The organism is Chryseobacterium pennipullorum (genome assembly GCF_003384725.1).
GTDB lineage: Bacteria > Bacteroidota > Bacteroidia > Flavobacteriales > Weeksellaceae > Chryseobacterium > Chryseobacterium pennipullorum.
In genome coordinates this window covers 115,344-211,987 of record NZ_QNVV01000007.1, presented here as the reverse complement: position 1 = coordinate 211,987, position 96,644 = coordinate 115,344, and the positions used below count along the sequence as shown (strand labels likewise).

Below are 96,644 nucleotides of genomic sequence, written 5' to 3'. Positions count from 1 at the left end.
AAAATAATAAAAAGTTATTTCCGTAAAATTTTTTGAGCTGTAAGGGCTCAAAATTTTCCAGAATAACTTTTTAACTTACACAGTTAGTGAGATACTACCATTCATAACTTATCATTTATAATTCATCATTCTTGCCGTACAGCTTTTTTCTTATCTTAATCAGAATTTTTGTTGTTTTTTCTAAATCCGGGTAGTCAGGAAGCCGGGAAGTAGAATAGTATTTATCTATTGATTCTATAAGGTTTTCTGCTTTTTGCATGACATGTTCATAAGATAGATTTCCTGCTTTGATATCCAGCAATTCATCACGGTTTTCTACACAGACCGTTAATGCATTGGTTTTGAAAATCTGTTCACAGGACTGCAGCAACCGGATGGTGTGCATCATATTTTTGCTGTCGTAATTTTGACCGTGAGTCCGGTTGACATTATAACGGTCTTCATTACGCTCAGAAACCCACTTCCAGTATTCCCTGTACCCTTTGCAGTAGACCGAATAGGCGTCCAGATTGCAGAAAAGGTAAGCAACAGGCTTTTCCTCTTTGGGAACAGAGGATAGAGAAACCTGATTGGCCTCTTCGTTCTGGATAATCCCTTTATAGCCCAGTGTTCCCTGTTCATCATAAAATAATGCATACATTCCTTTTGTATGATCAATATTTGTCAACCCACATTTCTCCTGTAGGAGACCGTTTCCTCCTCCTGTTGAAGGAAATTCATGCAGCCACTTTCTCAACGGTACAGAACCCTGCCCTTCAAGAATAAAACAGAAATCCAGAACGGATTTTCGCTCCTGATCTATAGGATTTAAAATCTTTTTATTGAGCCCTTTTGCTTTCCTGATCTGTGAGATAGCATATCCTGCAAAGCTATCTTTGCATAGTTTTGACAGGAAATCTTCAGTGTTCAGCAGATCCATCAACGGATGTTTATATTGAATACAATCTTCCGGACTTGCCAGAATTTCCAGAATATTAGGATTGTTTTTCTGCAGCAATTCTACAAATCTTCCGATTTCATAATACGTAATGTCATTTGTCTCATTGGAAATCTGCGGAATGTAGTTCAGCCCAAAGAAATCTTCCTTCGGCAGATAATACACCCCACGGATATCCGTATCCGAAGTTTCCGTTGCCAGCCCGAAAGCACGGCTTCCGGAGATAGCCTCGAAGAGGATGAGGTTTTTATTTTTTAGGTGTTGGATGGTCATTTTTTATATATTATGATTTCTTTTGTGAAATCTTATATAATGATATGTAAATAATTAATCTTTATTATCATCAAGTAATTGTTTTAATAGCTTTTTTGTTCTGATCAATTCTTTGAAGACATTATTTGTTGCAAGTTCTGCCCTTCTTTTAGCAGTACTATACTTGGATGTAAGGTGTGTATTCATTTTAGTAAAAGTCTCAAGGAAATCCGCAGTCCCTTCTATTGCAGTTTCTACAGAAGAAATAAAATTAGGTAAATTTTCGAGTAACTCATTTTTGTTATTTTGATCAAATGAATTTGAGTTGATAGTTTTGTAAATAATTTCAGAATATGATTGTATACTGTTACTAATCGATTCTTTAAATTCAGGTAAAAGAGTTTCAAAATCTTCAGAATATTTATCTAAATCATCAGCATAATCATTTGAAACTTTTTTTGCTTTTGTTAAACGTAATCTTTCATCTTTTATATTATTAACTCTATTTAACTGTTTTGTTTTTTCACTAGTTTTGGTAGTAAAAAAATTCATAACTAAAATTAGTTTGTTTGTTGATGAAGATAGGTCAGATAAAAAGCTATTTGTTTTTTCAATATCTTCTAAAAAACTCTCAAATTCTATGTTATAATCTCCTTTATCAATTCTCATAGCTAGTAATTCATATTTATCGACATCCGTCATTTTTGTTGAAAGAGAATCGTTTTTTTGTTGCGGTGATTTTCTTACATTTCTTTTCTTTTTTGAAAATTTATCTCTAACTAGGTTTGCTAAATTAATTTGCGCTAAGTTTTTTAAATCTTCTGTTTTCTCAAATTCGAAATATAATACACCATCTTCTTTCGATATTCTATCTTTAAAGCTTTTAACTTTTTTAAGCTGTTCAATATCTATATCGTATATATTGGGATTTCCTTCGGTTTTAAAGTACATCATAATATGAGTGTTTTCTTTATCACTCTCATATTTCTTTTTTGCGTTTTCATATTCTTCAAGTGTTCCTGATTCATATCGGTTAGTAGGAGTTCCAAATCGTTGCCAGAAAATACCAATAAAGACATCATATTCACCATTTATTTGTTCATTAATAACATCTTGAGCATCAATTCCTTTTCCTGGATAAGTATTCCTTTCCCAGTTGACAATTTCGAATTTTATATTTTTATCTTTTCCTATTAATAAATCTAAGTCTTCTTTTAAGGCAAATATCATTTCTCTTTCTGCTTTAACATCACCTGGAGAAGCTAAAAAAATTCTTAAAACATTTACTTTTTTCATATCATTAAATAATTTCTATTGTATTAAAGAGTTTTGTTTTCTGCAATAACTAATTTTAATTTGTTTTCAATATTGTGTTTATGATTGATTTTAAGGTTTCCTAATATATTAATAATGTATAAATTTTGTGGTATTTTTCCTGCTAACAATATATTTAGAATCCATAAAAAAAGACTACGGTTTCCCGTAATCCTTAACATTTCTTTAATATCTCCCTAAAAACCCTCTCCATCTCCTTCTTATCAGCATTTCCACCTCTCAAATCCTTTGACTTCTCCTCATTATAAGCTATGGTTTTCTCCAAAAACTCAAACAATTCCCAATCATTCGGATGATAATAAGCTTCTCCTTTCGTTGCTTTTAGGGCTACGAGATGTTCTATTTTTGTTCTGGTCTTATCATCCACTAAAACAAGCAGCTCACTGAACAATACTGGCGGAACTGTCCCTTTTTCTATGATCCATTTTCCGGTTAATGTAGTCCTTAAGCAATAAAAGTAACTTTTTAATTTTATTTCATCAGCTCTGCAGGCTTCCAGATATTTTTTGCTCATGCTTAAGTAATGATAAGAAACCGCTACCGGTGAAAAACAGGCATCAGCCAATGGTTTGAAAAGCTCTACAAACTTTGTATTTTCCATGTAAACGATAGGAGAATAGAACCAACTCAGTAAAGCGGCGTTTGATTTCAGAAGAAGATGAAAGGTCTTCCTGAGATCCCACCCGGAACCATCCAGGTCATCTTCGGTCATAAACTCTATCGTTTCATCCTTATCCCAAGGCGAAAGATACCAGTCTTTTTCATGGCGGTATATAAAACGTATGTCATAATCACTGTCAGGAGAGGCAAAACCCCAGGCCCTGCTTCCAGATTCAACGGCAAGAAGGACTTCTACCCCTCGTGCTGTCTCTACTTCTTTTATCTTTTCTAGTATTTTCGGTGTCATTGTTTATGATTTATAGTGCAAAGTAAATGGCATTGTGCGTAATGTACTTGCGTAGTTGTTTGAAGTTAAGAAATTCGGGATGTGAGTTCTTGGGTTTGAGGGTGAGCGTGTAAAAACTTTCTTCTAACACTGGGTATCTAGCAACCCAATTCTAAAATTACACGTACTTTTTACATGGCATACCCTGCAAAATATCCCCTATTTTACTAATATTGCATTTTTCTACTTAACATAACTACATTTGAAATCCATGTTATCATCCGAACTACAACATACAATTGATTATAAAACAAAACCTCTGGGTGCATTAGGACATCTGGAACAAATTGCTCACAAAATCGGAATGGTTCAGAAGACCACGTCCCCAAAGTTATTGAATCCTCATATGGTCGTTTTTGCTGCTGACCACGGAATAGCAAAAGAAGGGGTTAGTGCTTATCCGCAGGAAGTAACCTATCAGATGGTGATGAATTTTCTTGGTGGAGGCGCTGCTATCAATGTTTTTTGCAGACAGAATGGTATTGACATCAGGATTGTCGATGCCGGCGTTCATTTTGATTTTCCGGAAGGTTTGAATCTCATTGATAAAAAAGTAAGAAAATCCAGCCGCAATATTCTGGAAGAACCTGCCATGACTGTCCAGGAATATCAACAGGCGTTGGAAAACGGACAGTCCGTAGTGGTCGAAATTGCAGCGGCCGGTAGTAATATCATTGGCTTTGGAGAAATGGGAATCGGGAATACCTCCGCCTCCTCGCTGATGATGAGCAAGCTGTTCCATGTACCAGTTGTGACTTGTATCGGACGTGGAACAGGGCTGAATGACGACCAGCTTCAGAACAAAATCCATCTGTTGTCTTCGGCGATAGAAAAGTATCCGGACATCGATGAGGTGGATGACATTGCCCGGACTTTCGGTGGTTTGGAGATTGCTCAGATGATCGGGGCAATGGAAGAAGCTTATCGTCAGAATATGCTGATTATGGTGGATGGTTTCATTGCTACCGTTGCAGCAGCGGCAGCATGGAAAAAAAATCCTGAAATCCTCAACAACTGCATCTTCTGCCATGTAAGTGATGAGAATGCTCACCTTCAGCTGTTGGAATTCCTGGGCCAGAAAGCTTTATTACACCTTAACCTGCGTCTTGGCGAAGGAACAGGATGTGCGTTGGCTTATCCGCTTATTCAAAGTGCGGTAAACTTCCTGAATGAAATGTCCAGTTTTGAAGAGGCTCACGTTTCAAATAAAGAATAGAATGAAGACCTTAAAGAATGAACTGATTTATTTTGCAACGGCACTCATGTTTTTTACCAGGATCCCTGTTCCGGTGGCTATTCCGTATTCCAGTGAGATCATGAATAAATCTCAGAAGTATTTTGCATGGGTCGGGCTCGTCGTAGGGTTGATCAATGCTGTGATCCTCTATTTTTCTTCCCAGATTTTCAATCTGGAAATCGGAATTGTTCTGATGATGATTTCCAGTGTTTTACTGACCGGTGCATTTCATGAAGACGGTTTTACGGATATGTGTGACAGCTTCGGGGGCGGATATGGAAAAGAAAAAATTCTGACCATCATGAAAGACAGCAGAGTGGGAGCTTATGGAACGATTGGAATTATTTTGGTGTTTGCTTTGAAATTCCTGAGCATTCAGGCGTTGGGTACCGTTGATGTATTGAAAACTTCTGGCATTATCATTATGGCTCACACAGCCAGCAGATTTATTTCCGGCACCATGATCTATACCCACCGGTATGTGACAGATATTGATGCCAGCAAGTCAAAGCCTCTGGCCAATACACCTTTGGACACAATGGCCTTGATGGTAGGCTTTGTAAGTATTCTTATTTCTTTCATGCTCATACCGGACTGGCGGCTGATCTTTGCTTTTATTCTGGCCTATCTTGGAAAGATGTACCTGGGATGGTATTTTAAAAAGCATATTGGAGGATATACAGGTGATTGCCTGGGATCTGTACAGCAGGTTTGTGAAGTTTTGTTTTACCTGGGAACAATCATTGTATGGAAATTCATCTAATCCGTCATACCGCGGTAGAGAATCCTGAAAACCTGTGTTATGGATTTGCCGACGTACCCTTGCGGAAACAATATCTTGATGATTTTGCAGAAGTAAATATGGCTCGTGATTTTGATCTGGTTTTTACAAGTCCGTCAAAGCGATGTTGTCTTTTAGCCGATCACTTTGCATTCGAGTATGAAACAGATAAAAGACTTCGGGAGATGAATTTCGGAGCCTGGGAACTGAAAAAATGGACTGAAATTCCAGCGGAGGAAATCAATCCCTGGTATGAGGATTTTATCAGCATCAGAGCTGCCGGAGGTGAGAATCTTCTTGACATGCAGATCCGGGTGCATGATTTCTGGAATGAATTGATCGCTAAAAAAGATGCTGAAAAAGTTCTGATCATCGCTCACGCCGGTGTCATCCGTCTGATTCTCCAGACTGTATTGCAGTTTCCTTTAGAAAATATGTTCAATATTCAGATTGATTACGGAAAGAAAGTAATTATTGAAGCTAACGAAGGCTATTTTTCCATTAAGAAAATAAATGGATAACTATTTAATGTAAAAAATAAATCTGCATGATCTGCAAAATTTGCGAGAGTAAAAATCTGGGACATCCGTGGGAAATAAAAAGCTCCCACAGCTCCCACAAATCGCACAATGTTTATGCTTAAGAAAATCTGTTCAGTCTTTGAGAGATAAAATCATCTGTTAAAAGAAAAGCGCCGTTCAAATCTATTGAACAGCGCTTTTTTATTTAAAAATTCTGATAAAGCTATCTTTTTCCAAAGTTTCCAGTGAAAAATCAAAATCAGCTTCTGCTTTTTTTGTGGTAATCTCTGCTCCAAGCTCTTTTACAAGTTCATTGAAAGACATTGCTTCATACCACTGCTGGTATAATGCATTGGTAGCCATTATGGATACCTCATTATTTCCGGAAACATGAGAATGTCCCGCTCCGAAATTCAACAATACGAAGCATTGTTTTCCGTTCTTTGGCAATAGGATTCCCAGGATTGTCTGTTTCTGAACCGAGTTACATCTCGCTTCAGCAAAGAGATTATTGGGATTCATCATATAATCGTAGGAAATTTGATCTCCCTTTCCGATCACGATTTTATATCCACAATTCGCATCTCCGCTGAATACATTGTTCATGACAAGAGTAGAGGTACTTAACCCTTTATTGGCGTAAAGATATTCTACAGCACCGCTGGGAGCCGAAGTCACATCTCCGGAATACATCAGCTGTCCATCATCATAATTATAATCTGCATTCCAACCTATTTTTCCTGCAATGTTCAATCCTGAAAGATCAAGGTCCCGGGCACCCCATCTATCTTCCCAATAAATACCAACAGCCAGTCTATCTGCATAAAAACGGGTTCCGGTAGGAATATTTCCAACAAACATTTTTTCAGATGTTGGCAGCGCAAATTCTACATTCTCTGGGAAATAAAATTTCTTTCCGGAAAAACTTTCGTATTTCAGCTTCAAAAAATCTAAAATAAAACCATAGTTTAACAGATTCACAGAAGTTTCCTTCCCTTTTTTAACCCATGATTTTCCATTTCTGACTCTATAGACAAAAGTGTCCTGACCATACATTCTGGAATGGCAGGCTGACAATGCTTTGAATAGGGCAAACGGTGTTGTATTTTCTAACCAATGCCAATCGCTGGTTTCCAATAATGTATGAGTCGCCTCATTCAACGGATTTGAAATGAATGGCTTATGGTGTACTTTAGACAGCTTCGAAATTTTGTTAATCGCTTTCGGAGCTCTGTTTTTATAAGCAAGAAATAACGGTTTAAATCTGTTGAAAATTTCAGCCATTTTTTCCATTCCAAAGCTTTCGAACAGATGGGTTGGATTGAATTTGCTTTGTTGAATTAATCCAATCAATTCATCATTTTTAATTAAAAGCGTTGTTTGAGTGGTTTTATAAATCACATAACGGAAAAATTCAACAGGATTTTCCGGATAGATCTCATATAAATCAGCGATTTTTATGATGGCTTCTTTATTTCTGATGTTTTCTTTTCCTGTAAAATCATAATCAAGCTCTTCTGTAAGGATATATAAAAGATCATTGATCGTTTCTTCTTTTAAAGCAATTCCGGATCTCAGCAGAGAAAGACATTTTTCCTGCATTTCTTCTACCGTATAAGCTTTGAATACCTTAAATATCAGCTTCACATCAGGAACATTCAGTATTTCATTAGGAATATAGACTTCACTCTGGAAATTACTTCCATAGGTAGAAATATAATGTTGAATCTGTTCAAAAAACAGGTCAATTCTGGAGGTGTTTTTTATTTTCCCCCAGGATTTATGAAACGTTTTATTCAGATCATTTCCATTTAATTTTTCCTTTGCATAATAAGAAACGATCTCTTTTTTAGCCCAAAGTGCATCAGACTCAATAATAAAACCTTCATTGGAAATAAATGGTGTTTTATCTGATTTTTTAGCCAATACAGCATTGAATAATTGTAATGTTTTCATTGTTTTAAGTTTAAAAAAATAAGTGAGGAGTAGGTTCATTAAAAGTGAAGTGTATAGGAACTCCTTTTACCTATAGTTTATAAAAAGCGGGGAGTAATTTATCCAAAAAATATAGGAACTCCCTTTGCCTTGTATTTTGAAAAAGGCGGAAAGTATTTCTAAAATATAGGAACTTTCTGTGCCTTACATTTTTTTAGTATGGAATGACAGATATGAATATAAGCCATTTCATTCTATTGAGGAGCAGACAGGACTCGAACCTGTGACCCACAAATCTGGTGATTCATAGGAACTTTATTTGCCTGCAGCGAAAAGTAATTTTGTTGCTCTACCATCTGAGCTACTGCCCCTGCCTTTATGATAAGTTTTCATGAACCTTACAGGCTTTTACCCCTGTAAGGTTTGGGTATTAGTTTTTTGACAACCTTATAGATTTCTGTAACCTATAAGGTTTATGCTGAGTCATCGTAAATAAGAAATTTATGCTTTTCTATATTTCTTCTTTTTCTTCCAGGGTGCATTCTTTTGAACGTCACCGGCCATAATACATCCATAAGGCATCACTTCATCCAATACTTCACAAAGTCCATATTCTTCAATCTGTGCTCTTACGTTGGCCGCACTCTTATAAGCGGTTGGCAACTCGGAAATATCAATTTCATTGGAGTAAAATCTGATATCCAATCCTGCCGTTTCCTCACTGAAGATTTCTTCAGTGGTTTTATGGGCCAAAGATCTTTTATGCTGGCTTCTGCTGAAATTTCTTCCTGCTCCGTGTGGGGCAAACCCCAGGTTTCTTTCGTTAGTCTTTCCCTGAACAATCAATACCGGTTCAGCCATATTCAAAGGAATCAGTCTTGGTCCGGTGATATCAGGCATAAACTTATCATCCAGTGGAGTAGCTCCTTTAGCATGATAGAAAAGGTCACCATCTTTGAAGACAAAATTATGCTCATTCCAATATCTGTTTTCTTTTTCCAGACCCAGTTTATTTAAAACAGCATCATGAATATTCGTATGGTTTTCCTTCGTCCATGTTCTTATCAGCTGAAGAGCTTCCCAATATGATTTTCCTTCTTCAGTATCATAAGGAATCCATGCATTTTCTTTTAATGTTTCAGGAGAAATATCCTGTCTGAAGCGGTTAGCTACCTTCATTCCTTTATCATACAATGCAGCTCCCGGAGCTCTGGATCCATGATGGGTTACCATCATTGTATTTCCTGTATTTTTGGAGATTCCAACAAATAAGAAATGATTTCCGTCTCCCTGGGTTCCCATATGAGAACGGGCAATGCTGATCAGTTTCTCATCATTCAGGAATTCATTTTCTCTGAAGGCATCCATCAGTTCCTGAGACATTGGCATCTGTTCTCCTCTCGGTCTTCCTCCATATCCGAAATGCGTCACAGAATGAGCAGCGTCCAGAATATCTTTAGGAGATACCTTTCCAAAATCTGTCAGCATTACAGAACAACAGATATCGGCACTATGGAATCCCGGATGAATTGCATTTTTAGCAACCACCACACCTCCCACAGGAATCTGCCCTTCGGGACCTGTGGGACAGGCATCAGGCATTAAAGCTCCGGCAGTAAGGGTAGGTGTTTTCATCAGGACTTTCATTGTCTTGATTACTTTTTCTACATTATCTTCTTCATTCTCATGTTCAGCTCTGATGTTAACCATAAACTCAGGAGCGGTTTCGTGAAGCGGAATATATTCAGGCTGTTTAAACTGCTCCAGATATTCTTTGATCTGAATTTCATCCAGATGATTTTCGTTGATATAAGCAATGGCATCTTTAAACCATGTAGAAGGTCTATATCCCAATTCGATTAAGTGATTTCCATTAAATTCCATTTGTTTTCTCATTTTGATACTGCAAAGGAATATCGTAATTGCGCAATAGTTTTGCGCAGATATAAAAATTTTAATTATTTTTACAAAAAGTTAAAAACTAAGCAGGGAGCACCGAAATAAGTGCTTTCTTACTTCATACAATAAAACGATACTTATGGTCTTAATGGAACAACTAAAAAAATTCCCGGAAACAATACAGTTTAAAGAGGTCATCGCTTCTATCGATGAACACTTTGATTTTACCCCAACGGAATTTAAAAATGGGGATACTACCAATCAGGCAGGGCAGAACAATGGTTCATGCAAAGTTTTCAGTTTTGCAAAGCTTCATGAACTTCCAAAAGAACAGACTCTTTTTCTTTTTGGAGAATTTTACAGAGAAGACGTTTTGAAAAACCCTCAGGGAGAGGATCATCAGAATATCAGAAACTTTATGCAGTACGGCTGGGAAGGAATTACTTTTGAAGGGGAAGCTCTGGTCAGAAAATAAGTTGTATGGAAAGAAACTGTGAACAGTTATAGTGAATTTCATGTAATCTTCCGGTGCTTCCATAAGCAATAGATTTATAAACACAAAGGTTATGTCATCGAATAAAAACGCCCTGATCCGATATAAAACATTAGATAAGTGTCTTAAAAACAAATACAGAAAATATACACTCGAAGATCTGATTGATGAATGTTCAGAAGCTCTGTTTGAATTTGAAGGCAAGGAATCTTATGTAAGTAAACGGACCGTACAGCTGGACCTTCAGAACATGCGAAGCGAAAAATTCGGATATGAAGCTCCTATTGAGGTCTATGAGAGAAAGTATTACCGTTACAGCGATCCGGAGTATAGTATTCATAATATTTCTGTGAACGAAAGTGACCTGAAGGCCATGAATAATGCAGTTCAGATTTTAAAGCAGTTTAAAGATTTTTCTATGTTTAAAGAGATGAACGGGGTCATACAAAAACTGGAAGATTCCATTCATGCAACCAGTCAGAAATCGATCATTCATCTGGATAAAAACGAACAGCTGAAAGGACTGGAACATATTGATATACTCTATGAAAGTATTATCAGTAAAAAAGTTTTGAAAATTCTATATAAAAGCTTTACCGCAAGGGATTCGAACGTATATACCGTACATCCGCAGCTCCTGAAAGAGTTTAACAACCGCTGGTTTCTGATCTGTCTTTATAAACAGAAAATGTATAACCTGGCACTGGACAGGATGGAAAGCATAGAAATAGATGAGAAACTTAAGTATATTGATAAAGAGCTTGATGGAGATGAATACTTTAAAGATATCGTTGGTGTGACCGTTTCAGAATCGATGGCTCCCAGGAATATAGTTTTCTTTGTCAACTCCGCCAATTCTCCTTACGTAAAAACAAAACCGCTTCACAGCAGTCAGGAAATCATTGCTGAAACCAATGAAGGAACGCTCTTTAAAATTTGCGTACAAATTAATTTTGAGCTGGAAAGGCTGCTTTTGGGATTCGGAGAATCGCTAATTGTTTACAAACCAAGGAAACTGAGGCTAAGAATGGAAGAAAAATTCAATTCCGGAATTAAGAATTACCAAAATCTGGTCATTCCCGATGACAACGGATGATCTAAGTGCTTCAACAGGTAAAAAAATTATTGATCATTTTTATCTTGGCTTGGAAATTGTATTAATAAAGTACAAAGTCACACTATGAAATCAAGAATATTTAAAGCATTAATTGCAATTATAGCCCCTTTAGCGATAGAATATATCGTTAAAAAAATATCTGAGAAACTTGATAAAAAAGAAGATCAGAAAGAGAAAGAGCCTAAGCAGATTACTGCTTAAAAGGTAAAGTAGTTAAAATTTGAAATTATTGAAAAAGAGACTGTCTTCCAATGACCAGTCTCTTTTTTATTGCCGCCTGTCAAAAATTTGTTAATGTTCACGATCCTCCAGGTGATTTTACATTTCCTGTAATTTACTTCGTTATCATTTTTTGACAAGCGACCATGATACCCTAAAGGTTTTACAGGTCTATCCTTAAAAACGAAATCAAAAATTTAGATGTCTTTTCTTTTGCACAAAGTTGAACATTACATTGGCTGAAGAATATAATGATGTTCTGTTGGAAACTGTCAGTATTTCCATAAGAAATCCGTTTCTTCACTTCAATTTTAAGATATATTTTTATAAATTTTGTTAAACAAGTATTTAAATTTTAACATAAAATAATACATTGATAATCATTGTGTTGTGCTGATGTTTCAAGTTAAAAGCAGCAGAGACGCTTAGCTTGGCACGATTTTTACATCCTATTGTGTAGTAAAATTAAAAAATTAGAGTTATGAAAATGTTTAAACAAGCAATAGTACTCGCTGGAATTTTAACAGCAGGAGTCGCAAGCGCACAAAGTTCACAAATGAATAATATGATCAAAGTTGGCGCAAATGTTGGTTTAGCAGTTCCTTCAGATAACCTTTCTGCTGCCGTTGGGGTAGATGTAGCGTACCAAAACCTGATTACTCCTGGATTTGGATTAGGTATTGCATCAGGATATACTCATTATTTCGGAAAAGAGAACAACGGTTATAAAAACAATGATGTAGGAGTAGTTCCTGTAGCAGCTTTAATAAGAATTTATCCAAAACAAACCGGTTTCTATTTCGGAACTGACTTAGGATATGGATTCCTTGTTGGAGATAAGCAGGTAGCTTCCAATACCAATGTAGAGAGAGCAAGCGGAGGTTTTTACCTTAAGCCGGAGATCGGATACCACAACAGAGACTGGAACTTCTTTGTACAATACCAAAAGGTTTTTGTAGGAGATAAAGGAGATTTAGCAGGACAAGAGTATAATGTGGGGAATATCGGTGTAGGATTCGGTTATAATATTCCATTAGGAAAGTAGTTAGATTTAATATATAAACATTTATTAATCAAAACCTTTTTACGAAAGTGAAAAGGTTTTTTCGTTCCGTGCAGGATTTACGAAAACTATTATTATATTTGATAAAATTTGAGGTTATGATTCTGAATCCAAAGTTTCCACTGTATTTACCAGGAGTAGAGAACAGCAATAATAATGTTTCTATCATCGGAGCCAGTCTCCGTGAAGATATAACCATCTTAGGCTATTTTGTTTCTGCTAACAGAGGCCTTGAGATAAAAGTAAAAAATACATATTCTACAAAAGAATATACTTCTTTTTCAGATATTTTGAAAAAGTTTATCGAGGATAATCAGCTCACCGGCGTACAGCGGCTGGGTATGGCAGTGCCGGGACCGGTACTTGACGGGAAAAGCAGCCCGGCAAGATTGGGATGGAGTTTAGATGTTGAAGAATATGCCAGAGATTTCGGCTTCGAAAAGGTAGAAATGCTGAATGACCTTGAAGCTTCCGCCTACGGAATGGCTCTTCTTGAAGATGATGATCTTGAAGCGATCTATACAAGCGGCCATCTTGAAAAAGGAAATGTTGCTATTCTTGCACCGGGGAACGGGCTTGGAGAAGCAGGATATTTCTTTGACGGAAAATACCTGAGGCCTTTTGCAACAGAGGGCGGACATTCTGAGTTTTCACCAAGAACGAATGTGGAAGTTGAGTTTTACCAGTTTCTGAACAATATCTATGGTATCGTAAGCTGGGAAAATGTTCTTTCCAAAAGTGGTCTCTTCAATATTTACCGATTCCTGAGGGATGTGAAAAGACATCCGGAGCCGGAATGGCTTGGGGAGCGTCTTGCACAGGGTGATTTTGTAGAAGAGCTCTATAAGGCTGCCATGGAAGAGAATGTGATGATCTGCAGAATTGCATTAGATACTTTCCTGGAGTTCCTGGCCAGAGAGGCGAATAACCTGACCTTAAAAGTGAAAGCTACCGGTGGCTTACTGATCGCGGGAGATATTCCTCAGATGATAAGAGAATACATCGATAAGGCTAAATTCTATGAAAAATTCAAGATCAGTGATAAAATGGAAGATATGCTAAGAAATATACCTATTTATCTGGTCAAGCAAAATCATACTGCATTAAAAGGTATGGCACTGTATACGGCCTACTATCAGGATTAAAAATACGGGCTCCGAAGAAATTCGGAGTTTTTTTATGGGATGATATTATTCATAAAAATAATTGAATTTCTTGATATACATCAACAGCATCTATTGAATAAGATGGCTACATTTGCAGGAGTAAATAAGTAAACAATTCTATTCAATGAAAAAAATATTTTTATTAGCAGTATTAGCTGGTGGTTTAGCTTTCGGACAGTCAAAAAAAGTAGTTGCTTCTGATGTTCACTGGTGGGGATATAAAGTTGCAAAATCTGAGGCCAGCTCTCATGACGGAACGGTAAAAGTGAAGTCCGGAGATATGGTGATGAAAGGAAATCAACTGGTAGGAGGGAACTTTGTACTGGATATGACTTCCATCAACGCTACAGACCTTTCAGGAGAATACCAGCAGAAACTGAACGGACACCTTAAAAACGGTGACTTCTTTGAAGTTGAAAAATTCCCGACTGCGAATTTCAAAATTACTGGAGTAAAGAAAAACAACGATAAGATCTACAGCTCTCTGGTAACAGGAAATCTTACGGTAAAAGGAAAAACAAATCAGGTTTCTTTTCCTGCCAAAATTTCTTACAGCAAAGGAGTGGTAAGTCTGGTATCCAACAAATTTTCTTTCGACAGACAGAAATTTGATGTCGCTTACAAGTCTTCCATGCAGGATGTTTTTGTGAAAGATGATATTGATATGCTTATAAAGGTGACTGCTCAATAAATTAATCAAAAAAAGATTATTAAAAGTGTAGAAGTTCTACACTTTTTTTTATTTTTGTTGAATTGTAAATAAAAAAGAATGAAAAGATTACTATTGTTTGCTATGGTGTGCGCAAGTATATCATTTGTTTCTGCTCAAAGGAAATTTGATAAAGTTTCAAAAGTGACTTCATCGGAGATCAGATGGTGGGGATATAAGGTTGTGAAAACTGAAGCTTCTTCCCATTCAGGAACGGTAAAGCTGAAGAGTGGAAAATTCAACTTTGACCACACTGTTTTGGTAGACGGAGAGTTTGTGATAGATATGAGAAGTATGATGGCCGGAGATGTTTCTGATGAGGATCAGATCAAACTGACCAATGACCTTAAAAGCACAAATTTCTTTGAAGTAAAAAAATTCCCGGTTGCCAAATTCCATTTAACTAAAATTATTCCTTTGGCCAACAGCGAATACAATTCTACCGTATACGGAGATCTTACCATAAAAGGAGTGAGAAAAACAATTTCTTTCCCGGCCAATGTATATGTTACTCAGTTTACAGTAGTGATCGAGTCTGCGAAGTTCTCTCTGAACAGAAGAGACTTTAAAGTATTCTATCAGTCGTCACTGAAAGACTATTTCATTAAAAATGAAATGGACATTCAGTTCAAAGTATCCACAGAAAAATTGGATAACGATAACAGGGTTCCTGTAAAAAAGAAAAAATAAGGAGAACATCCTTCTGATATAGTAAAGAGCAGCTCGTCGAGGTGCTCTTTTTTTGTTGGAGTGATAAGAAGATCATTATTTAATTTTAATAGTCCCTTTTCTGTATTTTTTATAAATTAGTAGGTATGAAAATTTATGTGGTCAGCGGTCTGGGAGCAGACTTTAAAGTCCTTGAAAGAATTGAGTTTCCCAAAAACTGCGAAGTGATTTTTATAGATTGGCTTATCCCGAAGCACAATGAGGCTTTTCATGATTATGTGCAAAGAATGTCTGAAAAAATAGACACTTCTGAACCGTTCTGTCTATTAGGTTATTCTTTTGGGGGAATCATGGTGCAGGAGATCAATGTACTGAAGCCTGCAGAGAAGGTAGTAATACTGGGCAGTATAAAATCGGATAAAGAAAAATCAAGGTTTATAAAAACCGGTGAGGTTACGAAAATACCGCGAATACTGCCTGTCGGCCTGTTCAATACGAGAGCCGCTTCCGTATATGCGTTGGTCCGAAAACTTTTTGACCCCAAAAATCCCAAATTACTTCAGTACTTTAAGGTCCGGGATCCTTATTACCTGAAGTGGTCCGTTGAAAAGGTTTCCGAATGGAAATTCGAAGAGAATCCCAATGTCATTCAGATCCTGGGCGATAAAGATATTGTTTTCCCGGTCCGCTATTCGAAACCGGATTATATTATAAAAGGCGGAACCCATCTTTTCCCCGCCACAAAATCCAAAGAAGTCTCTAAGATATTAAATGAAGTATTTTGTGAAGATGTCATTATTACGCCATGAATAGCATTTTTTAGTGGGTGTGCTTGTTTAAAATAATGTTTTTATGGAATTAATCCCTAAATTTGATGGGGGTTAAATAAAAATTTCATGAAAATAGGATTTAAATGGATCGTTTCATTTGTAATTATTACGGTTGTCGCTGTAGGGGGGCTTTTTTGGAATCCTGATCCAGACAGAATGAACAGCGCTGATTTTCTCAGTGAAGATAAGATTGTTGGAGCTGATGTAGCCTGGATTCTGGCAGCGGCAGGCCTTGTGCTGCTGATGACGCCCGGCCTTTCGTTTTTCTATGGTGGGATGGTGGGCAAGAAAAATGTAATCTCTACCATGTTACAGAGTTTTATAGCATTAGGGGTTATTTCTATAGTATGGGTGGTGATCGGATTCTCCCTTTCCTTTGGCGAGTCGCTGGGATTCAGTCTCCATGGAGTTCATTACGGGATCATAGGTAATCCTTTCAGTTATCCTTTTTTTAACGGAGTGGGAGCTTTACCTCATCATCAGATGGCTTCTACCATTCCCTTTATACTTTTCGCTCTTTTTCAGATGAAGTTTGCAGTGATTACACCTGCTATTATTACTGGATCCTTTGCTGAGAGGGTTCGTTTTATTTCCTATCTTTTGTTTATTGTTCTTTTCTGTATTTTCATCTACACTCCACTTTGTCATATGGTATGGCATCCGGAAGGTCTTCTGAACAAATATTTTGGTGTGAAAGACTTTGCAGGGGGAACTGTTGTCCATATGAGCGCTGGTTTTGCAGCTCTGGCAGGTGCATTGGTAGTTGGAAGGAGGAAAAATCCCCATCATGAGCCGTCGAATATTCCATATGTACTTTTAGGAACAGGCATGCTTTGGTTTGGTTGGTTCGGATTCAATGCCGGGTCGGCACTCAGTGCTTCTGCTTCTGCTGCCACAGCGTTTGGTACAACCACTATTGCATCGGCGTCTGCGATGATGACGTGGATCTTTTTTGACAGGATCAACGGACGAAGCATTTCTGCTTTGGGAGCCTGTATTGGAGCGGTGGTCGGTCTGGTGGCTATTACTCCGGGTTGTGGGTTTGTCAATATACAGGAAAGTCTGTTTATAGGATTTGTTACAGCGATAGTTTCCAATACGATGCTTAATCTAAAACCTTTAAAGAAAATAGATGATACGCTGGATGTTTTTGCCTGTCACGGGGTAGGAGGCATTATGGGAATGATCCTGACCGCTGTTTTCGCGCATGGTGAAAATGCCAGCCTGCTTCACGGGGGCGTTGAGGTCTTCCTCCACCATATGGCTGCATTATTTCTGGTTTCTGTTTTTACATTTTTCGGTTCCCTTCTTTTGTACAAGATTACAGATTCTATCATTACCCTCAGGGTTTCAGAAGAGTCTGAAAATACAGGGCTCGACCTCTCCCAACACCAGGAAAGTTTCAGGTGATGAAAAAACAGGAAAAAGGGCATTGGCTAACGACCGTAGACACAATGCCCAGATAAATAATACCCGGATGAAACAGACTCTTTTGAGAATTATTCAATAGAATGGATGGCATTGAAAATTTTATTTTTTGACTTTTCAAAAATTTCACCTCCAAACTCTTCATTATCTAATGAAAAGATCGTGACATCGCGAACCCCCATAATTCCGAGAATATGCTTCAGGTACGTGGTTTGAAAATTAACGGATCCGTTTTTCTCGTTTTCGCCATATCCGGTATCTCCACGGGTTGACAGGATAAATGCTTTTTTATGATCAAGAAGGCCTACGTAATCGCCGTCTGGCGTTCCGGATCTGAATTTCCAGGTCTCATTAATCCTCATCACCTGATCAATATAAGCTTTTAATCCGCTTGGGATAGACCAGTTGTACATGGGAGTACCAATGACGTAGAGATCATGGTCCCGGAGTTCATTGACGAGTTCATCACTCAGCTGTAATGTTTTTTTGTTTTCTTCTGTTCTGTCCGAGGGTTTTTTAAATGCTCCTGCAATCCAGGCTTCATCAATATTGGGAACACTGTCAATGCCGGCTTCTCTGTAGGTAAATGTATCGAGCGGGTATTTTGTTTTCCAGTTTTCTTCGAAAAGACGGGTAAGTTTTCTGCTGTAAGATCTTTCGTTTCTTACGCTTGAATTAATGATCAATATTTTCATTGTTATGATTTATATCAACAAAAATCCTGATAAAGTATGTAGAAAAAATTGATCTGGTTCAAGAGGATTTATTTTTTTTTCGTATTCTGCTGATAAATTCAGGAGAGATTCCCAAATAGGAAGCAATCAGATATTGGGGAACCCGGGAGGCTATACCGGGATAGGTTTCGAGGAAATGATAATATTTCTGCTCGGCTTTGTACATATGATTCAGTACAATTCTCTTCTCCATTGTTCCCAAATAGCTTTCGAGGATGATCCTGAAGTATCTTTCCATAGCTGGAATTTCCTGCAGCATTTTTTGAAACGAATGGTGGCTGATTTGCAAAAGTCTCGTCTTTTCCAATGCCTGAATGTTGTAGATGGACACTTTCTGTTGGGAAAAACTTAAAATGTCCGTGGCCCACCATTGGTCAATGGCTAGAAAAAGAATTTCTTCGTTTCCATTTTCAGAATTGATACAGAATGCTTTTAAAACGCCGGAAACAATATAACTGTCATGGCGGCAGATATCTCCGTTTCTTAGAAGGAATTCTCCTTTTTCCAACACTCTTTCCGTCCAGAAGCTTTTAAAAATGGAAATTTCTTCAGGACTTAATTTGACATGTTGCGATATACTCTGGATTAATGTTTCCATTCAAAATAAATAAAGAATAACTTGTATACCAATAGAACGAATACTGTCTGCTAATGTACAAAAATACGGATGATAAATTTATTTCAAAGGACATCAACACTTAATAATTCCGGGGGCCGACAGTGCTTTTTATTAAGATTTATCGTGTATCTTTGCTTTTGAGGAAATGACGAATCATTTATGGAATCAATATCGGTTTTTGAGATTATTAAAGTTGGAATAGGCCCATCCAGTTCGCATACGATGGGGCCATGGAATGCCGCAGCTGCATTTATCAGAATTATAAAAAGAGAAAGATCCATCGAGGAAGTTCAGGAGGTTTTTCTTGAGTTTTTTGGATCACTCGCTAAAACGGGAATCGGGCATGGAACAGATATCGCAGGAATGCTTGGTCTGAATGGTGAAGATTTTAAGACCATCAATACTTCAAAAATCGATGAGAAAATCGAATACATCAAAAGGACTCAAACCCTTAATCTGGGTGGGGAGAAAGTAATTCCATTTATTTACGGGCATCATTTGGTTTTAAATATGAAAAAAAGCCTTGATTTCCATCCGAATGGAATGATCTTCAGGGCTGTATTTGAGGACGGAACCGAACTTGTTCAGGATTTTTATTCTGTAGGCGGCGGGTTTATTGCCAGCCAGGAAAAAAACTCTATTGAAAAGCAGTGTGTTCGTACATTGTACCCTTGTCACAAAGCATCAGATATCGCAAGGTATTGCGAAAAGCTTGGATTTAATAAGATTTCAGATTTAATTTTAATTAATGAGGAAAGCTGGAGAACTCAGGAAGAGACGAGACAGGAAGCTCTATATATCTGGCAGCAGATCAAAGAATGCATTTATAAGGGCGTCAATAAGGAGGGGATTCTTCCCGGTGGCCTGAATGTTTCCCGAAGAGCTGCGGGAATCAACAGAAAACTGCTAGGAGACAAAATATATAAAAATAAAGATGAGTGGTTTCAGCAGGTGGTGGATGCTGAAGAAAACTTTACGAATATCAACAAATGGATTGCCTGTTTTGCATTGGCAGTAAATGAGGAGAATGCCAGTTTCGGAAGAATTATTACGGCTCCAACTAATGGTGCAAGTGGGGTAATTCCGGCGGTATTGATGTATGCTCAGGCATTTACACCATTTACCAATGAGGATGATATTGTAAGATTCCTGCTTGTCGCAGGAGAAATTGGTACATTATTCAAGAAAAATGCAACAATTTCTGCGGCAATGGGAGGTTGCCAGGCTGAAATCGGAGTGTCTTCAGCGATGGCTGCAGCCGGGCTTACGGAAATCCTTGGAGGAACTGTAGGTCAGGTACTGATGGCGGCAGAAATCGCAATGGAACATCATTTAGGCTTAACATGTGACCCGATTAAAGGATTGGTACAAATTCCATGTATTGAAAGAAATACGATGGGTGCCATGAAAGCGATCACGGCAGCGAATATTGCACTGGAAAGTGACCCTGCCAAAGCAAAAGTGACTCTTGATGAGGTGATCCTGACCATGTGGGAGACAGCCCAGTCGATGAGTGATCGTTTTAAAGAAACCTCGGAAGGTGGATTAGCCATTGCGGTAAATGTTCCGGAATGTTAAAAACTCAATATTTTTTATGAAAATAAAAATGCCCCTAAAAGACAGACGTTTTAGGGGCATTTTGTTAAAAACTTTTAAAAAAAGGTATACAAATAGTTCAGCTTAGTGTCTTATGGTTGCTTTTTACCAAATAGGTATCTTTTTCCTCTTTGCAGTAGTTGGAACTGCCCTTTTTCGGGGATAAAATTGATTTCCAGTTCTGCCTTGTCAAATGTAAAGCGGTCTTTGGCAGCATATGTCAGCTCAAATTCAGGCTGACCGGTTCCCTGGGCAAATAGTTTATCATTTTTAACGAATATTTTTAAACCCAAAGGGATATCCTTCGAAATGTAATCACCGGTATATTTTTCCAGTTCCGACAATGAGTTTTTTGGGTTCTCAAATACAGGATATGGAAAGTCTTTGCCATAGATCAAATTCAAAATGGCAATGAAAAGACTGTTATGCGGATAGTTTTCACCATTGATGGTAACTGCGAAAGATAACTGATCTGCTGGTTCATAGGAAACTGTTGAATGGGTGCCTGCAGTGTCACCGCCATGTCCGTATAAGGTAATATTGTAAAAAGGCATCTTTATGATTCCGGAGCCAAAAAGTTTTTCATTTTTATCAGAAATCATCATGTCCACCGTTTCGTTTTTTATAAATTTTCCTGCAAACAGGGCGTTGATAAAAATATTCAGATCTTCAGGGGTAGAGGTAATGTCCCCAAGTCCTATACAGTTTTGAAAGTTGAAATCTTTTACTTCGGTCCAGGCCATGTCTTTATATTCGTAAGGTTTAAAGATTTTTTCAGGATGATCAAGCACTGAAAACGTATGGTTCATGCCTGCTTTTTTCAGAATCTTTTCTCTGAGAATCTGGTGATAGGGCTGCTGGTAGATGCTCTCCAGAATTCTACTGAGCAGGAAGTAGGCAGAATTAGAGTACTGCATTTTTTGTCCGGGCTGGAAACTCACTCCTTCTTTTTTTATGGCTTTAATAATAGCATCATTCCCTACAGGTTTTCCAAAAAGCCAGTTATTCTCAATAGATTTGCCTACGTAGTCGCCCAGTCCGCTGGTGTGATTCAACATGGTCTTTATCGTAATATTCTGCGCATTGGGGATATCGGGATAGAATTTCGACAGTTGATCGTTCATACTCAGCTTTCCGTTTTCTATAAGCTGATGAAGCATTACAGCGGTCATCAGTTTACTGATGGAACCGATCTGGTAGAGGGTGTTTTTATCATCAGCGGCATTGCTTAGCATGTGCTGCCCAAAATCTTTACGATAGACTTCTGAACCATTTCTAAAAATGGAGACACTTCCTATTCCCTGGTTATTCCTTGCAATATGGTCCAGAAAATTGTCTATTTTTTTAGTATCAATCGCTTTTCCATTGAGGAAAGAGAGGTCGCTGCTGGTCTTTGGTTCGGTACCTTTAAATAAATTCAGGGGTAAATTACGACCGTTTTGCAAAAGGAAACCCTCGAAATGATCTGTTTTGTAGATGCCCTTGTAAGAGGCACCTAGCTTTTGTATTTCAAAGCTGAGTTCATTATTGCTAAATTCCGTTTTGTCGGCCGGAAATTCTTTAGTACTTTGTTTTGGGCTGTTAAGAGTGGAGCTAAAGTCCTTCTCATCTTTTTTGATTTTCAGAATAACCGGTAATTTCATGGTCTGGGTATCCAGTTCCCCGTTCCATGTTCCTTCAATTTGGGCGTGACAAACGTGTGCCAGAAGTACCAGCACTACAAATAATTTGATTTTCATAGGATTAGATTAGTTTATGGGTTATGATTTGGCAGACCAGTGTGGTGATAATCGATATCACTGCAAATAGGGCGATGTGCTGCCACTTTTTGATATTCGTAGCTGTTTTAAAACCGTTATAGTATAAGATGATGCTGTAAATAAGTATTGTAATTACAAATAGAGACATCATAGTCATTATGGTAAAATCCCAGATCGGGAATATTCCTTCGGGGGCCTGCTGATACTGTATGACATTTTTCCGGGCCGTACGGTTATAAGGGAGTTTTTCCAGAGCCTGGAGCATAATCAAGAAAACCTGAGATATTAAAACTGTATTGACAATATCAATGATCCTCGTTTTTTTGTTGAAGATTTTACCTAAAATTAAAAGCACTGCAATGGCCATCGCGAAGCTTACTACGGTCAATACAGAAACGGTTTGCAGGTTAGCACTTTCTAACCGGCCTATCTTGAAAATGCTGTTAAAAGAAGTTTCTGTCAAGTATCCAATGGCAATAGATGCAATCACTGCCAGAATTCCGACGAGCAGAAGCAGTTTCTCATCAAACTTTTCAAACGGGTTGAAAATGGTTTTCCAGTTCATAGGTATTAGATTTCAGGGTTAGTTTTCAATTGGCTGATCCTGGTAATCAGATCATCCATTTTGTTTCTCATGGTCGGGTAGGATAGTCCTGCCTGCTTTGCCATTTCTTTAATGCTGCCGCTGGATAAGAAAAAGTTGAGGACGAAATCCTGTTCATCACGGTTCAGCTTAAGAAGAACCGGCAATTCGTAGTCACCGTTAACTTCTGTGCTACAGCCGGGGCATTTCATCTGACTTACATGAAGTGTATGATCACAGCTTGGACATATAATGGGTAGTTTCATTCATTAAATTTTTTACGAAAGTAATATTTTTTTTAATAAAGTTAAAATATTTTTTAATTTTATTAAAAAAAAATTCATGAAAATGGAAAATAAAATATGAAGAAACAATCAGTAATGAAGCTATGTGGTAGATTATCAAGTGTTTACGATTTCTGTTGGTAAATATCAATAAAGGGTAGTTTTAGAAAAGTAAAAGGCTCACACCAAGGCTGGCTTAATTATAAGGTTAATTGTCAAAGTAAGTAAAAATGAAATTCCTGCGAAAATGACTGTACAGGATAGACTCATCGTCCAGATTGTCATTTTGCAGGAATTTAGTACTCTTAATAGGTATGATCCTATTGTCGTTGGAGTATAAAATAGGTAACCCCGGCATTAAGATTTTATGAGGTATCTTATCTTAAGATTCCTCTGATTCTGTTGGCATTGCTGATCAGTTCCTCCAGGTATTCATAATTTTCCTTTTCCAGTGCTGACTTAAACTTTCTAAGCTGAGTAATATGTTCATTCAAAACATCAAGGACATTTTCTTTATTTTGTTTAAAGATCGGTACCCACATTTCCGGATGGGATTTGGCAAGACGTACGGTACTGGAAAACCCTGAGCTTGCCAGCTGAAAAATGGTTTCCTCTTCACGTTCCTTTTCCAGAACAGTATTGGCCAGGGCATATGATGTAATATGGGAAATATGGGAAATATAAGCCGTATGGATGTCATGGTCTTCCGCATTCATGTAGATCATGTGCATATCAAGAGCTTCAACAATACTTTCAACGGTTTGCAGAGCGTCATCTGCAGACTCTTCCTTATTACAGATCACTCCGGCCTTTCCGGAGAAGCTCTCTGCAATAGCCGATTTCGGACCGCTGTTTTCTGTTCCCCACATCGGGTGAAAGGCGACAAATCTTGAACGTCTCGGATGGTTTCTCACAGCATTTACAATTCCTGCTTTTGTAGAACCTGCATCCATAACCGTCTGCTGATCTGATATAAGATCAAGAACATTGGGCAGCAGTTTTCTGGCAGCATCTACCGGAATTGCCAGGATGACCAGATCAGAATTTTTGATTCCATTCTCCAGATCTGCCTCTGCATCAATGATCTTTAAATCCAATGCCTCGGTGATGTGTTTTTTATCGTTATCGATCCCGTAGATAAAGTCGGCGATGTTTTTATCTCTTAATTTCAAAGCCATCGAACCACCGATTAATCCTACTCCAATAATGCTAATTTTCATCTTTTTAATTTTTTTTTAAAATAAAAAAACCTCGTCAAGGACGAGGTTTTAAATTATATTCATAAGAATCCCTATCCCAGATCTGAGTTAAAAATTCTATAATAATATGTTCCGTTGTTAAAATTCACGAAGCGAAGGTATAAAATATTTTTTAAAGTTGAGAAATTTACTTGATAAATGATTGCTTTTTCTTTGTGAATATGATGAATTGATTTTTAGAATCCAGCTCTTTTTTAATAATTTTAACCTGTCCTTTTAAAGTTGTTTAAAAAACACACATTACCATGAAAAACAGATTTCTTTTTGGATTCTTTATTTTGTTGGCTGTAACAAGTTCTACCTATGCCCAATGTTCAGATGTTCAGTTTTATACTTCTGCTACAGGAGATACCATTAGAATTAAAGAGACCTTTAACACAGAAGATAGTAGTACGAATGAATATTTAAAAGAACGTCTAAAGCCTATACAGTCCAATTTCAAAAGAATCAATTCCATTACAAAATGGTCTTCCGTCAAGAAAAAATCTATTGAAGGAGAATCCGCAGAAGGTGGTGAAGCTACTTTTTACTACAACAACAAGCAATTGGAAAAAGTAATAGCCAGACATTATGGAGAAATGGGACAAACACTGGTTGAATACTACCTCATGAACGGAAAACTGTCTTTTGTATTTGAAAAAGATTACCGGTATAATCGTCCCTTGTTCTACGATGAGAAAACGATGAAAGAAAACAATGATACGGAAGCTTTTGATTTTGAAAAATCAGAGATTACAGAAATACGGAATTATTTTGAAAAAGGAAATCTGATTCATATTCTGGACAGCCAGGACTGTGGTGCCCCCTTCAGCGGAGATTACATAGCCGGTGAAGAGAAAAAAATATCTAAGGATTTTAAAAGACTGATCAGGCTGACGGAGTGATTTTGCTTACAATAATAATAGGCAATCTGGCAATGTCAATTTTCCCAAAATAAAATATTACCGGGCCTGCCGGTTGAGATCGAGCCGTTTTTCCAATCCTGTAATTTAGTGTTTCATATTTTTTTCCTTTCATGACCGAAACTGATTTCCATCAGGCTGCTGGCACTGTACGGATCATAAAAGGCTTTCAGTTTTACAGCTCCGTTTTCACTGTTGATCAGCATGTCAAAAAATTGAAGCTATAAATGTACCCGTTTTTTCTTTACATCCAACGGAATTTACAGCTTCAAAAGAAATAGAAAAATCGGTGTATTTATGGATTTGAAATAATCAGTGTTGAAGGGATGTCAGATAGCCATAGACTCTTGGTATCAAGAAGATTCTTCCAGCTTTTACTGCTGATCAGCATCAGGTCCTGAGAATGAAGAAATTCTTTTTCGATTTTCTTCTCGTTATACAGCGTTATATGATTCGGAGCAACCTGTTCAATGCTTCTGATCAGCTCTTTTACTTCAATATTATTGCGGATCTGCCCGGCAGCATCCAAAATGATCACTTGCGAATTGTTGTTATTGATAAGCCTTTTTGCATATTCAAGAAGATAAAAATCGCTCAAATTAAAGATAGGAACAAATATTTTATCCGCTGCTTTGAATTCTTTGTCAACAAGAATTCCCACAGGAATTGTTGCTTTGTCTAATACCTGCAATGTCAAATCGTCAAAAGGTGAGGTATTGAAAATATTTCCTTTTCCTTTTACCGTATTCAGTAATTTTTCAGGATTAATTATTTTTGTGGTAAAACCAAGCAGCCTTCCCAGCAAGCTGCCTTCATACATTGATTTACCAAGCATGATCAGAAGAAGATCATAATTCCCTTTATTGGTAATGTTCGTCAGGTCACTTTCAACATCTGTAGAAGCTTTGAAAAGGGTGGTAACTTCAAGTTGCAGTTCTTGGGAGGTTTCAATGACATTCTTGAACTGTTCTTTCTCATAATTTTCAATATCAAAGGCGTGAAGCTCATCGACAGGGGCAATATTCATTGCGGTCACACTTTTGTTTCCATTCATTTTGTGGGTGAAATGGTCTGCAAGTTTCAGCAGCTTACTTCCTGCTTTTGCCGTTTCAAAAGATAAAAGAACCCTGTATTTTGTATCGTCCTCCTCATGGGTGTCTTCCTCAATCATGGATTTTTTTCCTTTAAAAAGATAGTTGATAAGATCCAGACAAGGACCTGTCATAAATGTTGTGAAAAGGGCCATAATAACCAGCATGGCGAAGAGTTCCGGACCCAATACACCTAGGTCGTAGCCGATATTGAGGACAATAAGTTCTGTTAATCCCCGGGTATTCATTAAAGCTCCAATAGTGAGGCTGTCTTTCCAGCTTATTCTCAGAAACCTTGCAGTAAGGGCGCTCCCGACAAACTTTCCTGTTACAGCTGTAAGGATGATGAGTCCACCTATTTTCCAGAGATGCGGATCATTCAGTAATCCGATCTGAGTTCTGAGACCTGTAAATACAAAGAAAAGAGGAAGTAATAATACAAGTGCGACATCTTCCACCTTTTCGATGAAGAGGTTTCTGAATTTTATATTTTCCGGCATGATCGCACCGGCCATGAATGCTCCAAAAAGGGCATGGATGCCAATTACCTCAGTGGCGTAAGAAGAGATGATAAGGATAAGGAAAAATACAGCCACCAGTGATTTGCTGATAAACCCTTTTCCCTTCTGGGATTCAGCGATTCTGTTCAGAAAAGGCCGTACCGCTTTGATCATGATGAAGACATACAGAATGGCCATCAGGATCACAAATACGGATCCTGAGAAAGACCCTGCTTTTACCACTGCAATGACAGCTGCTAAAATACACCAGGCAGTAATATCATCGGCCGCTGCACAGGTAATCACTACTGTTCCTATTTTGGTTTTATGGAGATTACGTTCCTGAACAATTCTGGCGAGAACAGGAAATGCGGTAATACTCATGGCTATAGCTATAAATAAAGCAAATGAACTGAACTGGATTCCTTCCGGTGCAAATTCTTTATAAATAAAATAGGAAAGCCCTACTCCCAATGCAAAAGGGAAGATAATACTTGCATGGCTGATGACTACTGCATCATGCGCTTTTTTTCTTAGAACACTCAGGTCTAGCTCCATTCCCACAATGTACATGAAGAGAATAAGACCGATCTGGCTCAGAAACTGGAGGTTAGGTAATGATTCCTTTGGGAAGATAAATGCTGAAAGCTCCGGGAAATATAGCCCGAAAAGTGACGGCCCCAGAACAATCCCGGCGATCATTTCACCAATGACTGATGGCTGTTTCAGCTTTACACAAATCCACCCAAAAAGCTTGGCGACCAGGATAATGGTAACGATCTGGGCCAACAGCAGGGCTAGAGGATGATGCAGGTTGGTGAGAAAAGAATCTGTGAAATTTTCCCACATCGTGGATCCTGCAGCAGTGGCTGGGGTAATGTTTTCTCCTATTTCCAGTGTTTTCCCCTCCACGAAAAACCAATACATAAGGCATGAAAAAAATGCAATTGTACTGATGTAAAAAATAATACTTTTATACTTCCCCAAGTTCATGATTCCTGTATTTTGATGCAAATTTGATAAGAATATATGAATGTTAAATACTCCTTTCCTTTAAAATGTAATGAATACTCTAAAAAATGTAATAAAATTTACCTAAAAGAGCAGCCGGTGTTATTTCGATGGTCAGAGCTTAGAATGCTGGTGAAACGGACGTGTCTTTCATGATAAAATCAATCACTTTGCAGCAAAGGTAAACGTATTGATCATTCAAAAAGGGGAGGTGTAATGAAGGGACGGTATTCTGTAATGAAACCGTAAATATCTGAAGTTTTATTTTCCGAATAGCTCCATCAATGAATTTTTATACGCATCACCAATCTGTAATTTCAGGAAAGTCTGGTCGTCGTTGGTAATGGTAGTGATGATTTCGTTCGTTGAAAATACCTTAATAAAGGAGCGTGCAATGATCTCTTTCTTATTGACCTGGGCAAAATCTTTTGCAGGAAGCATGTCCAGAAGATTTTTGAAATTAAGATTCTTCAGAACAATGGTGGTTCCGTCGCTCAGGATAATATCTTTGTCTCTGCTGTCTATTTCAGACGTTTTGATGTAAGCAATCTGTTCGGTGAAAATAACGGTTTTTCCGATATTGGTGTTCCATTCAATGAATGATTTTTTCGGACTGTTTTCCACCAGTTCCTTTGCTTTTTCAAAGGCCTGGATAAGTCTTTCCTTTTTGATCGGCTTTCGTACATAATCTACTACATTTAAATCAAATGCTTCGGCTGCATATTCTTTGTAGGCTGTAGTAAATATAATTTTTTTTGAATCTGAAATCAGCTCAGCAACCTGAAGTCCGGTCATTCCTGGCATTTCAATATCAAGTATACAAAGGTTGCAGTCGAGGTTTCCGATTTCGTTCAGGAAAATTTTAGGGTCATTGAAGGCCTTTACCACTTCTACGTCATCAATCTGTTCACATAACAGTTTCAGGTAGCTGATCGCCAGCAATTCATCATCCAGAATAACGCATTTTATCATAGAATTCTCCTAAATTGATTTTTAATTCTGCGGTGAAGATACCGTTTTTCGAGCTTTTTTCAAGCTGGTAATGGGTATTGTAGATCATCTTTAGCCTTTGATCCAGGGATTGGCTTCCAAAACCACTTTTTTCCTTTTCCAGAATATTCTTCAAAGAAGCTTTATTGCTTACTTTCATCGTGAAAATTCTGTTTTCAAGCTCAAGGTAGATTGAGATAAAAGAATCCTGGGCAAGAAAATCGGTATGCTTGAAGGCATTTTCAATAAGATCAACAGAGATCAGCGGGGCAAATACCTTTTCCTCATAAATAGAATCCGATTTGTTGATTCTTGATTTGATTCTGAAATCAAAAAGAGGATTGATCTTGATTTTGTTGATTTCAATAAGGCTCAACGCGAAATTCAGTTCTTCCTTTGGACTTACGTACTTATTGTTGCTTTCATATAAAATATAATCAAGAACATTCGCCAGCTTATCCAGAGACATATAGGTCTGATAAGCATGAGACTGGACCGAATTAAGGATATTTTTGAATAAATGGGGGTTCAGCTTGGTGCCGATATGCTCCAGCCGTACTTCGTTCAGCCGCTGTTCAATCATGGCATTGGTTTCTGACAACCTGGTATTTCTTTTCTTCAGGTTTTGATTCTGGCTGAACAAATAAATACTGGTGGTAAGAAAAAAGAAAATGGCAAAAACTCCGACGAAGATCAGATAATCATGAATCATGTAATAATTGCCACCCATTGGATTGTTATAAACTAATTAAGTTTTTTCAAAGTTTTAACGGTTACATTTTCCTCACATTTCTCAAAAGTGATCTCGTAAGCCGGTTTTTTTTCCGGGTAGATGATAAGATAGTCCGGGCATGGCTTTTTCTGTGCATGGCTTCGGTCAAAATCTACTTTTCCGTTGGTAATGATACTGTCTTTTACAAATTTTTCGTCGATCTTGTAAGCATTCATCGCATTTTTAACCTCTTCAGTATATGTAAATTCTTTTGAAAGAGTTTCTGCTATCACCCGGCTGTTGGGCAGATAACCGCTGCAGCTTGCCCCTTTTTTGTTTAAAATAAAGAATACGATCAACAGCCCCGGAATGAAGCCTATTGCATAAAATTTCAGTTTTTTCATTAGAAAATTAAAAGATTGATATCGTGGTAGGTAAGTCCAAAACGATCACAGATGATCTTCTTGGTGTGCCTTCCTTTGTACATATATAAGCTTTGCTTCATCTCATTTTTGCGGATCAGCATGTTTTCAAAGCCTCCTTCTTCATCATAATTTAAAATATAGGAAAGGAAGAAATTTGAAATCGCTTTTGTCGTGGTTCGTGGCATTCTTGAGGTAAGGTTCGGAAGTCCGCAGTGGATTACCCCGTGTTTGATGATATAGGGTTCTTCCATCGTCGTCAGTTCCGAAGTCTCAATCACTTTTCCGTTATCAATGGTGATATCAATAATGACACTGCCTTTTTTCATTTTCATCACCATATCTTCAGTAACGATAGGGGTCATATTCAATCTTGGAAGTGCTCCGATCACTACGTCAGCACGTCTTAAGCTTTTGCTGAGTTCCTTGGGATCGATGATAGAGGTCGGCACCCGGCTGTCAACCATCGTGTGAAGTCTTCTCAGTTTGGATAAGGAATTGTCAAAAACTTTGATGCTGGCTCCTAGGCCAATGGCTGCTTTTGTTGCAAATTCACCGACAATCCCTGCTCCCAGAATGACTACTTCAGCGGGTCTTACTCCTGTAATGCCTCCAAGCATTAAACCATTAGATAATGCCAGAAGCTCTGAAGCATATAAAACAGAGACGGTACCTGCAATTTCACCGATTAATCTCACCAATGCAAGCTGTTTGTATTCATCAACGATAAATTCAAAAGCAATGGCATTTATTTTTTTCTCTGCAAGCTTTAGGAAATAGCCTTTATCTCTCAGATTGATCTGAAGTGCCGAAACCAGGTAAGTGTTGGGCTTCATATAGTCAATCTCGTCTTCAGTAGGAGGATTGATTTTGAGGATGAGGTCCTGTCCGAAGGCTTCTTTAGGGTCGTTGGTAATTTTCGCTCCCGATTCGGAGTACTGCAGATCGGTAAAAAAAGAACCCTGGCCGGCTCCTGATTCTACAATGATCTCGTGACCATGCTCTACCAGCACCTGTACGGCGTCCGGAGTGATGCAGGTTCTCCTTTCGTTGAGACAGGTTTCTTTAGGAATCCCAATACTGAACTGTTTTCCTTTTTTAATAACCTCCAATTTTTCCTCTTTCGGCATCAATTCTTCTTCTGTGAAAGGAGTAAAAATATTTGTACTCATCCTTAAATTAAATTATGTCTTACAGATTGTTATTTTATACTCAATAATAAGCAAAGATACATAATATTTACTCGAATGTAATCTCTCTGTTTTCTCCCGTATTCACAATACTCATTGTGTGGTAGTTGAGCCCGTACAGTTCCTCTTCATATACTTCCGGCCATTCTATAATGCAGAGAAAAGAATTGTCCAGGTACTCCTCAATACCGATATCATAAACCTCTTCAATGTTTTTCAGACGGTAAAGATCAAAATGATATATTTTTCCTTCAGGAGTTTGATATTCATTCACAATAGAGTAAGTGGGTGAATTGACTTCATCCCCGCTTCCCAGCTTTTTAAGCAGAAATTGGGTGAAAGTGGTTTTCCCGGCACCTAGATTTCCCTTTAATAAAAGGATATTATGTTGTAAGTCAGGAATAATGTTATCAACAACTTCCTGCCAGTGTTCGATTGTATTTATAGTGAACTGCATATACTGATTTGTTTTGCAAAAATAATGAAATTAAAATGTGGAAATGGAGAATAAACAGAAAAGATATAGACCGTGATCTGTGAATATGATTGGAATTACAATTGACTTTCTACATTAAATCCTAAACTCTTACCGATACTCTCAAACTCTCTTACACTCCAACTCAAAACCTGTCGGACTTCTCCATAAAAATACCTAATTTTGTAGCATGATTTCGAAGCAGACATTAGACAAGATTTTCTCAACGATACGGGTAGAAGAGATCGTAGGAGAGTACGTTCAGTTGAAAAGAGCGGGGTCTAATTATAAAGGACTCAGCCCATTTCATGAAGAGAAGTCTCCTAGTTTTGTTGTTTCGCCAAGCAAACAGATCTGGAAAGATTTCTCTACCGGAAAAGGCGGAACGGCCATTTCTTTCCTGATGGAAATCGAGAACTTTACTTATCCTGAAGCCCTTCGTCATGCTGCAAAGAAATACGGAATCGAAATTGAAGAAGATCTTCGTGAAATTTCTGAAGAAGCAAAGCATGCACAGACGGAAAAAGATTTGCTGTATAAAATTCATGAAGTGGCCAACTCATATTTCCAGGAAATCCTTTGGGATGATGAAGAAGGCAGAAGTATAGGGCTTGCTTATTTTAAGGAAAGAGAACTTAAGGACGATATCATCAAAAAATTCCAGTTAGGATATTCTCCCGAAAAAAAGAATGCTTTTACCACTTATGCCTTAGAAAAAGGCTACAATAAAGAGATCCTTGAAAAATCCGGACTTTCTATCTTTCCTGAAAATACCCCTGCTGGCGTTGACAGATTCCGTGAAAGGGTTATTTTTCCGATTCATAGCTTTTCAGGGCGGGTTTTAGGCTTTGGAGCTAGAATTCTGAAAAATAATGTCAAAACAGCCAAATATCTCAATTCACCGGAAACAGAGATTTATCATAAGTCAAATGTTCTTTACGGGCTCAATCAGAGTAAACAGGCTATTTCAAGAAAAAATGCATGTCTATTGGTGGAGGGATATATGGATGTCATCTCCCTTCATATGTCCGGAATCGAGAATGTGGTGGCCAGTTCTGGTACTTCATTGACGACAGAGCAGATTAAGCTGATCAAGAGGCTTACAGAAAATGTAACGATCCTTTTTGATGGGGATAATGCCGGAATTAAAGCCAGTTTCCGAAGTATTGACATGCTGCTTGCGGAAGGCATGAATATCCGTGTTTTACTCTTCCCGGATGGAGACGATCCGGATTCATTTGCAAGAAAACATCCTCAGGAATATGTTGAAAAATATATTGAAAATGAAGCCATGGACTTCATTGATTTCAAAGCCGAGATCCTGTTAAAAGATGTTGGAAATGATCCAATCAAAAAGGCTGAAGCCATACGGAATATCGTAAAATCGGTTTCATTTGTGCAGAATGCTTTAAAACGGGAAGTTTACCTTAAAGAGGTTTCCAATAAATTCGGGCTGTCTGAGCAGAGTCTTTTCAATGAACTTGATGTCCAGAAGCAGATTACACAAAACCAGACCAGCCATATTCAGCAGCAGAAGGAAAAAACTGCTCCAAAGATGGAGATTGTACCTCCGGATAAGGAAAAAGAGGATCCGTTTCTGTTTGATGTCCTGTTTATGGAAAGTAAGCTTGTTGATCACATGCTGATGTTTGGTGATATTGTACTGAAGCGGAGAAACGAAAATAACGAGGAATACCAGATCACGGTTATTGAGGAGATACTCCATCATTTTGAGGAAGAACAATATTCTTTTTTAGTGAAGGAGAATGAGATCATTATCAATGAGGTGAAGGAGGGGATTCAGAAAGAAGAGCTGAGGAGTGGAAACTTTTTTGTATCTTTTATGGATGAAGAAATCACAACAAAGGTTGTAGATGCATTGATTCCGCTGGATGAACTTGAAAACTGGGCTTCAAGGAATATCTATCCACCCAATTACGGAGACAAGGTTGCAGAGCAGATCCAGGGCGATGTATTGCTTCACAAATACCGGTATATTGATTATTTAATTATAGAAACTGCAAAAGAGCTCGACGAATGCAGAACTGACGATGAAGTAAGATACTATGAACTGATTAAAAAAATTACCTTATTGAAACAGGCCTCTATACGCCTGAGCAATATTATTGAATATTCGCCCATCAAAGGCATCTATGCCGACAGAAAAAGATAGTTCGAAGACAGGATTTGTTATTCTGTGACAAAAAGTCCTATAAAAATTTAGGAATAAATATTGTAATTTAAACTTCGGAAAATATTTTAAAAATAATACATAATAGTAATATGGACATTAAAAAGGAATTCAGAGATTTCTCTGTAAAACATTTAGGAAACAACGGTCTGGTTACCGATCAGTATATGGGAATGTATGGCCCAACGAATCTTACCCCATACATCATGGAAGAAAGAAGATTAAACGTTGCTCAAATGGACGTTTTCTCCCGTCTTATGATGGACAGGATTATCTTTCTGGGAACAGGAATTGATGATCAGGTAGCGAATATCGTTACGGCCCAGCTTTTATTCCTGGAAAGTGCAGACCCTTCAAAAGATATTCAGATCTACATCAACTCTCCTGGTGGTAGTGTGTATGCAGGATTAGGAATTTATGACACAATGCAGATCATTAAGCCTGATGTAGCCACAATCTGTACAGGTATGGCAGCTTCTATGGGAGCCGTATTACTGGTAGCAGGAGAAAAAGGAAAACGTTCTGCGCTTAAGCACTCACGAGTGATGATCCACCAGCCTTCAGGTGGTGCTCAGGGAGTAGCTTCCGATATGGAGATCAATCTTAGAGAGATGTTGAAATTAAAGCAGGAGCTTTATGAAATCATTGGTCACCATTCAGGTCAGACTTACGAGTGGGTAGAGAAATCATCTGACAGAGATTACTGGATGACTTCTGAAGAAGCCAAAGGCTACGGGATGGTAGATGAGGTTCTTCAAAGATCTACAGAGAAAAAATAATGGATTGAAAAATCATAGAAACCGCACCAATCTGGTGCGGTTTTTTTTTGCTTATTGCTACAAGTTCCCTCTCCAGAGGAATGGCAAAATTCAAAGGATCTCTGATAGGATATTTTACGGATAAAAAAGCACCAGAAGGAGCTTCTCTATTGCTTAATAATCTTATGTATTGTAGAATTGTCCACTGTTTTCAATTCCACAAAATAAGTTCCTGATTGTAAAGACTGGAGATTAATCTTTGTGGTCTGGGAAGTCATTACCTTTTGTCCGGTAACGGAATAAATATTCACTTCCTTCAGTTTTTCAGCAGTGTCAATCTGAATGAAATCATTTGCTGGATTAGGAAAAATACTGAATTTTTTCTTTGTAACAGAAGAAACTCCCAGGGTCGACTCTGCTTCTATGGGTGTAAATGGCCTTCTCTGTCCGAAACTTAGTCCCAACCAATCATTATTATTTAACTGAATCTCAGAAAGATTTTCCTTTTTCTGCCAGCTTGAAAGGTCTTTTCCTTTATACAGTTTCCAGCTGTCCGGGCCTGAAGCGTTTCCTGTAAAGGTATTGAGCGCCAGTGCAGAGACCTGATCGTTTACTAAACTAAAAGTAAAATAAGAAGCCTGAGCCTGTATCAGCTGGAGAGCCTGATCACCGGTTATGCTTCCATAATATTGAATTCCGAAAACAAAAGAATTTGCTCCGAAATCAATGACAACGAGGCTTTTGTTATTTCCAGTGCCGATCCAGTTGGTGATCTGAGACGGGGTATACCATCCTGAACTATAGGCCGGAACCGGAGTAGATGGTGAGGCATCAGAATCATCAATGCCGTACTTTATGCCATACCATTTTCCATCGACAAGGTCTGTATAGCCTACACCGTTGTTATAGCTCATGCTTTCTGCACTATCTCCGGACCAGGTAATCCAGTAATCATCAGTATTGGTGGTATGATGGTTATAATTCAGTGTGGAAAGAAAACCTGAAGGAATATCCGCTTCCATTTTAGGTTCTGCAGCGATAATTGCGTTGAGAAGGTCTTCCATGGTAAGGAGATCAGAGTCGAAACGGTAACCCCACGCATAAGAAGCCGGAGTACTGCCATCGTTGAAATCTGCAATAAAATAGGCTTTCTTAGAACCGTTTCCTACCCAGAATTTAATGTCGTTTTCTGTAAACTGGGCCGACAGGAACTGCATAAAAAGCAGTAAGAAAAAAAGATAGATTTTTTTCATGATATCATTAAATTAAAGTTTTATTCCCGAAACTTATCTTCAGATAGAAAGCACATCTCTACAGTATTGATCTGAAGTAATATATTGGAAGGCAGGTCTCCTGGCTTGCATCTTATGACGACCTTCCCGGACAGTGATCCAGTGGTATGATGACGTATAAGTAAAACAGCTTACAGTTGCGGGTACAGCCCAAGAATTGAATAATATTCGCACTTGATTCCCTATTAATGAACTTTGTTCAGCCTTACAACGCTGCAAATATATCATATAAATCTGGACCCTGTTTTGTGAATTATTTTTCTTTTTTCACGATATCGAAGTGTTTAGTAAGCTTTTAGAAGGAATGGTCTTTTTTAAATTATTAAAGAATATGATTGGTTGTTTTTATTTTCATAATGTTCGGAGGTAAACGGTGTTTATATTGAATTCATGTTATGGGTTTATTGTTAAAGTATAATTATCATTCGATTTAAGATCAGTTTATAATCAATTTATATTTTCGCGCCATAAAAATATATATGAAAAGAATATTCCTATCTGTATTGTTGTTGGCTGCGCTGGGCTCATGTAAAGATGATGATGCAGCTAATAACCAGGATCTCAATTATTCTAAACTCCCGCAGGAATTTCCTTTTTCCAAACTTGCTACCGTAAACGGGATAGACGTTATTAATGGTGGGTTTGGCTCCGGAGCAGCAGCACATCCTACGAGAAAGGGTGAATTTTATGTCATTACGGACAGGGGTCCTAATACGGATTACCTTAACGGAAAGAAATTTCTGGCCCCTGATTTTACACCGACTATTATGCATTTTAAAATCAATGCGGAAGGAAATATTGAGGTGATTAAATATATTAAACTTAAAAATCCGTCAGGTCAGGCTATAACCGGTCTTCCTAACCCTGCAGGAATGGGAAGTACCGGTGAAGTTGCTTACGATGCTTCAGGAAATGTACTGGGTACTGACAAATATGGACTGGACAGTGAGAGTCTTGTAGCTGCTGCCGACGGTACTTTCTGGGTTTCTGATGAATACGGACCTCATATTGTACACTACAGTGCAGAAGGAGTGGAAATGGAAAGGATCAGTCCTATCGGTGTCAATACCGGAACGAGAAAATTGCCTGCTGTTCTGGCCAAAAGGAGAGCCAACAGGGGAATGGAGGGACTTTGTATTACCCCGGACGGAAAAACACTTGTTGGAACCATGCAGTCGATGATGTTTGTACCTTCCAAAGCTTTAGCAACCAATACTACGTTAACAAGAATTGTAACTTTTGATATTGCTACCGGCAAGACGAAACAGTTTTTATACAGACAGGACGGCGGAGCTTCTGATTCGGTATGTGATATTACTGCATTGAGCAATACTGAATTTCTTGTCATCGAAAGAGATGGTAATTTTGGATCACAAGGAGGAATTAAAAAAGTATACAGGATCAACATAAGTGGAGCCTCTGATGTGAACGGGACCGATATTGCTGCGGTGGATGGAATGAAAATTAATAATAAAGCATTGGAACAGTGTACATGGGATGAAATTACAAATTCCGGTATAAAACCTGTCTCTAAAACGCTGGCAGTAGATCTCGTAGCCAAACTGGGATATGAGCATGATAAATTTGAGGGAATTGTGTATTTAGGAAATAATAAGCTGGCCGTCTTCAATGATGATGATTTTGGCGTAGTGGATGACGGAGGTGGAAATGCAAAAGCTAAAGTTTTACCTAAAACGGGAAAAGTAGATAAAGGAACTATGTATATAGTCGATATTCAGTAATTAGATTTTTTTTAAAGAAAACGGCAGAACCAAAGGTTCCGCCGTTTTTGATTGTTTACTGTATGCACTAAAGGTATCTTTAAATCAGCTTTAGTGAAGAGGATATGTTTCAATATTAATTAAAAGCTTCGATAATCTTAGAGAAATCTTCCAGCTTTAAGGCTGCTCCTCCAATAAGACCTCCGTCGATATCAGGTTGTGAGAAGATCTCTTTAGCATTATCTGGTTTTACAGAACCTCCATATAGGATAGAAATTTCGTCAGCAACGTCCTTGCCATACTTTCCGGCAATGATATTTCTGATGTGAGCGTGAATTTCCTGAGCCTGTTCTGGACTAGCTGTTTCTCCGGTTCCGATAGCCCAAACCGGTTCGTAAGCAATCACTACTTTTTTAATCTCCTCTGGTGAAAGAGTGAAAAGAGCGACTTCAGTTTGGTTTTTTACTACCTCCAGGTGCTGTCCTGCTTTTCTTTGCTCAAGAGTTTCCCCGTTGCAATAGATTGGGGTAAGCCCCTTATCTAAAGCCAATTTGATCTTTCTGTTGCAGTGTGAATCTGTTTCTCCGTGATACTGTCTTCTTTCAGAGTGCCCGATCAATGATCCTGTAGCATCGATAGATTCCAGCATATCAGCAGAAATTTCTCCTGTATAAGCACCACTTTCGTGCTCGCTCATGTCCTGAGAGAATACTCCAATTTCATCCTTTTCAAAGATGTCTTTAGCCATCATTAAGTATAAAGATGGTGGAGCGATCCAAACCTCACAGTTGGTCGTAGTGTTGTTTTTATAGCTTAGTAACTGAATCATTAATTGTTGTGCATCAATTACATTTTTGTTCATTTTCCAGTTGCCTGCAACTATTTTTCTTCTCATAAGATTTATTATATTGATTTATTTTACTTTTTAATTAAATTTTTACTTTGCATCTGCGTGATCTGCAAAATCTGCGGGAACCTTATTTATTAATCCCTTCCAATTTAAACATGAAAGCATATACCAAAGCAAGATCCTTCAGATAATCAAATCTTCCGGAAGCTCCTCCATGACCGTAGTCCATGTCTGTTTTTAATAATAATACGTTTTTATCCGTTTTCATATCTCTTAGTTTAGCAACCCATTTTGCAGGTTCAAAATACTGAACCTGAGAATCATGCAGCCCTGTTGTTACCAACAGATTCGGATAGTTTTTCTTTTCGATATTTTCATACGGAGAATAAGATTTCATATAGAGATAAGCCTCCTTATTGTTAGGATTACCCCATTCATCATATTCGTTGGTTGTCAAAGGAATACTGGTGTCAAGCATGGTATTGACAACGTCTACAAAAGGAACCTGTGAAATAACACCATTCCAAAGGCCAGGGCCCATATTAGCGATAGCTCCCATTAACAATCCTCCGGCACTTCCTCCCTGAGCATATAAATGTTTAGGCGATGTATATTTTTCTTTCACAAGATATTCTCCGGCATCAATGAAATCGGTAAATGTGTTTTTCTTTTTCATCATTTTCCCGTCTTCATACCATTGTCTTCCCATTTCCTGACCGCCACGGATATGAGCAATAGCATAGGCAAAACCTCTATCCAGAAGACTCAGTCTTGTGCTGCTGAATGTAGCATCCATAGAGCTTCCGTACGAACCGTAAGCATAAAGAAGAAGTGGATTGTTCCCTTCTTTTTTTAATCCTTTTTTGTAAACAATAGATATTGGAATCCGGGTTCCATCTTTTGCGGTGGCAAAAAGTCTTTCTGTTGTATAAAGATCTTTATTATAGCCGCCCAGAACTTCCTGCTGTTTCAAAAGATTTCTTTTACCGGTTTTTAAATCCTGTTCATACTGAGAACTTGGTGTAATCATGGAAGTATATCCGAAACGGAAATTATCTGTGTTATACTCTGGATTTCCTGATGGATAAACAGTATAAGCAGCTTCATCAAATTTCAGAAAGTCTTTTTTACCTGTTTTTCTGTCATAGATCATCAATTGAGAAAGCCCGTTTTGTCTCTCACTGAATACCAGATAATTCTTAAACTCGGTAATTCCCTCCATCAGAACCTCTTTTCTGTGGGGAATAAAATCTTTCCAGTTCTCAACACCTGTTTTGTTTAAAGGAGTTTCTACAATTTTAAAGTTAAGAGCATCTTTATTAGTGGTAATTAAAAATTTATCTTCCAGTGGAGTAACATCGTACAGGACGTCTTTTATTCTAGGTTGGAAAACCCTAAATGTTCCGTTAGGATCATTGGCATCAAGATATCTGGTTTCGGAAGAAGTGGTAGCCTGAGAATAGATCATAATGAACTTCTCATTCTTGGATTTTCCTACCCCAATATAGTTGGTTTTATCCTTTTCCTCATATACAAGAGCATCCTTTGACGAATTTGTTCCCAGAGCATGTCTGAAAATCTTTTCCGTTAAAAGAGTTTCCGGGTTCTTGGAGGTATAAAATATCGTTTTGTTATCATTTGCCCAGGTGGCTGATCCTGTTGTATTTTTAATACCAAGATCAATGGTTTTCCCTGTTGAGAGATCTTTTAGAAATAATTTATATTGTCTTCGGGATACATCATCCACCCCATAAATCATTTTTGTATTATCCGGACTGATACTAAATCCTGAGGCCGAATAATAGGAATGTCCTTCAGCCTGCTTGTCAACATCCAGAAGAATTTCTTCTGGAGCCGTAAGACTTCCTTTTTTTCTACAATACTTAAAATATTGTTTTCCCACTTCTGTACGGGTGTAATAATAATATCCGTTTTTGAAAACCGGAACAGACTCATCTTTCTCTTTGATTCTAGCTTTCATTTCCTGGAAAAGCTTTTCTCTGAAAGGTTCTGTATCTTTCATCATGCCTTCCCAATAGGTGTTTTCAGCCTTTAAATAATCAACAACTTTGGTAGAATCTTTTCCTTTTTTAAAATAATCGATCATCCAGTAATAAGGATCATTGACCTTATCACCATGGATTTCTCTGATGTGTTCCTGCTTTTCTGCAACGGGGGCTTTCAGGCCCGGAAATTTCTGAGATTGAAATGTGGATGCACTCATTACTAATAGTCCTAGATAAATTTTTTTCATGTTTTTTTTGATTTAGGAAGAAATTATAATCCCCATAAGTTTTTCAGTAAAACATAAAAAGTGTGTTCTTCCTCGGTGACCTTATTGTCTGCTTTAATCAGAGATTTGGCAAACTGAGCAAACTTTATACGTTCATCTTCAGTAGAATCATCAAGGAAGCATCTTCCATGGAATTCAAAGTGATCTTTCCACTCCTCAGGCTGTAAAAGAGCAAGGGTGTCAAGCTCGTTATCCAGGTTCATTCTGAATGGAAACTCATCTGCCAGATATTGTTGTACCAACATTCCTTCTTCAGGGGCGAATTCTCCGTCTACAGAAGAAAGGATCATTAATAAGTGGTAACCGGCGATAGATTTATTTGATTTTTGCATAATGTTAATATTTCTTTATTAAATAGCCTAAGCTATTGTCTTCTAAAATTTTGTCGAGGTATTTCCCTCTGCTACTGGATGCTCTTTGGTAAGGGGCAAATCTCTCAGCAACTTCGTTGAATTCTTTATTCAGCTGTATGAGTTCCTCAATCTCATTTTCATTCAGTGTTTTTTGAGAAAGCAAGGTGTTGAAATGTATTAATTTTTTTACGGCAATTTCCTTCCTTACAATTTCTTCTTCAGTAGAATTTATGGTACATATTCCATATATCCCGTTACAATAAGCTTCCCATTCACTCTCAAAGATCTCTTCGAGTTTTTCCTGATCATTATTAAAAGCATTATGATAGGCAAAATTTTTGTCAGGATGTTTCATGAGATTTTGAATGAATTTTTCTCTGAATTCTGTTTTATATTCATGAAAATCTTTCGTTTCTTTATTCTTCTCAATCAATGAAACACAGTTTTTGCTAAAGTACTTCTCCGTAATTTCAGTTTCAAATTCATCATTAAGAGGAGAGGTTATTTTTATACTTCTGGTAACTACATAAGAAGCTTCCGGAACCAGACGATTTTTAATAAGTACATTTAGTGTATCCTTCGTGATTTCCGTTATATCACATAGCCTTTCTTCTGTAATATAATTTCCGCTGATATATTCAAAATTTGATTCCATAACTTGGCTTATTCAATATAATCTTTAGCTGGCTGCTTGTCAATAATTTTTCCGTTTTCCAAAATCAGAACAAAAGGGTTGCTTCTTGCAATGGTTTTAATGGCAGTACCATCCATCATTGCATTTTTAATGGTTTTAAAAGTATTCTGATCGGTTGAAACTCCATAAATAAGTATTCCTTTCTGCGCATTTACTTTAGCTTCCACTTTCTGAAGAAGATCAGCAGAAACCTCTTTAGGATGGTAGGAGAATATTAAAATTGCTTTTGGTGCATGGATGATTTCGTCTGTGAGATCCACTCCTGTCGGATCTTCAATCTTAAACTTGACAATCTCAGATTTATAGCCCTCTTTTACCAGCACAGATTCATTTTTTCCTTCCTCAATTTTCCATGGAGAACCTTCTGCCCAATATTTTGTTTCTTTAATGTAATCATCCTGGTTAACTTTCAGAGACTCACCTGTTTTCTCATTTTTCAGAGAATAAAACGTTTTGTATTCCGAAGGGTTTTTGTTGATTTTTTCTTTTTCCCCTCTAATATCCGTTCCGATTTTATAATCACGGAAATCAATGAGCGGTTCATGCATAATTCCCTGGGCCATAATATAGATCATGATCAAAGAGAAAGCTCCTAAAATATAATATTTGAACTTTCCTGAAGATTCTGTTCTGTCATTGCTATATTCATCCTTTTTACGGAATTCTTTTCGGTACAATACAAAAAGAATAATAAGTCCCACCAGAAGTGCTACATCTTTAAAGAAACTTTGCCAAGGAGTGAATTTAACAGCATCTCCGAAGCAGCCGCAATCCGTCACTACATTGAAATAGGCAGAGTAGAAGGTTAGGAATCCAAAGAAAACACAAAGGGCAATTAATGTTGACAAGGTAAATTTCAGCTTTATTTTCAGAAGCAGCATACACCCCAGGAACAATTCCAGGACCACGACAATAATTGAAAAAAGCAATGCAAATTTTTCAAAAAATGGCATGTTAAAAACAGCAGGAGAAAAATATTCTTCCATTTTGAAAGAAAAACCTACAAGATCCACAGCTTTCACAAAGCCCGAAAGGATAAAAATGACTGCAATAATAAAGCGTAATAAACCTTTGATCATATTAAATAGTTTTGGGTTCGAATTGATTCTCTTTTTCCGAAAATTTAATCAGGCAGAAGACAGCGTAATTTAGCATATCAAAATAGTTGGCGTCAAGACCTTCTGAAGCGATAGTTTTCCCCTGATTGTCTTCAATCTGTTTGGTTCTCAGTACTTTTTGATAGATAAGATCTGTAATCGAAGAAATTCTCATATCCCTCCATGCCTCACCATAATCATGGTTTTTTCTTTCCATCAAGGCTTTGGCTTCATTGGCATATCGGTCATAAAGAGCTAATATTTCTTCTTTATTTTCATTAAAATCATTGGAAAAGCCTTTCTCAAGCTGAATAAGTCCAATGATAGAATAGTTGACAATTGCGATAAATTCATCTTCCTCACTTTCATCTACCATCTTTTGATCAGTCATCTGCAGCGTTCGGATCCTGTTTACCTTGATATAAATCTGATCTGTAATGGAACTAGGCCTTAAAACCCTCCATGCTGCACCATAATCCTTTAATTTTTTACCGAAAAGATCACGGCATTCACTGATAACTTTCTCGAACTGTACTGATGTTTTTAGCATAAATTTTCTTAATCTTCCAAATATACGAATTCGGTTTTAGATTTTTGAATATGGAGCGCTGAGTTTGTAAGTGAGAAGCTTTGAGAGTGGGATTTCTTGCACTGCGGGCTATGGAGTTTGATAGTAAGGGAGATGTAAAAGTCATTCTTCCAGCTTCTAACCTCTAATTTCTAATTTACAGCTTCTAAATCTTCATTAAAACTCACAAATCACTAATTTTGCACTACAAAATCATTTATCAATAATAATTTCCATGTTTTCTAACTCTCAAATGCTCCAACTCTCAGAGACTCCAACTTACTCCATCAACTGCAATGGCCGTTTAATACAACTGGACACGCCAAAGATTATGGGAATCCTCAATCTTACCCCGGATTCTTTCTCTGACGGAGGAAAGTTCAATGAAGAAAAAACAGCACTGCAACATGCCGAAAAACTGTTAAAGGAAGGTGCTGAAATTATTGATGTAGGGCCGCAATCCACCCGTCCAAAAGCTGAATTTCTAAGTAGTGGCGAAGAAATAAGGAGAATCGGAAATAGGATCAGCCGGATTAAAAGAGAATTTCCAGAAGCATTGATTTCCCTGGATACTTTTTATGCTGAAACCGTAAGATTCGGTTTTAATGAAGGCATCGATATGATCAATGACATCTCGGGAGGGCAATATGACCAGGAAATGTTTGATACAGTGGCCGCGACAGGACTTCCGTACATCCTGATGCATATAAATTCCTCGTACGAAACCATGCATGATAAGATCAGATTTGAAGATATAACAGTGGAAGTCAACAGATATTTTTCGCAGAAAATATCTGAGCTTTTACAAAAAGGTGTGAAAGATATCATTCTTGATCCTGGTTTTGGTTTCGGAAAAACCGTGGAAGACCAGATGAAAATGATTGATGAAATTCAATATCTGGGATTTGAAAGATTCCCTTTATTGATAGGCATTTCCCGAAAATCATTTATTTATAAGCCGTTGGGAAAATCTCCGCTGGATATCAATGAAGAAACCCAGAAGCTTCATTTGAGAGTATTGGAGCAGGGAGCTAAAATTTTAAGGGTTCATGATGTCGCTCATACAAAGGAAACCTTGGTACAGTTTTTACAAAAAAATAAAAAATGTTAAAAAAACTTGTGAGTAATTAAAAAGTTTATACATTTGCAACATGGATTTTACGAATCAGAAAAATATTATTGTCATTTCTATTATTGCTGTTGTCATTAACAACAGTAGGGAAACGGCATTTTAAAAATAGATTTTTAAATTTAAATTATATACAGGCCGTTTCATTTTGAAGCGGCCTTTTTTGTTTTAATTTTTTTATTGTACAAAATATGTATCAAATAGTATCAGTAATTATTATCGTCATTATTATTCCCTTGCGTCTGTGAGAAGGAAAGTGTATGACTGTACATATATGGAGCCCTCTCACAGCGTGAGAGGGCTTTTTTTATTCCCTTTTTTTAATTTTTAATCTCTATAAAATGTATTACAACGACGACACGGTTATCTATTTCAACGGAAACTTCATAAAAGCAAAGGATGCCGGAACAGATCTTTACGGACAATCTCTTCATTATGGATACTCGGTTTTTGAAGGCATCAAATCCTATAGCACCGAATATGGAACGAAAATTTTTAAAGCAAAAGAACATTACGAAAGATTAAAGAAGTCAGCAGATCTGATGCATATTCCGTTTGATTATTCTGTGGAGCAGCTTACAGATCTCACCTATGAACTTCTGGAAAAAAACGGGTTCTCAGATGCTTATATCCGTCCGCTGGTGACCTGCTCGCCCAATATGTCCCTTTCAAAAGGCAAAGAGTCTTACCTGTCTCTCTTAGCATGGGAATGGAATAATGGCTACCTCGCAGACCAGATGAAAATCATGACTTCAGAATTTCAACGCCCAAATCCTAAAGCCTTTAAGGTGGAAGCTAAAGTAGGTGGGCATTATGTGAATTCTATTCTCGCATGCCAGGATGCGAAAGACAAAGGTTATGATGAAGCACTGGTTCTCGATGAAAGTGGAAATGTTGCTGAGAGTTCTGGAGCCAATGTTTTTTTCGAAAAAGACGGTGTTCTTTATACTCCGGCCAAGGGAAGTATTCTTCCTGGAATTACAAGACAAACGGTGATGGAGATCTGCAATGAATTTGACATTCCTGTCAAAGAAACATTCTTTAAGCCTGAGGAAATGCGTGGTGCCGATGCAGGCTTTTTCTGTGGAACCGCCGCAGAAATTGCCGCTCTTGATTCCTTAGATGATGTTCCCTTTACCAAGAACTGGGAGGATACAGTAAGCAAAAAAGTACAGCAGGCTTATTTGAGACGCGTAAGACTTCTGTCATTGTAAATTAATGGAATTTAAAACATTAAATATCAGTGCTTTATGATTGTGTTTCAAACGATTGAATATTGTAATTTTTAGAAAAATTGAAAATTAAAAAATATTACAAGCTGTAGTTTTGGACCAAAATTAAGTAAACAAAAAAAACGAGAAGAATAGCAAATACAGGATACTATGTTAAATAAATATTCAAAAACATTCACACAAAACACTGAGCAACCCGCCGCGAAGGCAATGCTGTACGGGATTGGTTTTACAGAAGAGGATATGCACAAGGCGCAGGTCGGAATTGCCAGTATGGGATATGATGGCAACACCTGTAATATGCACCTGAATGATCTGGCTAAAGTGGTAAAACAAGGAACCTGGGAAAATGGTCTTGCCGGATTGATTTTTAATACAATTGGCGTAAGTGACGGAATGAGTAACGGGACAGATGGGATGCGCTATTCGCTGGTAAGCCGGGATGTGATCGCAGACAGTATAGAGGCGATTTGTGGCGCTCAGTATTATGACGGTCTTATTGCGTTGCCGGGTTGTGACAAAAATATGCCGGGAACCATTATTGCAATGGGAAGGCTGAACAGGCCTTCTATCATGGTGTATGGCGGAACCATTGCTCCAGGATGTTATAAAGGAGAACAGCTTAATATTGTTTCAGCTTTCGAAGCGTTGGGCAAAAAGATTGCCGGCGAAATTTCGGATGAAGACTTTGATGGAGTGATCAGAAACTCATGCCCCGGAGCGGGAGCCTGCGGGGGAATGTATACAGCTAATACGATGGCTTCAGCAATTGAAGCATTGGGAATGAGTCTGCCGTATTCATCGTCAAATCCAGCTTTAAGCAAAGAAAAGCAGACCGAATGTATGGAAGCCGGAAAATATCTGAAGAGCCTTTTGGAAAAAGACATCAAGCCTTCCGATATCATGACCCGCAAAGCTTTTGAAAATGCACTGCGTATGATTGTAATCCTGGGAGGCAGTACCAATGCCGTTCTGCACTTTATTGCAATGGCAAAAAGTGTGGGAGTATCCGTTACTCAGGATGATTTCCAGAAAATGAGCGACTGTACTCCCGTATTAGCTGACCTTAAACCCAGTGGGAAATACCTGATGCAGGACCTGCATAATCACGGTGGAATTCCGGCGGTGATGAAATACCTGCTGGAGCAGGGGTTGCTGCACGGCGACTGTCTTACGGTTACGGGCAAAACTTTAGCCGAAAACCTCGAAAATGTTCCCACCCTGGACTTCGACAGGCAGAAAATCATAAGACCTCTTTCTGAACCGATAAAACCTACAGGACATCTTAGGATTCTGTATGGTAACCTGGCAGAAAAAGGAAGCGTAGCAAAAATTACCGGTAAAGAAGGAGAAAAATTTGTAGGAAAAGCACGGGTATTTGACGGAGAAAAGAACCTGATTAAAGGAATTCAGGACGGTACCGTATTGCAGGGAGATGTGATTGTTATCCGGAATGAAGGTCCGAAGGGAGCTCCGGGCATGCCCGAAATGCTGAAGCCTACCAGCGCTTTGATCGGAGCTGGTCTGGGAAGCAGCGTCGCCCTGATCACAGACGGAAGGTTCAGTGGCGGAACCCATGGTTTTGTAGTCGGTCATATTACTCCCGAGGCCTATGAAGGTGGATTAATTGCTTTTGTAGAAGATAATGATACAATTGAAATCGATGCTGTACGTAACACAATACAGCTTAAAGTATCAGAGGAAGAGATAAGAAAAAGAAGGCAGAAATGGCAAAAGCCGGCACTGCAAGTACAAAAAGGACTGCTTTATAAATATGCATTAACGGTATCATCAGCAGCTGAAGGCTGTGTAACGGATGAAATCTCACAATAAGACATCATGGAGAATTTAAATTTAGTAGTAGAGACAGAACTTAACGGAAGCAGAATCATCCTTGAAGCATTTCTTCAGGAAGGAGTGAAAACGGTGTTCGGATATCCGGGAGGAGCAATTATTCCTATTTACGATGCCCTTTATGATTATCAGGGGAGGCTGGAGCATATTCTGGTCCGCCATGAGCAGGCCGCTGTACACGCGGCACAGGGGCTGGCAAGAGTTTCTGGAGAAGTAGGAGTGGTGTTGGCTACCAGCGGGCCTGGAGCAACCAATCTCGTTACAGGATTAGCAGATGCTTTGCTCGATAATACCCCGTTGGTATGCATCACAGGACAGGTTTTTGAACATCTGCTGGGAACAGATGCTTTTCAGGAAATAGATGTCATGAATATTACAAGTCCGGTTACCAAGTGGAATTATCAGGTAACAGATGCCAATGAGCTTCCTGAAGTCCTGGCGAAAGCATTTTATATTGCAAGATCCGGCCGTCCGGGGCCGGTGCTGATTGATGTTACCAAAAATGCCCAGCTTCAGACTGTTTCCTATGCAGGATATTCTCCATGTCATTCACTCAGAAGCTATAGACCGGATCCTCTTCCCAGTGTGGAAAATATTGAAAAAGCAGCGTCCCTGATTAATGCGTCGGAAAAACCCTTTATCATCGCAGGACAGGGAATTATTTTAGGAAAGGCAGAAAATGAATTCCTGGAGTTTGCAGAACAGTCCGGAATTCCGGTGGCCTGGACGGTGCTGGGAATGAGTGCTATTCCTACAGATCACCCGCAGGCAGTTGGGATGGTGGGTATGCATGGAAACTATGGTCCCAATGTACTTTCCAATCAATGTGATGTTCTTATTGCGGTAGGAATGCGCTTCGATGACCGGGTGACGGGAAGACTGGATCAGTATGTGAAGCAGGCAAAAGTGATTCATCTTGATATTGATCAGGCAGAAATCAATAAAAATGTCAAAGCAGATGTACCTGTCCTCGGAAACTGTAAACAGACGCTGCCGCTTCTTACCGAAAGAATTAAAAATAAAAAATACCCGGAATGGCATCAGAGATTCAAAGACTGCTATAAAACCGAACAGATCAGTCTGATTACCGAGGAGCTGTATCCGGAAGAAGGTGAAATGACGATGGGAGAAGTGATCCGTTCCTTGAATGAAATGACGGAAGGACACGCAGTGATCGTAACAGATGTCGGGCAGCATCAGATGGCAACATGCCGTTACTCGCAGTTTAAGCATTCCCGGACCAATATTACAAGCGGTGGATTGGGGACTATGGGATTTTGTCTGCCGGCTGCGATAGGAGCCTCTTACGGAAATCATACATATCCTGTTATTGCGGTAATGGGGGATGGGGGAGCTCAAATGAATATTCAGGAACTCGGTACCGTAATGCAGTATCATCCGGATATCAAAATTTTGATTCTGAATAACTGTTACCTGGGCATGGTAAGGCAGTGGCAGGAGCTGTTTCATGAAGAAAGATATTCTTCTGTAGACATTCAGAGTCCTGATTTTGTGCAGGTGGCAAAAGGATATCATATTCCCGGAAGAAAGGTTTCGGAAAGAGAAGACCTGAACGCAGCTCTTCAGGAAATGCTCGAGCATAAAGGAGCTTTTCTTCTTGAAGTCATGACCGGAAAAAAGCACAATGTATTTCCCATGATTCCACAGGGAAAAAGTGTTTCTGAAATTGTATTGAATAACAAGTTTTAAAAAAATAAAAGATGGAGACAGAATATAAAGAGTATACCATTACAGCGTATACAGAAGATTTTTTAGGACTGATCGGGAGGATCAATGCTATTTTTTCAAGAAGAAGGATTTCTATTGTGAATTTCAATGTGGGACCTTCAGAAATTGAAAAAGTTAAAAAATTTGTCATTGTCATCAGAGAAACAGAAGACTCGGTTCAGAAAATTGCCCGTCAGATGGAAAAACAAGTGGATGTACTTGAGGTTCATTATCACAAAAATCCACATTTCAAGGCAATGGAATATGCCAGCTGAACATAAAAATAAAACAATTAAGCAGAACTAAAAGTTGACGCTTAGATTATAGACGTAACAGATTCTGTGGATATTACGCGCACTTAAGTTGTTGAAAGTCTTTGATTTTCTTTTTATGAACCTTTTATGAAACATGGTTTTAAATTTAAGTGAACAAAAGTGTCCAAAACAAAGACTTTTATCTTTAAAAATAAGAGGTAAGATCTTATTAATAAAATAATATATAACAAATAAAATCAAAAAAATGGCAAAATTGAATTTTGGCGGAGTAGAGGAAAATGTAGTAACAAGAAATGAGTTTCCGTTAGAAAAAGCTCAGGAAGTATTACAAAACGAGGTAGTGGCTGTTATCGGATACGGAGTACAGGGACCGGGACAGGCACTTAATCAGAAAGATAACGGAATCAATGTGATTATAGGACAGAGAAAAAATTCCAAATCCTGGGATAAAGCAGTTGCTGACGGATTTGTTCCGGGCGAAACCTTGTTTGAAATAGAAGAAGCCTTACAGAAGGGAACCATCATCTGTTACCTTCTGAGCGATGCCGCGCAGATAGAATACTGGCCAAAAGTAAAACAGCATCTTACGGCAGGAAAAGCCCTTTATTTCTCGCATGGTTTCGGAATCACATTTAATGAGCGCACCGGAATCGTGCCTCCATCCGATGTGGATGTATTTTTGGTAGCACCTAAAGGATCGGGAACCTCGTTGCGAAGAATGTTCCTTCAGGACAGAGGTCTGAACAGCAGTTTTGCGGTGTATCAGGATGCTACCGGAAAGGCAAGAGAAAGGGTAACTGCACTTGGAATAGCCATAGGAAGCGGATATCTGTTCGAGACAGATTTTAAAAAAGAAGTGTACAGTGACCTGGCAGGAGAACGAGGAACCCTGATGGGAGCCGTACAGGGAATATTTGCCGCACAGTATGATGTATTGAGGAAAAACGGACATAGTCCTTCCGAAGCTTTTAATGAAACCGTAGAAGAGCTGACCCAGTCATTGATGCCATTGGTAGCGGAAAACGGAATGGACTGGATGTATGCCAACTGTAGTACAACCGCTCAGAGAGGTGCCTTAGACTGGTGGAAGCGTTTCAGGGATGTTACCTCACCACTGTTTGAAGAGCTGTATGATAATGTAGCCAAAGGAAATGAAGCTCAGCGGTCTATCGACAGCAACAGTAAACCTGATTACAGAGAAAAACTGGAAGTGGAACTGACCGAATTAAGAGAGAGCGAAATGTGGAAAGCAGGAAAAACAGTCCGAAGCCTCAGACCTGAAAACAATTAATGACCCGCCGGATGATGAAAGAGGAAACAGCTTCCTTCGTTTTAGAGAACATCTATAAAGCGGAGGAACGATTAAGAGATGTAGTGGTAAAAACACCTTTGGCTGTCAATAGTAATCTGTCAGCAATTTACGAAGCGAACATCAGTTTCAAAAGAGAAGACCTTCAAAGGGTAAGATCGTACAAAATAAGGGGAGCCTATAATAAGATGGCTACCATGTCAGAGGAAGACTTGTCTAAAGGTGTGGTTTGTGCCAGTGCCGGAAATCATGCTCAGGGAGTAGCATTTGCTTGCCAGAGGATGAAGGTAAAAGGGACCATTTTCATGCCTTTGCCTACGCCCGGACAGAAGCTAGAACAGGTAAAGATGTTCGGTGGAGAATATATTGATGTTATGCTGCAAGGTGATACTTTTGATGCTGCTAAAGAGGCAGCGATGAGGTTTTGCAAAGAGAGTAACGGTGTATTTATTCATCCCTTTGACGATCCGGCAATTATAGAAGGGCAGGCAACAGCCGCACTCGAAATTCTGGAACAGGCCGAAGATTTGGTAGATTACCTTTTTGTTCCGATTGGGGGAGGAGGGCTGGCTGCCGGAGTATGTTCCGTATTTCAGCATCTGTCGCCAAAGACAAAGATCATTGGCGTGGAGCCTTCAGCAGCAGCGAGTATGAAAAAAGCGCTGGAAAAAGGCAGGCCGGTCCTTCTGGAAAAGATAAGCCGTTTTGTAGATGGGGCAGCCGTGCAGCAGGTTGGCGATCTCACCTTTGCACGTTGTAAGAATATCCTGCATGATATGACGACCGTAGATGAAGGGCTTGTCTGTGAAACGATATTATCGCTGTACAATAAAGATGCAATCGTCGTAGAGCCGGCCGGCGCCCTTTCAGTGGCAGCATTGGAAAAGTATAGAGAGGAAATAAAGGGTAAGAATGTGGTCTGTATTATCAGTGGAAGCAATAACGATATCACCCGTATGGAAGAAATCAAAGAAAAAGCGTTGCTGTATGCCGGATTAAAGCATTATTTTCTGGTCAGGTTTCCACAACGTCCCGGAGCTTTGAAGGCCTTTGTAATGGATGTACTGGGACCTGATGATGATATTACTTATTTTGAATACACACAAAAAAATTCAAAAGAAAAAGGAATTGCAGTCGTTGGAATTGCTCTGAAACAAAACAAAGACTTCACTCCACTGATGGGTAAGATGAAACAGAATGATTTTTTTGTCAATTATCTGAATAATGATCCCTCTTTAATGAACCTCCTTATTTAAATTTTTTTTTGAACATTAAGAATGTTTTAGGTTTAAGAATAATGAAGGATACCGCTGAAAATACGCAACAAGTCGTCTTCTCATTTAAATGTATCTACACCTTAAATCCTCTTCATCTCTGAATTTTCTTAACGAGATTCAAATTTATTTTCAATATCAAATTATTTCGTATTAAAACAGATTCTAAAAACACACGAATGAAAACAAAAAAGCTTCACAGAGGGTGAAGCTTTTTGTAATTTATCTCTCAAGCGAAAAATTTGAAATTACTTTTGGACGTTCAGTTTCATTCGCTACTTTCCAGGATGTTCTGTAGATCCATTCGGTCATTTTGTACAGCTTTTTGTAATTGATATTTTCAGATTCATCCTGCGGGGTATGGTACTGATCATGTAAGACACTGGTGAAAAACACGGCAGGAATTCCTGCTTTGGCATACGGAAGATGATCGCTTCTGAAATAAAAATATTCAGCGTGATTCGGAGCATCCCAATCCTTAAGATATTTGAATTTTGTGCTCTCAAGATTAGCTTCTTCTGCCATTTTTACAAGTTCTTCAGAGTTTTTATGAGGGACATTACCACCGAGTAAAGCCGCTTCATTATTATCATTTCTTCCAATCATATCCCCATTCAGAACCGCTACGATTTTTTCTTTGGGAACAACAGGGTGGGCTGCGTGCCACCGCGATCCAAGCAAACCTCTTTCCTCGGCCCCATGGAAAACGAACAGAATACTTCTTTTCCCAGGCTGTTTTTTATAGGCTCTTGCCATTGCCAGCATGGCAACACAGGTGCTGGCATTATCATCTGCGCCATTGTAGATCGTATCATTCTTTACAGGGTGCCTTATTCCGTCATGGTCCTGGTGTCCGCTGAGCAAAACGTATTCGTTTTTAAGTGACGGATCGGTCCCTTCTATTTTTCCGATAATATTAACTGATGGGTATTTGTAGGTTTCAGTTATAAGGTTTAGGGCAACCTTCGGATTGTTCTTTACCCAGTCAGTATGTTCCTTTTTGATCCACAGAACGGGAATGTTCCGGGTGATTTTTTCCCTTAACCCTTCTACACCGTAGCTACCTCTTGTCATCTGGGGAAGTACTTCCGGCCAGCTTTGTTCAGCAATATCATCCGTAATGAAAATAATGGCCTGTGCGCCCAGTTCGTAGGCTTTATTGTAATATTTTGCCCGTACAAAACCCGGATATCTTCTTACAAAAAGAGTCATATCCTTATCTATATTTTTATCAGAAGCATTGACGGCAAGTATTTTTCCGCTAATATTTAATTTTGAAAGATGATCAGGTTCTGTATTTCCGGCATATACGATTTCTGATTCTATTGAAGCATTGACAGGTTCTGAAACCAGAAAATCTTTCCATAAGGTCAGACTGTTGTTTCCAATTTTCAGACTGCTTTGCGGGATCACCTGATGTCTGTACATGTCGAAAAACTGGAAAAAAGTACCGTTGTCTCCTGCGGGTTTCATTCCTGCCTCTTTTGCTTTATCTGCAAGCCACATTGATACCTTGAGCTCATCCAGTGTCCCGGCTTCACGGCCCCAGAACTGATCGGCAGCCAGCTCATACATGTCTTTCCGCAGGTCAGACTCTTTAATTGCAGAAACCAGTGGCTTTTTATAGTTCTGTGCATTGCCAATACCGAAAAACAACAGTACCAACAGGGAAAAAATATAGTTTTTATGCATCATGTTTTTAGTTGAAATGAGCCAGTTTTTCTGAGAATTGTTTTGAAAATTCTTTTCTGTCCTCTTCCAGTTGTTCCGGTGCTGAAGGAAGAATGTAGTTGAATAGAATCTTATCCTCGTTATCCAGAAAGATAATTTCCTTTTCGTTGCCGTCGATCATCTGTGAGAAGATTTCCCACATCGAAGTGTCTTTTAGTCTTAATAATTCAAAAAACTGTTCTGCTTTTATTTCTATTCTCTGCATGATATTATATTGTAAGTGTCAATCTGATTTTTTAGAATTCCAGGAATTTCAGTTTGAACTGAATGGCAAAATTCTGTTTAAAATTGGGAGTCGCGTAATAACCCACTCTGTAAAATAATCCTAAATTGAAGTAGCTTGAAAGGAAGTTATTCCATTCCAGACCTACTTCCTGATAAAGGTGATCCAGTTTTTTAAATTTGAACTGATGATATTCCGGGTGTTTCATGTCGCCGATGGTTCCCCTGAGTACAAAGTCAAAACTGGATACATTATGACCGAAACTTTTAAAGTACACGGGTAGTTTATGTGTGAAATAATACGCAACGAACCTGTCATTGTAATACTTTCCACCTTCCAGGGTTGCAAAACCTAGGAATGAGGTAAGATTAAAATTGAAATCTTTTCCCGGGGAAGCCAGTCCGTTCATTGTAAAGTTTTTCCAGATCGGGGCCTCACCCAGAACAATACCTCCGTACAATCTGAAGCCCGTTGTTCCGATAGGAGTTTTAAAATTATGAACAAAAAGCGCATCAAAGCGGGAGTAATTGAAGTCTCCCATCATTTTGTAACTTTGCTCATAATTAAAATACAGCTCAGGATACTTCTGATCGATCAGGGATTTTCCCTGCGGAGTCATAATATTGGTAGAATTTGGTGAATACTTTAATGTAAAAAGGGTATTGAAATTTTTGTATGAAGAACCGCTATTCCTGAACTGGTAATCAAACTGGGCTTCTTCAATATTTCTTCTCACGGCAAGAGCAAGCGTGAGGCCGTTGGTGACATCATTCAGGTACGACAACGAAACCCCTTCAAAACGGAAGTATTTATCATTGTTAATGTTGTTCCCGAAATTCATCATTCTCATTTTGAAGTTCCAGAGTCTTCTGTAAAACTCACCGGAAGCCGTTACATCATCATATAACTCCAGTCTGAAGAATGAGTTTTTATCCAAGGTAGTCTTTATATCCAGTCCCATTCCGTATTTCCAGCGTCCGTCTTTTACCCCATAGGCAAAATAGTAATCGGGAGAGAAATAGGGATTGAAGTTCTCATTCACTTTGGCTTTCATTCCAAGCCTGAAGCCTTCATAAGAGTTGAAATTGACGATTTCATCAACTGCAAAATCGATGGACCGAACTCTGATCTGTCCGTTGAGCAGCCCTGATAATATCTGTGCTTTGCTGTCAATTTTATATTTCCGTCCTAGGCTGTCGATGGTTTTGTAGGTGTTTTTTTCTCTGGCAGTAAGGGGATCGGTCCGGTATTGGTCAAGATTATGGCCGTCAATACTTTTGACGGAAAAGGTGTACCCCTTAAAATCTTTGGGATTTTCTAGAATGGGAGATTCAAAATCAAAATATCTCGATGTGAGAAAAGCGTAAGTCCCGAAACTTTTCTTCTCCTTTCTGTTGAGTCCTTCCTTATCGTCCATAGCCATTTTACCCATTTTAAGTTTGGTTTTTTCGTGGGCGAGAAACCACTTGTTGTTGTAAAATACCCATGTACTGGTAATGATCCCTTCGTTTTTATTTCTGCTGAAATTTTCGATCTTTTTAACTCCGTAGGTTTCGGTGTCAACATAGATGGCGCCGTTGTATTTTCTTTTTCTGTCGGTCTTTTTATAGTTCACCTCACGAAAACGGATAACGAATGTTTTTCTTCCGTCGAGTTCAATGGTATCTGAAAGGAAAAAACGGTAAAGTCCCCGGTTTTCCTGTTTGATCTGTTCCGGAACAATATCTCTGTTACTCTGCTGAAGAGCAATCATTTCATAGATCGGTTGTTTCAGTCCGGAGATTCTGTTGTCGAGAATATTGATCTTTTCACCATACTTTTTCGAATACAGGAATTCCTGAGCCCTTTCCCACAGAAAAAGTTTGCTGTTGGAAAATATTTTTCGGGCATTGATGTTATTCAAGGAATCTTTCTCTCTCTTTTTCTTGAAAATAGCGAGATCATTAAAATATTCCTGAAATTGTGAAAGACTGTCTTCATCAATATCCAGGGATATTTTTTCATACGATTTAAAAGAGTAGGATCCCAGGCTTTTCGGTGAATTTTCACGGAAGAGCTTATTTACTTTTTTTAGGATTTCCAGTGCCCTCGGATCACTTTTATCTTCTATCACAACGGTTTCAATAGAAGTCGTTTTTGAGGTTTTTTTATACAATGAAATTTCCATACTGCTTTCTACAGATGCTGTTTCCGGCTGATAAGAAGCCGCTTCGATGTCTACACTGGTACAGGATGCGGTGAATTCAAGAATGCCCTGGTTATCGGTATAGCCAAGAATTTTGTTTCCACAGGATACTTTTGCATTGGAAACGGGTTTCTGATTGGCGTCATCAACAATTTTGATTTTTGACTGTGAGTAACCCAAAAAGTACATCAAAAAAAACAGTAATAGTAAACCTTTTTTCATGTAAAAAAACTAGGTCAAAATTAATAATATTAATTGTTTTAAAAAAGTTTTTAACAGAGTATAACATTGATTTAATCTAATTTTCCAGTTGATTGTATTTGTCAAAAATAGGTACTGAAAACAGGCATATTAAGGCATACAGATTATCATTCCTTAAGCAGCGAAAGCACGCCAATAAAAAAACTCCTGAAATTTAGATTTCAAGAGTTTTTTATGTTCATCCCGGATGCATTACCGGTCATCCAATGCCTTCATAAATTCTATGATATCATGTATTTCTTTATCAGTAAGCTGAAGGGGAGCATCGGAAAGCGTTTGGTTTTCTACGGTAAAGCCAAATCCTTTCCCACCACCTTTGTTATAAAAATTCATAACGTCTTTCAGGGTTTTGTAACCGCCGTTGTGCATATAAGGAGCAGTCTTATTGATATTTCGCAGTGTCGGGGTTTTGAAGGAATGTTGTAATGAGGCGACTGTTTCATGAAATCTTCCTCTTCCCGGATCTTTGTCAAATGCTTTGTTTTCGCCATTCACAGCTACTCCCAATACTTCCTGTTCCGTTTTTTTGAAAGTAGGGGGAACAGTACCATTAAACAAAGGGAGAAAATGACATATCGCACACTGTGCTTTTCCTACAAAAAGATTAAAACCACGTTTCTGATCTTCGGTCATCGCTGACTTGTCACCTCTCATATAGGCATCAAAACCGGAATTGAATTTTGCCAGAGAACGGATATAGCTTGCCAGGACGTTCTGAAGCTGCCAGACCTCAGTTTTCTGAGAATGATAGATCTTCTTAAAAGCAGCCTGATACGTTTTATCCTGACTGATTTTTGCAAGAATCACATTGAGGTCACCATGCATTTCCTCTTTATTGGAAATTACATCTGAGCTTTGCCCTTCCAGGTCCTCCTTCCGCATATCCCAAAACTGGCCATGCTGAAATCCCGCATAATTAAGCGATGGTGCATTTCTGGACAGCTCTGAGTTTTCCAGAGACATCGATTTGGCAAGACCGTCAGTAAAAGCTTTTTCAGGAATGTGACAGGTTGCACAGCTCCGATTGTTGTTATTGGAAAGAATATTATCGTTAAAAAGTTTTTGCCCAAGAGCTGCTTTTTCTTCAGTGTAGGCAAACTCGTTTCCGGGTGCAAAAGCATTGGGATTGAATGCGTTTTTAGAGAAAAAAGTAGCAGCATTTTTATGCAAAGCAGTCGTAACCTCAACATCCGGGATGTTCTCCTGATCTTTAAACTCAAGCATAAGAGCCGTGATCTTATTGAGGTGGTCAGGGATAAAATTTACATAATCAAAGGTGTTCCTGTCCGTATTTTTTTGCAGGACTGCAGTGGTTCTGTTGATCTCAGCTACAATACTTTTTAAAGCTCTATCTTTTGAGCGGGAGGTGGAAATCTGCTCTAATGTGGTCTTAATTCCATTCAGAGAATAAGGCATTTCCTTCAGGAAAACTCCGGAGACAGGAGTGTCAAAACCAGAAATTCCAAGGCTTGAAATTCTGAAAGCTTCTGCTCTTAAAGCATCAAAAACCTGATCCTTACTCACCGTGATGACCTGAAAATTAGTTTTTATCGTGTTGCTTTTATTGGTTAATTTGTTAAGCATTCTGATTACTTCAGCTTTATTTTCCGGATCGTAAGGGTAGAGCATCTCTTCCAAAACCTGTAATCCTTCGGGCTCTATTTCTGTATGCTCATCCATTTCTATTTCAGGAAGGGCTGGACCATTGATGAATCTTGCGGAATGCGGCAGAAAATATTCCACCGCCCATTCCATTTTTTTGTACGTTTTCCGGATGCTTTCGAATTTATCCTGAAGAAGTTTTTCATCAGAATTTTCAGAGACAAGGCTTATCAGGTCATTGATTTGTTTTTCGAAATCATTAGTGTTTCTGATAATCCCCTGTTTTACAGTGCCCAGGTCTTCATAGATGGGCATCTGTTTGTCATTTTTGCAGTGATAAAGTACAAACAGTGCCACAGCGGAGTACAAAAAAAGAAGTACCGGATATTTTGAAAGTGTCTTCATAGGTATGAAAAAGTATCAACAGAGATTTTCTATTGATACTTTAGGTATTATGGAGTAATTAAAACTATTTTTCTACGTTTCTGATGATGACAATTTGCCCGCCTTCTTTATTGGTGTTCACACCGGAACCATCAGGGTTTTTAAATTTGTCCAGCTGCCAGGTGTGTGAATGAATGTTGACTGCAAAAGTGTTGGGAACTCCGATGATGTCTGACACATCAACCATAGCACCGAATTCCCACGAACCGAACTTCTGAAGATCTCCGGATTGGTTGTATGCCGTCTGCCATGCAGAATCATTTCTGTTATGCTTCATATTCAGCCATGGTTTATATTGCTTTGTTGCAATATTCAGCTGCCAGATGTAAGAATCGTGGGCGGCATTTTTATAGTAGGAATCTCCGTCTTCCTGGATGTAAACAAAATTCTCGGTAACGCATAAATTATCCGGATTAATCAGATTATGACCCGGATTAGAGTCACCTTCCGCAACCACTTCAAGTTTTCCTGTCAGCATATTGGTGGAGTTAAGAACAAGCTTGTAAACCCTTCCCCACATTGTTAAACCTGCCTTTGGATTGACTCCATCCGAAGATTCACCGGTAGCGGTAAAGTAGATTTCTCTTCCTTTTCCTGCTCCTTTTCTGTAATCTACATCTTCCACTCTTGAAAAACGGATGGCGTTATTATTCATATTGGCCTGGTTAATCTGAGCTCCGGTAAGGTTTTTCGCATTGGGAATTTCAACAAACTCTACATCATAGCTGCTTCCTTTCGTCATATCCGTTTCTGTATAGTTGTTATTGGTTCTCTTTAATGCATACAGCTTCCCGTTATCCAGATCCCCTTGGGTATTGCCAACATACATGATCAGCTGTCCTGCGGATTGGTGTGCAGTAGAGTAGGACTGGTCTTCCCCGATAATGATATAAGATTTTCCGTTTGATACATCCTTAGGCAGAGGGACTGCATTTTCCATTGATGCTTTTCCCAGAGCAGGCTTTACTCTGGTTTTATCTGATGCCTGAGATACCGGAGCAAGTGGGTTTATCGCATGTACCATACTTTCTTCACCGGATTCTCCTGCGGTAAGAAAAGCACTGAAACCATGAGTTTCCGGAGTGGCCAGTGTTGCCGAACATAATCTGGTCATTCCTCCTGTTCCATTCAAAATATATTCTCCTTTTACAGGTCTGAAAGTCTTATCCAGATACACTCTTGATACAGACTGTTTGATCTCGTGGTTGGTAATCATCAGATAACCATCAGAATTAGGATCTTTCATAATGCCCATCCCGTCCGGCTGGCCTGCGAAAACAAAATCAGGAGACCCTGAAAGAATATCAGAACTTGAAATCAATGTGGTAATATTCAAATTTTCAAAACCAGGCATGCCAAAAACAAAGGCAGGTTCCTTAGAGAAATTCTCAATCTTGATTTTGTCATTTACAGGAGGAGTTCCGTCTCCGTTGTTATCATCATTGCAGCTCTGTAAAGCAAGAGCAGCAAAAAGTAGGGTTCCAATAGTTTTGTTAACTTTCATAATTACTTTTTTGAATTTCAATTAGGGCAAAACTAAAGGTCTATTGTTAACTGAGTTTTAAGAAGACAAAACAAATAGTTTAAGATTAGATAATGGTTTGTTAAGATAAGGTCAATAATTAGAACGGATATAAATAAAGCAGGGTATACATAAAAATTTTAGTGATAAGAATAATATGATAACGCAGAGTGCGCAAAAGTTATATTTCTTATTTTTTCGTCCGCAAAGACGTTACACTCAGCTATGAAATAATTGCGTTTCTTGCTGAATACGATGCCTTTGCGAACAAAAATATAAAATAAAATGAATGTTTCTTTGCGATGCTTATCGTTAAAAAAAATAATGATTAAAACGAAAACAGGCTGTCTCAAAATGAAACAGCCTGTTCTAATATTTATAATAGGTATTCTATTTTAGATATTCAACGCTTTTTGGTAAGCATTATCTAACCCTTCAAGGTTTTTACCACCTGCTGTTGCAAAACCTGGGTTTCCACCACCACCACCTTGGATTTCTTTTGCAAGATCCTTTACGATAGCTCCTGCTTGATAATCTGCTGCCAGATCATCAGAAACTCCCACCGTGATCATTGGTTTTCCATCAGCGTCAGAAAGAATGATGGTTACAGAAGACGGAATTTCTCTTTTCAGCTGGAATACGATATCTTTTACAGAACCTGCATCCAGAGAGGTTTTCTTTACCAGAAGCTGCTTATTTCCTTTCTGTTCATAAGCATTTTTCCAATCGCCGATTTCCCCTTTTGCTTTTTCTTTCTTCAGCGTATCAACCTCAGTCTTTAATGAAGTATTTTCCTCGATCAGTTTCTCAATAGACCGTACCACATCTTTCGACTTTAACAGTTGAGAAAGTTGATTGATCTGCTTTTCAAGGTTAGTGAAATATTCTTCAGATTTATCTCCCGAAATGGCTTCGATTCTTCTGATTCCTGCTGCTGCAGATCCTTCAGAAACAATTTTAAAATGACCGATTTCGATCGTATTTTTTACGTGAGTTCCACCACAAAGTTCTTTTGAACTTCCAAACTGGATCATTCTCACACGGTCTCCGTACTTTTCACCAAATAAAGCCATAGCTCCTTTATCCAGAGCCTCCTGAATCGGAATACTTCTGAATTCCTGTAAAGCAATGCTATCTTTGATTTTGTGGTTTACTTTCTCTTCAATTAATGCTAATTCCTGTTCAGTCATTTTGTTGAAGTGGGAGAAGTCAAAACGCAGGTAATCGGGACCTACATAGGATCCTTTTTGCTCTACATGATTTCCTAAAACCTCTCTTAAAGCTTCATGCAAAAGGTGTGTTACAGAGTGGTTAGCCTGTGAATTCTTTCTTTCAGAAGCGTTTACTTTAGCATAGAAAACGGCACCTGCATCTTTAGGAAGACCATTGATCAAAGAAATGATCAGTCCATTCTCTTTTTTAGTTTCTAGTACTTCAAAGCTTTCCACAGCATTTTCAAGAACCCCTTTATCACCAACCTGTCCACCTCCTTCAGGGTAGAAAGGAGAGCTGCTTAGCACCACCTGATAAAATTCGCCGTCTTTATTCTCTACCTTTCTGTATCTTGTGATATACGTTTCAGATTCTGTCTGGTCATATCCTACAAACGTTTCAGGTTTATCTTCAAGAGTTACCCAGTCATATACTTTCTGAGCAGAATCCGCTTTTGAACGGAGCTTTTGTTTTTCCATTTCAGCTTTGAAGCCTGCCTCATCAATAGTCAACCCTTTTTCTTCAGCAATAATTCTTGTTAAATCATCTGGGAAACCATACGTGTCGTACAGTTCAAAGACTTCTTCACTAGGTAATACTTTCAGGCTTTCTGCGATCGTCTGCTGGATCAGTTTTTCTACCCGTATAAGGCCGTTTTCAATTGTTTTTAAGAATGAATCTTCTTCACTTTTGATTACTTCAGCAACCAATTTTCCTTGTTTTTCCATTTCCGGGAAGAAAGGGCCCATTTGTTCCTGCAGAACAGGAACCAGCTGGTAAAGGAAAGGGTCTTTCATATCTAAGAATCTGTAGGCATAAGAAATACCTCTTCTCAAAATCCTTCTGATTACATAACCGGCTCCTCCGTTAGAAGGAAGCTGTCCGTCTGCGATAGCAAAAGAAACCGCTCTGATATGGTCTACCACAACACGGATGGCAATATCTTTTTCGTCATCCAGAATTCCTGTATATTTCTTACCGGAAAGCTCTTCAACTTTGGAGATAAGCGGAGTGAAAACATCAGTGTCATAATTGGACGACTTTCCCTGAAGAGCCATACAAAGACGCTCAAATCCCATCCCTGTATCTACGTGCTGAGCCGGAAGTTTTTCCAGGGACTTATCTGCCTTTCTGTTGAATTCCATGAAAACCAGGTTCCATACTTCCACTACCTGTGGATGGTCCTGGTTAACCAATGTAATGCCGGGAACGGCTGCTTTTTCTTCAGCACTCCTAAGGTCGATATGGATTTCCGAACACGGTCCACATGGCCCACTTTCACCCATTTCCCAGAAGTTATCTTTTTTATTCCCATTGATGATACGATCCTCAGAAATGTGAGATTTCCAAAAATCATAAGCATCCTGGTCTCTGTCCAGATTTTCGGAAGCATCGCCTTCAAAAATTGTTACATAGAGATTCTCTTTTGGAATTCCGTATACTTCAGTCAGTAATTCCCAGGCAAAAGCAATAGCCTCTTTTTTGAAGTAATCCCCGAAAGACCAGTTTCCCAACATTTCAAACATGGTGTGATGGTAGGTGTCCCTACCTACATCATCCAGGTCATTGTGCTTCCCCGAAACTCTAAGACACTTTTGTGTATCGGCAATTCTAGGGGCAGTAGGGGTTTTGTAACCAAGGAAAAAATCCTTGAACTGCGTCATTCCGGAGTTGGAAAACATAAGGGTAGGATCGTCTTTCAGCACGATAGGAGCCGAAGGAACGATAAGGTGCTCCTTACTTTTGAAATAATCTAAAAATTTTTGACGTATCTCTTGTGATGTCATAGTATTGCTTTTGCTTTTTTAGGATCAAATTTTGATAAGATGCAAATTTACTATTTTTAAGTGATGTGTAATAATTTTAAGTTATGTTTTGAATGGTGTGCAGATCTTGCTTGGAAGAAATTTCTTTCTTTTATCATGTGCAAGAAATATTTTAGAAACCTTTAGGTTTTCAAAACCTATAAGGTTTAGGATGACATCATGCTGGAAAGCATATAATTTTGCATTTATGGACTTAAGTTCCTATTTTCGTTATCACTTGGGTAAAATGAAAAATCAAGTAGGCTAATGACCAAAAATAAAAGTCTGAGAAGCTAAGTAAAGCACTATTCAGAATCATTTTTAAAAGCTTGCAATTAAATTTGTAGTTGCTTTTTCAGAAACCTTATAGGTTTTCAAAACCTATAAGGTTTAGGATGACATCATGCTGGAAAGCATATAATTTTGTATTTATCCACTTAACTTCCTATCTTCGTTATCATCTGAATAAGATAAAAAATCACATAGTTTAATGACAAAAAACGAAACTCTGAAAAGCTGGGTCGAGCAATATTCAGAGCCGCTTTTAAGGAGAGCGCTGTATGTGCTGTCGGATAAAGAAGATGCTCAGGACATCGTTCAGGAAGTTTTTCTGGCTGCTTATTCGGCATACGATTCTTTTGAAGGAAAAAGCCAGCCCCTCACCTGGCTGATGGCTATTCTGAATAGAAAGGTCGCTGATTTTTACAGAAAAAAATACAAATCTGAACCCAATGTAAGACTCGATCATTTTTTTGACGAAACGGGATCATGGAAAAATAATGATGTATTAAATGACTGGGCTGTATCCGGTGAGGGCGAAGAGCTTTTAGACAACCGTGATTTCAACAAGACATTGGAGGAATGCATTGAAGAGCTGCCTTCCAGATGGAAGATTCTGCTGAAAATGTATTATATCGAAGAAAAAAAAGCACCGGAAGTGAGTCAGGAATTAAACGTTTCAACGACTAACCTTTGGAAGATCCTTCAAAGAAGCCGGATGCAGCTAAGGGAATGTCTGGAGTTTAACTGGTTTTCAAGATCATAACTGAAATGATAAGAAAAATATTACATACAATGTTTTTGCCATGCAGTGAAGCGACTTTACTGATGGAAAAAAGAAATGCCCGATCCATTACTGCCAGAGAAAACCGGATGCTCAGCCTGCATCTGATGATCTGCAAATGGTGCCGGATGTATAATGAAAAACTGGCATTGCTTGATCAGGTTTTTAAAAAGACCTTTTCTCAAAACGAAACTGAAATTAATGGTTCTGAAATTCAGGACTTTAAAAATAAAATGATTGATAAATTAAATTTCTAAGAAAAAACTGTCAGGATTTTAAAAATGACCGACTATACTTTTGAAAACAATACAATAGGTATTTTAAATTTTAAAAAAATGATCGGAACAGAACAAAAGTCTACACAGAACCAGCGATCTCAAACGGGATATTACATCTCACTTTTTGGAGCAGCTCTCATTTTGCTGTGGATCGGGATCTTTAAATTTACCCCTACAGAAGCAGCAGCGATAAAACCGTTGGTGGAAAACCATTTCTTAACTTTTTTCGTATATAAAGTAACGAGCGTCCAGACAGTGTCAAATCTTATCGGAGTGATAGAAATTATCATTGCCTTACTCCTCATATTTAGTGCGAAATTTGCTGTACTGAAGAGGTATGCAGGAATAGGAATGATTGTTACTTTTCTGGTAACCTTAAGTTATTTATTTACCACACCCGGCATGTGGAAAGTTGTAGATGGAGTTCCGGTAACTGATTTTTTTATTTTAAAGGACCTGATGCTTTTAGGATTTGGATTAATGATCGCTCAGAATAATAAGTAATGAATAAAAAAGTAAATATGAAAAATATATTAATTGTACTCGGAGTAGTTCTGGGTATAGCAGTATTTGCTGCAGGATCCGGGCTTTTTAAGAAAGCAAAGCCCCATGAAGCAGAGATAAGAAAAGAAAATGAGAAAATTATGGATAGTAAAAACGTTAAAGAGATTTATTTTGCAGGGGGATGTTTTTGGGGGACAGAACATTTTTTTCAACAGATTCGCGGAGTAGTAGGAACAGAAGTGGGATATGCCAACGGGAATACCCAAAATCCTACCTATGAAGAAGTCATAAGTCATACTACAGGTTTTGCAGAAACCGTAAAAGTAAAATATGATCCTGAACAGGTAGACCTGAAGCTCCTGATTGATCTGTATTTTAAAACCATTGATCCTACTAGTAAGGACCAGCAGGGAAATGACAGAGGAAACCAGTACAGAACAGGGATTTATTATACAGATAAAACAGCCGAATCGGTTGTAAAGGAAGAGGTGCAGAAACTGGCGAAAAATTATGACAAACCGGTATTGGTAGAAACCATTCCTTTGAAGAATTTCTACAGAGCCGAAGATTATCATCAGGATTATCTGGATAAAAATCCTGGCGGGTACTGTCATATTGAACCGGGATTATTTGAAATGGCTAAAAAAGCAAATCCGGTTCCGGCAAAACCTAAAACGACAACCTATCAAAAACAGGATAAAAAAGTTTTAAAAGAAAAACTGACCGCAGAACAATATAACGTCACTCAGGAAAACGGTACGGAAAGACCTTTCCAGAATGAATACTGGGACGAAACCCGTGAAGGAATTTACGTGGATATTACCACTGGTGAGCCCCTGTTTATTTCTACAGATAAGTTTGAAGCCGGCTGTGGATGGCCAAGTTTTTCAAAACCGATTACCAAAGGCTTAATTGATGAAAAACTGGATCGTACCCATGGAATGGACAGAGTAGAAGTAAGAAGTAAAACAGGTGATGCCCACTTAGGACATGTCTTCACAGATGGTCCAACAGATAAAGGAGGACTTCGCTACTGTATCAACAGTGCTTCGCTGAAATTTATTCCAAAAGCTGAAATGGAAACAAAAGGATACGGAAAATATCTTCCGTTGTTAGATAAAAAGTAATGTGAAAGGAAGGCTGCCAAATGGCAGCCTCTTTTATTTTGAATACTATGACTGAAACTTTTCTTTGATGCTGAACATCGAGATATTTAAAAATATGAGAAAGCCAAAAATAAGATAGAAAGACTGTTCGGGAAGCGTTGTTAAACTTGTTGTCATTTTCTCGCCAATAGATGCTCCAAACCTGTCATTTTCTTCAGATACCCATGTTACGAAATCATTACAGAGCAGACATTCATCAAGTAGTTTGGTACTAGGATCAATATAAGTATAAATCACAAAAATATGCCCGGTTTTTTCAAGATCAACCATATATTGATCTTGTTTGGATATATTCAGATCATTCAGAACAGAGGCAAAATCACCATAAGTGTTATTTTGATCTATCATGAATTCAATGCCTGACTCTTTTTCATTTCTTTTCCGAAGATTTTCCAATTCAGAAACATACAATGTTGAGTTTTGCTTGGCTGTACCGGGAGCTACTTTTATTTTCCTGTAATTCCAGTTTCTCACAGGTTCAAAAGAAATAGAATACACATCTCTGTCACTATTATTCTTTAATTTTGCAGGAAGCCAGATATCCATGACAGAAATATTAATTTCTTCAAATTTCCGGCTGCCATAATACCAGAACAGAACTGGGATAATGACAGCACTGATAAGCCCGGGAAAATAATATATTTTTTTCATGCTAATCTTTTTCTTTGGATTTGAAACTTTTCATTGATGCTGAACATCGAGATATTTAAAAATATTAAAAAACCAAAGATCATATAAAAGGATTGTTGCGGTAATTGGGAGAGTTGATATTCAAATTTTTGAAATCCCATGAAGTAATGTTCTTCTGGGAAACCAGAAATAGTACCACATCTAAACATAAGTGATGCGTCCAAATCTTTAAGAGTGGGATCTATGAATTGGTGGGTGGCAAAGATATGTCCTGTTTTCTCCCAGTCAACGGCATACTGTTCTTGATTAGCAATTGCCAAATCATTCAAAACTGAGACAAAATCACCATAGGTGTTATTTTGATCTAAAATAAATTCAATACCAGACTCTTTCTCATTTCTTTGTTGAAGATTTTTTAGTTCGGAAACGTATAGTTTTGAATTTTGCTTAGCTCCTCCGGGAACAACTTTTATTTTCCTGTAATTCCAGTTTCTTGAAGGTTCAAAACTGGCAAAAGTATTTTTAACACCTTCTCTTTCTTTAGCAGGAAGCCCAATATCCATTGCAGAAATATTAATTTCTTCAAATTTCCGACTGCCATAATACCAGAATAACAGCGGTATGACAAGGGCGCTGATCAATCCTGGGAAATAATATATTTTTTTCATACATCATGTTTAAGTAAAACAGAATGAAAATTTTAAGCCAAAAAAAGTGATCCGGAACGAACCACTTTATAGTAATTTTTACATTCTGAGGTCTACCAATCTCTTTTTCTCAAGATCCAGTAGGATCCCAGTATGAAAACCACGCACCACAGCAGGCAGGCGATAAGGCTTTCAGTAGGGTAGTGGAATTGATATTGTACTCCCATCATCTTGGCCATATTCAATCTCATCATCGGATTCGGGATAAGACTGGACATGCTTTCCAGCGGTAAAAGATGGGTGATAAAAAAATCATTCTGGAGAATCTCATTTCTTTTTGCCCCTTCCATTCCTTTTACCTTGGAGAACACCTCAATAGTCGTTAAAATGGCTTCACCGATCCAGAAGACAAAAAGAGCAAGAAATACAAATACAGATTTTCTCAACAGAATCGAAAGGAAGAGTAAGAAACTGAAGAACGTAAATAATTTGACAAAATAATTTCCGATAAAGAACATTTCTGCAAAAACTTTTGTAGATTCTGTGGTATTAGAATATTGGTAGCCCAACAATAAGGTGATGCCCATTACAATGGCCGTAGAAACAATGGTGAAAATACTGATCGTCAGTAATTTTGAAAGGATGAATTCTTTTCTGCTCAACCCATCAATTGTATTCTGCTTAAACATCCGGTTGCTGAATTCCTGTGAAATAGAGAACACAATGATAAGCCCAAGGAATATTTTCAGCAAAGCAACAATCCAGGTTGTGAAGTTCCAGATTTCCGGGAAATTGTAAATGCCCTGTTCCTTAAGATTAATCGTTCCTCCAAATACATCGAAGTCAACCAATCCCACGAAAAGCAATGCGATGAGAATAGCGAAATATAATATTGTAAAAACCTTGAATGGTCTGTAGTTCAGGTTTTTGTAGTATTCCAGTTTTAATAATTTGATCATGATTAGTGGGTGTTTTTTACTAGTTCTAGGAATTGAGATTCAAGGGATAGTTTTTTCCGGGTGAGATGGGAAAGATAAATGCCTTTCTCGGCAAGTTTTCTATTCATTGCAGAAGCGGAAACCGAAGCATCATCACGGATCTGAGCCTTAATAAGATCGCCGTCCTGATTGATGGAAGAAAACCACTGAAGCTCATTCAAAGCATTGAGAAGTAAAGTGTTGTTGTCCGCTTTCAACTCAAAATACCCGTTGTTGGAAGTCATTTCATCTACGCGTCCACAGTAAATGGAATTTCCTTCTTTTAAGACAATGACGTGGCTGCATATTTTTTCGATCTCATCCAGAAGGTGGCTCGCAATAATAATGGTGATGCCTTGCTTTGCTATATTATTAATAATCTCTCTGATCTGAATTATTCCCTCGGGATCCAACCCGTTTGTAGGCTCATCCAATATCAGTACCTCAGGATTGTTCAGCATGGCCGATGCAATGGCAAGACGCTGTTTCATCCCCAGAGAAAAGGTTTTAAACGAATCTTTTCTCCTTTCATACAGATTCACCGTTTGTAAGACTTCATCAATTCTTGAATAGGGTGTATTTTTAATCTCTGCTACAATTTTAAGGTTGGTTTCAGCACTTAAATAGGGATAAAAATTGGGCTGCTCGATAATTGCCCCGATTCTCTTTAAGGTTTCAGGGTCCGTTCCTTTTTTTCCGAACCAGAACCAGTCGCCACTGGTCGGATTGATCGTTGAAAGTAACATCCCGAAAGTCGTGGATTTTCCGCTTCCGTTTGGACCCAAAAGCCCATACACGTTTCCTTTCTCCACATCAAAAGAAATATTGTTCACCACAACTCTTTTGAATTTTTTAGTCAAATTTTTTACTGATAAAATCTTTTCCATGTAATTTGTTTTACATAGTAGTAGTCTATATATATAAGAGAATGTTACAGAATTATCATAAATCAATAGTACTTTATAGGTAAATCATTACATTTGGTAGAATTAATCAACAGTTATGAAGCTACTTGAACTGGCAGAGCAACTTAATGTTTCTGCAGAAGCCATCAAACAGTTTATTCAGGATTTTGATCTTGAACTGGTAGACTGTATCAGTACAAATTTTGAAGTGCAAGAGGATTTTGAAAAATTTGCCCGTGAAAATGTAGATTTTTTGAAGCTCTATGAAAAAGATCTTGACAAAAGTAAAACAGTTGAGCAAATTGCTGAAGTGATCAATAAACCTAAGGAGAAAATTGAGAAGGCCATTAAAGATAACAGTCCCAACATTTTCGATAACGGCTTTTTCAAATCCTCTATTTCCAGTTATGGGATTGATAATAAATTAGGCGGCAATTACCAGTTTGTCTATAATTACTTCGGTCACAAAACCAGTCTTCAGAAAAGAGATTTTATTGGATATAGGGATCTGTTTTTCTATACTTCAGCGGTTCTGGAACCTTTCCTGAATCCACAGCAGATTAAAGACTGGGGAATCAACAGGCCTGCAGGAATCATTTTATACGGTCCGCCGGGAAGCGGCAAGATTTTCTGGGCCAATAAAATAGCTGAAATTGTAGGTTATCGGTTTAAAGAAGTTAAAAAGCATTACCTGGGAACCACACTTATTGATGGCAATCACATTAACTTCAGTGACTTTCTGGTGTCGATGATGAAGGAAAATAAACTGTTACTGTTCCTCGATGATTTCGATGAGATTATGATGGAGAGAAAAGCTGAAACAGATATTGCATCCTGCAATCTTGAGGCCCAGGAACTTATTCTTCATTATATAGGAAAATTTGAGAAAGAAGGCGTTTTAATGGTAGGATCTGCCAATTCCGTTTCGGATATTGATGAGGAGATCCTTGCTCCGGGGAGATTTGATGTGATGATTCCTATATTCCCACCTAATGCTTCAGAACGGTCAGAGATTATCTTGTACGCGATGACAAAAGGACTTGAAGAAGATTCGCTCCTATACAAAATATTAAAAAACAACAAAGCAGATAAAGTTCCTTTCTGGCATGAAATATCTTCAAAAATGAAAGCCTTCAGCAATACCATGCTGATTGATTTCACCCAGAGCCTGAAGAAAAGAATTAAAAACCTGTATCAGAGAACGAAAAATGAAAAACTTAAAATTGATCAGAAACTTTTGAATGCAGCCTTGCGGGACGCAGCCGGAAAGCTTACTGAAGAATATCTTGAGCAGGTTGCGCGGTTTCTGGCAGATGCCATTATCAATAATTTTGATGAATTTCAGTTTAGAATCAGGGCGCTTAAAAGCGAACTGGAGACCTATAAAGCTGTCGAGGAGCCGAGAAGAGCCATTGGGTTTCAGCACAGCGAAGATAAAGAAGACTAAAAGAATTCGGAGCTGAAGGCCGTTAAGCAAAAGATCTCAGTCAGCATCAGTGTAAGAGTTTTACACGCGATGCCTTTATTTTAATCAATACACTATATCGATTATTTTACAATACCATGAACAGTATCTGGGAACTGGAGACTTTCTATAGAAAAAGAAACGTTATCATTATCGGAGCAGGGTTTACCGGACTTTGGTCTGCCATATCGATCAAAGAAAAACACCCTGAAAAATCAGTTGTAATCATTGAAAGAAATACAATTCCCTTAGGGGCTTCTTCCAGGAATGCCGGTTTTGCCTGTTTCGGAAGTCTTACGGAGATTATTGCAGATTCTCAGAAAATGGGCTGGGACAAAACACTGCAGCTTGTTAAGATGAGGTTTGAGGGTCTCCAGAAAATCAGACACTATTTTCATACCAGTACAATAGATTTTGAACTTAATGGGGGTTATGAAATTGTAAATAATGAAGCGCCATTGGCGCATATTGAGGTTGTCAATGAAAAACTGAAAATGATAACGGGGCTTACCCACACCTATAGTCTTAAGCAGGATAAAATAAAAGTTTTCGGATTAGGGAAATCATCTTTTCTCATTGAAAACCCATGTGAAGGAAGTCTGCATTCCGGAAAGTTGCTGCAAAAGCTGCTTGAAAAATGTCATGGACTGAACGTAGAGTTTTTGTTTGGAACTGAAGTGACTCATGTTGAGGAGGCAACTACTGAGGTGAAAGTGTATTTATCTGCTGATCTTTTTATAAAGACTGATCAGGTCATCTATTGCACCAATGCCTTTACTTCAAAATTCCTTGAAAAAGAACAGATCACTCCTGCTCGTGGTCAAATTCTCCTGACTGAACCCATTGAAGGATTGAAGCTGAAAGGAACCTTCCACTATGATGAAGGCTATTAATATTTCAGGAATTTAGGAGATCGTATATTATTGGGAGGTGGCAGAAATCAGGATTTTAAAACAGAAGAAACGACAGCTTTTGAAACGACAGAATTTCTGCAGAATCATTTGGAAAAGTTTCTGAAAGAAGTTGTAATTCCTGATCATCAGTATGCGATAGCACTTCGCTGGTCCGGCATCATGGCTATGGGATCAGAAAAAACACCCATTGTAAAACAGTTGTCACAGAGACAGTTTTGTGCCGTAAGACTTTCCGGAATGGGTGTAGCGCTGGCTCCGGAGATCGGTGAAAGGGTAGCGGAAATGATTTGAGAGGAAGTGGAGAATGAAAAGCGAAAAGTGAAAAGCGAAAAATGAAGAATGAATAATGAAGAATGAAAAATGAAGAGAGGAAAGTAAGCAAATGATTTCGATTTTATTTACATCATTAATTCTAAAGCCTGTACGGGTAACCTGCAATGTCTGCGGGTGTGGAAAGAAATTCTTATTTTTGTAAAAAAGAAAAATTCGTGATCAACAACGACCAGATAAAAGAAGTTCAATCAAGGATTGAAGACCTGCACCGATATCTTCAGATTGAAAAAAAGAAAATAGAAATTGCCAATGATGATGAAAAAACAGCGGCACCTGAATTTTGGGATAATCCTAAAACAGCAGAAACATTTTTGAAACAGCTTAGATCCAAGAAAAAATGGGTGGAAAGCTATGATGAAATCCAGACTCAGTTCGAAGATTTATTGGTATTGGCAGATTTTGCAAAAGAAGATCCAGATTCTGAAAAGGAACTGGATGAGACTTTTCCGCAATTGGTTGAAAAAATTGAGGATCTTGAATTCAAAAACATGCTTTCCAATGAAGGGGATGAGCTTTCCGCAGTTCTTCAGATCACTGCAGGAGCCGGTGGAACAGAAAGCTGTGACTGGGCGTCCATGCTGATGAGAATGTATACCATGTGGTCTGAAAAACAAGGCTACAAAATCCGTGAGCTGAACTTTCAGGAAGGTGATGTAGCCGGTGTGAAGACTGTAACACTGGAAATTGAAGGAGAATTTGCTTTTGGATATTTGAGGGGTGAAAATGGAGTACACCGTCTAGTAAGAATTTCGCCTTTCGACAGTAATGCGAAACGCCATACCAGTTTCGTTTCAGTATACGTTTATCCTTTGGTAGATGATACAATCGAAATTAATATTAACCCTGCTGATATATCTTTTGAAACGATGAGGTCTTCCGGAGCAGGAGGGCAGAACGTAAACAAGGTAGAAACCGCTGTACGTCTTCGTCACGCACCCACCGGAATTATCATTGAAAACTCAGAATCCCGTTCTCAGCTTCAAAATAAAGAAAAAGCCATGCAGCTCCTTCGTTCAAGACTATACGAGATGGAATTGGAAGAGCGTATGAAGGCAAGAAATGAAATAGAAGCCAACAAAATGAAAATCGAGTGGGGGAGCCAGATCCGAAATTACGTAATGCATCCTTACAAACTTGTAAAAGATGTCCGTTCAGGTCATGAAACTTCAGATGTGGATGCAGTAATGAATGGAAATCTTACCCCATTCTTAAAAGCATTTCTAATGGCCGATGGGACGGCAGTTTCAGATGATGATCTGGACCTATAAAATATCATGTCTGATTTTTAGTTAAAATCTTATAATTAATTTTTGTTTCAGGTATTTTAGACCTATTTTTGTTGTTCATCGATACATATGGAAGATTTCAATAGCTGGAAGGATTTATTAAACCCTGAATTTTATATTAAAATGGGAGGGTTTTGGCTGATTTTGTTTATTGTTTTTGCTGAGACCGGACTTTTTGTAGGATTTTTCCTGCCTGGAGACTCCCTCTTGTTTGTTTCAGGGATTTATGCAGTTGAAATCATCAAAGAGACATTTGGCTCCACAGGGAGCGATTTCCTGGATACCACTCTGCTGGCTACCGGTGTAGCAGTTTCTGCTATTGTCGGAAATGAAGTAGGGTATTACTTTGGAAGAAAAGCAGGTCCAGCTTTGTATAAAAGACCGGATACCATGCTGTTTAAGAAGAAATATCTTTATCAGGCACATGATTTTTTTGAGAAACATGGTGCGCTGGCTATTATTATGGCAAGATTTCTTCCCGTAGTAAGAACTTTTACTCCCATCGTTGCAGGAATTGTAAAAATGGATAAAAAAGAGTTTTTAAGAGACAATATTATCGGAGCTGTTCTATGGTCATTTATCCTGATTTTTGCAGGGCACTACCTTGATAAATTGTTTATGGAACAATTTGGAATCAATTTGAAAGAAAAACTGGAATATATCATTATCGTCATTGTACTGGTAACAACATTGCCTGTCATCATTAAATTTGTTTTCGGTAAGAAAGACGATCTGTCAAAATATGAGAACAACGATTTTGAATAAATAATTTCATCCAATCATAGTAAGCCATCTCCTTGAGGTGGCTTTTTTTATTATTTTTCTATCCATTTCAGAATATTCGGATAGATGATGCTGTCTCTTTTTCTTTTGCTGAAAAACCTTGGAACATGGCCTGTTTTTTCCATAAAAATAAACTTATGGGGCACATTCATGCTGGTCAATGCGGAATCCATAGCCATTCCCTGACGTTTATTCACCAAAAAATCTGTGTTTCCCTGAAATAATAGAGTAGGAACATTGGTAATATTAGCAAGAGGGCTGGCTTCTTTAAAAGCTTCCGGCATATTTTTCCTGTCAAATTTTTTACCCACCACCTTCTGGAAAGTTGGCGAAGTATATTTGGAATAAAAAGACTTAAGGTATTCAGGGCTGTAAAAATCGGTGGGTCCGCTCAAAGAAATGATCTTTTTGATCTGATCCGGATGCTGGTATCCATAGAGCAGCGCCAGATGGGCCCCGGCACTTTCACCCAGCAGAATATAATTATCTGGTCGCAGTTCAGCTTTTTCTGATAAAGCGTTAAATTTTTCGATGACTAAACCGATATCTTCAAGCTGCTGTTTGTAAGTGATCTTTTTCCGTTTGGAAACCAGCCTGTAATTCATATTGATGCTGGGAATTTTATGTTCAAAAAGCATTTTCTGAACCTGAATCATATGCTCTTTTTTACCCAGTGTCCAGGCCCCGCCATGTACAATCAGAACAATTGGGGAATCTTCAGCATAGTCTTTAGGAAGAAAAACATCCATCTTCTGTCTTTTATGCTCACCGTACTTGAGATTGTAAATTTTCTGCTGCCCACCGGGACCTACCCAAACTCTGAACTTCGTATTACAGGACTGCAGCAGGAAGCCGATGCACCCCATTACGAAAAAATGATACCTGAGAATGAGCTTTTTCATAGAATAAAACATAATATTACGACTCCTTATATAAGGTCTCTGCATAATGGTAGACAGACCGGTTATATCTGGGTAAATGGTGGGAAAATGCTTTTAAGGTTAATGACAATGCTTCCTCATATTTTCCAGCGGAAGATAGGGACAGCGCTAAAAAAGAGTCTACTGCATCATTCAGGTCATCCGAATAACCCGCTTTTTCTTCTCTTAGAATCTGAATACTTTCTTCCAGTTTTCCATTATTTCTTAAGGTACTTGCCAGTTGGATTCTTGCTCTCCTTCTTCGTAAGCCGGTGAGTCCCTCATGTAATGCAGATCTGTACAAAGGTTCGGCTTCTTTTTCATGTCCGGTAGAGTCAAAAGCACAGGCTCTTTCAAAATCAGCAATAGCCTGGAAACCTGTTAGTAATTCTACATGATTTTTAATTTGGTGAATAAACTCTTCATTGGTTATTGTTCCAAGTTTTAACCATATATTTTGCAATTGGGTTTCCCACTTTTCATCCATCAGATAGATTTTAAACAAAGATATAAAATATTGAAATTGAGCATCGCTTAATCATTCTTATAATTTTCAAAATTATTGTCAGATTATGAATCCAAAAACGGAATTAAATATTTATTTTTGCTAGACTTAACAAAGATTAAAAAAACATTAAAATATGGCTTCAGGCTTTTTTGCAATTTTAGATGATATTGCAGCATTGATGGATGATGTAGCGGTTACCAGTAAAATAGCCACACAGAAAACAGCAGGTATTCTGGGAGATGACCTGGCTGTAAATGCAGAAAAGGCTACCGGCTTTCTTTCTTCCAGAGAACTTCCTGTCTTATGGGCAATCACCAAAGGCTCGTTCATTAATAAGCTTATTATTCTTCCTGTAGCGTTTCTTCTCAACTGGCTGTATAAGCCGGCGATTGAGATCATCCTGATCCTTGGGGGTCTTTATCTCGCCTTTGAAGGGGTAGAAAAAATCATTGAGTTCCTTTTTCACCGTTCCAAAAAAGGTCACGAAGTAATTGAAGAAAGTAAAGAGGAAGAAAATTCAGAATCTGCAGAGAAAGTCAAGATAAACTCAGCAATCAGAACCGATTTTATTCTTTCTATTGAAATTGTAATCATCGCTTTAGGGACTGTAATCCAGCAGGAACATCCACTTCTTACACAAATTCTTACGGTAACTTTTGTTTCATTTATTGCTACGGTAGGAGTTTATGGTATTGTTGCACTTATTGTAAGAATGGATGATGCAGGCTTTAGCCTGATCAGAAAAAGCCATGATAAAGGTTTCTTTTCCAAATTGGGGCATTTATTGGTGAAAGCACTGCCGGTGATTATTAAATTACTGGGGATTGTAGGAACCATTGCTCTGATCCTGGTATCAGGAGGAATTTTCGCTCACAATATCCACTATCTTCATGATTTGTTCCCGACATGGCCATCTATTGTGAAAGAATTTACTTTAGGAATGGTGGGCGGATTAGCAGCAGTGGCTGTTTTCACTATTGGTAAAGCAATTTATTCTTTAGCAGTTAAAAAATAACAGATACGCTTTCAAACATAACGTAAGCCTGTGCATTAAGTACAGGCTTTATTTTTGGATTGTAACAGATCAAATAACGATAATTCTGGATAAAGTATAAAAGTTGTGGGGAACTGAGTTTTTTCTATTTATACTTTTGCCTTGAAGCAAAAAGTATACAAAAATTCAAGACTGGAATCATCCGCTAAAAATTGACCTTGCCTCCTAAAATTTCCAAACTCGCATGGATTCAACATTTGCTCTTCGACTCAATAGGGTGGCTATGCTCAAACACTGGAAGTTTTTTAACGGATTCAAAATCAATTTTGCCTCTGATTTTTTATTTTTTTATTTGAATCGGCGAACCTTAAAAGGTTTATTAACGCTACTGATTCCTAGGTCGATTAATGAATACTTACAACTATTTTTCATAGTTCTTATTTGGTTGAGCCGATTAGAAAAAACTCTGAAAAATATACTTAAACATCTGTAGTTATTCTTTTCCTTATACGCTAAAATCAGCGAAGATTATCTCTCTTCAGTCGATGAATGTTATTTCTACAGAGTCAAACAGTGATTGGTATAATCCTATATTATTTTTATATTCATATTAACTCAAGCTTTTGCCTGGGCCCCAAAACTTTTGTACCTGATCCATAATTCTTTGGGTATAAAATAAAAAAAGAGGCTCTGAAGCCTCTTTTGTATTTATTAATTGAATAAATCTTTTACTTTATCAAAAAAAGTTTTTTCCTTTCCGGATGGTTCTGCAACCATTTCTCCGCTGGACATCTGCTTTTCAAAGAAATCCTTCTGTTCTTTCGTAAGCTTCTGTGGGGTCCATACATTGATGTGGATAAACATGTCTCCTTTTCCATAGCTGTCAATGCTCGGAAGGCCTTTTCCTGCCAATCGTAAGATCTTGCCTGACTGCGTTCCCGGGTCAACCGTAATTTTAACCTTTCCACCCACAGTAGGAATTTCTTTTTTGGTTCCTAATGCAGCTTCTGCAAATGAAACATACAGTTCCTGATGCAGATTGTCACCCTCTCTTTTGATTGTTTGATCAACCTCTTCTTCAATAATCACCAATAGATCTCCCGGTGTTCCTCCAAAAGGAGCATCGTTTCCTTTTCCTCTTACATTGAGCTGAATACCGTCTCTGGCTCCTGCAGGAATATTGATTGTGATTTCCTCTTCATCTTTTACTAAGCCCTGTGCATTGGCTCCAGCTGGGATTTTGTCGGCTACTTTTCCGATTCCCTGACAAGTGGAACAAGTCGTCTGAGTCTGCATTTGACCAAACATAGTGTTCATCACTTTCAATTGCACACCTGAACCGTTACAGGTAGGACATGTTTTTGAAGTGGCCCCCTCGGCCATCTTCATTTTTTTAACTTTAATGGTCTTGTGGGTTCCATTGACCATTTCTTCGAGGTTCAGCTTTATTCTGATTCTTAAATTAGAACCTTTTACCTGCTGGCGTCCACCGCCACCAAAACCACCGCTGAAACCACCGCCGAAAATATCTCCAAACTGGCTGAAAATATCCTCCATATTCATTCCGCCTCCGAAGCCTCCGCCTCCGAAACCACCATTTCCTCCCATTCCGGCATGACCGAACTGGTCGTATCTGGCACGCTTCTGTTCGTCGCTTAAAACCTCGTAAGCTTCTGCAGCTTCTTTAAATCTTTCTTCAGCCTCTTTATCTCCTGGATTTTTATCCGGATGATATTTGATGGCCATTTTTCGGTATGATTTCTTTATTTCGTCGGCCGATGCAGACTTGCTGATCTCAAGAACCTCGTAATAATCTCTCTTTGACATGACAATTATATAATTGATTATTGATAAATGATAAAAGATATTTTAAAATTGCTAAGTGAATGTTCATCAGTTATCACTCATCATTTATCATTTATGAATTTTAGTTTCCTGTTACTACTTTTGCAAAACGGATTACCTTATCATTTAAGGTATAACCAGTTTCAATAACATCTACGATTTTCCCTTTCAGATCTGCTGATGAAGCTGGAATTTGGGTGATGGCTTCATGAAAGTCTACATTGAAGCTGTCACCAGCTTTTACTTCCATAGTTTGTAAGCCTTTTTCGGTAAGTTTATTTTTGAATTTCTGATAGATCAGTTCCACTCCCTGTAAGTCGGAAGGGTTACCGTTTTTAGCAATTTCTTTTAATGCTCTTTCAAAATCATCTAAAACCCCAAGCATGGAAACCATCATATCCTGATTGGCATATTGGAAGAATTCCATTTTCTCTTTAGATGTTCTTTTTTTATAGTTTTCGAATTCAGCATATAATCTGATGTAACGGTCTTTTTCTTCTGCCAAAAGTTCCTCTGCAGTAGGAGTAGCTGTCACATTTTCCTGTGCTGTCGCTTCGTTCTGAACGTTGTTTTCTTCCTGATTATTGATGCTTTCTTCGTTAATATCCTGATTTTCCATAATTCAATATTTATTTACAGAATGTTTTGACAAAGAACCTGCCAAAGAAAAAAATCAGGACATTAAGGCAGAAAAAGTGAAGAGCAGCTTACAATTACAAGTGAAAAGTGAACAATCCGAATGCAAAATGTTTCTAATTTTTAAGAATTTAAAACGGGAAATTTCACTCCCGAACTCTTCCGTTATGCTCCAGCAAATGTCTGATAGAGAAGATACAGGTTTAATACAATGATAACAACCGAAATGATCCACACACAAAGCTTCAGAAAGGGCTTATTGACAAATTCTCCCATTTTAGCTTTGTCATTGGTAAACATAACCAGGGGAACAACGGCAAAACTCAACTGCATAGAAAGGATAACCTGGCTCAAAACCAATAAATCGGTTGTTCCCTGTTCTCCGTAAAGAATAGCCACGATCAAGGCCGGAATTACAGCAATAAGTCTGGTAATAAGTCTTCGCAGCCACGGCTTTAATCTGATGTTGAGAAAGCCTTCCATGACGATTTGTCCGGCAAGAGTTCCCGTAAGTGTAGAATTTTGTCCCGAAGCCAATAAAGCTATAGCAAAGGCAATACTGGCCATTGAAGCTCCTAAAATAGGAGTCAGCATCTTATAAGCATCGTGGATGTCTGCAACATGCTCATTTCCTGTGGTATGAAATGTGGCTGCAGCAAGAATAAGGATGGCCGCATTGATGAAGAAGGCCAGCATCAGTGAAACCGTACTGTCTAAGGTAGCAAACTTTATGGCTTCCTTTTTTCCTTCCCTGTCACGGGTATAATCCCTGGTCTGCACGATACTGCTGTGAAGATAAAGGTTGTGCGGCATTACGGTTGCTCCCAGAATACCAATAGCAATATAAAGCATCGCAGGATTTTGAATAATTTCTTTTTGTGGGACCAGGCCTCCTAATATCTCATTGAAAGCCGGTTTAGAAATAACAATTTCGTAGACAAAGCATGCGAGAATAATGAAAATAAGCCCGCCGACGATACTTTCAATCCATCGGAATCCTTTTGCCTGAAGCAAAAGAATAATCAGAACGTCCACTGTGGTGATAACGATTCCCCAGGTCAGCGGAATATGGAAAAGCAGGTTCAGGGCAATAGCAGAGCCAATTACCTCGGCCAGGTCACAGGCAGCAATAGCGATTTCACAGAACACCCAGAGAATAAAGTTGGTTGTAGGGCTGAAGTGGTCTCTACAAGCCTGAGCCAGATCCCTTTCTGCTACCACCCCAAGCTTCACAGACAGATGCTGGAGGATCATCGCAAAAATATTGGAAATAAGAATAACAGAAAGCAGGGTATACCCAAACTGGGCACCCCCGGCAATATCTGTTGCCCAGTTCCCGGGATCCATATATCCCACAGCCACCATGAGTCCAGGTCCTGCAAATGCAAGATATTTCCTCCAGAATGAAGCTTTTTTAGGAACTTTTATGGATGAATAAACCTCAGGTAATGAATGTAAAGTTTTATCTCGTCGCCAGGCGTCTTTTATATTGAAATTCATAAATGTTAGAAATGACTAACAAATTTAATTAAATAAATGTAAACACAAAAATAAGGGTGCAAAAAATCCCGGAAAATTACTTTCCGGGATTCTATTTTTATTGATTCTAAAGACTTACTTTGCGAATCTGATCGACATTTTTCTGTCAACAGATCTTTCTGCGTCAGAAGCTTGGGCATCTACAGTAGCAAATTTGCTTCCGTATCCTTCAGCTCCAAGCACCTGTGCTCCAACTCCTGCCTTTGCTAAAGCTGCTTTGATATAATCAGCTCTTGCCTGAGACAATTTTACATTAGAAGCTTCATTTCCTGTTTTATCAGTATATCCTCCGATTTTGATTTTAGCATCCGGGAAAGCTTTCAGGATAGCTACCAGGTTATCCAACTGTCCCTGTGAACCTGCTTCAAGCTCATTGGATTTTCCCATTTTGAAATTTACATGATCAAAATCGTACCATTTATCTTTCAATGCCGAATCATCAGCTGCATTTTTATAGCCGTCTGATTTCAGGAAGGTAATCATCTGATCTTCCATTCCACCTTTGTACCCTTTCAGCATAACCCCGTTAAGGTCTATGTCTTCATCAGTTTTAGTTACTGGTGTCGCAGTAGCAGCTGGTGTTGTGGTGGTGGTAGATGAAGTATCTACAGACGTTCCTGTCGAGTCAGTTGTAGCAGTCGTCGTCGTTGTTGTCTGCTTTTTCTCACATTGCTTCCATAAGAAATATCCGGCGGCAATTAACAGTAAAAGCGGAAGCAACCATTTCCAGATTGATCCTCCGCCTTCATTATTGTTTCTGTCAGGATTTGTGCCTACAGGGGTTGTACTTCTTGTAACTTCTACTTTTGGACCTTCGCTGGAAGGCGTATTTATCGCATCATTATCATTGTCAAACTTATATCCTTTTGCCCAGTCCCCTATATTCAGAGAGGCTAAGGAAAGTCCTGCAGGTAATAAAGTGGATACAATGCCTTTCTGATCATTCAATAAACTGGAAATGCCTGAAGCACCTAGATTATTGTCAGCAGCATATTTTCCAACAGTACCTACGGTAGCCCCGGTAACCAGGTTTAGCAATGAACCTGCAGAATTGTTGCTGATTCCTGAAAAACTGGCAATGGAATTAACCAGGCCTCCTACTTTATCTCCAAAAATTGAAGTTAATAATGTTGAAATAACAGGACTTTCAGACGATCCGCCTAATAAATTTCCTAAAATTCCACTAGATGAGGCTTTTGTAATGGCATCCAAGACACCAGGGTTATCTGCGTTATTGGCTAATCCACCTACTACAGCAGGTAATAAACCACCAATTGCTTTAGAAATACCGGATTCACTTTCTCCAAACTGTGATGCAGCCTGTGAAACCAAAGCGGGACCTAATTGTCCTTTAATTAAATCAATGACATTTAAAGACATAATAATAAATTTTTTGGATTAATGTTGTGATAAATTTAAACAAAAATCAGTCCGAATGCCACTTTTTTTTGAATATTTCTTTAAAAAATAGTGATTTTACCTAAAATTGCTAAAATTATTAATACGCTTTTGCGAATAATACACGTCTCTGAGAAGGTTTTCCAGATATCAGAGAAACTCCTTCCTCGATGTCGTCATCCAAAGGAATACATCGGATGGTTGCCTTTGTTTCATCCTTGATCTGTTCCTCTTCTTCTGCAGTTCCATCCCAATGAGCGTAAATAAATCCTCCCTTTTCTTCAAGGACTTTCTTGAACTCTTCATAAGTATCCACTTTCGTGATATTATTTTTTCTGAATTCAAATGCTTTATTATAAATATCCTGCTGAATGGTTTTCAATAAATCCTCAATATAGGAATCCAGGCCGTCAATAGAACGAACCTCTTTGGTAAGATTATCTCTTCTGGCGATCTCAACAGATTTGTTTTCCAGATCTCTTGGCCCCATCGCGATTCTTACCGGCACTCCCTTCAGTTCGTATTCAGCAAACTTCCATCCTGGCTTATTCTGAGTATCGTTATCAAATTTCACAGAAATTCCTTTTGCTCTCAATTTAGCCTGGATATCTAAAGCTACTTTGCTGATCTGCTCCAATTGTTCCTCACCTTTAAAGATCGGTACAATCACAACCTGGATCGGAGCAAGGGTAGGAGGTAATACCAATCCGAAATCATCTGAATGCGTCATAATTAAAGCTCCCATCAAACGGGTTGAAGTTCCCCATGATGTCGCCCACGCATGCTCTATTTTTCCTTCCTTGTTGGTGAATTTTACATCAAATGCTTTTGCAAAATTCTGTCCAAGGAAGTGAGAGGTTCCTGCCTGAAGTGCTTTTCCGTCCTGCATCAATGCTTCAATACAGTAAGTTTCGTCAGCTCCTGCGAATCGTTCAGATGGCGTTTTTACACCCTGAACCACAGGAATAGCCATGAATTTTTCTGCGAAATCAGCATATACTTTATTCATTTTTTCCGCTTCTTCTACGGCTTCATCCTTGGTAGCGTGAGCAGTGTGACCTTCCTGCCACAGAAATTCTGCTGTTCTCAAGAACAAACGTGTTCTCATCTCCCAACGAACCACATTGGCCCACTGGTTGATTAATATTGGTAAGTCTCTGTAAGACTGGATCCAGTTTTTATAAGTATTCCAGATAATTGCTTCTGAGGTAGGTCGAACAATAAGCTCTTCCTCCAGTTTTGCATCCGGATCTACAATCAGTTTTGAAGGGTTATTTGGATCGGCTTTTAGCCTGTAATGGGTAACTACAGCACATTCTTTTGCAAAACCTTCTGCATTCTTTTCCTCAGCCTCAAATAAGCTCTTGGGCACAAAAAGCGGGAAGTATGCATTCACGTGACCTGTTTCCTTGAATCTTTTATCCATTTCATCACGCATTTTTTCCCAGATTGCATAGCCGTATGGTTTGATGACCATACATCCGCGTACGCCTGAGTTTTCAGCTAAATCAGCTTTTACAACCAGCTCATTATACCATTTGCTGTAATCTTCGCTTCTTGAGGTTAATTTTGCCATTATTCTTTTAAAATTTTTTTAACTTTTGGACATTATTGTAATCTAAAAATAAAAATCTATTTTTGATAGATTTTTTAACCAGTAATTTGGTACATTTTTGGTACAGATTGCAAATATAATTTAAATTAAAAATTTTTACGTTATCATGAAAAGAAATATACATAAAAATTTGCTTGGTCTGCTGAAATCCAAAGGGATTCTGGCAATATCAGGCGGATTGTTGTTGATGTCTTGTGGTGCTCAGATGGGAGGGTATAGCGAGACAGACGGGGTGTATTATGACCCCAACAAGGATACGCTGCCCGAAGGAGTTATCATCAATGGTGGCGGAAACAGAGTAGGAGAATATTACGACTACTACCAGGATTCCAATGTGATTCAGAATGCACAGGCGAATTCAAGAGAACAGCAAAACAGATATAACGAATGGAGTGGTACGAATACCGACTGGAGTTCCAACGCAACAGACTCCGATTGGGGCTTGTATGCAGGATCCCAGACCAACTATTACGATAACTCGTGGGGTTGGGGATCTCCCTGGGGCTGGGGCGGCTATAACCCATATTGGGGTTGGAACCGTGGCTGGGGCGGCTCTTTTGGATGGGGTAACCCTTACTGGGGCGGTTATTCTCCTTATTGGGGAGGATATTATGATCCGTTCTGGGGTGGCGGTTACGGCTATCCATACTGGGGTGGCGGTTATTATAACAGACCGGTTGTCTACAACAGAAGAAGTACCAATGGAGGAAGAGGATTTGTTGGAAGCCCAGGGATAGGTAGTGCCATCTACAGAACAAATACAGCGAATACAGCCAATTCCGGATCAGGATTTAGAAACAGCAATAGTGGCGGTTTCAGAGAAGGTAACTCTGGCGGTTTCAGACAAGGAAACTCCGGTGGGTTCAGACAAGGAAATTCAGGTGGTTTCAGACAGGGGAACTCAGGAGGTTTCAGACAACAGGGAAATTCCGGAGGTTTCAGAAACTCAGTTCCACAGTCCAGACCGAATTATGAATACCAGCAGCCAAGAAATAGTAATAGTGGCGGTTTCAGATCCAATGATTCCGGCGGATTCAGATCAAACAGCTCAAGCGGCGGCTTCAGATCCGGTGGTGGTTTCAATTCCGGCGGCGGTGGCTTCAGAGGCGGTTCGTCAGGTGGCGGAGGTACGAGATCCGGTGGCTTCAGATAATATCAATTCTATAAACTATTAAATAAATAATGTTAAAAAAATCTTTAGTATTAATGGGAATTTCTGCTGCATTTTTTGCACAGGCTCAGGATATTTCTGTCATCAGAAATACAGCAGAAGTTTACTCAGGTAATCCTATTGTGGGTTCAGCTAAGTTTAATGCCATGGCTGGTGCCAACGGTGCATTAGGTGGTGACGCCAACTCTCTGCTTACCAACCCTGCGGGTTTAGGAGTAGCTATTTCGGGAGAGGTTTCAGGGACTTTATCGATTACAGGTAATAAAAACAGCAGCTCGAGAGCTGGTGCAACGATCACAAACACGCAAACGGGAGGTGACCTGGGAAATGCCGGTGGTATCATTGCGTTTCCTTTGATGACTGAGAGTGCGTGGAAGTTTATCAACATCGGGGTGAACTTTTCCAACCAGTCTTTAGACAATGTGGTAGAATCTCCCGGTAACGCCAACCTTATTGCCGGATTGCCGGATGGGCAGGCTTCACTTGCGGGACACGGTTATTCAAGATATGGAAACCTTTCTAAAATGAGTTTTGGGGTGGGGGCCAACTACAACCATAGTGTATATATTGGTGCCGGATTGAATTTTTTCAATTCTTCCATCAACCAAGGGGACAGACTGGCATTCCAAATGCTGAACAATAATTACATTGATTTTTTTGATAAGCAGGATTCTCCTTATTATGAAAGATCATCCGGATTTTCTGCTTCATTAGGGGTAATCGGTAAGCTGAGTCCGAACTTCAGAGTGGGTGCGTCGATTGAAACGCCTACTTTCTGGAACATAGACAGGGATTACAGCTTCTATAACGACCCTGATTACGGAAATGGAACAGGCATAGAGTCTAGGAAATTTAATTCTCCTCTTAAAGCAACCGTAAGTGCTGCTTTTGTAGCCAATAAAAACTTCTCATTAAACGTAGATTATACCCTTGGACTTACCAAGCCTGATTATAAAGTAAATACTACCCTGGAAAGAGAACTGAATGATTTCTTCAAAGAAAATTATAAGAATCAGTCTGAGGTAAGAGTGGGAGCGGAATACAGAGTACAGCAGTTTAGAGTAAGAGGAGGATATTCTTATCTTTCTAATCCATTGGACGCTCTTACAATTACCCGGTTTGATGACGGGGCGAGTGTAGGAAACCAATCCTACAACAACCTGATCCTTAGCGATAGAAACCTTGTTTCATTCGGTGTAGGATATGATTTCAAATCATTCTTTATCGATGCTTCTTATCAGAATGTAAGTTCCAAATACAGCAATCCTTATATGAGAGGAATGATTGGAGATTACTTTGATTCGGCTTATTATTCAACACAGTCTAATTCCATCTTTGAAAATGATGCCTATGCTGTGAGCAATGTGAAAAACAGTATCAACAATTTCTTTATTACTGTCGGATGGAAGTTCTAGTCTTCGCGATGGTATGATATATATAAAAAGCTCCGTTTTCCGGAGCTTTTTTCTTTTAGTGAGTATGGGCAGGATGCTGATGGAAGAGATGCATGAGTAATGCCAAGGAAACTCCCAGGACAACAAGCCCTATTTTTAACCAATCTATATTATGATTTTTATTGCTTTCAAAAATAATAACGGAGGAGATGTGAAGGAATATTCCTCCAACAATCGCAAGGAAATAAGGCTGAAGATCTGGGTTGAAATAATTCCCCAATAACATACCCATTGGTGAAGCAAGAGCAAAAAGAGCTACAATGAGTAAAGAAGGATACGATGAACTTTTAGATTCTCCTTTTCTGTTGAAGAGGAAAGCCCCCAGAATAAAGGAAATGGGAAGATTGTGGAATACAATTCCCAGCAGATAGGGAGAAAGTTCATGTTTTTCATTAGCCAGGGGAATCCCTTCGATAAAAGCATGAATAAACAATCCCACCATGAGTGCTACGGGAAGAATATTATGCTCACTATGGTGATGAAAATGACCATGCTCAAATCCTTTGGTAAGAGCCTCCAGAATCATCTGCAGAAGTACACCGGCAATTACAAATATCCCAAGGCTATTGCTTTCCGCTGAAGTGTACACCTGCGGGAAAACCTCATTCAGACAGATGGTAATCAGAAATCCGGCACTGAGGATCAGCAGATTTTTAGCCAGTTTTTCTTTTTTACCAAAGTGCTTTCCCAGAAATACCCCTGTGATCACACTTAAAATCAGTAAAAGTACTGTTATCATTATTTTTTCTTAAATAAATTGATACAACGAGGGGAGGTTTCCTTGTCAAATTCATTCAGCTGATAATCACCCCATATTTTCATTCTTTCAAAACCACAGTCTGAAGCGTAGGTATGGATGGCTTCCAAGGTATGAAGTTTTACTTTTTCATAAAAATGAAAAGGCTTACCATCGGCTTCAAAACGGATATCTTTGATCACATGTCTTCCTTCGATTTTTTTGAAGATCTTAAAATCAATACCACCGCGGGTAATTGTGGTCTCAGGCACCAATGTTTTTCTGACAAATTCCTCATTGAGATAATCCAATACAAAATAACCACCCGGTTTCAGGATGTTGTATACGGATTGAAAAACTTTTTTATCATCGTTCTCATTATCAAAATATCCGAAGCTTGTGAACAAATTAAATACGGCATCCATAGGGTCCGCGTCAATCGGATTTCTCATGTCATGAACCTCAAAAAGCAGAGTCTGATTTTCAAACTGCTGATTAGACTCGATACTTTTTCTCGATAGATCCAATCCTAACACATCATATCCCAATTTGTTGAGAAAAACTGAATGTCTTCCCTTTCCACAGGCAAGATCTATGATTTTTGACTGAGGCGGAAGCTGAAGGTCCGCAGTAAGCTTTGTAATGAAGCTTTCAGCTTCTGTATAGTCTCTGTTGCTATAAAGTAAATGATAATAAGGGGTATCAAACCAAGATTCAAACCATTCCATAATGCAAAAATAACTAAATTTGTGCGGTTAAAAGCAAAGTATTTTACAACATTAAAAGATTGAAAGCTTCAATTGAATGATGCATTGGATGGCTAATCTTTTAATTACTAAAACGTTAAAACTTTTAAATCTTACTTATGAATACAGAAAATATAGAAATACAGATAAAAACATTCTTCGGACTGGAGCATATTCTGGCGGAAGAAATCAAAAAATTAGGGGGAAGGAAAGTCGAGATCAAAAACAGAGCGGTAAACTGCGAAGGGGATCTTGGTTTTCTGTATAAGATCAATTATTCGGCGAGGACAGCATTAAAGATCCTTGTCCCTATCCATCAGTTCAAAGCTTTTAATCAGCACCAGTTTTATGATAGACTGTTCAAATTTGAATGGGACGAGTATATGGATGTTGAGCAGTCTTTTTCCATTGATGCCACGGTAAATTCTGAAACATTTAAACATTCACAGTTTGTTACTTTAAAGATGAAGGATGCTATTGTGGATTATTTTCAGGAAAAGTATAAGAGAAGACCCAATGTAGAAACGAGAAATCCGGACATTAAATTCCATCTTCATATTGACAGGGAGCTGGTGATGATTTCTCTGGACTCTTCAGGAGATCCTTTGTTTAAGAGAGGCTATAGAAAAGAGCAGGGTCAGGCTCCTATTAATGAGGTTTTGGCTAGTGGTATGCTTCAGTTGGCAGGCTGGGACGGAAAAGGAAACTTCCTGGATCCGATGTGTGGTTCGGGAACTCTTCTGATCGAAGCGGCAATGATAGCCCTGGATCTTCCGGCACAAATCTTCAGAAGAGGATTTGCTTTCCAGAACTGGAAAAATTATGATGCGGATCTGTTTACAACGATCAAAGAGTTCAGAATCAACAGAGTCAAGCAATTTGACGGAAAGATTGTTGGCTATGACATTGATGCAAGAATGTTGAACGCTGCAAGGGTAAACATTGAGGCTGCAGAAATGGAAGACGTCATTGAAGTCAGAAAAGAAAATTTCTTTGATTCTAAAAAAGAGCTTTTCCCTTTACTGATGGTCTTTAATCCGCCGTATGATGAAAGGATCTCTATCAACGACGATGATTTCTACAAAAAGATTGGAGATACTTTTAAAACAAATTATCCGAACACGCTGGCATGGTTGATTTCATCTGATCTGGAAGCTGTGAAGAAAATAGGATTGCGTCCTTCAAGAAAAATCAAGCTTTTCAACGGAAAGCTGGAAACAAGGTTCCTTCAGTATGAGATGTATGAAGGAACGAAGAAAGTACATAAATTAGAAGATAAATCCTAAACCATAAACTAGTAGGGTTCGCTATGTCCTGGGATTTTCTTGGTATTTTTGAAGTAATTTCTGATGCAATGAATTTATTGAGTTCAGGCTCCTCTCTGCCGGGAAATGAAAGCCTGAACCATAATGAGATTCACCAGAAAAAACGATCACAAAAATCAAAATACTTTACAGCGAAGGTCAGCGCAGGAAGTACTCTTGTGTCTGGTATTCTTTGCTTCATTGTTTTTAGAGATCCATTACCGGAAGAACATTATATGCAAACTCTAATTGTAATTTCATTAATAGGAATTGCGATTTCGTTTATATTGTTTTTTGTCTTATACATTTTGAAATGTTTTTATTTTAAAAACCTTTTTAAGCTGCTGATTTTTAGTGTTTCAACAATTGTAATGGTCATTTCGATTGTTTTATTTATCTATTTTAGGTCCGGCCTATTTATGTAAATCAATTTATCTTAATAAATTTAAAGGAGGTCGTATTTATTGCGATCTCTTTTACTTTGATTTCTCACTCCGGTGGCTTGTATAAGTGTATAACGGGTTGAGTTAATTCGTAATGAATTCTTATTTTGTAGTGGTATTATATATTTTAAGCTGTTATTTTTTAATGATCTGATAAAATAGTATAGGGTTTTGATGATTTATTATTAATTGCGTAGAGTGTGTTATTCTATATTTGAAAAACAATTAAATGACAACTATTATGAAAAAAATTAACTTAATATCATTACTTATCTTATGTATTAGTATGCTCACTATTGTTTCGTGTAATTCCGATAATTTAGATGAAGCGGTAACCATTCAAGATCAGTCTGTCCCTTCTAAAGGTAATCTTGCCTCTAAGGTAGCTGCTTTTGGGAAGAATCCTCTTTCTGTAATGTATGTTGAAGTAAACAACAATGACATCAGAGAGGTAGGGAAGTATACGTTAGCTGATGGAAGACCGCTTTTTGATGTCGCTATTATTTTTGCAGCCAACATCAATTATAATACTTCAACGCAGAAGGCCTATTTGCATTTTAATAATCAGGTGACAAATGTATTGACCAATAAAGATGTTTACATAAAGCCTTTACAGGATAAAGGGATCAAAGTTATGTTATCTATCCTGGGAAATCATCAGGGAGCCGGGTTTGCTAACTTTCCCAACCAGGCCGCTGCTCAGGCTTTTGCTCAGGAGTTGGCCAATGCGGTGAATACCTATGGTTTGGATGGTATCGATTTTGACGATGAATATGCCCAGTATGGCGCTAATGGGACCGGCCAGCCTAATCAGTTTTCATTTGTTTATCTGGTGACTGCACTCAGAGAATTACTCCCAAATAAGATCATTTCACTTTATAATTATGGTCCTTCTGCAAGTAATCTTTCCTATAATGGGGTCACAGTAGGTTCCAAAGTTGATTTTGTGTGGAATCCTTATTACAGTACCTATTCCGCACCTAATATACCCGGTCTGGATAATGCGCACAAAGGTGCGGCGGCAATTAATGTACGTCCTGGTACAGGCACGTATACAAGTACTTCTACATTAACAAATTTTGCACAGAGAACCAAGGATGACGGGTATGGTGTTTTTTTATATTATGATCTGGGAGCGACCAACATCGCATCCTATTTTTCGAATGCTACCAATATATTGTATGGGCAAAGTACTGTATATGGTGATGGAACAACAACACCTACAACAGGAATTATATCCGGAGCAACTTATCAATTGGTTTCTGCAACTAACGGCACAAGTCTATTGGATGTTTCTAATTCAGGAACAGCTGATGGGACGAAAGTGCAGCTTTGGAGCTCCAATAACAGCAATGCTCAAAAGTGGAAAGTTACCGACGTTGGGGGCGGATACTATAAATTACAACCGCTGAATGGTCCCACAAAATCTCTGGATGTGTCCAATTCAGGTACTGCCAATGGAACACAGGTGCAGATATATACAGATAACGGAACCAATGCCCAGAAATGGAAAATAACATCAGCAGGGAGCGGGTATTATAATGTAAGCCCTGCTCATGCGGCTACTTCTAACCTTGATGTGAATGGAGGAGCTACCACTGATGGATCAAAAATTCAGATATGGTCAGCTAATACCGGTAATGCTCAAAAATGGAAATTTGTAAAACTATAATTTGACAACACTCATATTTAATAAACATAGCAGGCAATTAAAAGAAACAGAATAGGAAATGTTTGGATAAAAACCTGCAAAAACGCACGTAAATTTCATATAAGAAGCCGTCTTAACAAGTTGTGAGACGGCTTTTTTTGTCCAATCAATGCTCGATGATTTCCATATAGGTGTTGTCCGTGAAAATCATGATAAAACAGTGATGCCTGGATTGTGCTGGTGTTAATGGATCAGGCGCGAAAATTTGGGGCTTAACAGAAAGTTGAGTAATATGAATAGAAAAAGTAATATTTTTCTACAGATGTTTAAGTATATTTTTCAGAGTTTTTTTCTAATCAGCTTTCAACCCAATAAGAACTGTGAAAAATAGTTGTAAGTATTCTTTACTCGACCTAGGAATCAGGAGCGTTAAAAAAATTGATCTTGAATCCGTTAAAAAATTTCCAGTGTCTGAGCATGGCCGCCCTATTGAGTCAAATAACAAATGTAGAATCCATGCGAGTTTGGAAATTTTAGGAGGCAAGATCAATTTTTAGCGGATGATTCCAGTCTTGAATTTTTGTATACTTTTGCTTCAAGGCAAAAGTATAAATAGAAAAATACTCAGTTTCTCCCCACAACTTTTGTACTTGATCCGTGTTAATTTCGGCGAATACCTGTTAAACTGTTTGTAAATTCCTTTATGAATGGTTAATTTTGAAAAATTTTCAATTTGAAGCCTAGTATTTCCATTGTCGTTGCTATTTACAACCGAAAAGATGAACTTTTCGAGTTGCTCAGCTCACTTACCCAGCAGACTGATAAGGTATTTGAGATTATTATTGTTGATGATGGTTCTATCATTGACCTCAAGCCTATCATCAGGAATTTTGAGGATATTCTGGATATAAAATATTTCAGGAAAGATAATTCCGGACCAGGGCTTACCAGAAATTATGGAGCTGCCAGGGCAGAAAATGAATGGCTGGTATTTGTAGACAGTGACGTGATTGTAGAAAAGGATTATATTGAAAATATTAAAAATGATATTCAGGTCATCCCTTGTGATGCTTTTGGAGGTGCTGATAAGGCCCATAAAGGTTTTAATCTGATGCAAAAAGCGATCTCGTATTCGATGACCTCTGTTTTTACTACCGGAGGAATCCGAGGAAATAAAAAAGCGGTTTCCAAATTCCAGCCCAGAAGTTTTAATATGGGGGTTAAGAAGTCTGTTTTTGAAAAAGTGGGTGGATTTTCTGAAATGAGAATAGGTGAGGATCCGGATTTATCGATGACACTATGGGAGAACGGCTTTACAACAGCCTTTTTCGATGATATAGCCGTGTATCATAAGCGGAGGGTAGACTTTGGGAAATTTTCCAAGCAGGTCTATCAGTTTGGCTGTGCAAGGCCCATCCTGAATCAGAGACATCCGAATTATGTGAAGATTTCATTTGCTTTTCCCACTCTGTTTATGCTGGGATATATGATGGGCTTCCTGGAATATTTTATTCTTGGAAGAGGAATTATCCTTGCCTTTTATGGTTTATATACTTTCCTGGTACTCTTCCATGCCCTGTTTGTGACTAAGAATATAAGCATTGCAGGAATGGCAGTTATTTCTACCTATATTCAAATGTTTTCTTACGGATACGGGTTTTTAAAATCCTGGATTCTTCTGAATGTTTGTAGAATGAAACCGGAAGATGCTTTTCCCCATCATTACTATAAAAAATAATCAACATGTTCTTTGGAGGCTAATTTGTTGAACGGGATCCATGGAGTGTTTTCAGAAAGTAAATTAGCAAACGCCTTCAAATATGGATATGGTTTGAATTCAAATATAAAAGAAGGCTGCCCAAACGGGCAGCCTTCTTTTTGAACAATAAAATTTAGGATATGTAGATGTTTTCATGGTTAAGAATACCTGCTTTCAGCATGCATTCTTTCATCTTTTGATAAGTTCTTTCGATATCATGGTCCAGACCGATGGAGAATCTGATCAGCCCATCAGAGATTCCTATAGAGGCCCGCTCTTCTTCCGGAATTTCAGATGATGTGGATTTTCCTGAACATGAGAATAGGGTTTTATAAAATCCCAGACTTACTGCCAGGTATCCAAGGTTTTCTGTCTGCATCATTTCCATCAGCTCATTTGCTTTTTCAGTGGTTCCTGCATCTAATGTCAATAGTCCGCCGAAGCCGTATTCTTCGTGAATCATGCTTTTCATCAGTTCATGATTTTTATGAGAAGGAAGTCCCGGATAAGATATTTTCAGGCCGTCTGCTTCAAATCTTTCAGCAAGATACATCGCGTTGTAGCTGTGCTGTTTTATTCTGATGTGTAATGTTCTCAGGTTTTTTAAAATGCTAGACGCTCTTAAGCTGTCCATGGTAGGGCCAAGAAGCATACAGGCTCCTGAGTTCACATTTTTTGTATCGTTAATAAAATCCTGGGTCCCGCAATACACACCACCTACGGTATCGCTGCTTCCGTTGATGAATTTTGTTAAGCTGTGGATGACTACATCCGCTCCGAAAGAGATGGGGGAAATTGAAAGAGGAGAAAATGTATTGTCAACAATCAGTTTCAGATTGTGCTTTTTACAGATTTCAGAAAGTTTTCGAAGGTCGGCCACTTCAAGAAGCGGATTGCTTACACTTTCACAGTAAATAACTTTTGTATTGGGAGTGATGGCATTTTCTAAAACACCAAAATTATTAATATCAACAAATGTCGTAGCGACATTGAACTGGGGAAGAAAGTTTTTAAGAAAAGCATAGGTTCCACCGTAGATAGTCCGGCTTGAGATGATATGGTCTCCGCTTTTGCATACCTGCATCAGTACTGAAGTAATCGCTCCCATTCCGGAGGCTGTAACATTGGCAGATTCTGTATTCTCCAGCTTGGCAAGTGCCTGTGCCAGATAAAGGTTCATAGGCGAAGAGTGCCTTGAATATAAATAACATCCTTCTGCATTTCCTTCAAAAGTATCAAACATGGTCTTCGCAGACAGGAACGTATAGGTAGAACTGTCAGAAATGGAAGGATTTACTCCTCCGAATTCACCAAAATACTGGAGATCCTGGATCTCATTGGCAGCGTTAAAGTTTTCCATAAGCCTTGTTTTATTTTATCGGCCTAATTTGCGTTATTTTCCTAATAATTACAATGTAAAATTGCATTTATAGATTATAAAACTGTAAAATATTGTTTATTTAGAAAATTTAATGGCTATCTTCGGTAATATTAAATATCGACCAAAAAATTATCTATGGAGCTTGATAAAACTGATAAGAAACTGCTTCTTTTTTTGCAGCAGGATTGTAAGCAAACCACTAAAGAGCTGTCTGCCAAGCTGGGTTTATCCGTAACGGCTGTTTATGAGCGTGTGAAAAAGCTTGAAAACTCCGGTATCATCTCAAAATATGTAGCTTTGCTGGACAGGCATAAAATCGATCGTGACTTTATTGTTTTATGTCATGTGAAACTAACGCAGCATAAAAAGGAATTTGTACTGCAGTTTGAAAAAGAGGTGATGAATCTTGAGGAGGTTACAGAATGCTTCCACGTAAGTGGTGATTACGACTACATCCTCAAGATAGGCGTACGGGATATTGCTGATTACCGCAATTTTATGCTGACCAAGCTTACGACCCTTCAACATATCGCCAGTACCCACAGCTCATTTATGATTTCTGAGGTAAAAAATACGACAGCAATTGCTTTGTGATGTAGATGAAGCAAGAGCTCTGGCCCCTGATCTTATGATCTGTGTCCGCGTTTGCTATTGGTTGTTTTTTCTCTTTTATACCAATACTCCGTTTTTTGAGGAAATAGGATCCGGCAGATCTGTTTCTCCGGCCATTTGAAGCAGATCTATTTCAATAGTTCTGCAGATGGAGAGCATAGGGACATCAAACATAAGGCCTGCAAAAGGGTTTTCAGAATAATCACCTACAAGTTCCATGATGATATAAATCCATCCGATAATGATACAGAAAGGAATAGAGGTCCAGATTCCCCAATCTCCAAGTTTTGCAAATTCATTGACCAATCCCAGGGGTAAAAGGGTAATAAAAAGGATGTTAAAGATAAATGCCGTGCTGGCAAACTGTCTGGGTGAAGGGAACTTTTTGATTCTTTCGGCTTGCCCCTGGAAACCATAAAATTCGTTCAGGCTGCTCTGAAGCTGCATCTGATTGAAGTCAGTAATGGCACCCATATTTTTTAGCTCATTAATATCTTTTGACTGTTGGGAAATAAGATAGGTAGCGAAATTTTTATAGTCAGCTTTAAGTTCATATTCTTCTTCCGAAAGATATTTATGAAGGAAAATAGGAGCCCTTCCATAATCGGGGAATCCTGCCTTGATCAGTCTGTTTCTTCTCAGATTGATATTTCCGAATTTATTTTCGGTACTGATGTGCTCCCATTCCGTTGGAACAAGAAGCTGCTCACGAAAGGTATATAACCATGCAATATGACGGTTCACAATTATCCTTTTACGGTTTTCAAGGTCAAAAGCACCTACCTCTTCATTTTTAGCATCAAAAGCATACACCATGGCAGCAAATGAACGGCTGGAATTGACAATGCCTCCCCATATTTTTCTTGCTTCCCAAAGTCTGTCGTACGCCTGGTTGTTTTTGAAACCCACCAAAAATGCCTCTGCTGTTCCTATCAATGCTACAGGAACCCATGGAATAGTCATCCAGTGCCAGTTGAAAAAATAAAAGAGAACGGCAATCAGCGTGCACCAGATCGAGATCAAAATAAGATGAAGACCGGATAGATTGAGAACCTGTTTATAATTGACGTATTTGGTTGTAATCATAAGGATAAAATGTGTTTTTGATTGCAGACAAAATGAATACCAAACTATAAGGAGGGAAGTCTTATAATGGCTGTCTTATAATAGTTATTACGGTTTTGCTGGATTATAATAGTCTAAGGTTGAGTTTAATAATTATGAATAAAAGTAATAAAAAATGCATAAAAAAACCTCTAAATTTTTAGAGGTTTTGATTTTTTGTATTATAAAATTAAGATTGTAGCATTTCATCAATCTTTTTAGAGAGCTTCTCTGCGTTTGGCAGCATCTCCTTTTCCAGTATGAGATTGATGGGTACCGCAGGAACGTCTAGCGATCCCATGGTTTCTACCGGTGCATCAAGGTATTTGAAGCAGTTTTTGGAAATACGGTGTGCAAATGCTTCTGCGAAGGAATTGTTGAGCTGTTCCTCGGTAAGAACGATACATTTTCCGTGGGCTTTCACCCGATCAAAAACAAGCTCTTCATCAAGAGGGATTAATGTTCTTAGATCAATCACTTCAACTCTTCCATTGAAATTTTTGGCGGCTTCTTTAGCCCAGTATACCCCCATTCCGTAAGTAACGACTAATAAGGTTCTGCCTTTTTCAGTTTCGCTCTTATCGGCCTCAATAATTACTTTGCCTTTTC

General features: G+C 38.4%; 84 protein-coding genes, 1 tRNA gene, 1 pseudogene and 1 riboswitch (1 of these 87 only partly in view). Of the genes and pseudogenes, 39 read left to right on the top strand and 47 right to left on the bottom strand.

The features are described 5' to 3' along the window. Positions 1-115 precede the first annotated feature (115 nt). The 3 genes from DRF67_RS10200 to DRF67_RS10190 all read right to left on the bottom strand — a co-directional run bounded on the left by DRF67_RS10200 (position 116) and on the right by DRF67_RS10190 (position 3,431). A complete protein-coding gene (locus tag DRF67_RS10200; RefSeq protein WP_115928196.1) occupies positions 116-1,210 on the bottom strand; it encodes a nucleotidyltransferase domain-containing protein in 1,095 nt (364 codons plus the stop codon). A gap of 54 nt (positions 1,211-1,264) precedes the next feature. Then, positions 1,265-2,485, bottom strand: a complete 1,221-nt coding sequence (locus tag DRF67_RS10195) for a hypothetical protein (protein WP_115928195.1) — start codon at positions 2,483-2,485, stop codon at positions 1,265-1,267. A gap of 193 nt (positions 2,486-2,678) precedes the next feature. Continuing rightward, entirely contained in the window at positions 2,679-3,431 is a 753-nt protein-coding gene (locus DRF67_RS10190) for a nucleotidyltransferase domain-containing protein (RefSeq protein WP_115928194.1), read from the bottom strand. 250 nt (positions 3,432-3,681) lie between these two features. On the opposite strand from DRF67_RS10190, the gene cobT reads away from it, so the two are divergent. The 3 genes from cobT to DRF67_RS10175 are packed head-to-tail and all read left to right on the top strand — an operon-like array spanning position 3,682 to position 6,009. Beyond that, positions 3,682-4,686 carry a nicotinate-nucleotide--dimethylbenzimidazole phosphoribosyltransferase gene (cobT, locus tag DRF67_RS10185; RefSeq protein ID WP_115928193.1) on the top strand — a complete coding sequence of 335 codons (1,005 nt, stop codon included), beginning with the start codon at positions 3,682-3,684 and terminating at the stop codon, positions 4,684-4,686. A 1-nt stretch (position 4,687) separates the two neighbouring features. Then, complete coding sequence (locus DRF67_RS10180; protein WP_115928192.1) at positions 4,688-5,470, top strand: adenosylcobinamide-GDP ribazoletransferase; 783 nt, start codon at positions 4,688-4,690, stop codon at positions 5,468-5,470. Continuing rightward, on the top strand, positions 5,455-6,009 hold the full coding sequence (locus tag DRF67_RS10175) for a histidine phosphatase family protein (protein WP_115928191.1): 555 nt from the start codon (positions 5,455-5,457) through the stop codon (positions 6,007-6,009). The genes DRF67_RS10180 and DRF67_RS10175 overlap by 16 nt, the downstream gene beginning before the upstream one ends. A 201-nt stretch (positions 6,010-6,210) precedes the next feature. Here the strand turns inward: DRF67_RS10175 and DRF67_RS10170 are convergent, their stop codons facing one another. From DRF67_RS10170 to DRF67_RS10165, 3 genes are all read right to left on the bottom strand, one after another. After that, the gene (locus tag DRF67_RS10170; protein WP_115928190.1) at positions 6,211-7,965 is read right to left on the bottom strand and encodes a hypothetical protein; all 1,755 of its coding nucleotides are present in this window, start codon (positions 7,963-7,965) and stop codon (positions 6,211-6,213) included. Positions 7,966-8,204: 239 nt separating this feature from the next. Then, positions 8,205-8,315, bottom strand: a tRNA-OTHER gene (locus DRF67_RS21525). A 130-nt stretch (positions 8,316-8,445) separates the two neighbouring features. After that, entirely contained in the window at positions 8,446-9,828 is a 1,383-nt protein-coding gene (locus DRF67_RS10165; RefSeq protein WP_115928207.1) for an RtcB family protein, read from the bottom strand. 154 nt (positions 9,829-9,982) lie between these two features. Between DRF67_RS10165 and DRF67_RS10160 the strand changes: the two genes are divergently transcribed. The 9 genes from DRF67_RS10160 (at position 9,983) to DRF67_RS10125 (ending at position 17,519) form a co-directional block, all read left to right on the top strand. Further along, positions 9,983-10,318: a HopJ type III effector protein gene (locus DRF67_RS10160; protein WP_115928189.1), complete on the top strand. Its 336-nt coding sequence runs from the start codon at positions 9,983-9,985 to the stop codon at positions 10,316-10,318. Between the two features lie 91 nt (positions 10,319-10,409). After that, a complete protein-coding gene (locus tag DRF67_RS10155; protein WP_115928188.1) occupies positions 10,410-11,432 on the top strand; it encodes a helix-turn-helix transcriptional regulator in 1,023 nt (340 codons plus the stop codon). Positions 11,433-11,516: 84 nt separating this feature from the next. Then, positions 11,517-11,654, top strand: coding sequence for a hypothetical protein (locus tag DRF67_RS21520; protein ID WP_165851776.1), 138 nt, complete (start codon positions 11,517-11,519; stop codon positions 11,652-11,654). A gap of 499 nt (positions 11,655-12,153) precedes the next feature. Next, a complete protein-coding gene (locus DRF67_RS10150; RefSeq protein WP_115928187.1) occupies positions 12,154-12,717 on the top strand; it encodes a hypothetical protein in 564 nt (187 codons plus the stop codon). A gap of 116 nt (positions 12,718-12,833) precedes the next feature. Further along, positions 12,834-13,880, top strand: coding sequence for a glucokinase (locus DRF67_RS10145; RefSeq protein WP_115928186.1), 1,047 nt, complete (start codon positions 12,834-12,836; stop codon positions 13,878-13,880). Positions 13,881-14,025: 145 nt separating this feature from the next. Next, positions 14,026-14,592, top strand: coding sequence for a YceI family protein (locus DRF67_RS10140; protein ID WP_115928185.1), 567 nt, complete (start codon positions 14,026-14,028; stop codon positions 14,590-14,592). A 78-nt stretch (positions 14,593-14,670) separates the two neighbouring features. Continuing rightward, on the top strand, positions 14,671-15,300 hold the full coding sequence (locus DRF67_RS10135; protein ID WP_115928184.1) for a YceI family protein: 630 nt from the start codon (positions 14,671-14,673) through the stop codon (positions 15,298-15,300). A gap of 125 nt (positions 15,301-15,425) precedes the next feature. Continuing rightward, complete coding sequence (locus tag DRF67_RS10130) at positions 15,426-16,088, top strand: alpha/beta hydrolase (RefSeq protein ID WP_115928183.1); 663 nt, start codon at positions 15,426-15,428, stop codon at positions 16,086-16,088. Positions 16,089-16,175: 87 nt separating this feature from the next. Next, positions 16,176-17,519: an ammonium transporter gene (locus tag DRF67_RS10125; protein ID WP_115928182.1), complete on the top strand. Its 1,344-nt coding sequence runs from the start codon at positions 16,176-16,178 to the stop codon at positions 17,517-17,519. Between the two features lie 89 nt (positions 17,520-17,608). Here DRF67_RS10125 and DRF67_RS10120 read toward each other — a convergent pair whose 3' ends face one another. Both DRF67_RS10120 and DRF67_RS10115 read right to left on the bottom strand, forming a co-directional pair. Next, positions 17,609-18,232, bottom strand: a complete 624-nt coding sequence (locus tag DRF67_RS10120; protein ID WP_115928181.1) for an FMN-dependent NADH-azoreductase — start codon at positions 18,230-18,232, stop codon at positions 17,609-17,611. A gap of 58 nt (positions 18,233-18,290) precedes the next feature. Further along, positions 18,291-18,869, bottom strand: coding sequence for a Crp/Fnr family transcriptional regulator (locus DRF67_RS10115; RefSeq protein WP_115928180.1), 579 nt, complete (start codon positions 18,867-18,869; stop codon positions 18,291-18,293). A 180-nt stretch (positions 18,870-19,049) separates the two neighbouring features. Between DRF67_RS10115 and DRF67_RS10110 the strand changes: the two genes are divergently transcribed. Continuing rightward, positions 19,050-20,468 carry an L-serine ammonia-lyase gene (locus tag DRF67_RS10110; protein WP_115928179.1) on the top strand — a complete coding sequence of 473 codons (1,419 nt, stop codon included), beginning with the start codon at positions 19,050-19,052 and terminating at the stop codon, positions 20,466-20,468. A 110-nt stretch (positions 20,469-20,578) separates the two neighbouring features. Here the strand turns inward: DRF67_RS10110 and DRF67_RS10105 are convergent, their stop codons facing one another. The 4 genes from DRF67_RS10105 to DRF67_RS10090 all read right to left on the bottom strand — a co-directional run bounded on the left by DRF67_RS10105 (position 20,579) and on the right by DRF67_RS10090 (position 24,333). Further along, positions 20,579-22,225 carry a serine hydrolase domain-containing protein gene (locus DRF67_RS10105; RefSeq protein ID WP_115928178.1) on the bottom strand — a complete coding sequence of 549 codons (1,647 nt, stop codon included), beginning with the start codon at positions 22,223-22,225 and terminating at the stop codon, positions 20,579-20,581. Between the two features lie 4 nt (positions 22,226-22,229). Next, complete coding sequence (locus DRF67_RS10100) at positions 22,230-22,811, bottom strand: YIP1 family protein (protein WP_115928177.1); 582 nt, start codon at positions 22,809-22,811, stop codon at positions 22,230-22,232. Positions 22,812-22,816: 5 nt separating this feature from the next. Beyond that, positions 22,817-23,095 carry a DUF2089 family protein gene (locus DRF67_RS10095; protein WP_115928176.1) on the bottom strand — a complete coding sequence of 93 codons (279 nt, stop codon included), beginning with the start codon at positions 23,093-23,095 and terminating at the stop codon, positions 22,817-22,819. 395 nt (positions 23,096-23,490) lie between these two features. Then, on the bottom strand, positions 23,491-24,333 hold the full coding sequence (locus DRF67_RS10090; protein ID WP_115928175.1) for a prephenate dehydrogenase: 843 nt from the start codon (positions 24,331-24,333) through the stop codon (positions 23,491-23,493). Between the two features lie 284 nt (positions 24,334-24,617). On the opposite strand from DRF67_RS10090, the gene DRF67_RS10085 reads away from it, so the two are divergent. Further along, positions 24,618-25,256, top strand: a complete 639-nt coding sequence (locus tag DRF67_RS10085; RefSeq protein ID WP_115928174.1) for a hypothetical protein — start codon at positions 24,618-24,620, stop codon at positions 25,254-25,256. 313 nt (positions 25,257-25,569) lie between these two features. Here DRF67_RS10085 and DRF67_RS10080 read toward each other — a convergent pair whose 3' ends face one another. The 6 genes from DRF67_RS10080 to tsaE all read right to left on the bottom strand — a co-directional run bounded on the left by DRF67_RS10080 (position 25,570) and on the right by tsaE (position 31,647). Next, positions 25,570-27,858 carry a cation:proton antiporter gene (locus DRF67_RS10080; protein WP_228435777.1) on the bottom strand — a complete coding sequence of 763 codons (2,289 nt, stop codon included), beginning with the start codon at positions 27,856-27,858 and terminating at the stop codon, positions 25,570-25,572. 279 nt (positions 27,859-28,137) lie between these two features. Next, complete coding sequence (locus tag DRF67_RS10075; RefSeq protein ID WP_115928173.1) at positions 28,138-28,848, bottom strand: LytR/AlgR family response regulator transcription factor; 711 nt, start codon at positions 28,846-28,848, stop codon at positions 28,138-28,140. Continuing rightward, a complete protein-coding gene (locus tag DRF67_RS10070) occupies positions 28,823-29,596 on the bottom strand; it encodes a histidine kinase (RefSeq protein ID WP_115928172.1) in 774 nt (257 codons plus the stop codon). Before DRF67_RS10070 ends, DRF67_RS10075 begins: the two co-directional genes overlap by 26 nt. A gap of 14 nt (positions 29,597-29,610) precedes the next feature. Beyond that, on the bottom strand, positions 29,611-29,982 hold the full coding sequence (locus DRF67_RS10065; protein WP_115928171.1) for a DUF4258 domain-containing protein: 372 nt from the start codon (positions 29,980-29,982) through the stop codon (positions 29,611-29,613). Continuing rightward, the gene (locus DRF67_RS10060; RefSeq protein WP_115928170.1) at positions 29,982-31,172 is read right to left on the bottom strand and encodes an alanine dehydrogenase; all 1,191 of its coding nucleotides are present in this window, start codon (positions 31,170-31,172) and stop codon (positions 29,982-29,984) included. Before DRF67_RS10060 ends, DRF67_RS10065 begins: the two co-directional genes overlap by 1 nt. 67 nt (positions 31,173-31,239) lie before the next feature. Continuing rightward, positions 31,240-31,647, bottom strand: coding sequence for a tRNA (adenosine(37)-N6)-threonylcarbamoyltransferase complex ATPase subunit type 1 TsaE (gene tsaE, locus DRF67_RS10055; protein WP_115928169.1), 408 nt, complete (start codon positions 31,645-31,647; stop codon positions 31,240-31,242). Positions 31,648-31,855: 208 nt separating this feature from the next. Here tsaE and dnaG point away from each other — a divergent pair, with 208 nt between their 5' ends. After that, on the top strand, positions 31,856-33,838 hold the full coding sequence (gene dnaG / locus DRF67_RS10050) for a DNA primase (RefSeq protein WP_115928168.1): 1,983 nt from the start codon (positions 31,856-31,858) through the stop codon (positions 33,836-33,838). 110 nt (positions 33,839-33,948) lie between these two features. Continuing rightward, a complete protein-coding gene (gene clpP, locus DRF67_RS10045; RefSeq protein ID WP_027373257.1) occupies positions 33,949-34,635 on the top strand; it encodes an ATP-dependent Clp endopeptidase proteolytic subunit ClpP in 687 nt (228 codons plus the stop codon). A 146-nt stretch (positions 34,636-34,781) separates the two neighbouring features. Here clpP and DRF67_RS10040 read toward each other — a convergent pair whose 3' ends face one another. After that, positions 34,782-35,867: a T9SS type A sorting domain-containing protein gene (locus tag DRF67_RS10040; protein WP_115928167.1), complete on the bottom strand. Its 1,086-nt coding sequence runs from the start codon at positions 35,865-35,867 to the stop codon at positions 34,782-34,784. Positions 35,868-35,940: 73 nt separating this feature from the next. Beyond that, a riboswitch (cobalamin riboswitch) is annotated at positions 35,941-36,129 on the bottom strand. A 256-nt stretch (positions 36,130-36,385) separates the two neighbouring features. Here DRF67_RS10040 and DRF67_RS10035 point away from each other — a divergent pair. Beyond that, entirely contained in the window at positions 36,386-37,648 is a 1,263-nt protein-coding gene (locus DRF67_RS10035) for an esterase-like activity of phytase family protein (protein WP_115928166.1), read from the top strand. A 115-nt stretch (positions 37,649-37,763) separates the two neighbouring features. On the opposite strand, the gene tpiA is transcribed toward DRF67_RS10035, so the two are convergent. The 6 genes from tpiA to DRF67_RS10005 all read right to left on the bottom strand — a co-directional run bounded on the left by tpiA (position 37,764) and on the right by DRF67_RS10005 (position 43,464). Continuing rightward, positions 37,764-38,522: a triose-phosphate isomerase gene (gene tpiA, locus DRF67_RS10030; protein WP_115928165.1), complete on the bottom strand. Its 759-nt coding sequence runs from the start codon at positions 38,520-38,522 to the stop codon at positions 37,764-37,766. Between the two features lie 82 nt (positions 38,523-38,604). Next, positions 38,605-40,731: a S9 family peptidase gene (locus DRF67_RS10025; RefSeq protein WP_115928164.1), complete on the bottom strand. Its 2,127-nt coding sequence runs from the start codon at positions 40,729-40,731 to the stop codon at positions 38,605-38,607. Between the two features lie 23 nt (positions 40,732-40,754). Beyond that, entirely contained in the window at positions 40,755-41,102 is a 348-nt protein-coding gene (locus DRF67_RS10020) for a tellurite resistance TerB family protein (protein WP_115928163.1), read from the bottom strand. A 4-nt stretch (positions 41,103-41,106) separates the two neighbouring features. Next, positions 41,107-41,778: a DUF6058 family natural product biosynthesis protein gene (locus DRF67_RS10015; protein ID WP_115928162.1), complete on the bottom strand. Its 672-nt coding sequence runs from the start codon at positions 41,776-41,778 to the stop codon at positions 41,107-41,109. 8 nt (positions 41,779-41,786) lie between these two features. Continuing rightward, positions 41,787-42,896, bottom strand: a complete 1,110-nt coding sequence (locus tag DRF67_RS10010; protein WP_115928161.1) for a BT_3928 family protein — start codon at positions 42,894-42,896, stop codon at positions 41,787-41,789. A gap of 1 nt (position 42,897) precedes the next feature. Beyond that, complete coding sequence (locus DRF67_RS10005; RefSeq protein WP_115928160.1) at positions 42,898-43,464, bottom strand: DUF1599 domain-containing protein; 567 nt, start codon at positions 43,462-43,464, stop codon at positions 42,898-42,900. A gap of 271 nt (positions 43,465-43,735) precedes the next feature. Here DRF67_RS10005 and folP point away from each other — a divergent pair, with 271 nt between their 5' ends. From folP to ilvA, 7 genes are all read left to right on the top strand, one after another. Beyond that, a complete protein-coding gene (folP, locus tag DRF67_RS10000) occupies positions 43,736-44,593 on the top strand; it encodes a dihydropteroate synthase (protein WP_394337868.1) in 858 nt (285 codons plus the stop codon). Positions 44,594-44,952: 359 nt separating this feature from the next. Continuing rightward, a complete protein-coding gene (ilvE, locus tag DRF67_RS09995) occupies positions 44,953-45,825 on the top strand; it encodes a branched-chain-amino-acid transaminase (protein WP_115928158.1) in 873 nt (290 codons plus the stop codon). Between the two features lie 168 nt (positions 45,826-45,993). Then, positions 45,994-47,676, top strand: coding sequence for a dihydroxy-acid dehydratase (gene ilvD, locus DRF67_RS09990; protein ID WP_115928157.1), 1,683 nt, complete (start codon positions 45,994-45,996; stop codon positions 47,674-47,676). A 6-nt stretch (positions 47,677-47,682) separates the two neighbouring features. Then, positions 47,683-49,407 carry a biosynthetic-type acetolactate synthase large subunit gene (gene ilvB, locus DRF67_RS09985; protein WP_115928156.1) on the top strand — a complete coding sequence of 575 codons (1,725 nt, stop codon included), beginning with the start codon at positions 47,683-47,685 and terminating at the stop codon, positions 49,405-49,407. A gap of 11 nt (positions 49,408-49,418) precedes the next feature. Further along, entirely contained in the window at positions 49,419-49,700 is a 282-nt protein-coding gene (locus DRF67_RS09980) for an ACT domain-containing protein (protein ID WP_115928155.1), read from the top strand. Positions 49,701-49,944: 244 nt separating this feature from the next. Beyond that, on the top strand, positions 49,945-50,991 hold the full coding sequence (ilvC, locus tag DRF67_RS09975; RefSeq protein ID WP_115928154.1) for a ketol-acid reductoisomerase: 1,047 nt from the start codon (positions 49,945-49,947) through the stop codon (positions 50,989-50,991). A gap of 11 nt (positions 50,992-51,002) precedes the next feature. After that, entirely contained in the window at positions 51,003-52,265 is a 1,263-nt protein-coding gene (gene ilvA, locus DRF67_RS09970) for a threonine ammonia-lyase IlvA (protein ID WP_185142090.1), read from the top strand. A 240-nt stretch (positions 52,266-52,505) separates the two neighbouring features. Here ilvA and DRF67_RS09965 read toward each other — a convergent pair whose 3' ends face one another. The 6 genes from DRF67_RS09965 to alaS form a co-directional block, all read right to left on the bottom strand. Next, positions 52,506-53,975, bottom strand: coding sequence for a M20/M25/M40 family metallo-hydrolase (locus tag DRF67_RS09965; RefSeq protein WP_115928153.1), 1,470 nt, complete (start codon positions 53,973-53,975; stop codon positions 52,506-52,508). A gap of 7 nt (positions 53,976-53,982) precedes the next feature. After that, positions 53,983-54,219 carry a hypothetical protein gene (locus DRF67_RS09960; protein ID WP_115928152.1) on the bottom strand — a complete coding sequence of 79 codons (237 nt, stop codon included), beginning with the start codon at positions 54,217-54,219 and terminating at the stop codon, positions 53,983-53,985. 31 nt (positions 54,220-54,250) lie between these two features. Beyond that, on the bottom strand, positions 54,251-56,644 hold the full coding sequence (locus tag DRF67_RS09955) for a hypothetical protein (protein ID WP_115928151.1): 2,394 nt from the start codon (positions 56,642-56,644) through the stop codon (positions 54,251-54,253). Positions 56,645-56,875: 231 nt separating this feature from the next. Then, positions 56,876-58,690: a cytochrome-c peroxidase gene (locus DRF67_RS09950; protein WP_115928150.1), complete on the bottom strand. Its 1,815-nt coding sequence runs from the start codon at positions 58,688-58,690 to the stop codon at positions 56,876-56,878. A gap of 64 nt (positions 58,691-58,754) precedes the next feature. Next, positions 58,755-60,233, bottom strand: coding sequence for a hypothetical protein (locus tag DRF67_RS09945; protein ID WP_115928149.1), 1,479 nt, complete (start codon positions 60,231-60,233; stop codon positions 58,755-58,757). A 413-nt stretch (positions 60,234-60,646) separates the two neighbouring features. Next, on the bottom strand, positions 60,647-63,250 hold the full coding sequence (alaS, locus tag DRF67_RS09940) for an alanine--tRNA ligase (protein WP_115928148.1): 2,604 nt from the start codon (positions 63,248-63,250) through the stop codon (positions 60,647-60,649). Positions 63,251-63,758: 508 nt separating this feature from the next. Between alaS and DRF67_RS09935 the strand changes: the two genes are divergently transcribed. The 4 genes from DRF67_RS09935 (at position 63,759) to msrB (ending at position 66,240) form a co-directional block, all read left to right on the top strand. Then, positions 63,759-64,313 (top strand): sigma-70 family RNA polymerase sigma factor, encoded by a 555-nt coding sequence (locus DRF67_RS09935; protein ID WP_115928147.1) that lies wholly within the window; start codon positions 63,759-63,761, stop codon positions 64,311-64,313. Between the two features lie 5 nt (positions 64,314-64,318). After that, complete coding sequence (locus tag DRF67_RS09930; protein ID WP_115928146.1) at positions 64,319-64,588, top strand: hypothetical protein; 270 nt, start codon at positions 64,319-64,321, stop codon at positions 64,586-64,588. Between the two features lie 78 nt (positions 64,589-64,666). Beyond that, entirely contained in the window at positions 64,667-65,113 is a 447-nt protein-coding gene (locus DRF67_RS09925) for a DUF417 family protein (protein WP_115928204.1), read from the top strand. Positions 65,114-65,130: 17 nt separating this feature from the next. Then, positions 65,131-66,240 (top strand): peptide-methionine (R)-S-oxide reductase MsrB, encoded by a 1,110-nt coding sequence (msrB, locus tag DRF67_RS09920; RefSeq protein WP_165851775.1) that lies wholly within the window; start codon positions 65,131-65,133, stop codon positions 66,238-66,240. Between the two features lie 45 nt (positions 66,241-66,285). Here the strand turns inward: msrB and DRF67_RS09915 are convergent, their stop codons facing one another. From DRF67_RS09915 to DRF67_RS09900, 4 genes are all read right to left on the bottom strand, one after another. Next, positions 66,286-66,930: a hypothetical protein gene (locus DRF67_RS09915; RefSeq protein WP_115928144.1), complete on the bottom strand. Its 645-nt coding sequence runs from the start codon at positions 66,928-66,930 to the stop codon at positions 66,286-66,288. Next, complete coding sequence (locus tag DRF67_RS09910; protein ID WP_115928143.1) at positions 66,927-67,577, bottom strand: hypothetical protein; 651 nt, start codon at positions 67,575-67,577, stop codon at positions 66,927-66,929. Before DRF67_RS09910 ends, DRF67_RS09915 begins: the two co-directional genes overlap by 4 nt. 92 nt (positions 67,578-67,669) lie before the next feature. Continuing rightward, positions 67,670-68,515 carry an ABC transporter permease gene (locus DRF67_RS09905; protein ID WP_115928142.1) on the bottom strand — a complete coding sequence of 282 codons (846 nt, stop codon included), beginning with the start codon at positions 68,513-68,515 and terminating at the stop codon, positions 67,670-67,672. A 2-nt stretch (positions 68,516-68,517) separates the two neighbouring features. Continuing rightward, on the bottom strand, positions 68,518-69,420 hold the full coding sequence (locus DRF67_RS09900; protein WP_115928141.1) for an ABC transporter ATP-binding protein: 903 nt from the start codon (positions 69,418-69,420) through the stop codon (positions 68,518-68,520). Positions 69,421-69,535: 115 nt separating this feature from the next. Here DRF67_RS09900 and DRF67_RS09895 point away from each other — a divergent pair, with 115 nt between their 5' ends. The 4 genes and pseudogenes from DRF67_RS09895 to DRF67_RS09875 all read left to right on the top strand — a co-directional run bounded on the left by DRF67_RS09895 (position 69,536) and on the right by DRF67_RS09875 (position 74,201). Beyond that, positions 69,536-70,885, top strand: coding sequence for an AAA family ATPase (locus DRF67_RS09895; protein ID WP_115928140.1), 1,350 nt, complete (start codon positions 69,536-69,538; stop codon positions 70,883-70,885). A 116-nt stretch (positions 70,886-71,001) separates the two neighbouring features. Then, positions 71,002-72,108: pseudogene (locus DRF67_RS09890) on the top strand (NAD(P)/FAD-dependent oxidoreductase). A gap of 197 nt (positions 72,109-72,305) precedes the next feature. Further along, positions 72,306-73,418: a peptide chain release factor 2 gene (prfB, locus tag DRF67_RS09880; protein ID WP_115928203.1), complete on the top strand. Its 1,113-nt coding sequence runs from the start codon at positions 72,306-72,308 to the stop codon at positions 73,416-73,418. Positions 73,419-73,505: 87 nt separating this feature from the next. Next, complete coding sequence (locus DRF67_RS09875; protein WP_115928137.1) at positions 73,506-74,201, top strand: DedA family protein; 696 nt, start codon at positions 73,506-73,508, stop codon at positions 74,199-74,201. Positions 74,202-74,251: 50 nt separating this feature from the next. On the opposite strand, the gene DRF67_RS09870 is transcribed toward DRF67_RS09875, so the two are convergent. Both DRF67_RS09870 and DRF67_RS09865 read right to left on the bottom strand, forming a co-directional pair. Continuing rightward, positions 74,252-75,121: an alpha/beta hydrolase gene (locus DRF67_RS09870; RefSeq protein WP_228435776.1), complete on the bottom strand. Its 870-nt coding sequence runs from the start codon at positions 75,119-75,121 to the stop codon at positions 74,252-74,254. A gap of 16 nt (positions 75,122-75,137) precedes the next feature. Continuing rightward, positions 75,138-75,626, bottom strand: a complete 489-nt coding sequence (locus tag DRF67_RS09865; protein ID WP_115928135.1) for a tetratricopeptide repeat protein — start codon at positions 75,624-75,626, stop codon at positions 75,138-75,140. Positions 75,627-75,780: 154 nt separating this feature from the next. On the opposite strand from DRF67_RS09865, the gene DRF67_RS09860 reads away from it, so the two are divergent. Then, entirely contained in the window at positions 75,781-76,662 is an 882-nt protein-coding gene (locus DRF67_RS09860) for a DUF808 family protein (protein ID WP_115928134.1), read from the top strand. A gap of 690 nt (positions 76,663-77,352) precedes the next feature. On the opposite strand, the gene dnaJ is transcribed toward DRF67_RS09860, so the two are convergent. From dnaJ to proS, 5 genes are all read right to left on the bottom strand, one after another. Then, positions 77,353-78,468: a molecular chaperone DnaJ gene (gene dnaJ, locus DRF67_RS09850; RefSeq protein WP_115928132.1), complete on the bottom strand. Its 1,116-nt coding sequence runs from the start codon at positions 78,466-78,468 to the stop codon at positions 77,353-77,355. Positions 78,469-78,568: 100 nt separating this feature from the next. Further along, complete coding sequence (locus tag DRF67_RS09845) at positions 78,569-79,105, bottom strand: nucleotide exchange factor GrpE (RefSeq protein WP_115928131.1); 537 nt, start codon at positions 79,103-79,105, stop codon at positions 78,569-78,571. Positions 79,106-79,287: 182 nt separating this feature from the next. Then, positions 79,288-80,622, bottom strand: a complete 1,335-nt coding sequence (locus DRF67_RS09840; RefSeq protein ID WP_115928130.1) for an Nramp family divalent metal transporter — start codon at positions 80,620-80,622, stop codon at positions 79,288-79,290. Positions 80,623-80,736: 114 nt separating this feature from the next. Next, on the bottom strand, positions 80,737-82,041 hold the full coding sequence (locus DRF67_RS09835) for an OmpA family protein (protein ID WP_115928129.1): 1,305 nt from the start codon (positions 82,039-82,041) through the stop codon (positions 80,737-80,739). Between the two features lie 118 nt (positions 82,042-82,159). Further along, complete coding sequence (gene proS / locus DRF67_RS09830; RefSeq protein ID WP_115928128.1) at positions 82,160-83,635, bottom strand: proline--tRNA ligase; 1,476 nt, start codon at positions 83,633-83,635, stop codon at positions 82,160-82,162. A 145-nt stretch (positions 83,636-83,780) separates the two neighbouring features. On the opposite strand from proS, the gene DRF67_RS21980 reads away from it, so the two are divergent. Together DRF67_RS21980 and DRF67_RS09820 are read left to right on the top strand one after the other, a co-directional pair. After that, entirely contained in the window at positions 83,781-84,827 is a 1,047-nt protein-coding gene (locus DRF67_RS21980; protein WP_115928127.1) for a prolyl-tRNA synthetase, read from the top strand. A 29-nt stretch (positions 84,828-84,856) separates the two neighbouring features. Further along, positions 84,857-86,260, top strand: coding sequence for an OmpP1/FadL family transporter (locus DRF67_RS09820; RefSeq protein ID WP_115928126.1), 1,404 nt, complete (start codon positions 84,857-84,859; stop codon positions 86,258-86,260). A gap of 55 nt (positions 86,261-86,315) precedes the next feature. Here DRF67_RS09820 and DRF67_RS09815 read toward each other — a convergent pair whose 3' ends face one another. Then, a complete protein-coding gene (locus DRF67_RS09815; protein ID WP_115928202.1) occupies positions 86,316-87,035 on the bottom strand; it encodes a ZIP family metal transporter in 720 nt (239 codons plus the stop codon). Between the two features lie 2 nt (positions 87,036-87,037). Beyond that, entirely contained in the window at positions 87,038-87,763 is a 726-nt protein-coding gene (locus DRF67_RS09810) for a class I SAM-dependent DNA methyltransferase (RefSeq protein ID WP_115928125.1), read from the bottom strand. A 137-nt stretch (positions 87,764-87,900) separates the two neighbouring features. Here DRF67_RS09810 and DRF67_RS09805 point away from each other — a divergent pair, with 137 nt between their 5' ends. The 3 genes from DRF67_RS09805 (at position 87,901) to DRF67_RS09790 (ending at position 92,917) form a co-directional block, all read left to right on the top strand. Continuing rightward, entirely contained in the window at positions 87,901-89,067 is a 1,167-nt protein-coding gene (locus DRF67_RS09805) for a THUMP domain-containing class I SAM-dependent RNA methyltransferase (RefSeq protein ID WP_115928124.1), read from the top strand. Between the two features lie 702 nt (positions 89,068-89,769). Next, on the top strand, positions 89,770-91,200 hold the full coding sequence (locus DRF67_RS09795; protein WP_165851773.1) for an endo-beta-N-acetylglucosaminidase H: 1,431 nt from the start codon (positions 89,770-89,772) through the stop codon (positions 91,198-91,200). A gap of 712 nt (positions 91,201-91,912) precedes the next feature. Beyond that, the gene (locus DRF67_RS09790; protein WP_115928121.1) at positions 91,913-92,917 is read left to right on the top strand and encodes a glycosyltransferase; all 1,005 of its coding nucleotides are present in this window, start codon (positions 91,913-91,915) and stop codon (positions 92,915-92,917) included. A 154-nt stretch (positions 92,918-93,071) separates the two neighbouring features. Here the strand turns inward: DRF67_RS09790 and DRF67_RS09785 are convergent, their stop codons facing one another. Continuing rightward, complete coding sequence (locus DRF67_RS09785; RefSeq protein WP_115928120.1) at positions 93,072-94,298, bottom strand: aminotransferase class I/II-fold pyridoxal phosphate-dependent enzyme; 1,227 nt, start codon at positions 94,296-94,298, stop codon at positions 93,072-93,074. A gap of 156 nt (positions 94,299-94,454) precedes the next feature. Here DRF67_RS09785 and DRF67_RS09780 point away from each other — a divergent pair, with 156 nt between their 5' ends. Further along, positions 94,455-94,913: an Lrp/AsnC family transcriptional regulator gene (locus tag DRF67_RS09780; RefSeq protein WP_115928119.1), complete on the top strand. Its 459-nt coding sequence runs from the start codon at positions 94,455-94,457 to the stop codon at positions 94,911-94,913. Between the two features lie 75 nt (positions 94,914-94,988). On the opposite strand, the gene DRF67_RS09775 is transcribed toward DRF67_RS09780, so the two are convergent. Further along, positions 94,989-96,017, bottom strand: coding sequence for a bestrophin family protein (locus DRF67_RS09775; protein WP_115928118.1), 1,029 nt, complete (start codon positions 96,015-96,017; stop codon positions 94,989-94,991). Between the two features lie 208 nt (positions 96,018-96,225). Then, positions 96,226-96,644: the end of an alpha-ketoacid dehydrogenase subunit alpha/beta gene (locus DRF67_RS09770; RefSeq protein ID WP_115928117.1), read on the bottom strand. 1,654 nt of this gene lie beyond the right edge of the window; only the last 419 of its 2,073 coding nucleotides appear in the window; its start codon lies off the right edge, out of view; the stop codon is at positions 96,226-96,228.

Bases quoted from the DNA above. Each gene is read 5' to 3' on its own strand.
- DRF67_RS10200 (WP_115928196.1), bottom strand. From the start codon at position 1,210: ATGACCATCCAACACCTAAAAAATAAAAACCTCATCCTCTTCGAGGCT.
- DRF67_RS10195 (WP_115928195.1), bottom strand. From the start codon at position 2,485: ATGAAAAAAGTAAATGTTTTAAGAATTTTTTTAGCTTCTCCAGGTGAT.
- DRF67_RS10190 (WP_115928194.1), bottom strand. From the start codon at position 3,431: ATGACACCGAAAATACTAGAAAAGATAAAAGAAGTAGAGACAGCACGA.
- cobT (WP_115928193.1), top strand. From the start codon at position 3,682: ATGTTATCATCCGAACTACAACATACAATTGATTATAAAACAAAACCT.
- DRF67_RS10180 (WP_115928192.1), top strand. From the start codon at position 4,688: ATGAAGACCTTAAAGAATGAACTGATTTATTTTGCAACGGCACTCATG.
- DRF67_RS10175 (WP_115928191.1), top strand. From the start codon at position 5,455: ATGGAAATTCATCTAATCCGTCATACCGCGGTAGAGAATCCTGAAAAC.
- DRF67_RS10170 (WP_115928190.1), bottom strand. From the start codon at position 7,965: ATGAAAACATTACAATTATTCAATGCTGTATTGGCTAAAAAATCAGAT.
- DRF67_RS10165 (WP_115928207.1), bottom strand. From the start codon at position 9,828: ATGGAATTTAATGGAAATCACTTAATCGAATTGGGATATAGACCTTCT.
- DRF67_RS10160 (WP_115928189.1), top strand. From the start codon at position 9,983: ATGGTCTTAATGGAACAACTAAAAAAATTCCCGGAAACAATACAGTTT.
- DRF67_RS10155 (WP_115928188.1), top strand. From the start codon at position 10,410: ATGTCATCGAATAAAAACGCCCTGATCCGATATAAAACATTAGATAAG.
- DRF67_RS21520 (WP_165851776.1), top strand. From the start codon at position 11,517: ATGAAATCAAGAATATTTAAAGCATTAATTGCAATTATAGCCCCTTTA.
- DRF67_RS10150 (WP_115928187.1), top strand. From the start codon at position 12,154: ATGAAAATGTTTAAACAAGCAATAGTACTCGCTGGAATTTTAACAGCA.
- DRF67_RS10145 (WP_115928186.1), top strand. From the start codon at position 12,834: ATGATTCTGAATCCAAAGTTTCCACTGTATTTACCAGGAGTAGAGAAC.
- DRF67_RS10140 (WP_115928185.1), top strand. From the start codon at position 14,026: ATGAAAAAAATATTTTTATTAGCAGTATTAGCTGGTGGTTTAGCTTTC.
- DRF67_RS10135 (WP_115928184.1), top strand. From the start codon at position 14,671: ATGAAAAGATTACTATTGTTTGCTATGGTGTGCGCAAGTATATCATTT.
- DRF67_RS10130 (WP_115928183.1), top strand. From the start codon at position 15,426: ATGAAAATTTATGTGGTCAGCGGTCTGGGAGCAGACTTTAAAGTCCTT.
- DRF67_RS10125 (WP_115928182.1), top strand. From the start codon at position 16,176: ATGAAAATAGGATTTAAATGGATCGTTTCATTTGTAATTATTACGGTT.
- DRF67_RS10120 (WP_115928181.1), bottom strand. From the start codon at position 18,232: ATGAAAATATTGATCATTAATTCAAGCGTAAGAAACGAAAGATCTTAC.
- DRF67_RS10115 (WP_115928180.1), bottom strand. From the start codon at position 18,869: ATGGAAACATTAATCCAGAGTATATCGCAACATGTCAAATTAAGTCCT.
- DRF67_RS10110 (WP_115928179.1), top strand. From the start codon at position 19,050: ATGGAATCAATATCGGTTTTTGAGATTATTAAAGTTGGAATAGGCCCA.
- DRF67_RS10105 (WP_115928178.1), bottom strand. From the start codon at position 22,225: ATGAAAATCAAATTATTTGTAGTGCTGGTACTTCTGGCACACGTTTGT.
- DRF67_RS10100 (WP_115928177.1), bottom strand. From the start codon at position 22,811: ATGAACTGGAAAACCATTTTCAACCCGTTTGAAAAGTTTGATGAGAAA.
- DRF67_RS10095 (WP_115928176.1), bottom strand. From the start codon at position 23,095: ATGAAACTACCCATTATATGTCCAAGCTGTGATCATACACTTCATGTA.
- DRF67_RS10090 (WP_115928175.1), bottom strand. From the start codon at position 24,333: ATGAAAATTAGCATTATTGGAGTAGGATTAATCGGTGGTTCGATGGCT.
- DRF67_RS10085 (WP_115928174.1), top strand. From the start codon at position 24,618: ATGAAAAACAGATTTCTTTTTGGATTCTTTATTTTGTTGGCTGTAACA.
- DRF67_RS10080 (WP_228435777.1), bottom strand. From the start codon at position 27,858: ATGAACTTGGGGAAGTATAAAAGTATTATTTTTTACATCAGTACAATT.
- DRF67_RS10075 (WP_115928173.1), bottom strand. From the start codon at position 28,848: ATGATAAAATGCGTTATTCTGGATGATGAATTGCTGGCGATCAGCTAC.
- DRF67_RS10070 (WP_115928172.1), bottom strand. From the start codon at position 29,596: ATGGGTGGCAATTATTACATGATTCATGATTATCTGATCTTCGTCGGA.
- DRF67_RS10065 (WP_115928171.1), bottom strand. From the start codon at position 29,982: ATGAAAAAACTGAAATTTTATGCAATAGGCTTCATTCCGGGGCTGTTG.
- DRF67_RS10060 (WP_115928170.1), bottom strand. From the start codon at position 31,172: ATGAGTACAAATATTTTTACTCCTTTCACAGAAGAAGAATTGATGCCG.
- tsaE (WP_115928169.1), bottom strand. From the start codon at position 31,647: ATGCAGTTCACTATAAATACAATCGAACACTGGCAGGAAGTTGTTGAT.
- dnaG (WP_115928168.1), top strand. From the start codon at position 31,856: ATGATTTCGAAGCAGACATTAGACAAGATTTTCTCAACGATACGGGTA.
- clpP (WP_027373257.1), top strand. From the start codon at position 33,949: ATGGACATTAAAAAGGAATTCAGAGATTTCTCTGTAAAACATTTAGGA.
- DRF67_RS10040 (WP_115928167.1), bottom strand. From the start codon at position 35,867: ATGAAAAAAATCTATCTTTTTTTCTTACTGCTTTTTATGCAGTTCCTG.
- DRF67_RS10035 (WP_115928166.1), top strand. From the start codon at position 36,386: ATGAAAAGAATATTCCTATCTGTATTGTTGTTGGCTGCGCTGGGCTCA.
- tpiA (WP_115928165.1), bottom strand. From the start codon at position 38,522: ATGAGAAGAAAAATAGTTGCAGGCAACTGGAAAATGAACAAAAATGTA.
- DRF67_RS10025 (WP_115928164.1), bottom strand. From the start codon at position 40,731: ATGAAAAAAATTTATCTAGGACTATTAGTAATGAGTGCATCCACATTT.
- DRF67_RS10020 (WP_115928163.1), bottom strand. From the start codon at position 41,102: ATGCAAAAATCAAATAAATCTATCGCCGGTTACCACTTATTAATGATC.
- DRF67_RS10015 (WP_115928162.1), bottom strand. From the start codon at position 41,778: ATGGAATCAAATTTTGAATATATCAGCGGAAATTATATTACAGAAGAA.
- DRF67_RS10010 (WP_115928161.1), bottom strand. From the start codon at position 42,896: ATGATCAAAGGTTTATTACGCTTTATTATTGCAGTCATTTTTATCCTT.
- DRF67_RS10005 (WP_115928160.1), bottom strand. From the start codon at position 43,464: ATGCTAAAAACATCAGTACAGTTCGAGAAAGTTATCAGTGAATGCCGT.
- folP (WP_394337868.1), top strand. From the start codon at position 43,736: ATGCTCCAACTCTCAGAGACTCCAACTTACTCCATCAACTGCAATGGC.
- ilvE (WP_115928158.1), top strand. From the start codon at position 44,953: ATGTATTACAACGACGACACGGTTATCTATTTCAACGGAAACTTCATA.
- ilvD (WP_115928157.1), top strand. From the start codon at position 45,994: ATGTTAAATAAATATTCAAAAACATTCACACAAAACACTGAGCAACCC.
- ilvB (WP_115928156.1), top strand. From the start codon at position 47,683: ATGGAGAATTTAAATTTAGTAGTAGAGACAGAACTTAACGGAAGCAGA.
- DRF67_RS09980 (WP_115928155.1), top strand. From the start codon at position 49,419: ATGGAGACAGAATATAAAGAGTATACCATTACAGCGTATACAGAAGAT.
- ilvC (WP_115928154.1), top strand. From the start codon at position 49,945: ATGGCAAAATTGAATTTTGGCGGAGTAGAGGAAAATGTAGTAACAAGA.
- ilvA (WP_185142090.1), top strand. From the start codon at position 51,003: ATGATGAAAGAGGAAACAGCTTCCTTCGTTTTAGAGAACATCTATAAA.
- DRF67_RS09965 (WP_115928153.1), bottom strand. From the start codon at position 53,975: ATGCATAAAAACTATATTTTTTCCCTGTTGGTACTGTTGTTTTTCGGT.
- DRF67_RS09960 (WP_115928152.1), bottom strand. From the start codon at position 54,219: ATGCAGAGAATAGAAATAAAAGCAGAACAGTTTTTTGAATTATTAAGA.
- DRF67_RS09955 (WP_115928151.1), bottom strand. From the start codon at position 56,644: ATGAAAAAAGGTTTACTATTACTGTTTTTTTTGATGTACTTTTTGGGT.
- DRF67_RS09950 (WP_115928150.1), bottom strand. From the start codon at position 58,690: ATGAAGACACTTTCAAAATATCCGGTACTTCTTTTTTTGTACTCCGCT.
- DRF67_RS09945 (WP_115928149.1), bottom strand. From the start codon at position 60,233: ATGAAAGTTAACAAAACTATTGGAACCCTACTTTTTGCTGCTCTTGCT.
- alaS (WP_115928148.1), bottom strand. From the start codon at position 63,250: ATGACATCACAAGAGATACGTCAAAAATTTTTAGATTATTTCAAAAGT.
- DRF67_RS09935 (WP_115928147.1), top strand. From the start codon at position 63,759: ATGACAAAAAACGAAACTCTGAAAAGCTGGGTCGAGCAATATTCAGAG.
- DRF67_RS09930 (WP_115928146.1), top strand. From the start codon at position 64,319: ATGATAAGAAAAATATTACATACAATGTTTTTGCCATGCAGTGAAGCG.
- DRF67_RS09925 (WP_115928204.1), top strand. From the start codon at position 64,667: ATGATCGGAACAGAACAAAAGTCTACACAGAACCAGCGATCTCAAACG.
- msrB (WP_165851775.1), top strand. From the start codon at position 65,131: ATGAAAAATATATTAATTGTACTCGGAGTAGTTCTGGGTATAGCAGTA.
- DRF67_RS09915 (WP_115928144.1), bottom strand. From the start codon at position 66,930: ATGAAAAAAATATATTATTTTCCCGGGCTTATCAGTGCTGTCATTATC.
- DRF67_RS09910 (WP_115928143.1), bottom strand. From the start codon at position 67,577: ATGAAAAAAATATATTATTTCCCAGGATTGATCAGCGCCCTTGTCATA.
- DRF67_RS09905 (WP_115928142.1), bottom strand. From the start codon at position 68,515: ATGATCAAATTATTAAAACTGGAATACTACAAAAACCTGAACTACAGA.
- DRF67_RS09900 (WP_115928141.1), bottom strand. From the start codon at position 69,420: ATGGAAAAGATTTTATCAGTAAAAAATTTGACTAAAAAATTCAAAAGA.
- DRF67_RS09895 (WP_115928140.1), top strand. From the start codon at position 69,536: ATGAAGCTACTTGAACTGGCAGAGCAACTTAATGTTTCTGCAGAAGCC.
- DRF67_RS09875 (WP_115928137.1), top strand. From the start codon at position 73,506: ATGGAAGATTTCAATAGCTGGAAGGATTTATTAAACCCTGAATTTTAT.
- DRF67_RS09870 (WP_228435776.1), bottom strand. From the start codon at position 75,121: ATGAAAAAGCTCATTCTCAGGTATCATTTTTTCGTAATGGGGTGCATC.
- DRF67_RS09865 (WP_115928135.1), bottom strand. From the start codon at position 75,626: ATGGATGAAAAGTGGGAAACCCAATTGCAAAATATATGGTTAAAACTT.
- DRF67_RS09860 (WP_115928134.1), top strand. From the start codon at position 75,781: ATGGCTTCAGGCTTTTTTGCAATTTTAGATGATATTGCAGCATTGATG.
- dnaJ (WP_115928132.1), bottom strand. From the start codon at position 78,468: ATGTCAAAGAGAGATTATTACGAGGTTCTTGAGATCAGCAAGTCTGCA.
- DRF67_RS09845 (WP_115928131.1), bottom strand. From the start codon at position 79,105: ATGGAAAATCAGGATATTAACGAAGAAAGCATCAATAATCAGGAAGAA.
- DRF67_RS09840 (WP_115928130.1), bottom strand. From the start codon at position 80,622: ATGAATTTCAATATAAAAGACGCCTGGCGACGAGATAAAACTTTACAT.
- DRF67_RS09835 (WP_115928129.1), bottom strand. From the start codon at position 82,041: ATGTCTTTAAATGTCATTGATTTAATTAAAGGACAATTAGGTCCCGCT.
- proS (WP_115928128.1), bottom strand. From the start codon at position 83,635: ATGGCAAAATTAACCTCAAGAAGCGAAGATTACAGCAAATGGTATAAT.
- DRF67_RS21980 (WP_115928127.1), top strand. From the start codon at position 83,781: ATGAAAAGAAATATACATAAAAATTTGCTTGGTCTGCTGAAATCCAAA.
- DRF67_RS09820 (WP_115928126.1), top strand. From the start codon at position 84,857: ATGTTAAAAAAATCTTTAGTATTAATGGGAATTTCTGCTGCATTTTTT.
- DRF67_RS09810 (WP_115928125.1), bottom strand. From the start codon at position 87,763: ATGGAATGGTTTGAATCTTGGTTTGATACCCCTTATTATCATTTACTT.
- DRF67_RS09805 (WP_115928124.1), top strand. From the start codon at position 87,901: ATGAATACAGAAAATATAGAAATACAGATAAAAACATTCTTCGGACTG.
- DRF67_RS09795 (WP_165851773.1), top strand. From the start codon at position 89,770: ATGAAAAAAATTAACTTAATATCATTACTTATCTTATGTATTAGTATG.
- DRF67_RS09785 (WP_115928120.1), bottom strand. From the start codon at position 94,298: ATGGAAAACTTTAACGCTGCCAATGAGATCCAGGATCTCCAGTATTTT.
- DRF67_RS09780 (WP_115928119.1), top strand. From the start codon at position 94,455: ATGGAGCTTGATAAAACTGATAAGAAACTGCTTCTTTTTTTGCAGCAG.
- DRF67_RS09775 (WP_115928118.1), bottom strand. From the start codon at position 96,017: ATGATTACAACCAAATACGTCAATTATAAACAGGTTCTCAATCTATCC.